77 protein-coding genes and 5 pseudogenes are annotated in these 88,794 nt (G+C 60.8%); 27 read left to right on the forward strand and 55 right to left on the reverse strand.

Going from position 1 to position 88,794, the window contains the following annotated elements:
• Nucleotides 1-251 precede the first annotated feature (251 nt).
• The 4 genes from wrbA to FVF58_RS38430 form a co-directional block, all read right to left on the reverse strand.
• A complete protein-coding gene (gene wrbA, locus FVF58_RS38415) occupies nt 252-851 on the reverse strand; it encodes an NAD(P)H:quinone oxidoreductase (RefSeq protein ID WP_149674900.1) in 600 nt (199 codons plus the stop codon).
• A 183-nt stretch (nt 852-1,034) separates the two neighbouring features.
• Entirely contained in the window at nt 1,035-1,400 is a 366-nt protein-coding gene (locus FVF58_RS38420; RefSeq protein WP_149674901.1) for a nuclear transport factor 2 family protein, read from the reverse strand.
• A gap of 81 nt (nt 1,401-1,481) precedes the next feature.
• Nucleotides 1,482-2,120: a glutathione S-transferase family protein gene (locus FVF58_RS38425; protein WP_246217380.1), complete on the reverse strand. Its 639-nt coding sequence runs from the start codon at nt 2,118-2,120 to the stop codon at nt 1,482-1,484.
• 102 nt (nt 2,121-2,222) lie between these two features.
• Nucleotides 2,223-2,978, reverse strand: a complete 756-nt coding sequence (locus FVF58_RS38430) for an SDR family oxidoreductase (protein WP_149674902.1) — start codon at nt 2,976-2,978, stop codon at nt 2,223-2,225.
• A 99-nt stretch (nt 2,979-3,077) separates the two neighbouring features.
• Between FVF58_RS38430 and FVF58_RS38435 the strand changes: the two genes are divergently transcribed.
• Entirely contained in the window at nt 3,078-4,031 is a 954-nt protein-coding gene (locus tag FVF58_RS38435; RefSeq protein ID WP_149674969.1) for a LysR family transcriptional regulator, read from the forward strand.
• Between the two features lie 76 nt (nt 4,032-4,107).
• Here FVF58_RS38435 and FVF58_RS54950 read toward each other — a convergent pair.
• Nucleotides 4,108-4,212: pseudogene (locus FVF58_RS54950) on the reverse strand (IS6 family transposase); the annotation flags it as partial.
• A gap of 496 nt (nt 4,213-4,708) precedes the next feature.
• Here FVF58_RS54950 and FVF58_RS38440 point away from each other — a divergent pair.
• From FVF58_RS38440 to FVF58_RS38455, 4 genes are all read left to right on the forward strand, one after another.
• Nucleotides 4,709-5,062 (forward strand): hypothetical protein, encoded by a 354-nt coding sequence (locus FVF58_RS38440; protein WP_149674903.1) that lies wholly within the window; start codon nt 4,709-4,711, stop codon nt 5,060-5,062.
• A 523-nt stretch (nt 5,063-5,585) separates the two neighbouring features.
• Nucleotides 5,586-6,275 carry a protein-L-isoaspartate(D-aspartate) O-methyltransferase gene (locus tag FVF58_RS38445; protein ID WP_149674970.1) on the forward strand — a complete coding sequence of 230 codons (690 nt, stop codon included), beginning with the start codon at nt 5,586-5,588 and terminating at the stop codon, nt 6,273-6,275.
• A gap of 108 nt (nt 6,276-6,383) precedes the next feature.
• Nucleotides 6,384-8,885, forward strand: coding sequence for a spermine/spermidine synthase domain-containing protein (locus FVF58_RS38450; RefSeq protein WP_149674971.1), 2,502 nt, complete (start codon nt 6,384-6,386; stop codon nt 8,883-8,885).
• 624 nt (nt 8,886-9,509) lie between these two features.
• Nucleotides 9,510-9,731 carry a dodecin family protein gene (locus FVF58_RS38455; protein ID WP_149674904.1) on the forward strand — a complete coding sequence of 74 codons (222 nt, stop codon included), beginning with the start codon at nt 9,510-9,512 and terminating at the stop codon, nt 9,729-9,731.
• A 462-nt stretch (nt 9,732-10,193) separates the two neighbouring features.
• On the opposite strand, the gene FVF58_RS54330 is transcribed toward FVF58_RS38455, so the two are convergent.
• From FVF58_RS54330 to FVF58_RS38490, 7 genes are all read right to left on the reverse strand, one after another.
• A complete protein-coding gene (locus tag FVF58_RS54330; protein WP_281291337.1) occupies nt 10,194-10,319 on the reverse strand; it encodes a hypothetical protein in 126 nt (41 codons plus the stop codon).
• Between the two features lie 229 nt (nt 10,320-10,548).
• Nucleotides 10,549-10,932 carry a VOC family protein gene (locus tag FVF58_RS38465; protein WP_149674905.1) on the reverse strand — a complete coding sequence of 128 codons (384 nt, stop codon included), beginning with the start codon at nt 10,930-10,932 and terminating at the stop codon, nt 10,549-10,551.
• A 179-nt stretch (nt 10,933-11,111) separates the two neighbouring features.
• Nucleotides 11,112-12,278, reverse strand: a complete 1,167-nt coding sequence (locus FVF58_RS38470) for an ABC transporter permease (RefSeq protein WP_149674906.1) — start codon at nt 12,276-12,278, stop codon at nt 11,112-11,114.
• Nucleotides 12,279-12,286: 8 nt separating this feature from the next.
• The gene (locus FVF58_RS38475) at nt 12,287-13,441 is read right to left on the reverse strand and encodes an ABC transporter permease (RefSeq protein WP_149674972.1); all 1,155 of its coding nucleotides are present in this window, start codon (nt 13,439-13,441) and stop codon (nt 12,287-12,289) included.
• Between the two features lie 21 nt (nt 13,442-13,462).
• Nucleotides 13,463-14,185 (reverse strand): ABC transporter ATP-binding protein, encoded by a 723-nt coding sequence (locus FVF58_RS38480; protein ID WP_149674907.1) that lies wholly within the window; start codon nt 14,183-14,185, stop codon nt 13,463-13,465.
• Between the two features lies 1 nt (nt 14,186).
• Nucleotides 14,187-15,389 carry an efflux RND transporter periplasmic adaptor subunit gene (locus FVF58_RS38485; RefSeq protein ID WP_149674908.1) on the reverse strand — a complete coding sequence of 401 codons (1,203 nt, stop codon included), beginning with the start codon at nt 15,387-15,389 and terminating at the stop codon, nt 14,187-14,189.
• Nucleotides 15,390-15,906: 517 nt separating this feature from the next.
• A complete protein-coding gene (locus tag FVF58_RS38490; RefSeq protein WP_149674909.1) occupies nt 15,907-16,353 on the reverse strand; it encodes a response regulator transcription factor in 447 nt (148 codons plus the stop codon).
• A gap of 596 nt (nt 16,354-16,949) precedes the next feature.
• Between FVF58_RS38490 and FVF58_RS38495 the strand changes: the two are divergent.
• Nucleotides 16,950-17,255, forward strand: a pseudogene (locus FVF58_RS38495) (hypothetical protein); the annotation flags it as partial.
• A gap of 8 nt (nt 17,256-17,263) precedes the next feature.
• Here FVF58_RS38495 and FVF58_RS38500 read toward each other — a convergent pair.
• On the reverse strand, nt 17,264-18,193 hold the full coding sequence (locus tag FVF58_RS38500; RefSeq protein WP_149674910.1) for a LysR family transcriptional regulator: 930 nt from the start codon (nt 18,191-18,193) through the stop codon (nt 17,264-17,266).
• Between the two features lie 204 nt (nt 18,194-18,397).
• Here FVF58_RS38500 and FVF58_RS38505 point away from each other — a divergent pair, with 204 nt between their 5' ends.
• Complete coding sequence (locus FVF58_RS38505; RefSeq protein WP_149674911.1) at nt 18,398-19,000, forward strand: NADPH-dependent F420 reductase; 603 nt, start codon at nt 18,398-18,400, stop codon at nt 18,998-19,000.
• 171 nt (nt 19,001-19,171) lie between these two features.
• On the opposite strand, the gene FVF58_RS38510 is transcribed toward FVF58_RS38505, so the two are convergent.
• Complete coding sequence (locus FVF58_RS38510) at nt 19,172-19,786, reverse strand: FMN-dependent NADH-azoreductase (RefSeq protein ID WP_149674912.1); 615 nt, start codon at nt 19,784-19,786, stop codon at nt 19,172-19,174.
• A gap of 165 nt (nt 19,787-19,951) precedes the next feature.
• On the opposite strand from FVF58_RS38510, the gene FVF58_RS38515 reads away from it, so the two are divergent.
• Nucleotides 19,952-20,887 (forward strand): LysR family transcriptional regulator, encoded by a 936-nt coding sequence (locus FVF58_RS38515; RefSeq protein WP_149674913.1) that lies wholly within the window; start codon nt 19,952-19,954, stop codon nt 20,885-20,887.
• A 29-nt stretch (nt 20,888-20,916) separates the two neighbouring features.
• On the opposite strand, the gene FVF58_RS38520 is transcribed toward FVF58_RS38515, so the two are convergent.
• The 3 genes from FVF58_RS38520 to FVF58_RS38530 all read right to left on the reverse strand — a co-directional run bounded on the left by FVF58_RS38520 (nt 20,917) and on the right by FVF58_RS38530 (nt 24,710).
• A complete protein-coding gene (locus FVF58_RS38520) occupies nt 20,917-22,635 on the reverse strand; it encodes a GMC family oxidoreductase (RefSeq protein ID WP_149674914.1) in 1,719 nt (572 codons plus the stop codon).
• A 96-nt stretch (nt 22,636-22,731) separates the two neighbouring features.
• On the reverse strand, nt 22,732-24,192 hold the full coding sequence (locus FVF58_RS38525) for an aldehyde dehydrogenase family protein (protein WP_149674915.1): 1,461 nt from the start codon (nt 24,190-24,192) through the stop codon (nt 22,732-22,734).
• Between the two features lie 68 nt (nt 24,193-24,260).
• Entirely contained in the window at nt 24,261-24,710 is a 450-nt protein-coding gene (locus tag FVF58_RS38530) for a nuclear transport factor 2 family protein (RefSeq protein WP_149674973.1), read from the reverse strand.
• Between the two features lie 428 nt (nt 24,711-25,138).
• Between FVF58_RS38530 and FVF58_RS38535 the strand changes: the two genes are divergently transcribed.
• On the forward strand, nt 25,139-26,044 hold the full coding sequence (locus FVF58_RS38535) for a pirin family protein (protein ID WP_342802432.1): 906 nt from the start codon (nt 25,139-25,141) through the stop codon (nt 26,042-26,044).
• A 44-nt stretch (nt 26,045-26,088) separates the two neighbouring features.
• Nucleotides 26,089-26,943, forward strand: a complete 855-nt coding sequence (locus FVF58_RS38540; protein WP_149674916.1) for an aldo/keto reductase — start codon at nt 26,089-26,091, stop codon at nt 26,941-26,943.
• Nucleotides 26,944-27,006: 63 nt separating this feature from the next.
• Here the strand turns inward: FVF58_RS38540 and FVF58_RS38545 are convergent, their stop codons facing one another.
• From FVF58_RS38545 to FVF58_RS38575, 7 genes are all read right to left on the reverse strand, one after another.
• The gene (locus tag FVF58_RS38545) at nt 27,007-28,011 is read right to left on the reverse strand and encodes a zinc-binding alcohol dehydrogenase family protein (protein WP_149674917.1); all 1,005 of its coding nucleotides are present in this window, start codon (nt 28,009-28,011) and stop codon (nt 27,007-27,009) included.
• Nucleotides 28,012-28,073: 62 nt separating this feature from the next.
• Nucleotides 28,074-28,835 (reverse strand): SDR family NAD(P)-dependent oxidoreductase, encoded by a 762-nt coding sequence (locus tag FVF58_RS38550; RefSeq protein ID WP_149674918.1) that lies wholly within the window; start codon nt 28,833-28,835, stop codon nt 28,074-28,076.
• Between the two features lie 105 nt (nt 28,836-28,940).
• Nucleotides 28,941-29,363: a DoxX family protein gene (locus FVF58_RS38555; RefSeq protein ID WP_149674919.1), complete on the reverse strand. Its 423-nt coding sequence runs from the start codon at nt 29,361-29,363 to the stop codon at nt 28,941-28,943.
• 42 nt (nt 29,364-29,405) lie between these two features.
• Nucleotides 29,406-29,747, reverse strand: a complete 342-nt coding sequence (locus tag FVF58_RS53400; RefSeq protein WP_246217383.1) for a pirin family protein — start codon at nt 29,745-29,747, stop codon at nt 29,406-29,408.
• A 513-nt stretch (nt 29,748-30,260) separates the two neighbouring features.
• Nucleotides 30,261-30,635 (reverse strand): BON domain-containing protein, encoded by a 375-nt coding sequence (locus FVF58_RS38565; RefSeq protein WP_246217384.1) that lies wholly within the window; start codon nt 30,633-30,635, stop codon nt 30,261-30,263.
• 58 nt (nt 30,636-30,693) lie between these two features.
• Nucleotides 30,694-30,996, reverse strand: coding sequence for a Dabb family protein (locus FVF58_RS38570; RefSeq protein WP_149674921.1), 303 nt, complete (start codon nt 30,994-30,996; stop codon nt 30,694-30,696).
• A gap of 220 nt (nt 30,997-31,216) precedes the next feature.
• Nucleotides 31,217-32,182, reverse strand: coding sequence for a LysR family transcriptional regulator (locus FVF58_RS38575; protein ID WP_149674922.1), 966 nt, complete (start codon nt 32,180-32,182; stop codon nt 31,217-31,219).
• A 131-nt stretch (nt 32,183-32,313) separates the two neighbouring features.
• Here FVF58_RS38575 and FVF58_RS38580 point away from each other — a divergent pair, with 131 nt between their 5' ends.
• The gene (locus FVF58_RS38580; RefSeq protein ID WP_149674923.1) at nt 32,314-33,198 is read left to right on the forward strand and encodes an intradiol ring-cleavage dioxygenase; all 885 of its coding nucleotides are present in this window, start codon (nt 32,314-32,316) and stop codon (nt 33,196-33,198) included.
• 100 nt (nt 33,199-33,298) lie between these two features.
• Nucleotides 33,299-34,366 (forward strand): maleylacetate reductase, encoded by a 1,068-nt coding sequence (locus tag FVF58_RS38585; protein WP_149674924.1) that lies wholly within the window; start codon nt 33,299-33,301, stop codon nt 34,364-34,366.
• A 12-nt stretch (nt 34,367-34,378) separates the two neighbouring features.
• Here the strand turns inward: FVF58_RS38585 and FVF58_RS38590 are convergent, their stop codons facing one another.
• The 7 genes and pseudogenes from FVF58_RS38590 to FVF58_RS54955 form a co-directional block, all read right to left on the reverse strand.
• Entirely contained in the window at nt 34,379-35,077 is a 699-nt protein-coding gene (locus tag FVF58_RS38590; RefSeq protein ID WP_188131066.1) for a TetR/AcrR family transcriptional regulator, read from the reverse strand.
• Between the two features lie 139 nt (nt 35,078-35,216).
• Nucleotides 35,217-36,971, reverse strand: coding sequence for an FAD-dependent oxidoreductase (locus FVF58_RS38595; RefSeq protein WP_149674926.1), 1,755 nt, complete (start codon nt 36,969-36,971; stop codon nt 35,217-35,219).
• A gap of 122 nt (nt 36,972-37,093) precedes the next feature.
• On the reverse strand, nt 37,094-38,815 hold the full coding sequence (locus FVF58_RS38600; protein ID WP_149674927.1) for an AMP-binding protein: 1,722 nt from the start codon (nt 38,813-38,815) through the stop codon (nt 37,094-37,096).
• A gap of 84 nt (nt 38,816-38,899) precedes the next feature.
• The gene (locus tag FVF58_RS38605; RefSeq protein WP_149674928.1) at nt 38,900-39,688 is read right to left on the reverse strand and encodes an enoyl-CoA hydratase/isomerase family protein; all 789 of its coding nucleotides are present in this window, start codon (nt 39,686-39,688) and stop codon (nt 38,900-38,902) included.
• A gap of 65 nt (nt 39,689-39,753) precedes the next feature.
• Nucleotides 39,754-41,493: a CocE/NonD family hydrolase gene (locus FVF58_RS38610; RefSeq protein WP_149674929.1), complete on the reverse strand. Its 1,740-nt coding sequence runs from the start codon at nt 41,491-41,493 to the stop codon at nt 39,754-39,756.
• A gap of 301 nt (nt 41,494-41,794) precedes the next feature.
• Entirely contained in the window at nt 41,795-43,195 is a 1,401-nt protein-coding gene (locus FVF58_RS38615; RefSeq protein ID WP_149674930.1) for an MFS transporter, read from the reverse strand.
• Nucleotides 43,196-43,726: 531 nt separating this feature from the next.
• Nucleotides 43,727-44,514, reverse strand: a pseudogene (locus FVF58_RS54955) (enoyl-CoA hydratase/isomerase family protein).
• A gap of 426 nt (nt 44,515-44,940) precedes the next feature.
• Between FVF58_RS54955 and FVF58_RS38630 the strand changes: the two are divergent.
• Nucleotides 44,941-45,705 carry a TetR/AcrR family transcriptional regulator gene (locus FVF58_RS38630; RefSeq protein ID WP_188131068.1) on the forward strand — a complete coding sequence of 255 codons (765 nt, stop codon included), beginning with the start codon at nt 44,941-44,943 and terminating at the stop codon, nt 45,703-45,705.
• Between the two features lie 268 nt (nt 45,706-45,973).
• On the opposite strand, the gene FVF58_RS38635 is transcribed toward FVF58_RS38630, so the two are convergent.
• Nucleotides 45,974-47,068: a porin gene (locus FVF58_RS38635; RefSeq protein WP_188131069.1), complete on the reverse strand. Its 1,095-nt coding sequence runs from the start codon at nt 47,066-47,068 to the stop codon at nt 45,974-45,976.
• 408 nt (nt 47,069-47,476) lie between these two features.
• Here FVF58_RS38635 and FVF58_RS38640 point away from each other — a divergent pair, with 408 nt between their 5' ends.
• Entirely contained in the window at nt 47,477-48,400 is a 924-nt protein-coding gene (locus FVF58_RS38640; RefSeq protein ID WP_149674935.1) for an amidohydrolase family protein, read from the forward strand.
• 227 nt (nt 48,401-48,627) lie between these two features.
• Here FVF58_RS38640 and FVF58_RS38645 read toward each other — a convergent pair whose 3' ends face one another.
• From FVF58_RS38645 to FVF58_RS38665, 5 genes are all read right to left on the reverse strand, one after another.
• Entirely contained in the window at nt 48,628-49,896 is a 1,269-nt protein-coding gene (locus tag FVF58_RS38645; RefSeq protein ID WP_149674936.1) for a cytochrome P450, read from the reverse strand.
• Complete coding sequence (gene bioB, locus FVF58_RS38650) at nt 49,893-50,897, reverse strand: biotin synthase BioB (protein WP_149674937.1); 1,005 nt, start codon at nt 50,895-50,897, stop codon at nt 49,893-49,895. The genes FVF58_RS38645 and bioB overlap by 4 nt, the downstream gene beginning before the upstream one ends.
• Nucleotides 50,898-51,114: 217 nt before the next feature.
• Nucleotides 51,115-52,011 carry a hydroxymethylglutaryl-CoA lyase gene (locus FVF58_RS38655; RefSeq protein WP_149674938.1) on the reverse strand — a complete coding sequence of 299 codons (897 nt, stop codon included), beginning with the start codon at nt 52,009-52,011 and terminating at the stop codon, nt 51,115-51,117.
• A gap of 81 nt (nt 52,012-52,092) precedes the next feature.
• Nucleotides 52,093-52,734, reverse strand: coding sequence for a carbonate dehydratase (can, locus tag FVF58_RS38660; RefSeq protein ID WP_149674939.1), 642 nt, complete (start codon nt 52,732-52,734; stop codon nt 52,093-52,095).
• Between the two features lie 501 nt (nt 52,735-53,235).
• Nucleotides 53,236-54,963 carry an AMP-binding protein gene (locus FVF58_RS38665; protein ID WP_149674940.1) on the reverse strand — a complete coding sequence of 576 codons (1,728 nt, stop codon included), beginning with the start codon at nt 54,961-54,963 and terminating at the stop codon, nt 53,236-53,238.
• A gap of 180 nt (nt 54,964-55,143) precedes the next feature.
• Between FVF58_RS38665 and FVF58_RS38670 the strand changes: the two genes are divergently transcribed.
• The 3 genes from FVF58_RS38670 (at nt 55,144) to FVF58_RS38680 (ending at nt 57,413) form a co-directional block, all read left to right on the forward strand.
• Nucleotides 55,144-56,136: an AraC family transcriptional regulator gene (locus tag FVF58_RS38670; RefSeq protein ID WP_149674941.1), complete on the forward strand. Its 993-nt coding sequence runs from the start codon at nt 55,144-55,146 to the stop codon at nt 56,134-56,136.
• 498 nt (nt 56,137-56,634) lie between these two features.
• On the forward strand, nt 56,635-56,994 hold the full coding sequence (locus FVF58_RS38675) for a DUF4148 domain-containing protein (protein WP_149674942.1): 360 nt from the start codon (nt 56,635-56,637) through the stop codon (nt 56,992-56,994).
• A gap of 62 nt (nt 56,995-57,056) precedes the next feature.
• The gene (locus FVF58_RS38680; RefSeq protein WP_149674975.1) at nt 57,057-57,413 is read left to right on the forward strand and encodes a DUF4148 domain-containing protein; all 357 of its coding nucleotides are present in this window, start codon (nt 57,057-57,059) and stop codon (nt 57,411-57,413) included.
• Nucleotides 57,414-57,871: 458 nt separating this feature from the next.
• Here the strand turns inward: FVF58_RS38680 and FVF58_RS51845 are convergent, their stop codons facing one another.
• Nucleotides 57,872-58,030, reverse strand: a complete 159-nt coding sequence (locus tag FVF58_RS51845; protein ID WP_188131070.1) for a hypothetical protein — start codon at nt 58,028-58,030, stop codon at nt 57,872-57,874.
• 1,205 nt (nt 58,031-59,235) lie between these two features.
• Between FVF58_RS51845 and FVF58_RS38690 the strand changes: the two are divergent.
• Nucleotides 59,236-59,426, forward strand: a pseudogene (locus tag FVF58_RS38690) (hypothetical protein).
• Between the two features lie 80 nt (nt 59,427-59,506).
• On the opposite strand, the gene FVF58_RS38695 reads toward FVF58_RS38690, so the two are convergent.
• On the reverse strand, nt 59,507-59,974 hold the full coding sequence (locus tag FVF58_RS38695; protein WP_149674943.1) for a CBS domain-containing protein: 468 nt from the start codon (nt 59,972-59,974) through the stop codon (nt 59,507-59,509).
• A gap of 423 nt (nt 59,975-60,397) precedes the next feature.
• Here FVF58_RS38695 and FVF58_RS38700 point away from each other — a divergent pair, with 423 nt between their 5' ends.
• Complete coding sequence (locus FVF58_RS38700) at nt 60,398-60,817, forward strand: D-alanyl-D-alanine carboxypeptidase (RefSeq protein WP_149674944.1); 420 nt, start codon at nt 60,398-60,400, stop codon at nt 60,815-60,817.
• A gap of 9 nt (nt 60,818-60,826) precedes the next feature.
• On the opposite strand, the gene FVF58_RS38705 is transcribed toward FVF58_RS38700, so the two are convergent.
• Nucleotides 60,827-62,464 carry a D-alanyl-D-alanine carboxypeptidase/D-alanyl-D-alanine-endopeptidase gene (locus tag FVF58_RS38705; protein ID WP_149674945.1) on the reverse strand — a complete coding sequence of 546 codons (1,638 nt, stop codon included), beginning with the start codon at nt 62,462-62,464 and terminating at the stop codon, nt 60,827-60,829.
• A gap of 48 nt (nt 62,465-62,512) precedes the next feature.
• Complete coding sequence (locus FVF58_RS38710) at nt 62,513-63,727, reverse strand: serine hydrolase domain-containing protein (RefSeq protein WP_149674946.1); 1,215 nt, start codon at nt 63,725-63,727, stop codon at nt 62,513-62,515.
• A gap of 741 nt (nt 63,728-64,468) precedes the next feature.
• On the opposite strand from FVF58_RS38710, the gene FVF58_RS38720 reads away from it, so the two are divergent.
• Nucleotides 64,469-65,977: a pyridoxal phosphate-dependent decarboxylase family protein gene (locus FVF58_RS38720; protein WP_149674947.1), complete on the forward strand. Its 1,509-nt coding sequence runs from the start codon at nt 64,469-64,471 to the stop codon at nt 65,975-65,977.
• A 296-nt stretch (nt 65,978-66,273) separates the two neighbouring features.
• Here the strand turns inward: FVF58_RS38720 and FVF58_RS38730 are convergent, their stop codons facing one another.
• The 5 genes from FVF58_RS38730 to FVF58_RS38755 form a co-directional block, all read right to left on the reverse strand.
• On the reverse strand, nt 66,274-66,819 hold the full coding sequence (locus FVF58_RS38730; RefSeq protein ID WP_246217386.1) for a dioxygenase family protein: 546 nt from the start codon (nt 66,817-66,819) through the stop codon (nt 66,274-66,276).
• Between the two features lie 558 nt (nt 66,820-67,377).
• Nucleotides 67,378-68,130, reverse strand: coding sequence for an aspartate/glutamate racemase family protein (locus FVF58_RS38740; RefSeq protein ID WP_149674949.1), 753 nt, complete (start codon nt 68,128-68,130; stop codon nt 67,378-67,380).
• 14 nt (nt 68,131-68,144) lie between these two features.
• Nucleotides 68,145-69,560, reverse strand: a complete 1,416-nt coding sequence (gene hydA / locus FVF58_RS38745; protein ID WP_149674950.1) for a dihydropyrimidinase — start codon at nt 69,558-69,560, stop codon at nt 68,145-68,147.
• A gap of 10 nt (nt 69,561-69,570) precedes the next feature.
• Complete coding sequence (locus FVF58_RS38750) at nt 69,571-70,299, reverse strand: maleate cis-trans isomerase family protein (RefSeq protein WP_149674951.1); 729 nt, start codon at nt 70,297-70,299, stop codon at nt 69,571-69,573.
• Between the two features lie 42 nt (nt 70,300-70,341).
• Nucleotides 70,342-71,637, reverse strand: a complete 1,296-nt coding sequence (locus FVF58_RS38755; protein WP_149674952.1) for an MFS transporter — start codon at nt 71,635-71,637, stop codon at nt 70,342-70,344.
• Nucleotides 71,638-71,866: 229 nt separating this feature from the next.
• Here FVF58_RS38755 and FVF58_RS38760 point away from each other — a divergent pair, with 229 nt between their 5' ends.
• Nucleotides 71,867-72,565 carry a GntR family transcriptional regulator gene (locus tag FVF58_RS38760; RefSeq protein ID WP_149674953.1) on the forward strand — a complete coding sequence of 233 codons (699 nt, stop codon included), beginning with the start codon at nt 71,867-71,869 and terminating at the stop codon, nt 72,563-72,565.
• A 631-nt stretch (nt 72,566-73,196) separates the two neighbouring features.
• Nucleotides 73,197-73,892, forward strand: coding sequence for a J domain-containing protein (locus FVF58_RS38765; RefSeq protein WP_149674954.1), 696 nt, complete (start codon nt 73,197-73,199; stop codon nt 73,890-73,892).
• Nucleotides 73,893-74,400: 508 nt separating this feature from the next.
• Here the strand turns inward: FVF58_RS38765 and FVF58_RS38770 are convergent.
• Together FVF58_RS38770 and FVF58_RS38775 are read right to left on the reverse strand one after the other, a co-directional pair.
• The gene (locus FVF58_RS38770; protein WP_149674955.1) at nt 74,401-75,171 is read right to left on the reverse strand and encodes a DUF3047 domain-containing protein; all 771 of its coding nucleotides are present in this window, start codon (nt 75,169-75,171) and stop codon (nt 74,401-74,403) included.
• Nucleotides 75,172-75,373: 202 nt separating this feature from the next.
• Nucleotides 75,374-75,922: a hypothetical protein gene (locus tag FVF58_RS38775; RefSeq protein WP_149674956.1), complete on the reverse strand. Its 549-nt coding sequence runs from the start codon at nt 75,920-75,922 to the stop codon at nt 75,374-75,376.
• 819 nt (nt 75,923-76,741) lie between these two features.
• Between FVF58_RS38775 and FVF58_RS38780 the strand changes: the two genes are divergently transcribed.
• Complete coding sequence (locus FVF58_RS38780) at nt 76,742-77,041, forward strand: hypothetical protein (protein ID WP_149674957.1); 300 nt, start codon at nt 76,742-76,744, stop codon at nt 77,039-77,041.
• A 146-nt stretch (nt 77,042-77,187) separates the two neighbouring features.
• Here FVF58_RS38780 and FVF58_RS38785 read toward each other — a convergent pair whose 3' ends face one another.
• The 3 genes from FVF58_RS38785 to FVF58_RS38795 form a co-directional block, all read right to left on the reverse strand.
• A complete protein-coding gene (locus FVF58_RS38785) occupies nt 77,188-78,615 on the reverse strand; it encodes an ammonium transporter (protein ID WP_149674958.1) in 1,428 nt (475 codons plus the stop codon).
• 30 nt (nt 78,616-78,645) lie between these two features.
• Nucleotides 78,646-78,984: a P-II family nitrogen regulator gene (locus FVF58_RS38790; RefSeq protein WP_149674959.1), complete on the reverse strand. Its 339-nt coding sequence runs from the start codon at nt 78,982-78,984 to the stop codon at nt 78,646-78,648.
• Nucleotides 78,985-79,887: 903 nt separating this feature from the next.
• Nucleotides 79,888-81,723, reverse strand: a complete 1,836-nt coding sequence (locus FVF58_RS38795; RefSeq protein WP_149674960.1) for a CoA transferase — start codon at nt 81,721-81,723, stop codon at nt 79,888-79,890.
• A gap of 173 nt (nt 81,724-81,896) precedes the next feature.
• On the opposite strand from FVF58_RS38795, the gene FVF58_RS38800 reads away from it, so the two are divergent.
• Entirely contained in the window at nt 81,897-82,802 is a 906-nt protein-coding gene (locus FVF58_RS38800; RefSeq protein ID WP_149674961.1) for a LysR substrate-binding domain-containing protein, read from the forward strand.
• On the opposite strand, the gene FVF58_RS38805 is transcribed toward FVF58_RS38800, so the two are convergent.
• Both FVF58_RS38805 and FVF58_RS38810 read right to left on the reverse strand, forming a co-directional pair.
• A complete protein-coding gene (locus FVF58_RS38805; protein WP_149674962.1) occupies nt 82,799-83,602 on the reverse strand; it encodes an enoyl-CoA hydratase-related protein in 804 nt (267 codons plus the stop codon). The genes FVF58_RS38800 and FVF58_RS38805 overlap by 4 nt on opposite strands.
• Nucleotides 83,603-83,613: 11 nt before the next feature.
• Entirely contained in the window at nt 83,614-84,390 is a 777-nt protein-coding gene (locus FVF58_RS38810) for an SDR family oxidoreductase (RefSeq protein WP_149674963.1), read from the reverse strand.
• Nucleotides 84,391-84,634: 244 nt separating this feature from the next.
• Between FVF58_RS38810 and FVF58_RS38815 the strand changes: the two genes are divergently transcribed.
• From FVF58_RS38815 to FVF58_RS38825, 3 genes are all read left to right on the forward strand, one after another.
• Nucleotides 84,635-85,936, forward strand: a complete 1,302-nt coding sequence (locus FVF58_RS38815; RefSeq protein ID WP_149674964.1) for an MFS transporter — start codon at nt 84,635-84,637, stop codon at nt 85,934-85,936.
• Between the two features lie 22 nt (nt 85,937-85,958).
• Entirely contained in the window at nt 85,959-87,131 is a 1,173-nt protein-coding gene (locus tag FVF58_RS38820; RefSeq protein ID WP_149674965.1) for a thiolase family protein, read from the forward strand.
• 103 nt (nt 87,132-87,234) lie between these two features.
• On the forward strand, nt 87,235-88,092 hold the full coding sequence (locus tag FVF58_RS38825; RefSeq protein ID WP_149674966.1) for an oxidoreductase: 858 nt from the start codon (nt 87,235-87,237) through the stop codon (nt 88,090-88,092).
• On the opposite strand, the gene FVF58_RS38830 is transcribed toward FVF58_RS38825, so the two are convergent.
• Both FVF58_RS38830 and FVF58_RS53410 read right to left on the reverse strand, forming a co-directional pair.
• Nucleotides 88,034-88,315 (reverse strand): hypothetical protein, encoded by a 282-nt coding sequence (locus FVF58_RS38830; RefSeq protein ID WP_149674967.1) that lies wholly within the window; start codon nt 88,313-88,315, stop codon nt 88,034-88,036. The two genes, FVF58_RS38825 and FVF58_RS38830, sit on opposite strands and share 59 nt — an antisense overlap.
• A gap of 235 nt (nt 88,316-88,550) precedes the next feature.
• Nucleotides 88,551-88,794 (reverse strand): annotated as a pseudogene (locus tag FVF58_RS53410) (hypothetical protein); the annotation flags it as partial.

Genomic DNA, 88,794 nt, shown 5'->3' on the forward strand with positions numbered 1-88,794 from the left:
GCTTCGCAACACGCCTCGCGGCTTGCCACGCATGACTCGGGGACATTGTGAGTCGCTATTTCTTACAACGTCGGGGACTTTCACCCCTTGAACACCACCGGTCTCCCGGCGCACACTGTACATCCATACAGTATTCACGGCAATATGGAATCGTTGCGGAGAACTTCTTGAACACGCCTTCGGTCGGCCCGGGCCGGGCGGGAATCCGCCAGCCCCACCGTTCGCGCAACGGCGCGAATAGTGACCGACGCTTAGCCAAACAACTTGTTGGCCGTCTGAGCAATCAGCTCGCCCTGGTGACGTGCGCCCTCGAGCTCGATCGCGCTCGGTTGGCGCTCGCCTTTTCCGCCGGCGATGGTCGTGGCTCCATAGGGAGCACCACCGACGATCTCGTCCAGCGTCATCTGCCCATGGTGGCTGTATGGCAGACCAACGATGACCATGCCGAAGTGCAGCAGGTTGGTAATGACCGAGAACAGCGTCGTTTCCTGCCCGCCGTGCTGACTGGCAGTCGACGTGAAAGCACCACCAACCTTGCCATTCAGCGCGCCGCTCATCCATAGGCCGCCGGCCTGATCGAGAAACGCGGCCATCTGGGAGGAAATGCGCCCGAAACGGGTCGGCGTACCGACAACAATAGCGTCGTATTCGGCGAGCTCGGCGACCGTCGCAACCGGCGCTTGTTGGTCGAGCTTGAAGTAGGCAGCCTTGGCTACATCCTCCGGCGCCGTTTCCGGCACCCGCTTGACATCGACTGTGGCGCCCGTCGAACGCACACCTTCAGCCACGGCATCGGCCAGTGCTTCGACGTGACCATACGATGAGTAATACAGCACTAGAACCTTCGACATTTTGAACTCCTATTTATATAGATGCGGCGTTGCCGCCCTGGGGAATAGCACATTCCCGACAGCGCGCACTTCGCGGCTGCGGGACACAAACATCATTTGTCTGCGTGTGTTCGTACGAGAATTCGCTTTCGGGCAACCTGTACGGTGCCTGCGCATCGGACAACCGGGGAGATCACCACCGGGTCATGAAGGCATCGAATCGAGGAAGACGTAGAGCGCAGCAATCTTCTCATCGCGAACGATGATCACATCCACGCCCGTATAGTGAGGGGCCTCGTCCCGCGGGCCAGACCCCCACGCCAGGCGGCCACCGTTGTGCAGAGCCTGAGGCTCACCGTGTGGCGAATAGGCGAAATGCGGGTGTGTCGCGCGGAGTTCCCCAGAGAATGTGTCGAGAGCATCGTGCCCGACGAATACACCCGGAGGCGCGTAGAGCACGCAGTCCTCGGTATAGAGTTCCTCGATGGCCGCACGACGACGTTTAGCGTCGCCCTCGCCGAAGACTTCCTGAAGGTTGCGATAGAGCAATTCGTTGATACGATCGGTCACAACTACTCTCCTTGCTGATTGACTACAAACTGGGCCAGATTACGTTGGGTGAATACTTAAAGAATGGAATGTCGCATCGCTCTACTGAGCGAGCGCCACGGTTCGTTCGATGGCGGTGACAACAGCGGGCCGCGTCGCGATTTCCTCATGCCAACTAGCGACGAACGGAAACTTGTCGAGGGTCGCGCCGATCGCCTGATGACGCCACACCCAGCCGAAATGGGCGATGTCCGCAATGCTGTACTCATCGCCTGCAGCGTAAGAATGACGCTCGAGAACGTGGTTGAGCACGCCCAGCGTTCGTTCAACCTCTGCCAGCGCAAGCGCTTTTGCCTCGGGTTGCGGCGACGCTTGGATCGCGACCATGAAGGCCTGCAGGAACGCCGGGCTGAGGCCGGACGCGTGGAAGAAAAGTTGCTCAAAGACCTTGCCGCGCCGCGGGCCATCCTTCGGAAGAAGCCGTCCAGTCTTCTCTGCAAGATGGACCAGAATCGCGGCGGACTCGCCCAATACCAGGTCACCTTCTTCGGGAACAGAACGATCGATGAGAACCGGTACTTTCCCATTGGGATTCATTGCCTTGAAGGCGGCGGTCTTCTGCTCGCCCTGGCGCAGGTTAACGGGCACGAGCCGATAGTCGAGCCCCATCTCTTCCAACGCGATGGGGACTTTGAGACTATTGGGCGTGGCGAAAGCGTGAACTTCGAACATGGTGTTCATGAACATTTCCTTTGTGCGGTCTGGTCGCCTGGGTCGGCGCCTGGCGTGCTGTTGGAATTGAGTGGCCGGTATCGAATTGCCCGGCCGCTTCAGGACCTCTGATCAAATCTGAGCTTGTCCACCATCGACGAAGATCTCCGTACCGGCGATGAAGCTCGAATCTGAGGAAGCGAGAAAGACAGCGACACCCGCGACTTCGTCGGGATCGCCGACACGCCCGAGCGGGACTGTCGACGCCATGTGGTCGAGCATGCTCTGCTGCCGCGCGGCATCGGGGCCGGCCAGATCGACAAGGCCTGGTGTCTTGATCGGGCCCGGGCTGATCACGTTCACGCGGATGCCGCGAGACTTCAGGTCGAGCGTCCAGCTCCGGGCGAAGTTGCGCACCGCGGCTTTCGAGGCGCTATAGACACTGAACGCCGGCGTGCCCTTGATGCTGACGTTCGACGCAGTGAGTATCACCGAGGCGCCATCGACGAGGAGCGGCAACGCCTTCTGCACCGTAAAGAGCACGCCCTTCACGTTGCGATCGAACGTATCGTCGTACTGCTCTTCAGTGATCGCCCCCAAGGGCAACATCGATCCACCGCCTGCATTGACGAACAGCACATCGATGCGGCCTGCCTCAGTCTTTACGCGCTCGTAGAGCCGGTTGAGGTCGTTAAGATTGGCGGAATCCGCGTGCACACCGGTCGCCCTCGGCCCGATCGCCGCAACGGCGGCATCGAGGCCAGCCTGGTGACGGCCGGTCACAAAGACCCGCGCGCCCTCGCCCACTAAACGCCGGGCGGTGGCAAGCCCGATACCGGTTGTGCCGCCGGTGACGACGGCTATCTTTCCTTCGAGTTTGCGTACCATGATCTATCTCCATGCACAGCTGTGCGATGAGACAAATCTATGGCGGCATGCTACTTTTCGAAATAGAAATGATTGAAAACCATCGTTGCAGGATTGTCGATGTCAAAGTTGCCAGACTTTGAGGGATTCGCGATGTTCGCGAAGGTCGCCGAAGAAGGTTCATTCGCCGCTGCTGCGGCGACAATGGGCGTCTCCGTTGCGACGGTTTCCCGGGCCGTCACCCGCCTCGAGGAGCGACTGGGGGGGCGGCTTTTTAACCGCACTTCCCGGCGACTTGCGCTCACGGACTACGGCCATATGCTCGCCGAGCGCGCGGCGAAAATTTATGCCGACGCCGAAGAGGCTGAGGATTTCGCGCGTGAGACGTCAAGCCGTCCGCGTGGTCTGGTCAAGCTCGCTGCGCCAATCTTCTTCGGCGCTCGTTGGGTTGCCCCGCTGCTGCCGGAGTTCTTCCGGACCTATCCGGATATTTCCATGGAACTTCATCTCACGGATGCGCATGCTGATCTGATTGGTGATGGCTTCGACGCCGCCCTTCGTATCGCCATCCTGGAAGATTCGTCACTGGCTGCGCGTCTCATTGCACCCGTGCGCCGGTTTGTCGTGGCATCTCCAACTTACCTGTCTCGCTATGGTCGTCCGCAACACCCGTATGATCTTGGCGCTCACCAGTGTCTTACCTACGCCAACCGGAGAAAGCGGGACGTTTGGCGCTTTACCCACCAAAGTGGCGAGGAATGCACGATCACGCCAACCGGCGCGTTGCGAGCAACAAACGTTGAAGCGTTACTGCCCACGCTTCTCGCGGGACTTGCCATCACGGAGCTTCCCGAGTTCGTTGCGACGCAGTATTTTCCCGACAAACAGCTCGAACCGATTTTGACCGATTGGCGCTTGCCCGAAGGCGGTCTATATTTCGTCACGCCCACTGCCCGCGCACGGCCCGCAAAGGTTAGCGCGTTGGCCGACTTCTTCATCTCCAAACTCACCACGGCAGAATGGAGCGCCGAGACGCTGATGGGCTGGAAGTCACCTGGCCATCACGGCCGGTGAATGCGCCCCTTTCCAAAGGTGCTGTTACGTTAAAGCATTCATAACGCCTTTGGGGGGGAGGACGTCCATTCGCCCAGAAAGCGAACGGATCTTGAGTGATCTCAGTGAAGCGTTGCCAGGCCGCGAAGTGTGCGGCGAGCTGTTTGCGATAGAGCGAGGCGCGTGACAGGTGTTGCTTGATCAAGTGCGACGATGAGATCCGCGCGATGCGGTGCGCGATTCATGCCTGCGAACGCGGCAAGGAGGTGATGCACGGTCATCTGGAGCCGCTGCTGGTCCAGCATGTTCCCGTAGCAGGCTTACACACACTCGACACCACTGTTACGCCGCAGTGCAGCCCGCCGCGCCCGCCTGTCCTCAACTGAACGTGCGTCCGTCCGGATCCCATCGTTCACCTTTAACGGCACCGACGTTGGTCAACCTGCTTTCCTCTCACTCATGGTAACTCGCAGCCGTCCCAACGACACTTCGATGGCGGTTATCAGGCCACATCGAGTGGCAGCCCATTAGTGTTCCTTAATTCAAATTAGCTAAATTAGCTTCTCTTGTTTCTGTAATAGCGGCACACTGGCGCCATCCGATTCTCCACGTCCCGATCCGAAGGCCGCAAATCAACCGGTCCTGTGGACCATTCCGTCGAACCCTTCTTCGCTCCAATGCAAGACGAGGAGGCAATCATGGCTATTCATACCGGGAACCTTGCCAGGTTCTATAGTGCATTTCATCATCGTCGTGAACCGGTCATATACGCTTCCACGATAGTTGCCAGCAATAGACTGGGACTCTATAGAGCGCTGGCTGAGAATCCGTCGTCAGCAGAAGAACTTGCGAATACAACCAAAACAGAATTGTGCTGCGTGAGCGAGTGGTTGGCCGACCTCGCCGCTTCTGGCTATCTCCAGTACGATGCGGCTAGCCAGCGATACTGGATGACCGAAGAGCAGGCATATGCGCTCGCCGACAAGGCTGGCAATGCTTTCATCAGAGGCGCATTCGCAACCTGGCGCAATACGAAGCTATTCGCGAGATGAACCAAAACAATCGATGCTCTTGTCGCGCGCTGGCCGCCGTGCTGTCAATATTTCATATTTCGGCATCGGAATCCGCCAAAGGCGTTACTGGCCAGCGCGGCCAATCAAGAAGCTGATGCCGTCGAACCTGTGAGCTCGATGACCCAGCAACCGCCAGCGAATCCGCCTCGAGCTTCCGTAACCGACCCACAAGGAACGATCGGATTCCCGCTAGACGGACATTCAAATTGCTTGGGGATGGCACGCCAGACGAGGAACCGAGAAACACCTGGCGGCCGAAAAACATCGGGGCACGCAACGCCGGCCTTCACCTCATGGATACCTCAATAACCTGGCGCAGGATGCGAACGTTAGGCAGTTCGCAAACGAAGAGCGGGCCGGCCTGATGCATGGCAGGCGGCCGGACGCTTGACGCCAGGTCCGGCCGCGCACGAGCGTAGAATTGCGGTAGGTAGGTGACAGGGGCCGCATTGTGAAACCATTCACATTCTGGCTGCGCATCCTGATTCCAGCAATCGCATTGATGTGGCTGTATTCTGGTGTTCACGCCTCTGACGATTTTGCGTCGCGCCGGGCGAGAATGGTCATGGATATCGCAGCATTGACCGCTGACACCGGCACCGAAACCGGCAGGCATACCATCGATGCGCGCGTGATGGCAGCCATGGAACAGGTGCCTCGCCACAAGTTTGTTCCGCCCGAAGAGGAGCAAAACGCATACGAGAACAGGCCGCTTCCCATCGGCTATGGCCAGACCATTTCGCAGCCTTACATTATTGCCCTGATGACCGACCTGATGATGGTCAAGCCCACTGATGTCGTGCTCGAGGTCGGCACCGGCTCCGGCTACCAGGCTGCGATCCTGGCAAGTCTGGCACGGGCCGTCTATACGATCGAGATCATCGAACCCTTGGGAAGGCAGGCGCAGGAGCGTCTGCAACGGCTCGCGTACAAGCAGGTGGAAACCAGGGTGGGCGACGGTTATTACGGATGGGAAGCCCACGCGCCCTACGACGCCATCATCGTCACCGCCGCTGCCAGCCATGTCCCTCCCCCCCTCATGCGGCAATTGAAGCCGGGCGGCAGAATGGTTATTCCGGTGGGCGCGCAGTTTCTGACCCAGTACCTGCTGCTGATCGAAAAATCGGACGACGGAACAGTTTCCACCAAACAGATCTTGCCAGTCAGATTCGTGCCATTGGTTGCGCACTGATTCGGCGGTGAGGTGTGAATGTGCGAAGGGACAGGGTGATCCCGCGCACCTGCGTTGCCGTTGATCAAGCGCGTCCTTCGTGCCGCATCCTTTCCCATTCGCGCGATCATGCCTTCTGCGCCTTTGTTCGCCCTCTCCGTGCTCTCGGCCGCGGTGCTCGGCTACGAGATCCTGTTGATGCGCCTGTTTTCCATCATCCTTTGGCACCACTTTGCCTATATGATGATCAGTATTGCCCTGCTGGGATACGGTGCAGCCGGTGCAATGGTGGCGTTAGCGCAGCGTTGGCTGGCGCCCAGGTTTGCCGCCGTGTTCGCTGGCGGCGCCATTCTGTTCGGCGTTTCCGCGATCGCCTCTTTCGCGCTCGCCCAGCGCGTCGCGTTCAACCCCCTCGAGATTCTGTGGGATCCGCAGCAGCCGCTGCGCCTTCTCCTGATTTATCTGCTCCTGTTCGTCCCTTTTTTTTGCGCCGCGACCAGTGTCTGTCTCACCTTCACACGGTTCAATGACCAGATTCCCCGCATTTACAGTTTTGATATTGTCGGAGCCGGATTAGGCAGCCTCGCCGTCATCGTTGTGCTGTTCGCCCTTGCTCCGGTGGATGCGCTCCGACTTCTGGGCGGTGTAGGTCTGATAGCGGCGGCGCTGGCATGCATCGAGTGCCGCTGGCATCGACACTGGTTGCCGGTGCTGTTGCTGGGCGCTGCGGCCGTTTTGCCGGCCAGCGTGCCACGCGACTGGATCGCGCTACGGCCGTCTGAGTACAAGGAATTGAGCCAGACCCTGCGCATCAAGGACGCACACGTGATCGCTGAAAGCTCGAGCCCACTGGGTCTCATCACTGTAGTGGAAAGCCCTTTGATTCCTTTGCGCCACGCACCGGGACTCAGCCTCAACGCGACCATGGAGCCGCCGCCCCAGTTGGGCGTCTTTACCGATGGTGACGGGCTCTCCGCACTCAATCGCTATGACGGACAGCGCAAGCCGCTCAGCTATCTGGACTACCTCACCTCCGCGCTTCCTTACCACTTGCTGGAGCGCCCCAGGGTCCTGGTACTTGGCAGCGGCGCGGGGGCCGATGTGTTGCAGGCGCTTTACCACCAGGCGAGCGCAATCGACGCGGTGGAACTGAATCCGCAGGTGATCGACGCGGTGCAAGGCCGCCTTGCCGATTTCTCCGGCAAGCCATACAGCGCACCCAACGTTCGCGTCTTTACCGGCGAAGCGCGCAGCTTCATCGCTGGGCACGGCGAGCACTATGATCTCATCCAGGTCGCGCTGCTGGATTCGTTCGGCGCCTCGTCGGCCGGCCTTTACGCGCTTTCCGAGAGCTATTTGTACACGGTGGAAGCGTTCCAGGACTATCTTCGCCATCTCAACCCGGGTGGCATGCTGGCGATTACGCGCTGGGTCACGCTACCGCCACGCGACATCCTGAAATTGTTTGCGACGGCGATGCTGGCCATGGAGGACGCCGGCGTGGCACAGCCCTCCCGCCGGCTCGTGCTGATCCGCGGCTGGAAGACTACCACGCTGCTGGTCAAGAACGGAGAGTTCAGTGCCGCGGAAACCGTCGCCCTGCAAGGCTTCTGCCGTGCCCGCTCGTTCGACGTCGGATACTATCCAGGGATGCAAGCCGCGGAGGCGAACCGCTACAACGTGCTTGAAAAGCCTTACTTCTTCGAAGCCACGCAAGCGTTGCTGAGCACCGACCGCGACAGGTTCTGGGCACGCTACAAGTTCGATGTTCGCCCCGCCACGGACGACAAACCGTACTTCTTTCACTTCTTCAAATGGCGTTCGCTTCCTGAACTCCTCGCCTTGAAGGAGCAAGGCGGTCTGCCTTTGCTGGAATGGGGTTATCCGGTGCTGATCGCGACCCTGCTTCAGGCCACCTTGGCAGCATTGATCTTGATCCTCTTTCCGCTCTGGATGATAAGGCGCAGCCAACGCTTCGCCCTCAGATCGCCACCGTCAACGACAACCCTTGCCGGCGACACCACCGCATCGGCGGCACTATCCGGGCGGCGAGTTGCTATCTATTTCCTCGCGATTGGTTTCGCCTTCATGTTCGTCGAAATCGCGTTCATCCAAAAATTCATCCTGTTCTTGAGTCACCCGCTCTATGCCGTCGCGGTGGTGCTGTGTGCGTTCCTTTCGTTTGCCGGGCTGGGAAGCCGGTATTCGCAGCGCCTGCAAGGGGAGCAAGCGCGTTTACTCAGCCCCGAGCCAACCTCGCGCTGGATCAGGAATCGCCAGCCCCTGCTGGCAAGGACCATTCTCGCGATCTCCGTGATCTCCCTGCTCTACCTCGCCATCCTCCCCACCCTGTTCCGTCTGCTGATGTTCCTACCCGATCCGACCAGAATCGCCATCGCCGCACTGCTGGTCGCCCCGCTCGCATTTGCGATGGGCATCCCCTTCCCACTGGGGCTCGGCCGCGTTGCCGCCAGCGCCGAAGCACTCGTGCCCTGGGCGTGGGGCATCAACGCCTGCACTTCGGTAGTGGCTGCGGTTCTGGCAACAGTGTTGGCGATCCATCTTGGATTTGCCGCGGTGATAGTGATAGCGATCCTGCTGTATGTCGTGGCGGCGGCCGCGTGTCCGTAGTCCCGTCCCGGTCCGAATGAGCCTGCCCCGAGGTCTACTGCCCCGCTTCAGGAACCGTGCTCGCGCGGCTTGCCAAACGGGCTGTCGCAGCCGCACTCGGCCGCAGTTGCCCCCTTTGTTGCCGCCTGCTTACTCCATGCGAGGACTGGCGAGCGTCGGCCCCAGCGATGCGACGCTCGCGGCCAATCCGCGCGTCACGCCCGCCTGCGGCCCAAGTCCGGCGTGGCCGGCTTGTCGGCCTCATGTCTGCGCGGGCGAGATAGGCGGATTCTCACGCTGCCGTCCACGATCCCGGTGAAAGAGTCCTGTTGCCGCTTAATAAATTCAGCGTGGCCGTTGGCTTAGAGTATTCAAGCAGATGTATCGCCCATGGGCCGCTAACGGCCGGTTCTTGCCCATAGCGACATGACAAATCCAGCCGAGGGCGACGCCCGTCCAGCCGCAACTTGATAAACAGGGCGGGCCCCGCGGTTAAGCCAGCTTCCATCTCTGGATCGACGAAGCGCAGGCGAAAGCCAACGCCTGCTGCGAAATCAAGCGACGCCTGCCACGCAGACGGCCTATGATGAAATCATCAAATCATCGGGGCGTCACTTGCGCCTCCTAGCCCAAAGGAGCGAGAACATGGCCAAGAAGAAGACTGAATCAGTCTACCGTGTCACGGAAATTATCGGCACCAGCACGGTATCGTGGGAGGACGCGGCAAGAATGGCTGTGGAAACGGCCGCCAAATCGCTGCGTGATTTGCGCGTCGCCGAAGTCAGCAAGCTCGACCTGAAGGTCGAGAGCGGCAAGGTCGTTGAATACCGGGCGCGAGTGTCTTTGTCGTTCAAGTACGAAGCCTGAGCCGGTGACTCACCGTAGCAAAGCATCACAGGTCCTCGCTGCCCAACAGCTTGAGCAGTTCGACAAGCGCAAAAGGCGTCTCCTGCCGGCCTGCTGTAACTGCTTTTTGACCAACGCTTGCCTTCTGAATCCAGGCGGCTCATTTAGATTGCACTCTTGCTCGGACGCTGTACGTTGCCCAATCCGCCATGGGAGTTCTTTCTGATCAACGTGCTCAGGCCGGTCTGGACGAATCTGGCAAGAAGCGTGCGTGCGCAGTAGCCGGTGGGGCGGGTTACGTACCTGCCAATCCGGCCGCTGAGCCCACACGCTGCCAGTCGCCAGGCGAAGTTACTTCAGGTGAATGAGACGTGATCGCTGCGATACTTCAGGCGCGCTCGCGGCGGTGTCTCCCGTGTTTTCCGCGACCCAGTCCTTCGCCTTTTGCACGCTTTCATCAATGCCTGCCTTGTCCTGGCGGATTCAACCAGTCGCTGCGAATTCGCCATCGCCGCTGCGTGCCAGACTGTAGCGGACAAAGACATTGACCGAACGCATCAGTTCCTCGACGTCAGCCGTTCGCTGCTCCTGCAGATCGAATAACTCCATTGCGCCCTTAGCCGTCGTAGTGAACCCGGGAAGCCGTGCAAAATCCTCGTGCCTTCAGTCAACGTCCGCAATTGGCCCTGCCTCTGCGTGTCGGCCACCGGCGGCAGGCGGATCCGGATCGGCCAGATTATTCGGCGCAAAGCAGTCTTCAGATCAGGCTGTGCCGCCCATTAGAACCAACACGCCCATCACGAAGCGCGCACGCCGATCCCGGTTGAACTTCAATCCTCTAGGCGCCAATTTTATAAGGGCGAGTCATGACCTCAAGAAAATGACCGTCTGGATCGTCGAAATACATTCCCCGGCCGCCGTTGTGCAGATAGGTTTCGCCGGCACGCTGTTTGCCAGGATCGGCCCAGTACTGAAGCCCTCTGTCACGAATACGAGCGAAGACCCGGTCGAATTCGTCCTCACTGATCAGAAACGCGTAATGCTGCATGGAAATCGCGCTGTCGCTTTCGAAGAAGTCGAGCGACACGCCATTTTCGAGTTGAACGACCAGCATCTGCCCGAACTCAATAGGACTCGGAAGCCCGAGGATGTCCATGAGAAACCTTGTCGACGCCCGTTTATCGCTACACCAGACGATAGTATGGTTTAGTTGTACGCTCATGTTGCGACCCTCACTGAAATGTGGCCGGGTATGCCCTTCTGGCGCGGAAGAGTCTCCTGTCTCGCCATGCATCCAACATAGCCGACGCCTGATGGTATTCAAGTGAAATGTAACTGCGACCGGCAGCTGATGGCGTTCCGAGCAACCATTTGCATCAGAACCAATGAGACCGCATGGGCTCAGCGCGCGCGCAATGCATCGACGATGTTCATGCGGGCCGCGCGCATCGCAGGCAGAAATCCGCCGACGAGACCCATCGTCATCGAAAATGCGAGCGTCTTCGCGACGATGGCCGGTGTCAGGATAAAGCGGAACGACAGGTCCGCGAAGGTCTGGAAGTTGGTGGTCGAAAACGACGCGAACTGCATGAACGCCGCGCAGCCCAGCCCCGCCAGTCCGCCGACGAGCCCCAGCAGCATCGCTTCGACAAGAAACGCAGCGAGCACGTTGATGCGCCTGAAACCGAGCGCACGCAAGGTGCCGATCTCCGCGACCCGGTTGGCCACGGACGCGTACATCGTGATCATCGCGCCGATCATCGCCGCTATCGAAAAGATCATCGATAGCGTGAAGCCGAGAATGTTGATAAACGTCGAGAGCGCCTTCGACTGGTCGCTATAGAACGTCTGTTCGCGCTTCGCTTCATCGGCGAGGCGCGGATCGACGTCGAGGTCGGACTTGAAGCCGCCGAACTGGTCGGATTGCGCGAGCCGCACCACCATCGACGAATAGCTCGTGCGGCGAAACGACTGCATCAACTGATCGACATCGCCCCAGATTTCCGAATCGAAGCCGCTGCCGCCCGCGTCGAAAGTGCCAACCACGGTCCAGTCGCGCTGCGCGAAGCGCAAATGCTCGCCTGGCTGCGTGCCGCTGAAGCCCTTCGCAATGCTGCTGCCGACGATGATTTCGGACGACCCCGGATTGAACATGCGCCCCGACGCGAGCTTCACTTGCGGCCGCAAGCTCATGCCCGCGGGCGAGACCCCGCGAATCACGACATTCGATGGCTTGCCCGAGGAGCGCTTCGTGAGCGAGATCAGCACGACGGACTCCTTCGACGCCATGCGTCGCCCGTCGTCACCGATCGCCACAGCCGGGTGCATTTCGATCACGTTCGCCTGGCCGCGGTCGATCGCGCTCTGCACCTCCGTTTCCGCGCCCTTGCGGATCACCACGACGTTGTCCTCCTCCCCGGTGGACACGAGCGTCTTCTTGAGGCCCGCATCGAGCATCAGCACAGTCGCGAACACGAACACAACGAGCGCGAGCCCACCGGCCGTGAGCGCGGTGGTGAGCCGGCGCGTCCACAGACTGCGAGCGATGTATGAGAGCGGGATCGCCATGTCAGCCTCTAGCCGATAGCCCGCAGGCCTTCGACGATCTTCACCCGCGCCGCCTGCAGCGCCGGAATGATCGCGGCCGCGAACCCGACGACGAGCGCGCATGCCGCCTGCAACAGCATCGTTTCACGCGACACGTGGAACACCGGGAACACGCCTCCTGTCGCCTGCTTGAAGAAGCTTGCGGCGGGCGGCGTGGCGAGTATGCCGAGACCGCCGCCCACCACGCAGATCGTCACCGACTCGCCGAACATCAGCAACGCGAGAAATCCCGGTCCGAAACCGAGTGCCTTGAGCGTCGCATATTCAACGGTGCGCTCGCGCGCGCTCATCGCCATCGCATTGGCCATCACCGCCATGATGATGACGATGACCACATAGGACACCAGTTGGATCGCCGCAATGATCTGATTCGACATCGCCACGAAGCCAAGCTGGAACGCCTGCTCGGTCTCGGTGAGCGTCTCGGCGAGCGAGTTCCTGAAAACGTTGTCGACAGTGCGCGAGATCGCAGCGGCTTCGTCCGGGCTCGCGATGCCAAGCACATAGACCCCGACCTGATCCGCTTTCCGGCCCGGCGTCTTGCGTATCGTTTCGTTCAGGTAGTCCCAATGAAAAATCAGTTGGCGCGTGATCGTCGATTCGTCGCGACTGTCGAGAATGCCGCGCACGACGAACTCCCACGTGCCCGGATAGATCGTGCCCTTGATCGGAATCACGTCGCCAATCCTGAAACCGAACTGGCTCGCAAGCTGCCTGCCGATCAGACAGCCCTTGCGGTCCCGCTCGTAGTCGTTGCGCTGCTGCGCGGGCAAAATGAATTCCGGGTACAGGTCGAGATAGTTGTCCGATACGGCGAACTGCGCGAAAAAGTTCTTCGGCTCGCGATACACGCCGCCGAACCAGTTGGAGCGCGCGACCAGCGTCACGCCTTCCACGCCGCGTATGCGATTCTCGTAGCTCAACGGCAGCGGAAAGACGAGTGAGATCGCATTACGCGTCACTAGCCTTGCGTTCGATGCCGCAGCAGCGCCCGCATACCATGCGTCGACCACCGTATGCAGCAACCCGTACGCGAGCACCGCGATCAGGAGTCCGAACACGGTCAGCAACGTGCGCAGCTTGTGCCGCAGCGCGTTTCTCGTGATCAGCTTGAGCAGATACATGGCGATCGGCCTTGGCATGCCTCAGCGAGTGGTTCCATCGATCAGTTCCCCCTTCTCCAGATGCACGAGCGCCTTCGCCGCCCCCGCCGCATGCGCGTCGTGGGTCACCATGACGATGGTCTTGCCGAGTTCGCGGTTAAGCCGCTGCATCATGGTCAGCACCTCCTCGGCGGACGTGCGGTCCAGGTCGCCTGTCGGTTCGTCGGCGACGATCAGCGTCGGATCGCTGATCAGCGCGCGAGCGATCGCGACGCGTTGCTGCTGGCCGCCGGAAAGCTCGGACGGATAATGCTGCGCGCGTTCCGACAGATTCACCATGTCGAGCACGAGGCTCACGCGCTCGCGCCGCTCCTTGCGCGACAGGCGCGTGAGAATCAACGGCAATTCGATGTTCTCGAATGCGGTCAGCACGGGCATCAGGTTGTAGAACTGGAAGATGAAGCCGACATGGGCCGCGCGCCATTCCGCCAGCGCCGACTCCGACAGCCGCGTGATGTCGAGCCCGCCAACGCGCAGTTCGCCGCCATCTGGCCGGTCGATGCCCGCGATCAGATTGAGCAGCGTGCTCTTGCCCGACCCCGACGGCCCCATCAGCGCAATGAAGTCGCCTTCGCCGATCGAAAGCGTGATGTCGGAAAGAACGGGTACCGTCTGAACGCCGCGCCGGTACGATTTGACGAGGTGCCTGATTTCGACGAGCGGCGCTGTATCGCTCACGCGCTTCACGTTGTCCACAGTGCTCACGCTATTTCTTCACCATGGTGACTTTGGCGCCGTCCTTGATGTGCTCGTTCGGCGCGCGTACCAGCACATCGCCGGGACGCACGCCGCTGACGGCCACCAGGTCGCCGAGCGCCGCGCCGGTTTTGACGGACACTTCCCGCACGGTGTCGTCCTTGATCACGAAGGCGACCTTGCGGCCATCGCGCTCGACGATCGCCGCGGGCTGCACCGCGACCACCGGCTGCCGGTCCTGCGGCGCAACGGGCTTCGTCAGAAACGCGATCTTCGCGCTCATGTCGGGCAGCACGCGCTCATCGCGATCGACGAAGCGCACCTTGACGAGCACGGTTGCTTTCGAACGGTCGACAGTCGGCACGATGCGCGACACGCGGCCGGCCAATCTGAGTTCGAGCAGCGCATCGAGCTGGATCTCGCAAGGCTCGTTCACGGTGATCTTCGCGATGTTCGATTCCGCGACATCGGCTTCGACTTCGAGCGTTTCCATATCGGCAATCGTCACGACGGCGCCCTTGCTGTCGGATGCCTGCGAGAACGGCGTGATGTTGTCGCCGACGTTCGCATGCTTCTCGATGACCACGCCGTCGAACGGCGCGCGAATCACGGTTTGATCGACGGCCACCTGAGCCGCCTGCGCATTGGCCTGCGCCGACGCGATCGCCGCACGGCTGTTGTCGATCGACGCCCGCGCCTTGTCGTAACGGGCGAGATCGGAGTCGTACTGGGCGGCGGGCACGGCGCCGTTCGGCGCGAGTATCGCGGAGCGGTGCAGGCTGATTTCGGCGTCCTTCAGCTCGGCCATCTGCAGCGCGAGATTGGCCTGCGCCACCTTGACTTGCGCCTTCGCCTGCGCGAGCAGGGCCTCGACATCCGCGCTTTCGAGCCGGGCAATCACCTCGTCTTTCTTGACGCGCGTACCCTCCAGCACGCCGAGCCACTCGAGGCGCCCCTGCCCTTTCGACGCCACCGCGGCCTTGCGCTGAGGCACGACGTAGCCGGTCGCGTTGAGCAGCGTATAGGTCTGCGACGGATAAGCGGACACCACGGTGGTGGTTTCGACGGCCTGCGGACCGGCCAGCTTGAGGCCGGCAACCCCCGCGCCGACGAGAAGCAGCGCGACGACCCCGTATGCGATCCAGTTGCGCCGCCGTCCAGCAGCGACGGCGGGCCGGTCGATTTTCAGCCTCTTCAGATCATGATCAGCCAATTTTTTATGTCTTCGCCGGCTGGCGTTCGCGCTTTGCGGACACCGCGTAGAAACGGCATCACGACGTCTCGCCACGCCGGCTACTTGTCCTGTAGACGGGCCCACAGTATAGCGCCGCGCCTGGCCCCCGCCCGCATCACGCTGACGGGACGCTCACGCCTGCGCAGACAGCGCGTTTTTCAGGTTGAAGACTCAGACTTCGAGCGTCCAACGGACCTCGCCATCATCCTGGACGGGACCCTCCACCGCAAAGGAGCGTTTATCACATCAGAGCCCTGCATGCTGGGCGGAATCAACCGGTCGTTGCAACATCTTGAAAACGGTTGTGATGCCAACCCGGTAGGCGGCCGAGAAATCGTTCTTGCTTCGGGCACCTCACCAAGCTGAAAGAACCCGCCATCCAAATCGAGCGCGAAGCGGTATCTTAGAGGTGCGTGCTGGTGAGATCGAACTGGCTTTTGCGAATCCGATGCATCAGTTCGATGCCGGAGAAAATAACGGCGGCGACTCTAGTCCACTAAGGACGGCGATAGTGGCCCTCCACAAGGTCAATTATTCGCCAAAGCGAACCGGGGCGTCGGACATGCCCGTCAAATCCCGCGCTTCTCAAAGCTGGTATCGAGTCCAGCGGCCAGATGTCGCTCATGGCGAGAATAAGTAACGTGGCTGTTGAGTCATCGGCGCGAAGCCGCCGCACAAAGGCATATTTCGGCGCAGAATCCAGCCTCGTGTCAAACAGAAGTGCGTGGGGTTTCCAGAATTGCAGGTATCGGCGAATCTCACCAATTGTCGATGCATGGATCGTCTCGTATCCCTTCGCCGACAGCAGGAACGCAAGCGACTCGCGGATCATCACGTCTTGATGCCCAATCAGAATGCGCTTCTTCTCGCCCGTTTCTGCATCGGGTTCCGACCGCCAGAAAGCGAACTCCTGCTCATCGTCGTGCGGTGCACGCCTTGTCATAACTGCCCCCAATGAGTTGGACCTGTTACAGCGAAAGCCAACAGGTCAGGCATGCCTTGTCTGACGCGCCTGATCGAGCATCTGGCATGCCCACCAGTAAGCCCACAAGGCCTTCTCCCAATCACATAACCGTCGGCGCGCGACCGATCGAGAGGCGTCTCGGGTCACTCCGCTCTGCCATCCCTCCAGCCGGGGCTCCGCGCTTCGACGCAACACGAGCGCTACGGCAGCTTCGAAACCGGAACCCGCATTCGAGCCGTTGGCTCGTTCTGAGGTATGGGGCACGATCACCCGCTATACATCCGCATCACTGTTTCCGATGAGGCATGTGCCGTTCTATTCGACAGCCGCTATCGCCGCTATCCTCACCATCGCCGCCGCAGTCAGCGAATGACGCGGCGAATACAGCGGCTTCGCGCCGACAAGCCGGATGCCGTTCGGTAGTCTGGTGTCCATCGGAGTCTGCCATCGGTTCGAACGTCTCTAAAACGTTTGAGTAGGGGCAACTATTCCATGTTTCGCGCAGATCTTGATGCAGCGGGCACTGGTGCAAATGCCGATGTGAAATCGGTTAAGGCGTGGGATTGAACGAACCGATGGTCGCCGATGAGTATGCTGAAGAGTCTTTGACGAGTTTCGATGGGCGACACTTTGATCGCGAGATCATCATTCTGTGTGTCCGCTGGCATCTACGCTACAAACTCAGTCTGCGGGATCTCGTCGAGATGATCCCCAAAGGGGACTTCCTGCGGGGCGTGGCTGAACGGGGTGTGTCGCTCGCACACACGACGATCCTGCGCTTAGTGCAGCGCTATGCGCCGGGGTTCGTCAAGCGCTGGAATCGTTTTGGCTCGCCCACTGGACAGTCGTGGCGTGTCGACGAGACACGGGTCCGGCTTCGATGAACAATTCACCCGATGCTTCCTGCAACCCGTTCCGCCAACCGCTGCCGCTCGAACGCCTCCACAATGAAATCGACGAACGCCCGCGTTTTCGCCGGCAGCAGGGTGCGTGTCGAGTAGTAGATCGAAATCGCCCCGGTGTCCGCGTACCACCGTGGCAACAATCGCACAAGTTCGCCCCGTTCGATCCACGGCAGCACATCCGACACCGCCAGCAGCGCAACGCCCAGTCCGAGAACCGCGGCCTCGCGCATTGCTGCCGGGTCGTTGACCGTGATGGTCTCGCCAAGCCGGGCGAGCATCTCGTCGCCCACGGTGTCGCGCATCGTCCGGTGGCGCACGCGACCGGTGTTGCTCGATCGCATCACGATGCCGCAAAGACGCGCGAGATCGCCGGGATCAGTCGGGGGCACCCGGTCTGCCATGTAGGCCGGAGACGCAACCGCGATGAGATGCGCAGGCATCAACGCGCGCGACACGACGCCCGGTGCGAGATCGAATCCACCGCCCATCGCCGCATCGTAGCCCTCTGCAATCAGGTCGACCTGCCGGTTCTCGAAGTGCCAGTCCGGACGAATCATCGGATAGCGCGCGAGGAATGCGGGCAGCAGCGGCATCACATACGTCATGCCGAACGTCGGCGCCATGCTGACTTTCAGCACGCCCGCCGGTTCGCCGCGGCCGGTCGAAACGGACGCAATCGCCGACTGCAGCGCGTCCAGATTGCCGCCGATTTCCACGAGTAATCGCTCGCCAGCCTCGGTCAACATGAGCTTGCGCGTCGATCGCTGGAATAGCCGGACGCCAAGATTGCGTTCGAGCAGCGCGACGTTCCGGCTCACCGCGGCAGGCGTCAGCGCGAGGCGCCGCGCGGCTGCGGAGAAGCTGCCCGTTTCTGCGCTGCGGACGAACGACTCAAGATTAGCGAGCGTTTCCATGCAGTGATATTAAAGCATCGCTTGAAAATAATTCAAGCGATTACCCGCTAATCAACGAGCAATATAGGCGGCAATATTCGCTCAGTGCCCACTGGCGCGAATGCCAAATGGCTCCCGCCTTCATTCCACTTGTCAGCCCGAACGCGGCCTTCGCCGCCTGCGGCATGAGCGCCTGATTCATCACTATTCGCAAGGAGTTTCACCATGAGCACCATCGGTATCATCGGAGCCGGCGCCATCGGTTCCGCGTTCGCCAAAGCACTGGCCGTGAAAGGCCACGACGCCATCATTTCGAACAGCCGCGGCCCGGCCTCTCTCTCGGAGCTCGCACAATGGCTCGGCCCCTCGATAAAGGCGGGCACGCGTGAACAGGCGGCCGCGCAGCAGATCGTCCTTGTCGCAGTCAACTGGTCGAGGCTGCCGGCAGCCCTCGCCGGATTGTCGGACTTCGGCGGGCGCATCGTGATCGACGCGAATAACCCAATCGAGGCGCCGCTGTTCAAACCAGCCGAATTGCATGGCCGGATGTCGAGCGAAGTATTCGCGGATCTCGTGCCGGGCGCGCGCGTCGTGAAGGCGTTCAATCATCTTCCGGCGCACTTCCTCTCCGACGATCCGCAATCCGGGGACGGACGCCGCGTGCTGTTCTTCTCCGGCGACGACGCGCATGCGAAAGCGGCGGTGAGCGGACTGATCGATCAGCTTGGCTTCTTTGGCGTGGACCTCGGTTCGCTCGAAGCCGGGGGCCGACTGGCCCAGATCCCTGGTGGCCCGCTGGCGATACACAATCTCGTCAAATTCGGATAACTAACCTAGCGGAAAGCGCGACACCCGCAAAAGCAGCATGATGCTCTATGGTGTCGTCGACGCCGGCCTCCTCCATCCGGGCAATACAGGCCCTTCATCGGATAAAGCGCCGGCCATCCGTCCTGGTTGGTTACGGGCATTCTGAGTTCCGGATCGCGATCGCCGGAGAAATCAAATCGCGATTGCGGCGATCTCGAAGCGTGCCTGTCTAATCGCGGCGTCCCTGGTATCACGATCGAACGCGAGTCCTTCTGCCCGCACCACCGTCACGTCATGCAAACCGAGGAAGGAGAACACGCTTCGCAAATAGTTTTCATGGTGTTCGTGCGCGGCCGTCGGCGTTCCAGGTTGATAAACGTTGCCGCGCGTGGAAGCAATGATAATTTTCTTGCCGGAAGGAAGAAATGTCTCGAGTTCACCGGACTCGCTGTACTCGAAGGTCTGCCCCGCCACGACAACGCGATCGATCCAGGCCTTCAACTGCGATGGCACCGAGAAGTTATACATAGGTGCGCCAATGACGACAATATCGGCCTCGAACAGCTCGGAGAGATATTCCTGGCCGGTTTCAAGATCGCTACAGAGTGCCGCGCCTTCGACGATCCCACCGGCCCATGCTGCGACGTGCGCATCGGACAGATGCAGCGCGGGGTCGGCCGCAAGATCGCGATAGCTGACCTCGATTCCAGGATGTAACGCCTTTTGACACCTGACGATTTCCGCGGTCAGCGTGCGGCTAACCGACTGGGTGCCCAGAATACTCGAATCGATGTGCAACAATTTCATTTCGGGAACCCCCGGTGGCTAGTCGCCCCACGTTTATGCATGAGGCCCCTGGCCGGACATCGATGCGGAAAACACGCTGTCAATGTCGCATGGTTGCATTGCACTTGAATAGCCATTATTTTTCGATCATTTCCATCGCCCGTGACGATAGATCAGGAGATCGCAATGCTGGACGGTGTATCGTTAGATCAGTTACGAACATTTATCGCGGCGGTCGATGAGGGCAGCTTTTCAGGAGCGGCCAGGAAACTTCGGCGTGCGCAGTCCATGGTCAGTGAGCTTGTCGCCAACCTCGAAGGTCAGATCGGGGTCACGTTGTTCGATCGAAGCGGCAGATATCCGATGTTGACGGCCGAGGGCAGGATTTTGCTGGCTGACGCGCGCAGCATTATTGCCGGCGTCGACTGGATGAAGGCGCGCGCGAAAGGAATGGCTTCGGGCCTCGAACCCGAACTGGCGGTGGTGCTGGACGTATTCTTTCCTATTGACGCCATCATCGAGGCGGCAAAGGAATTCCGCGAACGCTTCCCTTCGGTACCGTTGCGCCTCTATGCCGAGGCACTCGGCGGCGCCTATCAGCCGGTAATCGATGGACGTGCCACGGTCGGCATCGTCGGTTCCTTGCCGTTCCTTCCGCCTGGTTTCACCGCGGAGCGGCTAACGGGAGTCGCTTTCATGATGGTGGCCGCGAGCGACCATCCGCTGGCAAAGATCGACGGCCCCATTCCAAAAGAGGAATTGGCGCGCCACACCCAACTCGTATTGACCGACCGCTCCAATCTGTCGGCTGACCGCGAGTTTGGCGTCATGTCGGGCTTGACGTGGCGGCTGGCGGATCTGTTTGCCAAACACGCCTTTCTGCTGCATGGACTGGGTTGGGGCGGAATGCCGGTGCACGTCATCAAGGACGACATTGCCGCCGGCCGGCTCGTTGAACTCCGGATCGAAGACGTGCCGGCCGGCGGCCTGGTTCTCCCCATGTCGGCCGTTTACCCCTTGGCCGCACCACCGGGCCCTGCGGGGAGATGGTTGATCGAGCGACTGCGCACCTGCCCGCCCGAGGCGGCGGACGTGAGTACAGCGGCACCCCCGGGTGGCTGAGGCAACGTGCTATGGCAAGTTGAGTGCCGTCACGCGGTGCCGAGGATCATATGCGCAGCCTTGGCGCCGATCATGTGGCTGGCCGCGCTGGTCGGGCCCGTGACGATGCTGGGCATGATCGAGGAATCACAGACGCGCAGTCCCTCTACGCCATGAACGCGCAACTGCGAATCGACCACCGCCATTTCGTCGATGCCCATTTTGCAGGTTCCGACCGGGTGACCGAAACTAATCGTCGCATTGCGGGCGAAGTCCCGTAGCGCGGCTTTGCCGAGCGAGCGGCCAGGGATCGCCTCCGCTGCACGCACGGGGTCGAATCCGTGCTGCCGCCCAAGGTCTCTGCACAGATCGATGCAGCGCGCCGTTGCCTCGAGGTCGCGTTCTGTCGCCAGGAAGCCTGCGTCGAGCCTGCCCGCCTGCCGCCAATCGGCGCTCGTGAGCTGGTAGCGACCACGGCTCGTCGGACGCACGAGGGCCGGTGAGATCACAAAGCCGTTTTCCGGCGCTGCGCCGAAAGCAGCACGTATTTCCGGCGTCACGGCGGACACCTGTTGAAGCACCATCATGACATCGGGGCGGTTGACCGCGGAATCACTGCGCACGAGCGCGGCCGCCTCTACAGCGTTGCTTGTCATCGAGCGCGGAGGAAATTTGCCTTTGTAGCGCAACGCGACGCCAAACAGCAACGGATGATCCTGGAAGTTACGTCCTACGCCTTTCAGATCAACAGTAGGCGTTATGCCCGCGCGGCGCGCGTCGTCCGCGTCGCCGATGCCGGACAGAAGGAGCAGCTTTGCGCTCGCTATACCGCCCGCAGTCACGATGATCTCGCGCCTCGCCGCAACGTTACGAACGCCATCGGCGCCGTGCAGTGCGATTCCCGTACAGCGACTACCCTTGAAGAGCAGCCGGACTGCGTCGGTGTTGAGCAGCAGCGTAAGATTCGGGCGCCCTAGCACGGGACGCAGAAAGGCACGCGCGGCGCTTGCACGGCTTCCGTCGCGATTGATGCTCATATTCGCGTAGCCTGCGCCTTCGCGCATCGGACCGTTCATGTCGTCCAGGATGGGAATATCCATCTGGCGGGCAGCGTCGACAAAGGCTGCCGCCGTCGGATGAGGCGCATGGGCCGTGCCGATCTGCAGTGGGCCACCCGCGCCGCGCCACTGGTTGGCGCCGCCTTCCCAGTCTTCGATTTCCTTGAAGACTGGAAGCACGTCGGAAAAACGCCAACCGTCGCAGCCTTGTTGGGCCCAATCGTCATAGTCCTGCGCAACCCCACGAACCCAGAGCATCGCATTGATGCTGGTGCCGCCGCCGAGCACGTGGCCCATCGCTAAAGGCACGGCTCGATTGTTGACGTCGGGCGACGGCGCTGCATGAAATTTCCAGTCGAGCGGACCGCCGATGTTGGTAAACCACAGACCGGGTGTCGTCACCTGAGGAAGGTCGTCAGAACCGCCGGATTCGACCAGAAGCACGTCGGCGCCCGCGTCGGCGAGGCGTGCGGCCACGATGCAGCCCGCCGCGCCAGCACCGACGATCACATAGTCGTAGCTGTCCTTGACCGCCTGCCGGTTTGCAAGTTGCGTCTGCCCGGCAGCCAACGCCTGCTCCGTCTGCCCAGGGTCGAGCAGGACGGCGACGCCCATCGCGGCGGCCAGTTTCAGGAAAGCCCGGCGATCGAGTGTGCCGCGCGCCATACGATCGAGCAGTTGTTGTGCCGCTTCAGCACGTGCCTTGATCACGCTCGCATCTCCACTATTTTTTCTTTAAGCATTTGCCTGAGCTCAAAGGAGGTTCAGCGAACAATTCCTTGAATTGTTCTGCCAAAGCGCCAGAAGCTAGAACGGGTATTGAACCTGCGTGCTGCGCGAATTGATCCAGATGACGTCGCTAAAATCGGCAAGGCTATCCGGGCCGGTTCGCCCCCAACCACTGTCGCGAACGCCTCCCATCGGGGCGTGAATTTCGTCATTGACGGTCGGCGCGTTGACGTTCACGATGCCCGTCTGGATTTTTGGCGCCAGCTCGAAAGCCTTGTACGTATCTCCCGCGAGAATCGAAGCGCTCAGACCGTACATCGTTCGATTGGCGGCACGGACGGCCTCCTCCGGTGTGTCAACCGCTTCGACCCACACGACAGGCCCAAACGTTTCTTCCTGGGCGACGGTTGCATCCAGAGGCACGTCGGTCAGGATTGTCGGCTGATAGATCTGGCCGTCGTAGCTGCCGCCGGTTCTCACAACCGCCCCTTTGGCGACAGCCTCCTGCACGCGGTCATGGACAAGTTTCACGGCAGCGGGCGTGACCAGCGGACCAATGATCGTGCCCGGCTCCTGCGGATCGCCAGAACGCAAGGTCCTGGTGCGAGCAATGAACTTCTCAAGGAATTGCTCGTAAATTTTCCGCTGAACGATGATGTGTCGTGTGTTGAGACAGATCTGCCCCTGATGAAAGAACGAGCCGAAGGTCGCGGTGCGCACGGCGTAATCGAGGTCGACATCATCGAGAACGATCATCGGGTTGTAGCCACCCAGTTCGAGCACGGTGCGCTTCAACGCGCGTCCGGCACGTTCAGCCAGCAAGCGGGCCGTCTTGACTCCCCCGATGAGGTTGATCACTCGCACGTCGGGACTTTCGAACAATTCGTCAGCGATGTCACCGGCGGCGCCAGGTGCATGCGTCACCACGTTGATCACGCCCTCAGGAAAGCCGGCTTCCTCTGCAATTTCAGCGAGCATCAGCCCCGCCGAAACCGGCGCAAGCTCCGAAGGCTTGACCACTACGGTGTTGCCGGCACCGATCGGCGAGATGACTGCGCGCCAGGACAGAATGTTTGCGCCGTTCCACGGCGTGAAGCTGGCGACAACGCCCAATGGCCGCCGAACACCGATCGAGTGCGAACCTGCATGGTTGGTTTCCAGTACCTGCCCACGCGGAAGGTACATCCACCCAGCGGCCTGCTCCAGGGTTGCGGCTACCAGATCCTGCTGAAAGTTCGCGAAAGAGATGGTGCTACCGGTTTCCCGTGCGAGAAGCTGAGCGATCTCCCCTCGACGGCGTTTGACCAACTCCGCAGCACGGAGAAATAAACGCGCGCGCTCCGCAGGTGTCGTTTCGGACCAGGCCGGGAAAGCCCGCGCGGCCGCCTCGATGGCCGTGCGCGCCTCTTTGCGCCCTCCCGCCGGGACGCGCGCGAAAAGCTTGCCGCTGTACGGCTCCAACACATCGAAAGTGCGCGATCCTTCGGCGTAGTGCCAGGATCCGTCTGCATAGTATTTGTAAGTTCTGGTTTCAGTCATTGTCGTCAATCCAGCCGAGATCGAAAAAGCGCAGCAGGCACTTGCCGTGCGACTGCACAAATGGGTGTCTAGTAGCGGGTTTCGCGGTCCGCGTTCAGCCAGGGGTAGCGGGCCGTGTCCGCGCCGGCATAGTCAGGGTCCAGGTAGACATGACATCGCTGAATCTTGAAGTTGCGGATCTCGAACACATCGCACCACCTGCCCGCGAACGTCGTGCCCGCGCGCCACTCGGTGCCGTTTTTCAGCTTTCCGCTCGAAAGCCCCTCAACCACGACCAGGTCACCCTGCTGGACGAAATTGGCGTGAGCGATGTCGTGTGACACACCGGCGAGAATGCCCATCAGATCACCGAAAAGCCGCTCGATGTCCTGCATGCCGCGTGCAACACCCCACTTCGGGAAGTAAACCTCGGCGTTGTCGTCCAGCAGGTCGAAGACGCTTTCGCCGCGGTCCATGCGTTTGAAGTACTCAAGCGCGATCGCCTTTCGCTGCTCATCCGTCATCGTTCTAATTTCCATCGCCTTTTCCTTCAAGATACGAAATCGCTTCACTGGTCCAATGCGCATGAGTTTTTCAGAGAAGCTTGAAACACCTACCACTTCGACATGTGACCTTCGAGACTCGACGCGATACACCGACGATTTAATACGCATCGCTAATCGTATTGGAACTTGCGTATCTGATCGGCACCATCGCGCGCAAAAAGGTCAACGCCCGGGAACATGACAGCAATGTCGCATGGTTGCGTCGCATCTGAATAGCCAATATTTTTCGATGGGACTTATCGATGTCGCAGATAGATGCAGTCAATCTAGTGCTCATGAAACGGCATCCGGGATGTATCGCCTTCGACGATTGATTGCATCGAAAAATACTGGCTTCCTTACGCGAGGGCCAACTCTTAATCTTCTCCAATGTAGGCAAACTTCAGGAATGCGCAGACGCCATGAAATTCGAAACGGTCCAATCACCCGCTTTATCATCACGCTCGGAATATCGGGAAGAAGGAATGCAAGGCGAATCAACTTCACGTCGTGCCACGAGAACGATCATCGCCCGGACGGTGGGCAGGCCCCACGGCCCCGTTAACCGACTGTTCAGTCCGGGGGATCTTGGCAGGCTGCTCAAACCCTTTGTCTTCCTTGACCATTTCGATATCCCGGCGCATGCCGCAACGCGGTTTTCGATGCATCCGCATTCGGGCATCGCAACGACGACTATTCTGCTGGACGGAGACGTCCGGTATGAAGACACGACCGGCGCAACCGGTGTCCTCCCCGCGGGTAGTGTCGAGTGGATGAACGCTGGCGCCGGCGTCTGGCATGACGGTTATCCCGAAGGACGCTCGCGCGTGCGGGGCTACCAGCTATGGACGGCATTGCCGCGTGAACTGGAACTGGGCAAGCCGCTCAGCCAGTATCTCTCCGTGGACAGGATTGCGCAGATCGGCCCGGCCCGCGTCGTTTTAGGTCGCTACGAAGGGGTACAGAGTCCGGTATTGGCACCTCAGGGCGTCAACTATCTGCACGTGCGGCTTTCGGCCGGCGAGCGATGGCGGTATGCGCCGCCGGCAGGCCATGTAGTGGCATGGGTCAGTGTTCAGCATGGCGCGCTGCATACCGGCAGCGATCGGATTCGCGCCGAGGTTGCCGTTTTCAACCAGTCCGAGGACGTCCTCGAATTCACGGTCGACGAAGACACGGAATTCGTTCTCGGCTCCGCGGTTCCGCATCCGCACGATCTCGTGCTGGGGTACTACTCGGTGCATACGTCGGAGGAAGCCCTGCAGGCGGGAGAAGCCAGGATCGTCGAGATCGGGGAACAACTCCGCCGCTCCGGTCGAGTCGGCTAGTGTTTCCTGAACGAATGTCGCCAACCTCTCTACACAACCACAGTATGCAAAACGTCGTCCAGGCAGGTGATGCCGCCATTCCCGCTTTGGGTTACGGCACCTATGGAATGAGTCCGCACGAAGTGCATCGGGTTCTACCCGCTGCACTTCGTGCCGGGTTCCGTCATATCGACACCGCACAAGTTTACGGAAACGAGGCTGAAGTCGGCGACTGTATCGCCGCGTCCGGCATCCCGAGGGCGGAGGTGTTCATCACGACCAAGGTCTGGGTCAGCAACTACCATCCTGCCCGCTTCGCGCTTTCTGTCGACGAGAGTCTCCGAAAGCTGAAGTCAGACTATATCGATCTCCTTCTGCTTCACTGGCCCGGCTCAGATATTCCGTTGCCCGAACAAATCGGCGCATTGAATGCGGTGGCCAGAGCCGGCAAGGTGCGTCACATCGGCGTCAGCAATTACAACCGGGCGCTCATGGCAGACGCTATCCGGCTCTCGGCGATTCCGCTGGTGACCAATCAGTTCGAGTATCACCCGTATCTGAATCAGTCTTTGCTCATCGACAGCACGCTCAAGGCAGGACTCGCAGTCACCGGCTATTGCGGCATGGCGGTCGGACAGGTTTTGGCGGACCCAGTCTTGAAAGAGATGGCCGCCCGCTACGGGAAAACCATTGCACAGATCGTTCTTCGCTGGCTCGTTCAACAGGATGGAGTGGTGGCGCTGTCCAGAACATCGAGGATCGAGCGTTTGCCAGAGAACCTCGCTATCTTCGATTTCGAAGTGAAGGCTGCGGACATGGACGCAATCCATGCGCTTGCCAGGCCGAACAGCAGAATTGTCAATCCACCCGGCCTCGCTCCGCAGTGGGACAGCACGGAACCCCGATTGATGGACTCGTAGGTCCGCCAGTCCTGGGCGCAAGCCGCCGCTTCGCTGCCGGTAGCACGAGCAGCGGGTCATTTGCTAAAAACCCTCCAGCACGGTCTTTCCGATAGCCCTGCCGGTCTCGACCCTTTCGTGGGCCCTGCGGAGATTCTCTGCGTTGATGGGACCGCTCGCGTGTGTGAGAGTTGTTCTCAGCACGCCCGCATCGACTAGCGCCGACACCTCGCCCAGCAGGCGATGTTGCGCCTCCATATCCGCCGTCTGGAACAAGGACCGGGTGAACATCATTTCCCACGAGATCGTGATGCTCTTCGCCTTGAAGGGTGCGATGCTCTCGTCGAAGTTATCGATCAGCACAATATGACCCTGAGGATTCATCGCACGGGCGATGTCGGGTACGCTTCCCCGCGTTGACGTGATGGCCGCGACATAGTCGACGCCATTGAAGCCGATAGTCCTGATTGCTTCGTCCAGCGGCTTGCTGTGATCGGCAACGTGCGGGGCACCGAGCTTGCGAACCCACTCGACCGTTTCGGGACGGGATGCCGTGGCGATGACGGTAAGCCCGGTCAAGCGCGTCGCCAGTTGAATCGTCATGGATCCGACTCCACCGGCGCCGTTCAGCACGAGCAGCGTACCGCCTGGCGTTCGGGAGCCGTATCGCAGCTTCATGCGGTCGAAGAGCATCTCCCACGCCGTAATAGAGGTAAGCGGCAACGCTGCCGCTTCGGCAAACGATAATGAGTTGGGCTTGGGCCCAACGATCCGTTCATCGACGAGGTGAAACTCCGAGTTGGTCCCGGGCCGGTCCATCGCGCCCGCATAGAAGACCTCATCACCGGGCTTGAACAGGGTGACCTCGCTTCCGACCGCTTCAACAATGCCCGCCGCGTCATAGCCCAATACCCTGTAATCCTCGCCGTCAGCGGGATCCTCCCAGCGACGGCGCTTCACATCGACCGGATTCACCGACACCGCCTTCACCGCAACCAGAAGATCACGCGGGCCGGGTTCAGGCGTGGGGAGTTCGATATCGGTCAAAACCTCGAGACCGCCCTTTACTCGATATCCAACGGCTTTCATAACATTCTCCGAGATCACTTCCCGAGGACGAATTGCCCCGCGATCGAGCCCTCACCGGGCGATTACCAGACCTTCATTCCGCCGTCGACGACGATGTCCACGCCAGTCACGTACGAACTATCATCGGAGGCCAGAAAAAGAGCGACGTTCGCCACTTCCTCGGGCCGTCCAAGTCGACCGAGGAGCGTCTTGCCAAGCATGTAGCCGGCCCACTCCGGATTTTTCAGTTGCTCTCGCGTCTGGTTGGTTTCAATCACCCCGGGCGAAATCGAATTGGCGCGAATCCCATGGTCCCGCCCTTCCATCGCCAACTGTCGCGTCATGCCGATAATCCCCGCCTTGGCGGTGGTGTGGGCAAGCGAGCCAAGGTTCTTGAAGCTCATGAGTGCGGTCAGGGAAGCCGTGTTCACAATCACGCCGCGACTTGCTTTCAGATGCGGCCATGCGGCCCGCGTGAGGTAGAACACCAGATCGACCTCTTCGCGACGATTGCGGTCCCATTCGTCGTCCGAGATGTCCTCGATCCAGTTGAAGTACGCCATCGCGGCGTTATTGAAAAGGACGTCGATACGGCCAAATGTCCGCACAGCGAGGTCGACGAGTGCCCCACAGTCGGCGGGTTTCGTCAGATCGCACGGATGCAGGGACACCATCGTGCCGCCGGCGGCGCGAACCGCATCGACAGTGGCATGCGCATCGTCGGCATACAAGCCGCAGCCGACCACGAGCGCACCTTCTTGCGCAAACGTCAGCGCGGCCTCGCGCCCCATGCTCCCGCCTGTTCCCGTGATGATGCACACCTTTCCCGCGAGCCTGTTCGACACGGTGGATCTCCGTTTGAGGATAGCGATGCTGCGACAGACGAACGAGCCAGACGAGACGATCACCCACCCGTTCAGGCAAGCGTTCGCCTCGACGGATCAGTCTTCCTAGCTCGCACTCAGAGGCGCAGCACGCGAGGCCGCCCGCCCGGCGCGCGCGTCGAAGCTGAACGCACCGGCACCAAAGTAGGTGATCTGCAGGAGGCCGCCCGCCATCATCACGTTCTTCAGGAAGTGAATCATCTGATTCTGGTCGGCGAAATTGTGGTGGAAGAAAGCCGCCGTGGCGAGACAGAACACCGCCATCGCGAGCGACACGTAGCGGGCACGGTATCCCGACAGCAACAGCAAGCCGCCGCCCAGTTCGACGGCGACGGCGGCAATGTACGCGAGCGGCGGTACAGGCAGACCCATAGCCGCGATATAGCCGACCGTCGCGGCGTATGCGCCGAGTTTGCCCAGCCCGCTCATGACGAACGGTGCTCCGATCATGATACGACCCAACAGTGGAAGAAACTTGTAACGATCCATGAAGACCTCCTGAAATTGACTTACGTAGGTGGACTATGAAAATTACACCTGGCCGGTGCCCACCATCACCAGCTCGGAATCTTCGTGCGCGGTTGTTTCAACCGCCGGCACCTTCGTGATCGCGGCAGCGTCCAGCGGACGCATGGGTTCGCCGTCGACTTCGATTCGTCCTGATGCCACCACTGGGTAGGCACAAAGCGACGGACTCAACGCCTGCCAGATGCGCTTGCCTGCCTTTAGCGTTGGGCCGAGCAGGCGCGCATTCGCGCGAATAAGAATCGCGCCCTCGTCTCTGGCGAAGCCGCTCGCAAGCACCACGAAGCGTCCGGAGCGATCGCCCTTGGGAAACGGCTTCATGTCCCACCGGGGTTCGCCGCCGGCCACGCGAGGCACCCACCAGATCTGATAGAGATTGAGTGGTACGTCGCCCCTGTTGAACTCAGTGTGGCGGATACCAGTGCCTGCTCATCACCTGAACATCGCCCATGGGCGGCCACCGATACCCGTGATTCAGGCCGTGACGGAATGCTATATGCGCAACGATCGTCCGCCTATCTCCTGAATTACAACGCATCATTGCTCATGGTAGAAAAATGAAATTCCATTGAAACTCACCGGTGAGCCAGATCACTGATCGCAGCGATGCAAGGCGTCGGCCTGGCCTTGCTGCATCGGGAACTTGTCGGGGACGACATTCAGGCTGGCGGCTAAGGCATCTGCTGCCCTATCTGGCTACGGCGCCAGGCCTCGTGCACGCGATCTTCGCCACGCGCCGAGCCATGGTTCCGGCTGCCCAACAGCTGCTGGACGCACTCGTTGCAGGATTTGGAGCATTCAATGAAGACTTATACCGCGGCCGTTGATGAGCCGGCGCGGTGCGTCGTGTAATTGCTTGAACTAGAGCTGGGGCCGCTGCACGATTTTGCTGCTAACCGACGTGACACCCTGCACCTTGCTGGCAGCGTCTGTTGCGATCTGCTCCTGGTCTGGGGTATCAATAAAGCCGCTCAGGATCACCTCCCCCGTTTGTGCGTTCGCAAATACCGCAATATCTGTCCCCGCCAGGCCCTTCGTCTTATTCAGCGCCTGGTGCACTTTCTTCGCAAATGCGCGGTTCGCGGCGCGGTCGGTTTTCTTCGACCCGCCGGGTTGGGACGCTTGACCGGTTGTTGTGGCGCCGCTTTGCGCAGCCGGGCCCGATGTCGGTCCCTGGGCAAGAACAACCGTCGAGAGACAACCCGCTATCGCCCACAATGCCGCTTTATATGTCATCCTCATTGGTTCCACCCTAGTGTTTTAAAGTGCTCGCACAGTAGTCACGGCAGCGCGGTTAGCGTGCATCGTAATCAACCTGGTGACGCGTCTCTCGCATGCCGGCAAGTGCTTCGCGAACCCGAAGATGTTCCGGGTGGTTCGCATAGTCTTCAAGGGCAGCGCGTGATTCAAAATCGGCCACGAGAACAACGTCGCACGCATAGTCGACTTCACTGATATCAAGCCCAACATCGATCTCCAGCAAACCCGGAATCAAGCCTCGAAGGCTCTCGAACTCCTGTTTGACGCGTCTGGCCGTCTCGCGGCGCGCGCTCGCAGTCTCTCCTGCAACACGCCACATCACAATGTGCCTGATCATTGCTGTATCTCACGAAGTGGATTCAAAACGAAGCCGCAGTCGACGCTGCAGCATTTCTTTACCAGCCATCCCACCTCTTTATACTTTCCAATCGCCAAATTTTGAGTTTACGATACGTCTGTTCTTGGGCAAGAAAAATGCGCCTGCGGAAAAATTGATTTCCACCTTGCGGAAAAATCGCATCAGAAATCCGCAAAGCACGCTGTTGAGCTATCCGGAATCAGCGAACCTGGGTTCTCTGCGCGGTTCGTACAGCAAGGGCACTTTTGGGCACCGCGTTCCAGCGATTCTCCAGGTCTAGCTTCCTGACGTGCTCGGTCAACGCATCGGCAAATACCCGAATCTTCGCAGGCTGGTTTCGTCGACTCTGATAGGCGAGATTGATTGTCAGCGGTGGCAATTCCCAGTCGCCCAGCAAAGGAACCAGTCGTCCGGCGACGATATCGTCGTGCACGATGTAGAGCGGCTGAACCACGATTCCCAGCCCGGCCCGCGCCGCCGCGCAGATGACTTGTCCTTCGTTCGACTCCAGCACCGCGTTGATTGCAATGCTGCGCCGCTCCCGGCCTCGCTTGAATTCGAGCAGAAAGGGGTTTGCCGCGTAGCTGTAAACGAGCACGCTCTGGCTTGCGATGTCGTCGGGCGTCTCCGGCACGCCATGCCTGGCGAGATACGCCGGGGACGCGGCCAGCACGCGGCGCGTGTGCGCCAATCGTCGGACGGTTATGCCCGAGTCTCCCTCGTGTTCGCGCGTGCGAATCGCGCAATCGATGCCCGCTTCGATGAAATTCGGATAACGATTCGCCGCCGTAATCTGCACGGACAGTTCAGGATAGCGCTGCCTGAATTCCGGCAGCCACGGGGCAATATGCAAGACAGCAAACGAGACCGAGCTCGTTACACGCAGCACTCCCCTCGGTTGCCGCGCCATATCACTGACAGCGGAATCGGCTTCCGCGATCTCCGCGAGAATCGACACGCAACGCTGTTGATACTCGCGTCCTGCGTCCGTGAGCCACAATCGACGCGTAGTACGCTCGACCAGACGTGTTCCTAAACGATCCTCGAGCGCGCTCAGCATCCGGCTCGCCGCTGCATTTGAAATGCCCAGGCGTTCTGCAGCTTTGGACAGACTGCCGAGTTCGGCTGTCAGCGCAAAGAACTCCATTTGCGTATAGCGGTCCATGCGATGATTTTTCCACTGAATGGAAATTTGTTTTCACTATAGCGCATATTTTTTCTTCTGGAACATCGCTAGAGTCCTGACATGACCACCTTTCGGTGGCGCATTCAGCAAGCACAATTCCGGAGACAGTAATGCGCAATATCAGCGAGGACACCATCACGCAAGCAGTGCTTGCGGCAATGTCTGGCTGCAAGAATGACAGGCTGCATACGGTCATGATCAGTCTCGTCCAACATCTGCATTCCTTCGCACGTGAAGTCAAGCTGACCGAGAGCGAGTGGACGTACGCAATCAATTTTCTTACCGAAGTCGGCCACATCACTGATGACAAACGCCAGGAGTTCATCCTTTTATCGGATACCCTCGGCCTGTCGATGCTGACCACGACGCAAAACAACAGTAAGCCTCCCACATGCACCGAGACCACAGTGCTCGGGCCATTCTTCGTCGAAGGGTCACCCGATTATGAGAACGGCGAAGACATTTCCAATGGCGCAGCAGGCCTGCCGTGCTTTGTCACGGGCCACGTTCGCGGTCTTCATGGAGAAGCGGTGCCGAATGCGACGCTCGAAGTCTGGCAATCGGACGAAGATGGCAACTACGACGTACAGTATGCTGCCAAGCAGCAAGCCGAAGTGAAGCATCAAGGCCGCGGTCGCCTGCGCACGCTTGCTGATGGACGCTTTCACTTTCGCTCGATTCTCGCCGAGGCATATCCAATTCCTCATGACGGCCCGGTTGGGCGGATGCTCGAAGCGCTCGGACGACATCCCTGGCGGCCCGCACACCTGCATTTCTGGATCAACGCGGCCGGGTACGAACCTCTGATCACACATATCTTCCGTAACGGGGACAAGTACCTCGACTCGGACGCCGTGTTCGGCGTGCGCTCGACCCTGGTGGCTGACTGGATTGAGCACCCGGCAGGCGTGGCACCGGACGGTACGTTGATGGACACGCCGTTTTACACGCTCGACTATGAGTTCGTCCTTAATCCTGTCGGCGCCGCATCGTGATCCGGCGTTTCAAACTGCCCCGCGCCTGAAAGCCTGGTCTTGATCAAGGGCTCTCGACGAGTCCGTCAACAGCAAATCCCCTCCTTCCACGAGGTCCACCGTGCCCCCTTGCGATTTTGTCTACAACGGTCGCGCAACGCGTGTCGTATTTGGTAATGGATCACGCGTGCATCTGGAGCGCGAACTGCTGGCGCTCGGCGCACAGCGCGCGTTGGTTCTCTGCAGTCCGGAACAGCACGCACTCGGCGCATCGGTGGCGCAGCAGCTGGGAAGCCGCTCAGCGGGTCTTTTCGATCGCGCCGCCATGCACGTGCCACTCGAACTCGCTGCCGAAGCACGAACGGTCGCTGCCTCGTTGGGCGCCGATTGCATCGTCGCTGCCGGTGGCGGGTCAGCTATTGGGCTCGCCAAAGCAATCGCGCTCGAGTCGAGCCTGCCCATTCTGGCCCTGCCCACCACTTATGCCGGCAGCGAAATGACACCGATATACGGGCTGACGGACGCAGGCCTCAAGCGGACTGGAACCGATATTCGCGTCATGCCCAAAACCGTGATCTACGACCCAGAGCTGACACTCACCCTGCCCGTTGGCATGTCGGTAACAAGCGGGATCAACGCTATTGCACACGCGGCAGAAGGCTTATATTCGCGTGACGCGAATCCGCTTACGAGCCTGATGGCGGAAGAAGGCATCACAGCGCTCGCGCGCAGCCTGCCCGAGATCGTCGCCAATCCGAACGACCCGTCTGCGCGTGCCGACGCCTTGTACGGTTCCTGGCTATGCGGCGCCGTTCTCGGAAGCGTCGGTATGGCGCTGCATCACAAGCTTTGCCATACGCTTGGCGGCAGCTTCGATCTGCCGCATGCTCCGACTCATACGATCGTGCTCCCGCATGCACTGGCTTACAACGCCGAGGCTGCGCCCGACGCCATGAAACGCGTCGCGAAAGCAGTGGGACATGAGAGTGCCGCACAGGGTCTATTCGAACTCGCGCGTGCAAACGGCGCGCCGATCGCGTTGAAAGACATCGGCATGCGCGAAGACCAGTTGGACCACGCCGCCGACCTCGCGTGCAGCAATGCATACTGGAATCCGCGGCCGCTGGAACGTAATGCGATTCGTGCCTTGCTTCAGCGCGCATACGAAGGGAGCGCACCAAAGCCGTGAAGCTCAAAGTATTCACCCTCCCGCCGGCGCCCTGGACGCCTGTGATGGCTTAAAGACAAGCTGCTCGATTGTGCGCCAGCATGCATCGACCAACGCCGGGTCGGACGCAGAGAGATTGCTCGTCGCCGATATCTCAGGGCCAAAGCCCGATAGCGTCGACGTCAGACTGACTAACATATAGTGAAAAATGATAGGCTCGACTGCCGGCAAAGCATGCTCGTTCTGAGCGGCGCGAATTTGCGGCAGGAGCCACGCAATCAGTGGTTTGAGAATCGTATCCGCGATCCATTGCAGCCTTGAACTGTAGCCTAGCTCTTCCTGAAGCATGAAGCGATGTAACTCAGGGTACTCCACACTGAAGCGGAATAGCGCCCGATAGGCCAGTTTGACCCGTTCGACTGCACTTGCCGAATCCGAGCCCGACAGATTGGCATCGCGTTCACTACGGACACGCTCGAATACGTGCTCTGCAACGGCCTGCCACAGAATCTCCTTGGATCGGAAATGGTATGTGATGAGCGGATGCTGCACACCCAACCGGTCTGCAATGCTGCGAATGCTTGCAGCATCGAAACGCCTGGACGCGAATTCAACCAACGCGGCGTCCAGAATTGCCGAACGGGTTTCCTGGGCCCTCTGCTGCCCAGCACGCTTCAGCTCCGCCGGCTGGCGCGTCCGGACGGCATTTTTAGCGGCAGAGTTCTGTTTCATGATGACGTGCCCGCTGGGGAGTACCATCGGTCCCACCTGGTGTCCGTGGTATCCACTCCTTCACCGTTCTCTCCTGCTATTGCGCGTCATACCCCTTGGACGCCGCGACCGCCCTGGGGTAAGACGCGGCCGACAGCGCCTATTTTGCGAGTACGGTCTGCATGACGCGGCGAAGTTCGGCAGCCGGATCGGCCACCCCTTCAAAGCTGCGCCAGGCCACATGGTGATCCGGGCGGATCAGCAGACAGCCGAAGTCGCTGATCCCCTTCACGCTCGCCCACTCGCCGGCGTGATCCGCATACGACTGTCGCGGGCCAATGACGCGCACATCGATTTCGACGCCAAGTTCCTCGCCGACATGTGCAGCCGCCTCAACCCATGCCTCACCTCCGAGTCCGGTGAAAACAGTGAACCGTCCATGCCCAGCGAGGTCAAGCGTCGAGTGCTGCCGTCCCTTTTTGTCGAACACCCAGGCGTGGGGCAAGCGAGCGCCCGGCCACGTCGTCGGCTGGTAATGCAGCTCTGAATCGCGCTCGAAGACCGGTTCCTCCTGACCGTCGGTCACAATCGCGCCCGAGTGATAGCGTTGATTCATTTCGACCCCGTGGGCGTCCAGTTCATACTTCTTGAACGCCAACGCTTCGCGAATTTCCTCTCGCTGCTTTTCCGCAGCCGCGGTCGACAGGCTGCGAGCATGCATGTTGGCCTGCATGACCTTCGCATCCGTCGTTTCCGCAATTCCAAGCGCCTCATAAAGCGGCGCGAATTCTGCAATCGACTGATTGGCGCGCGTGACGATCTGCTTTGCAATTGGCGCGCGCTCCAACGTATAGCTATCGAGAAGCGCTTCACCCGCTTTCCCGTTGATCACTGCGGCGAGTTTCCAGGCGAGATTGAACGCATCCTGAATGGAAGTGTTGGAACCCAGACCGCCCGATGGCGGGTGCCGGTGAGTAGCGTCTCCCATGCAGAAAACCCGCCCGTCCTGCATGCGCGTGGCGTACATGTTGTTGACCGTCCACGTATTCGCCCCTAGCAGCTTGATCTCGAGATCCGGTTTGCCGACCAGCTGACGCGCGATCTCCGTGGCCTTGGCTTCGTCGATGACCGGAGCCGGGTCGTTGATGTCATAGCCCCAGACGATCAACCACTCATTCCACGGCCGCACCATCCGGATCAGACCCATTCCGATGCCGCCGACTTCCGCACCGGGTTGCATGATCGGGTAAAGCACCGCGGGCCGATGCGCGACAAGCTCCGTGAGATCGGCGCGGAACCAGATGTTCATCGAGCCGCGCACACCCATCTTCCCCTCGAAAGGCAGCCCCGCATTCTTCGCCACCTGGGAGTTCCCGCCGTCTGCGCCGACCAGATACTTCGATTTGACCGTGAACTCCTCACCGCTCAATCGGTCACGGCATACCGTGATCACGCCGGCATCCGTCTGCGTGTGGCTCACGTATTCCGTGCTCATCCGCGCCTCAGTGCCGCGCGAGCAAGCCGTCTTGAACAACAGCGGCTCCATGAATGTCTGCGGCAAATCGTTCACTCTGGTCGGGCTCGCCAGGCGGCGCTCCCCTCGCGACGTGGGATGCAAGCCCCAGCTCGGCGCGCGGCCGATTTCCTCGCCCGTCAGACTTTCGCAGAATACCGTTCCGCCCATGAGATCATCACTGGTGGCGTGCAGGTAAGCCTCCTGCTCTACTTCCTTTCCGAGGTCACGCAGGACCTCCATCGTCCGCTGGTTCGTAATATGCGCCCGCGGCGTATTGGCCAGCCAGCGGTACGTGTTGACGACCATGTTCTCGACACCGTAGGTGGAAAGCAGCGCTGCACAAGCGGAGCCTGCGGGCCCGGTCCCAACGATGAGTACATCTGTAGTGATTTCTGCCATGTCGATTTCTCCTGATATCAAATTCTGTCACCCAATGCATTCAGATATTTGATGCGGATGCCTAATTAAATAGAGAACCAGTATCGCGCGTTATGCTTGTCAAGCCGGCTTTCACATCAATCTCACGCTGTCTTTTTCTCGCTCAAACTCATCGATCGAATCATCTCCTCTCGCATCACGAATTTCTGAACCTTCCCCGTAACGGTCAACGGCATATCGTCGACGAAGCGAACATACCTGGGTATCTTGTAGTGCGCGATTTGTCCCTGGCAAAACTCCCGGATGTCTTCCTCGGTCGCATACTCTCCTTGCCGAAGCACGATCCACGCACATAGTTCCTCGCCGTTCTTTTCGTCCGGCACGCCGAACACCTGCACATTCTGAATTTTGGGGTGCCTGAAGAGGTACTCTTCGATCTCGCGAGGGTAAATGTTCTCGCCGCCGCGAATCACCATGTCCTTGAGCCGGCCGACGATATTGCAATAGCCGTCGGCGTCGATGGTTGCCAGGTCTCCCGTCCGCATCCATCCATCAACGATGCTTTCACGGGTCTTTTCGTTGTCGTCCCAGTACCCCAGCATCACGGAGTATCCTTTTGTGCAGAGTTCTCCAGTTGCACCAACGGGAACCGTATTGCCCAAGGTATCGACGATCTTCACTTCGAGGTGAGGTTGAATCCGCCCGACGGTGGTCGTGCGCTTATCGAGCGGGTCGGTCGTTGCGCTCTGAAACGATATCGGGCTGGTCTCCGTCATGCCATACCCAATGGTGACCTCCCGCATGTGCATCTTCGCGACAACCTGGATCATGGTCTCTACCGGACACGGTGAACCCGCCATGATGCCCGTGCGCAAACTGCTCAGGTCGAACGTCGAGAATTCCGGATGTTCGAGTTCCGCGATGAACATCGTCGGCACCCCGTGAAGCGCCGTACAGCGTTCTTCAGCGATCGCCGCGAGGGTCGCGCCTGCATCGAACCCTTCGCCCGGGAAGACCATCTGTGCGCCGACCGATACGCATGCCAGCACGCCGAGCACCATCCCAAAGCAGTGGTAAAGCGGAACGGGGATGCAGAGCGAATCAACTTCAGAAAGATTCATCGCCATCGCAACGAAGCGCCCGTTATTGACGATGTTTCGATGCGTCAGCGTGGCGCCCTTCGGGTTTCCCGTCGTGCCACTCGTGAACTGGATATTGATTGGGTCGTGAGCAGACAGCACCACCGTCGTTGGTCCTTCGGCGCGAAGCATCGCCTCGCCCTCCAGCATCACGACAGAAAACGGCAATATCCCCTGTACGCCGGGGTCCCCGACAGATATCACGGTGCGAAGCTCTGGCAGGCGTGCACATTGCAGCTCGCCGGCACGCTGCGTCGCAAGTTCCGGCGCGATGTCGAGGAGCATCGAGATGTAGTTCGATTTCCTGAATTGCTCGGCCGTCACGAGCGCTTTGCACCCCACCTTGCGCAAGGCATACTCGAGTTCCGAAACCCGGTAGGCGGGGTTGATGTTGACCAGCACTGCCCCGATACGTGCCGTGGCGAACTGCGTGAGCAGCCATTCGAATCGATTGGGCGACCAGATCCCGACGCGGTCACCCTTTGCTATGCCCAGGGACAACAGACCCGCGGCAAGCCGATCGACCCGCTCGTCAAATTCTTTCCATGTCCAGCGCACGCCCTGGTCGCGGAACACCACGGCTGGCCGGTCCGGAAAACGTAGCGCCGTCTCCCTCAGAAACTCGCCGATCGTGGCTTCGGTCAACGGAACATTCGCGGCACCGCGCACATAGGCAATGCCGTCGGCTGGTGCGATAGGCGCAAGGGGACCGGGTAAGGTTTGCATAAATCCATTCTCCAACGCTGCTATGAATCACGGTTCAGGTGTGCGCTGAACCAGGGTCATACGTCTGCTGCAGCCGCCGCCGCGCTATTTGCCGTAAAACACCAACTCGCCAGGCTCCTCGTCGCGGTCGAACGCTTCGGCCGTGTTGGCGAAGCCACGGATGGCGTCTTCCGTGACGTACAAACCCATGGTGATATCGAGCATTGCCGCATCTGCACCTGTCACACCGCCACTCGACCACGTCTTGAGCAGGGTGCGCGTCGCCGCAAACGACAGCGTCGGGCCGTCCGCGAGCCGCGTCACCAGTGCCTGGGCGACGCTTTCGAGCTGATCCGGTTCTGCCACGTGGGTGGCAATCCCAAGCTCCCCGGCAAGGCTTCCCGGAATCGGTTCGCCCAGCATCGCAAAACGTGAAGCACGGCTACGCCCCACGCGCTCGGCCAGCCGCTGAAGTGCACCCGCGATGGGCAGCATGGCGGTGGTAACCTCGACGCATCGGAACACGGCATTCGACGCGGCCACGATGAAGTCGCAGGCGAGAGCGAGCTCCAGTCCGCCACCGAATGCCAGCCCCTGCACGACTGCCACGGTCGGCACACGCAAGGCCTCGATGGCGCGATACGACGTATTGACCTCCGCGACGAACGTGCGGAACCAGTTCAGGTCCTTGCCCGGCCATTCGCGAACCTCCCCGCCGAGGCTGAAATGCGGCCCTTCTGCACGCACGACGAGAACCCGGATATCGCTTTCGCTTGCCTCGTGAACCGCATCCCGGAGGCATTGGGCAAACCGCGCGTCAAGCCGGTTGTAGGGCGGATTTGCCAGCACGATATGTCCTTCCTTCCCGCGACGCTCAAAACGAATGCTCTTCATTTGCTTACCTCATGTTGTCGGTCAAATTCACCGGGCGCGCATGACGCCCTTCAAAGTTCTATAACTCAGGATGACGAATCATTCAGTGGAATGATGGGGAGCAGCAAATGTGATGGCCGGTCAGCGTCGCGGTAAATCTTGTGAGTCACCGTATTGCTACTGGATACGTGATACGGAATGTATTCGACGTCGGTCATCGCGCCGGTTCCGGTCGGCACGTCGAGACTGCAAATCTCGACGCAGATGCGATGGCCAGCCTTGAACTGGTTGGCTGTCGCAAGTATTTGGATCTCGTATTTGACGATCTCGCCCGGCGTAACCGGCTTGATTGAATCCTTCGTGAGCTTGTGGAACGGTTCCCCAGGCTTGGAGCGGTCCGCATCCAATGCCCTGTACGACGCCTTCAACCAACCGCGAGTCAGCTCACGTTCGGGCAAAGTATCGGGAACGTTGCGTTCGCCGACGCGCGCGGTAACGACCGACACGTCCGGGCCCACGTCCTTGAGTACGACGATCCAGTTCGTGTCCGGCTGGTCGATCTCTGCATAGAGCGTGAGCGAGATTGGACCGGCCACCAGGACATCGTGCGCAAGCGGCTCCGTCATATAGCGCAGGCGCTCGACCTTGCTTGTCTTCTTGAGCGGCATCTGGGTGAAGACATCCGGCTCGCGCCACGCATCGCCTACTTCCGCCGCGGGTCGCGGCTCTTCCGTGGAAAGCCGCTCCCAGCCACCAAGGTAATACCTGGCCCATTGCGTCTCGGGCAGAGGCCAGTCGGTGCCCGTGCGCCATTCGTTGGCGCCCATGACCCAGTAACGGACCGGGGGCTCGTCCATGATGCCGGTGTCGACACCCTTGAGCCAGTAGTCGTACCAGCGGATGACTTCGTCGTGGTACTGGTGGAACGGACGTTCCAGGTGTGCCGGACCGGTAAAGACCAGCTTGCGCGGTTGCTTGACGTTTGCGAAATAGTGCTGCGCGCCCAGCCAATGCAGCTTGTAGGTGTATGCATAAGCACCGGAGCCCGTATAGAACGGCACCTTGATCTTCTTGAAGACCTCTTCGCTCCGCTCGACGGCCCCGTCTGGCTCCCAGGGGTTCGTCATGATGTGATACATCACCCACGTACGCTGACCCTTCTGCGTCAGAATGTTGTAGAGGTTGATGTACATCTTGTAGTCTGGATTGCGCATGGCCTCGCGCCAGAGCGCTTCCTGCTCATCCGGCAGCGGTCCGGGCACATTACGCGACTCATGCACCGTGCTGAAAACGTCAAGCAGATACGGGAACGTGTGAATGACGCCGCCAGGATTGAAATCGCGAAACCCGAACATGCCGCCGTAGGCGCTGCATGCGTCGTAGGGAAAGATCGCCTTGAGCGCCGGATGCCCTTGTGCGGCCGCGCGCCATTGCTCGCCTGCGAACCCCGAGATGCCGACCATTCCGACTTTCCCGTCCGACCAGGGCTGTTGAGTGATCCACTCGATCATGTCGTAGTGGTCGGTGTTTTCTTCGCCATAGTGACCTTCGGACTTGGCCGAACCCCGCGGCTGCGCGATCACGTGCACATAGCCGTTCGCCACAAAGCGCCGGGTGTCACCCGCTTCCACCGGCCCAAACCACAGCGGAGCGTGCGCGGGTTGCGGAGGCAACACGTCGGCAATGTCCGGACCCTGAAGATCCTTGTTATGCAAAGCGGAAGCGTAGAGTACCGGATACTTCCCGCTCCCCTCGGGTCGATAGACGTCGACGGCGAGACGAGTGCCGTCCCGCATCGTTACGTAGACGTCGCGTTCTTCAATCATGTCTCCTCCAGATACATAGGTACGTTCGGCTTCAACAGGCGGCCGCTGACGAATTCGAAGGCGGCCCAGATATTTGGAAGTCGGACTTCGCGTCTGCCCTTCGGCGATGTCCCACGACAATACGACTTCTGCAAATCACTATACTTCACGTCCGTAAAGTATGCAAGGCGAGCAATACCTGTTAGCAGGAACTCGAGCACGTCGTTGGCAATGCTCGTGTCGTTGCTACTACGTCTTCCTTATGACGCGGTATTGGCAACCCGGCGCGCTTGATAATGGGCGCGCCGGGGATTCAGCGTTATCAATGCACAGGGCTGTCCGGCAGCGCGCTATCAGGCGGCGCCAGGCTGATCGCTTCGAGTTGTTCGTTTGCCAGCCGGCGCTGCGCCGAGAGAATACGCGCCATCACCGCCATGCAGAGGCTAGCTATCACGAGCGGTATTGACAACGCAGCGCATACGAGCACAAAGGGGTAGCCCGAAATGACTATCAGGCCAATCAACGATGAGCCAATGATTGAACCAACCCGCCCAACTGCAACTGTCCATCCTGCACCGGATGCACGCAGCGCCGTTGGATAAAAGATGCCCGGAATGGTGTTGATGCAGGTTAGCGGGCCGCCGGTAGCCAATCCGGCGAGGAAGATTATTCCCACGAGCCATGATGTCGCTTCGGACAGGCCCAGTACGACGACGAGCAACGCCCCTACGGCAAAGGAGCCGCAAATGACCGTGGCAACGTTTATGCGACGCACCAGGAACACGAAGAGCACCGCGCCGGCAAGCGCGCCGAACTGGAACATTGACGACACCTGGGAAGCTTCATGCATGGACAGGCCGGTCTGCTTCAAATGTGTCGGCAACCAGTATCCAACGAGAAAGAAGACCAGATACCCGGCAAATTCCGTAATCCAGGTGAGCACTGTGCCGAGCCGATAATCCTTTCCTACGAGCCCCAGGCTTCCTTTCTTCGAACCGCCTGGCGCCCCAATGACGAAATACAAACCGGAACAATCAACCGCCGGGAAGACTCTGGTCAAGACCCGCCGGACAGCTTCGTTGGACTTACCGCTCGCCACCAGGTAGAGCGGCGATTCGGGTACTTGCCAGACGAATAGACTCGCGACGCAGAGCGGCAGGACGCCACTCAGAGCCAGCATTCCTCTCCAGCCCAGCACACCTATTCCGAAAGAGGTGACAAAGCCAGCGGCCGCGGAGCCGAACAGAATTCCACACATGATGGTGGCGAGCATCGCGGCACGCGAACGATCGGGGCTATATTCAGCGGCAAACGCTGAAGTTGCAGGCATGGCGGCGCCAATGCCGAGACCGGTGACAAAACGAAACAAAACGAGTTGCACTACCGATTGCGCCTCGCTGGAAGCGATCGCCGCAATACCAAACCATGCGATTGCCGCGATGGTCACCACCTTACGCCCTACCCGATCGGCCATCGCTCCGCCGAATATTGACCCGAGCAGCAGCCCAAACAACCCGATCGCCACCAATGGTGCAAGGGCTGCGGGAGGAAGGTGCCACTCGTGACTGACGGCAGGTGCGATGAACGCCATGACAATCGTATCGAATCCCTCGGTGGTGGTCGCCGCAAAGCAAAGGATAAACACCACCCACTGTTTTTTCCCTATCGGAAGATCATTGAAGAATCCGCGTATGTCGCGATGAACGTAGTCTATGCGTTCCATTAATTGTCCTTGAAGCGTGCGAGGCAGGGTTCACTTCAGCTTGCTACCGCAATGAAGCGCGTCCGAAGTGTCGTATCAAACGTGTCCAGTTCACTCTCCCGAAGGCGACCAATGTGAAAGTGACGTCGTCGCCTCAAATCATCACAAAGCGCCACTGACGTACTTGCGACAGACGTCATCTGCGCGCGCGTCGCCAAACTTTATATTTTCCGATCGTGCAGATTTATTCTAGTTAAAAACTTTCCACTCGTACAGGATTGTGAGACTGGGACTATCCCTATGGGGCGTCGTCTTACGAACGGACCGCCGCCGCGTGAGGCGTGCCTGGAATGGTCAAGGAGATGGGTGAAGAAGACCGGCAGTTGCGATACCGGTGGGGGTTGCAGACGTGCATTTCATCTGCGCGGTGACGGTATTCAGGCAGCGCACCCCAAGCGCGCCAGACAGGGCGACCCTGGCAAAGTCATTTCTGGAAAAAGCGACTTGTATTGGGAATTGGCCTGGTGGTCAATCCCGTGCTCCCTGCAGAATTCAGGTCGGCGATTTTCTTTGTGAATTCGATCGTCCGACGAATCCGGCGACTCGCTGACTAAACGCTTGCGTCGAGGCACACCTCAAAAACGCCTGCTTTTCGTTCTCAAGATGTTGTTCGAGCCCAAACTCCGATGCGTTGCCGACGAGTGCTTTCATCTCGCTGACAGCAGCCGGCGGCACGTCCATTACACGTCGCGCCAATGCGAATGTAGCTTCTTCCAGCGAAGCTGGATCGACAACGGCCTGCACCAGCCCCAACGAGCTCGCTTCTTCCGCATTCAGCGAATCCCTCGCCAGCAGAATTTCGAGGGCGCGTGCCGCCCCTAAGCGCCGCGCCAGATGGAAGGAAAGTCCCCCGTCGGTCGAGGTGCCCAGCTTGCCGTACCCGACGACAAATTGAGCCTCACGTGAGACGACAACCAGGTCGCACGCCATAACCAGCGAAAAACCTGCACCTGCCGCAGCCCCTGCACGCTCGCAATCACGGGTATCGGCAGTCGCCGCAACTTCAGAATCAGGTCGTTGAGCAGACTGATCAGGGCTTCGAGAAAGCCGTCGGATCTTTGCAGCCCTTCGAGAATCTGAACGAGATTCCCACCGGCTGAAAATATGCGCCCGGTGGATCGCAGAACGACCGCGCGGTACCTGCCATCCGCCTCGATGTCGGCGAGCGCATTCAATAGATCAGTGCAGACCTGCAGGTCGATCGCGTTTGCCTGCGCTTCGTTCCCCAAAGTGATGACCGCGAGATCTTCACGGGAGGTCAAGGTGATGTTTCTCTGCATTTGGCGATCCTTGTGTTCACAGTGTTCTGGTGGAAGAACTGAGATCCGTTCAGGTGCATGCCCCACCAGGACGACACTGCGCTGGCACGTCAATTCGGCATTTTGTTAACACATCACTTGGACCTGGTGCGTCATTCGGGAGCTCCCGCGCCCACGATGTCATTATATTTTACCATCGTTAAATTTAAAAGCGCGACGTCTGTGCGAAAGACTGACAGCGAAGAGAGGTTGGGAAACACGCCCGTGGCCGCCCGAGGAGTAAGCAGAACGCGGGATCCAATGTATTATACTTTCGTACAGTTTTTGCGATTGCTCTCACGGCGCGGCACGTAAGACCGGCAGCCGAAAGCGGCATCGAACGCCACCGTCATGCCGGCCCCCTGCGAGAGTGCGGTCCGGCAACTAAATTCCTATTCGAGAAAGCATATGGCGCAACGTACAGTTTCCAGCAAGAACACTGCCCGAAAGGGACGTCCGACAGAGCTTCGGCGTGCGGAGCAGCAACGTGCGCAGGAGACGCGTTCCGCCATCCTGAATGCCGCGCTTTCGGAGTTCGCCGCGAAGGGCTTCGAGGCTGCGAGCATACGCAGTATCGCGGACCGGGTCGGATTGCAGCACCCGCTCATCACCTACCACTACCGTTCGAAAGACGTTCTTTGGCAGGCGGTAGCCGAATACGTCTTCGAACATATTCGTCACGAGTGGGACGCCTATCTGGCGGAGACGCCCGCTGTCAGCGCCGCAGACCACGTGAAAGGGATGTACAAGGCCCTGTTTAAATTCACGGTCGACTATCCCGAGTTCCATCGCTTCATGCTTCAGGAATTCCTGAGCTATAGCCCGAGGCTGCAATGGCTCGCAGATACGGTGCTCAAGCCCTTGCTTAACTGGCTGCTGCCGCAGATTCGTGCTGCACAGGAAGAAGGCGCATTGCCCCAATGCGAGCCCATCATCTTCCATTATTTGTTGATCAGCCTGACGTCAACCCTTTCAGGCTTCGGTCCTGAGATGCAGGCAACCGCCAATATCTCCTCGTCGGATCCCAAGGTGGTAGAGACATACTGGCAAACGGTTGAGGACCTCATCTTTCATCGAGAGAGTCGCCCGAGCCGGTCGGCGACGGTTGAGCCGCGTCCGAGCCGTACCGTGAAGCAGCCGCGCGTGCCGGGTCGCGCAAAGACCGTAGCGTGATTTCGCGAGCTCTTCTGCCAAAGCACGCTTCGCCCGTCCAGGGTGAGGCGACGAACTTATCACTGGCATGGTTCTGTGCGGGGTTGGTCATCGCTTCGCCCAGTTTCTCCAAAAGAAATTCAGCGAAGACCGCTACCGCAGGCGGCTGCTGGGGCCATGGTGGCTGTAATGGCCTTTGCGCTGGCCTGGGCCTTCGTGCACACGCGCACGCACGGTCAGGCGCAAGGCGAGGCGTCGTCCGCCGATTCCACCTAAAGCAGGCTGGGGATTAGAACTTGTGACGCAGCCCAATGTGCACGATGGTTTGTGTCGCTCCACTCGATGGGGCCGAGATGTTTGTAATCTGCGATTGCGTTGCAGAACCGCCCGCCTTCTGCAACTGGGCAACCAGGTAAATGTCTGTCCGTTTGGACAAGATGTAGTCTGAAAAGAGACCAACCGCACGATAGATTGGAGACTGGTCCGTTGCGTCGAGCTTCCCGTGGGTGTAGATGTACACGACGCCAGCAAAAACGTCCGGCCGGATCTGGTAGCCCAGATTTGCTTCATAGTTATCGAAGCGAACATCCGCTCCTTCGAAGGCATTTCCGAATCGCGTGGACGTGTACTGAAGTCCGAGTGTTGCCTTGCCAAAATTGTATTGGGCACCCGTACCCCAGATTTGCTGGCTTTGCGCATGGGGTACATAAGCTGAGAATGCGATTGCGTTCGGGACGACGCCGCCGAACACAGAGGCGAGTGGATCCTTGATGTAGGTATAGGCGGCAGCAGCATACAGCGGCCCGTTGGCGTAACTCAGACCAAACGACTTCACGCTGTTGGTGGAGAACTGCCCCGCCACTCCACCAAAGCTATAGAGTCCTTCGGCAGTGAATCCCGCAATAACGGGGCTGGCGTACCGGACGGCATTGTTAATACGGTTGACGCCGGCGGCATTGTCAACGTCGTTGAGGTGGGCCAGATAAACCGACCAGTTCAGGCCGGCGTTGGTTTTTGACAGTAGATTGGCCATCTCGTCGTATTGGCGTCCAAATGTCACCGTTCCGTATCGACTTGCGATGCCCACGTACGCGGATCGACCAAAAAGCGCGCCGTTGTTGCCGAGGTTACCTGTCGACGGGTCAAAGCCACTCTCCAGAACGAAGATGGTCTTCAGACCACCGCCCAGATCCTCCACCCCGCGAAATCCCCATCGCGATATTGAGGCTCCACCGCTCTGAAGCTGCCAGTTTGAGTGGCCCTTCTGATTGCTGGTGTACGTGATGCCTTCATCGATGATCCCATACAAGGTTACGCTGCTCTGCGCGTACGCGGACGCCGACGCTGCACATAACACAGCGACGCCGCACGATAGCCTCTTCATGTTCAGTCTCCTCTGACGATACATCCGGGCATTGCCGTTTGTGAATGAAGCAAATTTTCTTTTAACTTTACCGACCGTACAGCTTTAGACTACTCGATAACTTTCCGATCGTACAGCTTTGTTGGGCTAGTGCTATCCCCTATGGAACGCCCCGCACAAACGGGGGAAATGCCGGCCGCTCAACCACCGAGAGTGGCTGGAAGGCCTACACGTATGGGGTTGGAATGAAGCAGTTTGCGAAAGTCCGTGAAAGACCGTTCCTGTACACGGCACTGTCGAATTGTCGCGAAGCTTCCCTCACTATACTTTTCATTCGTAAAATTTAGTGTATAGTGAAACAGAACGAAACGATGGGCAGAGCGACCTGCCCTGCTGCTAGTCCGGAATCCAGATCAGGAGACGATAGACATGTCGACGCAAAAGATAGACACGCACCAACATTTCCTCCCCAAGCTGTATGTGGACGCTGTAGGTCTCGACATACTGAACGCCGCTATGCCGAATGGAGTTGCCCCAACGTGGTCCGTTGAGGCGGCCCTCGCGATGATGGATGAAAATGGCATTGACGAGGGCATTCTGTCCATCTCGTCGGGCCCGACGATTCCGGATGCGGCGACATTGCTCCGGAAATGCAATGACTATGCAGCTGATCTCGGGGCCCGGCATCCCGGACGGTTTGGGTCCTTTGCCAGCTTGCCGCTGCCACACATCGACGCGGCCTTGCGCGAGGTGAGTTATGCCCTCGACGAGCTGAAGGTCGACGGATTCATTCTCTTCACGAACTATGACGGCATGTATCTGGGGGATCCGCATTTCACCCCGCTGCTGGAGGAACTGGATCGTCGTGGCGCCGTCGTTTTCGTTCACCCGAATCAACCGCCTCATGAGATACCGCGCGTCGCTCCGGCGTCTGTGCTGGAGTATCCGTTCGAGACGACGCGCACCGCGGCGAGCCTGATTATTTCGGGTGCGGTAACGCGGTTCAAGAATGTGCGGTTCATTCTGTCCCACGCCGGGGGGACGTTGCCTTTCCTCGTACCCCGTCTTGCTCTCTCCATTTCGATGATGCCTGGGGCAATCGAGCGCGTGGGTGACCCGCTTGAGGCGGTCAGATCCTTGTATTTCGACACGGCCCTTTCGGGAGGAGCGGCGCCATTGAGCGCGCTCGCGCAAATTACGACGCCTGATCACATCCTGTTCGGAACGGACTTTCCGTTCGCACCGACTGCCGCGATCCGGCAGTTCGGCGCCGTACTCGACGACATCGAGATTCCCGGTGTTGAGATGAATAAGGTGTACGGCGAGAACGCTGCGAGATTGCTGGGTCGGTAACCGGGGATTTGAATCGACAGAGCGCGGGCTCTGTCAAGTTGACGAACGGGGATCATCTGCGTGGTTAATCCATAGCTATCCTTAGCAGATGATCTTCTCGGCAATGGGAGAGAGCGGCCAACTGTGAAGCCGCACATCTGGCGTTCGCGCCTGCGGGTCGGTACGCCCCCCGCGAAATCTCCCCGGGGCTCAGTCAGGGCGAGCGCCAGACAATCCTGCTTGCGACTCTAACCAATGTGCCAGCTTTGAGCTGGCGCGGGGACATGTACCTGGAGCGTCGCCAGCCCACGGTAGACCGGATTGCGATTCCATCGAGGCCGGGGCTCCGAAAGGGCCAGCGCGGGCCAGCGGCGCATGAGCTGGCCGAACACGATCTCGGCTTCCATCATCGTCAGCGCCGCCCCGATGCAGACATGCGGACCGCTGCCGAACGAGAGCGGCGCGAACGCGCGCCGCCCGATGTCGAGCCGGTCGGGATCCGCGTAGCGACGCGGATCCCGATTGGCCGCGCCAATCAGCCCGAGGACCAGTTCCCCCCGGCGCAGCGGCTGTCCGTGCAGCACCAGGTCGGTCGCGACGCGCCGCCCGGTGTACTGGACCGGACTGTCGAAGCGCAGCAGTTCGCGCACCGCGCCTGTCAGCCGGTGTGGCTCGCGCCGCAGTTCGCCCCAGAGTCCGGGCTCGGCCAGCAGGTGGTACAGCCCATTACCGAGCAGATTACGCGTCGTCTCGTGCCCGGCGAACAGGAGCATCGCGCACTGCGCGATCAGTTCGGTGCGATCGGCAATCGTCCCGTCGCTCGCGGCGCGCGCGAGGCACCCGATCAGACCGTCTTGCGCGCCGCCGCTCGCGAGGCAGGACTCGAAGTAGCGGCTCATCCCGAGCAGGCTGGCCTGCGCGCGCCGCGCCTGCTCCAGCGTCGGCCGCGGCGCGCCAATGAATGCAGCGAGGCCGTCCGACCAGTCGACGAAACGGCCGTCGCAATCGCCGTCCACACCCATTAGCTTTGCAATCACCCGTGCCGGCAGCGGCCGCGCGAGCCGCTGCATGAAGTCGAAGCCGCGCCGGGCGTCCACGCCGTCCAGCAATTCGTCGACCAGTGCTTCGATATGCGGCCGCAAAGCGCGCAGCGCGTCAGGCCGGAAACCCGCATGCAGCACGCGGCGGATGCGAGGGTGATCAGGAGCGTCGAGAAACAGCATCGCGCGCGAGAACAGTTGCTGGAACCCCTTGAGCTCGCTGCGCGCGCCTTCGCCGCTATTCATCACCCAGCCGCCGGTCCGGCGCGCCGAGAAGCGCGGGTCGCGCAACATCGCCTCGACGTCCTCGTGCCGGGTGAGCAGCCATGCGCCGTCGAAGAACGCGTCGCTCCAGTGGATCGGTCCGGCCTCGCGCAACGTCTCGTACGCCGGATAAGGATTCTCCAGAAAGTCATCGTCGAGCAGCGGACGTCCGGACGGCGACGCCTCCCCGATCGGCAAAGGCTGCGCGCTCATACCGCACCTTCGCGCTGCACGCGCAGGCCCAATCGCTCGAACAGCGCACGGTCCCGCGCGGCCTGCGGATTGCTCGTAGTCAGCAGCCTGTCGCCATAAAAGATCGAGTTCGCGCCCGCGAGAAAGCACAAGGTCTGCACCGCGTCGTCCATCTGCTCCCGCCCCGCAGAGAGCCGCACCATCGCTCGCGGCATCGTGATGCGCGCGACCGCAATGGTCCGCACGAATTCGAGCGGATCGAGCGGCTCGATGCCGGCGAGCGGCGTGCCTTCGACCTGCACTAGACTGTTGATCGGTACGGACTCCGGGTAAGGGTCGAGATTCGCGAGCTGCGCGATCAGGCCCGCCCGCTGCAGGCGCCCTTCTCCCATGCCGACGATCCCGCCGCAACACACGTGGATGCCGGCGCCGCGCACGCGGGCCAGCGTGTCGAGCCGGTCCTGGTAGGTCCGCGTACCGACGATGCGGCCATAGTATTCGGGCGACGTGTCGAGGTTGTGGTTGTAGTAGTCGAGGCCGGCGTCTTTCAACGCGCCGGCCTGCTCCGCATCGAGCATACCGAGCGTCATGCAGGTTTCCAGTCCGAGCGCCTTCACCTGCCGGACCATTTCGGCCACGGCCTCCATGTCTCGCGGCTTCGGACTGCGCCATGCGGCGCCCATGCAGAAGCGCGTCGCCCCCTGGTGCTGCGCGATCCGCGCGGCCTCGACGACTTCCGCGACCGGCATCAGCTTGCCCGCTTTCACGCCGGTATCGAAATGCGCGGACTGCGGACAGTAGCCACAGTCCTCCGCACAACCGCCGGTCTTGATCGACAGCAGCGTCGACAACTGGATCTGGTTCGGATCGAAATGCTCGCGGTGCGTCTGCTGCGCGCGATGCAGCAGATCCATCAGCGGCAACGCAAACAGCGCGTCGACGTCTTCGACGCGCCATCGCGCATCCGGCTGCACGGCGGGCTTTGTCAGGGCCGACAAAGGAATGGTGGCGACGGTGTTCATGCAGTAACTCCAGATAAGGAAGGCCGGCCCGGATCGCCGTGCAAGGCAACAGCATCGAGCCAGGTGGCGATCGCCGCGAGAAGAAGACGCGTGCGACTCATGATGCGGCCCGAAGCGCGGCGGACAACGACAGCGCACGCGCGTTGTCGCTGACGATCAGCCACTGGATCGCCGTCCCGGACTCGGGCAGGCGCCATTCGAGCGACGGGCGGCCGGATCACGAACGCCTGCCGAGGACGGCCCGACCCACTCGCGACCCGTTGTCGCGGCCGAGTTGCGCCGAGATCCACGCGCCGCAATCCACCAGCGCATCCAGATCGACGCCGGTGCTGGCGCCGAGTCCGTGCAGCAGGTACACGACGTCCTCGGTCGCGACGTTGCCCGTCGCCCCCTTCGCATACGGACAGCCGCCCAGCCCGGCGACTGAGCTGTCGAACACCCGGAGCCCGAAGTCGTACGACGCGTGAACGTTGGCTGCCGCCATCCCGTACGTATCGTGGTAGTGCCCGGCCAGCGCGCCGACGGGCACCCGCGCCGCGACCGCTTCGAGCATGGGCAGCACCGAGCCCGGCGTGCCGACGCCGATCGTGTCGCCGAGCGACACCTCGTAGCAGCCGAGCTCATGCAGGCGTGCCGCCACGTGCGCGACCTGCTGCGGTGCAATCGCGCCGTCATACGGACACGCGATCACGCACGACACGTAGCCCCTGACCTTCACGCCCTGGCGTTTCGCGGCGTCGAGCACGGGCACGAAGCGCTCGATCGACTCGTCGATCGAGCAGTTGATGTTCTTCTGCGAGAACCCTTCCGATGCCGACGCGAACACGGCCACCTCGGTCGCGCCTTCGGCCACCGCGGCCTCGAAGCCCTTCAGGTTCGGCGTCAGCACCTGATAGTTCACACCGGGCCGGCGGCGCAATCCCCGCATCACGTCGGCCTGGTCCGCCATCTGCGGGACCCACTTCGGCGACACGAACGAGGTGACCTCGATATCGCGCAGGCCCGCCGCGGTCAGACGCTCGATCAGCTCCAGCTTGATCGCGGTCGATACGTTCTGCTTCTCGTTCTGCAGCCCGTCACGCGGACCGACTTCGACAATGCGCACCTGTTCCATCACTCGACTCCTTCGAAATCCAGCAACCCGGCCGCGTCGGCGACCTGCGTGTCCCGTTCCCTGGTGCCTTGAGCAGAAGTTTCAGCTCAGGCTCTGCAGGGAAGCGCGATAGCGCTCGTCCCATGATTGCCCACCGCTGACGCTCACGCCGAGCCGCCGCAGCAGCCCGTCGGCGAGGCCGTAGACGAGCCCGTGCACTTCGACGCGCTGGCCGCGATACCACGCGCGCCGCAGGATCGTCGTGCGGCACACGTTCGCGACCTGCTCGATGACGTTCAGCTCGACCAGCCGCCGGCTGCGCTCCGCGTCGTCGCAGCCGTCGAGCCGCGCGTCGTGCCGGTTCGCGATGTCCTCGATGTGACGCAGCCAGTTGTCGGCCAGTCCGGTCGAGCGGTGCTCGGCGACCGCCTGCACACCGCCGCAGCCGTAGTGGCCGACGACCATCACGTGCTCGACCTTCAGCGTCTCGACCGCGTACTGCAGCACCGACAGGCAGTTGAGGTCCGAATGCACGACGACGTTGGCGATGTTCCTGTGCACGAATACCTCGCCGGGTGCCAGCCCGAGAATCTCGTTTGCGGGTACGCGGCTGTCGGAGCAGCCGATCCACAGGTAGCGCGGCGATTGCTGCGCCGCAAGCCGGGTGAAGAAGTCCGCATCATCGGCGACGCGCTGATTCGCCCATGCGCGGTTGTTCGCGAATAACGTGTCAAGAGAGCACATCGCCGCCTCGCACCGTTTGCGGGTATCGCTCGCGCCCGACCGGCTTGCGCCGGATTTCGCCCGTGCCTGCACCGGGATCGAACGCGAGGCCGGATAGCTGAACCATGAAAGTCTCCTGTCGACCAGAGTTGACGCTTTAGCGTCTTACTCTGGTCCCATTCAAGATGGTTGCCGTAGTTGACGCTTTAGCGTCTTACTCTGGTCCCATGCAAGATGGTTGCCGTAGTTGACGCTTTAGCGTCTTACTCTGGTCCCATGCAAGATGGTCGCCGTAGTTGACGCTTTAGCGTCTTACTCTGGTCCCATTCAAGATGGTTGCCGTAGTTGACGCTTTAGCGCCTTACTCTGGTCCCATTCAAGATGGTCGCCGTAGTTGACGCTTTAGCGTCTTACTCTGGTCCCATGCAAGATGGTTGCTGTCGATGAAGATTGACACGCTTGACGCACGCCGCGCGCCCAAAAATCAGACGCCGACGGGACACAACGCGCCGGCGACCGCCATCAGTTCGGGCGGTCCTGCACGAGCTTGAGCTCCTCTATCATCCGCTCGCGCATCGCGAACTTCTGGGCCTTGCCGGTGACCGTCATCGGCATCTCGTCGACGAAGCGGATGTAGCGCGGAATCTTGTAATGCGCGATCTGACCGCGGCAGAAGTCGCGGATCTCGTCATCGGTGGCCTGCTCGCCCGCCCTCAGGATGATCCAGGCGCAGATCTCCTCGCCGTACTTCGAATCGGGCACGCCGAACACCTGCACTGCCTGCACCTTCGGATGGCGGAACAGGAACTCCTCGATCTCCCGCGGGTACACGTTCTCGCCGCCGCGGATCAGCATGTCCTTCACCCGGCCGACGATGTTGCAGTAGCCGTCAGCGTCGAGCGTCGCGAGGTCGCCGGTGCGCATCCAGGCGTCGCGCACGGCTTCCTGCGTGCGCTTTTCGTCGCCCCAGTAGCCGAGCATCACCGAATAGCCCCGGGTGCAAAGCTCGCCGGTCTCACCGATCGGCACCACGCTGCCGTCGACATCGACGATCTTGACCTCGAGGTGCGGCTGCACACGGCCGACCGTCGCCACACGCCGGTCGAGCGGGTCGTCGGTGCTGCTCTGAAACGACACCGGCGAGGTCTCGGTCATCCCGTACGCGATCGTCACCTCGCGCATGTTCATTTGCGACACGACGCGCTTCATCGTCTCGATCGGGCACGGCGCGCCGGCCATGATGCCGGTGCGCAACGTCGACAGGTCGTACTGCGCGAATTCGGGCACGTCGAGCTCGGTGATGAACATCGTCGGCACACCGTGCAACGCGGTGCACTTCTCGTCCGACACCGCCGCGAGCGTCGCCGACGGGTCGAACACCTCGCCGGGGAACACCATCTTCGCGCCGGTCGACACGCAGGCCAGCACCGACATCACCATGCCAAAGCAGTGATAGAGCGGCACCGGAATGCACAGTGCGTCCCGCTCGTCCAGGCGCATCGCCTGCGCGACGAAGCGCGCGTTGTTGACGACGTTGTGATGCGTCAGCGTCGCGCCCTTCGGATTGCCGGTCGTGCCGCTGGTGAACTGGATGTTGATCGGATCGTGGCAGCCGAGCGACGCCGTGATGTCGTCGAGCGATTGCCGATCCAGCATCGACGCACCGCGGGACACCACCTCGTCGTAGCCGAGCATGCCGGGCGTGCGCTCTTCGCCCATCCGGATCACGCACTCAAGCGCAGGGAGACGCGCCGCCGCCAGCTTGCCGGGTTCGCTCGCGGCCAGCTCCGGGGCCAGCGTCTGCAGCATCTCCAGATACTGCGACGTGCGCAGCCGTTCGGCAGAGACGATCGCGCGGCAGCCCGACGCGTTGAGCGCGTATTCCAGTTCCTGCAAGCGATAGGCCGGATTGATATTGACCAGGATCACGCCGATGCGGGCGGTCGCGAACTGCGTGACGAGCCACTCGACGCGATTCGGCGACCAGATGCCGAGCCGGTCGCCCCGCCGCAGGCCGAGCGACGCGAACCCCGCGGCCAGCCGATCGACTTCCGCGCTGAACTCGGCCCAGCTCCAGCGCACGTTCTGTTCGCGGAACACGACCGCGGGCCGATCGGCGAAGCGGGACACGGTATCGGCCAGCAGCGCGGCGATGGTGGCGCTCGACAACGGCGATTGCGTCGATCCCCGCACGTGCGACAGGTTGTCTCGCGGCGCGCTACCCGGCGGCGAGCCGGTTGGTTGGCTCATGGCTAGTCTCCTCATGTCACTTCGATATACGTGCAATTCACCGGTATCAGCTTAGGCGAGTGCGGCGCGCATGTTCTGCCGTTGTGGTAGCCTATCGTGCCAACTTGCGCCAGCCCCGACAGCGCCATGCCCGCCACCTCTTCCCGACGCGCGCCGCGCATCGATCGCGCCGCGACCCCAATGGCATTCGTGAATGCCGTGCTGCTCGGCTACGAGAAATACGGCGCCGATCCGTCGGACGCGCTGCGCGAGGCACAAATTGCGCCAGCGCTGCTGAGCGAACCTGGCGCCCGCGTGACAGCGGCGCAATTCGAAGCGCTGTGCCGCGTCGCGATGCAGCAACTCGACGACGAAGCGCTGGGCTGGTTCTCGCGCCGACTGCCCTGGGGCAGCTACGGCCTGCTGGCTCGCGCATCGCTGACTTCGCCGAACCTTGGCGTCGCGCTGAAACGCTGGTGCCGGCACCATCGGCTGCTCACCGACGACATCCTGCCGACCCTGACAGTCGCAGACGGCATCGCCACCCTCTCGATCGAAGAAAGACGGCAGTTCGGCGCGCTGCGCGAGTTCTGCCTCGTTACGGTGCTGCGCTACGTGCACGGGTACGCGTGCTGGCTGATTGACTCCCGCATTCCGCTGATCGAAACGGATTTCCCGTTCGAGCGGCCGCCGCACAGCACCGTCCATTCGCTGATCTTCCCGGGGTCGGTGCACTTCGGCCGGGACCGCGCATGCATGCGCTTCGCCGCCCAGTACCTTGCGTTGCCGCCCCGTCGCGACGAACGTGCGCTGCGCACGATGCTGCAGCACGCGCTGCCGCTCACCGTGTTGCAGTACCGGCGCGATAGGCTGTTGGCCAGCCGTGCGCGTGCGCTGATGATTGCCCGGCCGAGCGAGCCGCACACCGCTGCGGCGCTGGCCGACGCGCTGAACGTGTCGGTGCGCACGCTTCATCGTCAACTGGAAGAAGAAGGGACGACGCTGCAGACGCTGAAGGATGCGGTGCGACGCGAGCGGGCGATTGAGCAGCTATGCCGCACCACGCATTCGATCAAGCAGATTGCGCTGTCGATTGGCTTCACAAGCGAAAAGACGTTTGCGCGCGCTTTCCGGCAGTGGACTGGCGAGTCGCCGAGCGAATATCGGCAGAAATCGAGTGCCTCGACACGGTGAAGCAGGTTACGGCCGCGCTCCTCGCCGCGTTGACGAGGGTTTGTCGCGATAAGGAGGGTTGGGCGAAGCCAGCGTGCGCGTTCGCAGGAGCGGGACTCGCCTTGGCGACCATCCAGCCCCGCAAGTGATGTGCTTCGCTCTCGCCGGACGGCTGCAATTCGAGGGGAACCCAAGAATATGGCGGATGCCCGTTGCGCCTGCACGAGTTTGAGAAAGCATTCCCATCCACCGCTGCGCCGTCAAGGTGGCGATCCGAAACGTCCGCCGCAATGAAGTTGGAGTCAAAATAAAAACTCGCTCCTTCAAGCGCCGCGCCCGAAAGATTTGCTTCAACTTCGGGCGTGAACGGCTGCCTGACCGCGCCCCAATTTTGACCTGCGTGGTTTCTTGCAGATCCGGCTGACGCGATTTGGGCAAAGGCGGAATAGAAACTGATTTCGGGTGTTCGCCTCGATGTAACAGTTCCCTTTTTCCTTGCCATTGCATTAGGAGTGCGAAATGAATAAGCGGTTTGTACTGGGCCTTTCCATGATCGTCCTTGCCTCGGCCGGCATTGTCACCAACGCGTCCGCCGGGGAGAAGACCCGCGCGGAGGTCCGCCAGGAGCTGATCCAGGCAGAAAATAACGGCCTGCGTTTCGTGACAGACACGTCGTATCCCGACGTCAATCCGATCTTTGCGCAACAGGTCGCCCAACTCAAGCAGCAGCAGCAAGGCGGTACGGGTGCCGACACGTCAGGTTCGAGCGCCGCCGGCCACCGGGAAGCGGCCGGTAACACCCGCATCGCCCAAGGCCGGACGACCACGCCGGCCTGCGTTGGTCCGGTGAGCTTCTGCACGCCGTACTTCGGCAGCTAACGCACCAGACCCATCACAGATGCCCGGCTCTCGGGAACCACCGTACGTATTGAAGGAGATTGATCATGAAGACGCTCGTTTGCCTCACCCTCGCCATTAGCGCCCTCGCCAGCCCCGCCCTGAGTTTCGCGCAAAGCTCCCCGACCCAGCTGACGCGTGCCGAGGTACGCGCCGACCTCGTCCGCGTCGAACAGGCTGGCTACAGCCCGTCCCATAGCGCCGATGCAGACTACCCCGCCAATATTCAGGCAGCTGAAGCGAAGATTGCCGCACAGGACGGCAGTCATCTTGCAAACGAAGCGGTGGGCGGCGTAGCCCAGCACGGCGCATCCGACGCTGGTGCCCCAACACATGCGAAGGCGGCGACTTCCTCCTGCGTCGGTCCGGTCAGCTTCTGCGACGTTTTCTTCGGCAGCTAATGCCGCCGCGCGGCCACCGAAACGACATCCGCCGCGCGTCACTGCAAAACATGAACAGAACGCTCATCGCATCGTTACTGGTGGTGGCCCATGTTTGACATAGGCTGTGAACGTCGACAAAGCCCGCACGCCGACATCTCGATCTGGCCTCGGCTTGCTGCGGGTACGTCGTGGACGAACGAAGGTACAACTTCATCCAGTGTTCGCTGGCCCCACCGTTCGTCGGGCTGGAGCTAAACGTTAGACGATGGGTCGCTCGGGGGCCTACGGTGAGCGTTTGCAGTCGGGAGGGTGAACGGCCGTTTTTCGGAGAAGCTCACTGAAGGGCTGCAATGGGTCCGGTTATCGCCCCGGTGATCGACGCAGACCGGCGCTCCCTTCACGTGCACAGCCACTGGCAAAATCGCTACCAGTTTCACTGATCCGCCCCGCTTCGCGCGGGGCTTTTCGTTCCTGCGTCACGGCCTGCGGTGTAACCAGTCGCGCATAGGGTGCGTATCCAGCCATCGGAATTGCCGATTCCTGTGATGTTCGCGTCTGTAGTGCTCCGCAACCAGGATTGCCGCCACGATCAGGACGATCACCCCAAGCAGCATCCCCGAAATGGACTCGACCATGGCCGTCTCCTTGCTTGTCGCGATCATGCTTATATCTTAGGTGATGGCAAGGAGCGTGAACGACGAATATCTGGCGCGGCTGACGGGGGTACGAACGCTCGTCAACTGCCAATACGGCTCGCGAGACCGTTACCTGAGAACTACCGGCATCTATCCCAATATTTGGCATATCGCGAAAACTGGCCTACAGTATTTATCAGACGTAAAGCAATCGGTCGCAGGCCAAAAGCAGATATGGGGGCGCACATGGGAACGTTCCTTGATCAGAGCATCGCGCATATTGCACGCGTGATGATGCCGTCATTGATAGGAGACCTCGGCAGGCCAATCCTGCCGCCTCAATACTGGCGCGGACGGCTCCACGAGCTTCTGGATGCGACTCACCTGACGCGCGCCCAACTCTGCGCGGTGGATTGTCTGCTGCTTCAACTGGACGACTTCGAAGCCAAGGGCCGACCGACGCCAAGGGGAAGCACTTGTCCGTGTCGCTCGAAATCTCGACAACATCGAACGCCGCACCAGAACATTTCTTGATCCAGGCCTTGGGGATTCTTTCCGGCGTTCGCATAAAAAGAAGCCGCAGGACTTGCCTACGGCTACTTAACACACAAAACGCGGGGTACGTCCGCGGAAACGAAAGCCTACAGTTCAGATATGCCGGCAACAAGCGAAATGGCCATGATTTGCATCTCTTTGCCACATTCGCAACACGGCTCGTCCTTCAGCTAATTTCCACTGTCGCTACTCGCAACGTTAATACGGGGGCGACCGCACGCGGAGCAGAGTCGCCCTCGACTGCGTGTGAATGGCTCGTCGGACGCGGGACGTCCGGGCGTAACGAAGGCCGACTGGACAGCGAGGTACAGCCATCCCTGATGCATTGATCCGGGTGCGTCGGAAGGATGCCGAATGTAGTGGTCACGGAGCACCGCCCATTGTGCGCGCAGCACCTTTGCGCGCCAAGGCATCGACGGCGCCATCTCGCTAGTTCGTTTCCTCCAATCGAAGCTTGCATACGAAGTCGAATCAGTATGTGAAGCAAATGCGGGAAGTGAATCCAGCAATCGCAACTCTTGCATGCAATCGTCGGTGATGAGTCGACTACGGTCTCTCGTCGCTCTTGTGCGTGAGGTATATATCCCGGCGAGCACGATCACGGGTCAAGGTGATCGCGTCGCCGATAGTTCAACTACAAGGACTTCCGTATCGACGCGTCGCCTCTTGATGAAGGCGGCCATTACTACGCCCGTGCAAAATTTACCGGCGCGCCTTGGTGGGCGGCGACACCATCGAGGTCAAATGGTCGGGAGATCTCGGCGACGACCCCTCCGACGCAGCCGCTATCGAGGCGGCGCAGCGCTGGGCGATCCAGTGGTGCGACGAGAACTCGGCATAGGCCAAGCGATTTGACTCCTCGAATCAGCTCATTGGAAACAGTCATGCAGCCTTGCAATGCCCGTCGCGCATTGGAAGCGCTTAATAGGCGCCACCGGTATCGATCGTCAGGTAGAGCATGTCATGCTCGAGCATGCTGATGAAATGTTCGTCCTCCACGATCAGTTCCTCGAGGACGTCACTATTGGATAGCACGCCGATAACCTCTCCGGAATCGATGACCGGCAGATGCCGGATCCGCCGCGTATGCATTAACGCCAGGCACTGTTCACAGGTGTGCTCGGGCGTGACGTAAAGCACCTGGGTAGTCATGATCTCGTCAACCTTCGTCTCGGCGGCGCTGCGGCCGACCAGTTCGACCTTGCGGGCGTAGTCGCGCTGGGACAGGATGCCGACAAGATCGCTGCTGTGCAACACCAGCACGGTGGTGACATCCTGGTCGGCCATCAAACGCAGCGCCGTTAGCACTGAGTCAGCGGGGCCGACCGAGATCACTTCCCGAGGGTTTTCAGCCAGAATTTGCCGAGCCGTCTTTCTCTCCTTTTTCATGGTCGTCTCCAGTAGAGGACCGGCATTTGCGCACGCCAGTGCCATCGATCTGCTCACGAAGGAAGGGTGGCGTCCGCCAAACCTGCGTAGTCACCCAGCAAAATTTCGGCCGCTGTGGTCCACGTCCGCTATTTGCCTTCCCATTTTTCAATCAAACTCGAATTGAAGTGTAGTCCGCTTCATGGGCATCAAACCAGAGCGACCGCAAGTTCAAGCACACCAGATTCATTCGTGACCCTGGGCTGGGCACGTTCGGGTGAAACGAGAAATCAACCGCTCAGACGCCGGTGAAGTTCGCGCTAGCCGAAAAATACACACCGGGCGACGATAGAGGTCCGTTGAGCCCCAGTATCCGACGCGCAGCGGCGTCGCCGACATCTACGCGATGTTGGCAAACGGGCGTGTGACGCATCGCCGTGTCGTCTGACGGGCAATCTTGGCCTCGACGGTGCGGGGTTCGATTTTCCGAGCAATGGCAGCGGCACGCCCGACAGTCGCGCGACCGCCCGCACGACCGCGACGCTCCTGAGCGCGATGAGCCGCCTGCCGATCTATACAGCGTATCTGAACGCCCTGCCGATTCTCGGCGTCGACGGCTCTCTCGCGGCCATCGACAAGAATGTAGAGGGCAAGGAGCACATCTTCGTCAAGAGCGGCGCGACCGTTTCCAACGGCCAGATGATCGCGATGAACATGGCGGGCTACATCGATGCCAAAAGTGGACGCCACCTCGCGTATGCGCTCTTCGTCAACAATGCCGGCCCCGTCACCGCGCTCACCGACACGCTCGACGTCTTCGACGACGAAGCGCAGATACTCGGCATCGTCTATTCGAAATACTGAGCGGCGACGTTATTGCAGCTTCCAGAGCATCGCCGCAATCGTGCCTTCGTCCTGGAAGGCGGTCAGCACGTCAGGGATACCCGTGATCGGGACATTGTTCACCGTCAGAAAGAACGCGATCCGGCGGCCGCTCTTCGCGTCGATATAGCCGGCGAGCGCTTGCCCTTTCAGGATCGGCGTTGTCGGCGCGGACGCATTCACTCCGACGTAGGTGCCCGTCTTCGCATGCACCTGGCCTTTCGCGCCCGCCAGCGTCGCGTCGGCTTCGAAATTCGTGATCGTCGTGAGCGATCCATCGACACCCAAGGCGGGCATCGAATCGACATACGTCGCAAAGTCCGGCTTCGAGCGCATGCCGCGCAGCATTCCAATGACAGCCGCGCCATTCGCGGTCGTGTCGCCGCCGCCGCTTCCATCGATGAAGTGATACTGGCTCGGCGAAATGTTGAACGTCGACGACAGCTCACTCTGTTCCGCTGTGAGCGAGGCACTCATCGTCGTCGACCCATTCTTCGCGAGACCGAACAGCATCAGGCTCACGTCGGCGCCGATGTTGTAGCTGACTTTATTCACGTACCGAACGTCCTGCCCGAACGGTGCGGACGTGAGTTGCGCCACCTGCTGCGCGCTCGAATACGAGCCTTGCGCGGGCAGCAACTGCACGGGGTTGGCCGCGACGGGCGCCGCCGTCACCGTCACCCCCGCGCGCGCCAGCGCCTCGATGAATACCGTGCGCGCGTAGTTGGACGGCTCGGTCACGCGGAACGTACGGACAAGCGGATACGCATTGGTCAGAATGGGCACGAGACCCGCCGGCACGTTGCCGCTCACATTGCCCACACAATTCGGCACCCCGATGCACAGCGGCGGCTCCGGATTGAGCTCGATGTCCAGCGCCGACGTCGCACTGCCCGTCGTCAGAGTCGATTGCACGGCGAACGCCGCCGACTTCGGACGCCAGTCGAATGGAACCGCCGAGCCTTCCGCGCTCTGATTGAGCGTGACATCGACCAGATCGTCGTTGACGAAGATCGGCCGCACGTCGAACTCGCCGCGAAAGTCGAACGGTTCAAAAAGACGGTCGTCGATCGCGACATCGCCGTTGATCGTCTTGATGCCCGCAGCGGCCACCTGCGCCGCAAGGGCGTTGTACCCGGCGAGCGGGTCGGGTGTGGACAGCCCCGCATTGCCTAACGAGTTGGCTTCGTTGTGATCGAAGTTGGTGAGCGCGATCGTGCCGTCGGGATTGGCACGGCCGCCCATCGTCAGATCGCCGCTTGCAACCAGAATCAGATTGCCGTTGAGTGTGCCGCCGCTTGCGTCGACTGTGCCCTGCCGGTAGACCGGCGTGACGAACTGGTGCTGTGCGCCGAGCGCATTGAGCGCGTTGCCGGTGGAAAAGACCTTGCGCACCGAAGCAATGAACAGCTGTGCGCTGGAGTTGAGATCGTAGATCACGCGCCCGGAGTCGAGATCGACCACCTGCATCGACCAGGTCGCATTTTTATAGGCAGGCTTTTGCATCACCTGCATGATCGAATCGGGGACCGCCGTATCCGAATTGACCGACCCGCCGCACGACACCAGCAGAACTGCAGTTGCAATCACGGCCCAGCGTTTGCACTGCCGGTTAGTTGTCGCGTTCATCGCAGGTCTCCAGACTCGATTTATCTTTTGAGTTTCGACAAGCGCAGATCAAGGCCTACCCTCGTCCGGCACTTCTGCAACCTTGCTCAGCTCTCCCATCAGAATTTGCGCGATCGAATTGGCGGGCGCGCGTCCATCGGGCGATTGGGCGCTCGTAGCCCATGTGACGATGGTCGTTTGCGTCATCGGATCGTATCCCATGAACGTATTAAAGCCGGGAATCTCGCCGGTGTGCCCATAGAACGTGCCGAACCTCGCGAGGCCGAGGCAGTAACTCGCAGAGTTCGGATCCGACGGCACGACCGGCGTGCAACTGGCCAGCCGCTTCGCCTGCAAATCGGCATTCAGATAGCCGCCGCCGACCATCCGCTGGACGTATGCGGCCAGCTCCTTCACAGTCGATATGCCGGAGCCGGCCGTCCAGGCCCACGACGTGCTCACGCCAGTCACATCAGTTGGCTGCAGCGTGCCGTTCTTCGCGGCCGCCTGGCGCTCGGGGGACAGCGCCTCGCTCGTGGCCGTCTCGGCATTCGTGCCCCACTGGTAGCCGTGCGGCGCGGGCGCCGGCAGCGACGTATCGTTCTGCGACGGCAGGAAGGTATCGATTAGACCGAGCGGCGCGAAGAGGCGCGCTTTCATCGCGTCGGCGGCGCTTATTCCCGTAAGTTGCTCGATGATGAACCCGAGCAGCACTGTATTCGTGTTCGAGTAGCCAAAGGCAGTGCCCGGCGCAAAATCCTCCGGCTGGCTAAACCCGATGTCCAGCAATTCGCCAGTGGTCCACACTTTGTTCGGCTGCGCATCGAGCGTCTGATTGAAGGCGAGATCCCTCGTGTAGTTGTAAAGGCCGCCTCGCATCGACAGGAGTTGCTCGATCGTGATCGCGTCGCCGTTGGGCACGTTCGCGACGAACTTGCTGACAGGGTCACTCAGACTCAGCTTGCCCTCCTGCACCAGTTGCAGAATCACGGTGCCTGTCCAGGTCTTGGTCACGCTGCCGACGCGAAAGTGCGCGTCTGTGGGAATCCGCGTGTTGGTGCCTCGGATCGCGGTGCCGAACGATTCGAGCCAGTTGCCGCTGGGTGATTGCACGTACACGACGGCGCCGGCCGTCAGCGTGTCCGTGAGCAGTTGATTGATCTGTGGGCGAGCCGCCGTGGCATAGCCCGGCTCGGTGGACAACTGGTCGCCGCCGCACCCGGAAAGAGTGAGTCCGATGATCAGTGCGAGGGCATATACGCAGATTGCGAACGCAGGCTTCATTTATGAAAACAGCGGGAGATAGCCATTTGATTTCTCCGTTTCGACCGTGCCGCAATGCCTGCCTCTGTTCGACAAGCGCGTCGATTCGCCGACGCGACTCGACCCCGACAAAACCACATAGCGATGCAGTGCCTAGTGGCAGAGCAGCGGCTTTACCCGCTTTCAGTTCCTCGCTAAGCAACTATAGGATGTAGTTCGCGTGTATGAATGCAATTGATGCAAACATTGCAATTCGGGAAAGGAAATTTGACCGAAAAAGGCGATACAAGTCGCGATGAAGTCCGTTGATGACGGGGCACCTCATACACAAGCGCGTGTGCGCTTGTTCGACGCCTGCCGGCACTCGTTCAGCGAAAGACACAGCGCCCTGTCCAGTTTGAACTGACCGAACCAACCCGGCCGGCGGTCCGTGCGTGGCGTGAGAGGCTGATCTGACGCCGGATCAGGCGAATGGCGTCCGCGCAACATAGAATTTGCAAGTGTGTTCGCCGGGGAATCGGTCCGCCTGATTCGCGGTGTTGCCCCGGCAGACGACATCCTCCATCGAATAGTTCGCGAGGCTGAAGATTGACTGGGACGCCCGGCAAAGACGCCGAACAGATAGCAGCGTTCGCCAATCCTTCACCCATGCAGGCGCGAACCACTGTCATGGATTTGCCGCTACCGCGCGATAGGGCCTGAGATCCTGAGCACGGCTTTCGTGACGCGAACGCGCCACTCCTTGAACGAACAGGTACCGCCATGGAAAAGTACGAAGCCGCCGGATTGCCCTCTATCCCGGGAATCCGGCCTCAATTCGAGGAAACGCTCGATCCGGACGATTGGACAGCCGTGCGGGCACTCTCCCATCAGATCATCGACGATGCCGTTGACTACCTGCGCGACGTCCGCAGCCGGCCGGTGTGGCGAGCCATGCCGGAGGAGGTCAAGGCCTCATTCGAGCAAGCGCTGCCACGGTCGGGGGCGTCGGTGGAAAGTATTTATCACGAGCTTGCCGGAAACCTGTTGCCCTTTCCGCTGGGCAACGTGCATCCGCGCTTCTGGTCCTGGTATATGGGGGCAAGCAACTTCACCGGGGCACTGGGAGATTTCCTGGCGGCCATCCAGGGCTCTAACCTTGGCGGCGGCAATCATGCGGCGGCGCTGATGGATCAGCAAGTCGTCAACTGGTGCAAGGAGATGACTGGCTTTCCAGTTTCGGCCAGCGGCACATTGGTCAGCGGCGGCTCAATGGCCAACCTCATTGGCTTGACAGTGGCGCGCAACGCGAAGGCCGGAATCGACGTGCGCGAGCATGGTGTAGCCGCCATTGAGCGACCCTTGTGCTTTTATGGCTCGGACCAGATGCATAGCTGCCATCGTAAGGCCATGGAAGCGCTAGGGATGGGAAACCGGGCGCTGCGACGCATCCCGACAGACGCCGAACTGCGGATCGATCTCGTCGCCCTGCGCGTTGCGATCGCAGAGGACCGGGCGGCGGGATTTCAGCCTGCCTGCGTGATCGCAACGGCTGGGACAGTCAATACCGGCGCGATCGACGATCTGATGGCGCTGGCGGATCTGGCCGCTGAAGAGAACCTCTGGTTGCACGTCGACGGATGCATCGGCGCGCTGGTTGCGATCGCTCCCGACAATGCATATCGCGTTGCGGGCATCGCGCGTGCGGATTCCATCGCCGTCGATCCTCACAAGTGGTTGCACGCACCGTTTGAAGTGGGCTGCGCCCTTGTTCGCGACGCCGCTGCCCATCGAGGCGCATTCGCGGTGACACCGGAATATCTGGAACCGACGCCGCGCGGAATCGCGTCGGCACCCTGGCTATACGAGTACGGATTGCAGACGTCTAGAGGTTTCCGTGCGCTGAAGGTCTGGATGGCACTCAAGGAGCATGGGGTCGAGAAGTTCGGCCGTCTGATCGATCAGAACATCGCGCAGGGTCACTACCTTAGCGGCCTGATCGAGTCCGAGCCCCTTCTTGAGTTGGTCGCGCCAACGAACATCAACATCGTGTGCTTCCGATATCACCCAAAGGGGATAGCAGAGGAAGCATTGAAGGCGCTCAACATCGAGATCATGTTGCGGCTTCAGGAGGCCGGCATCGCGGCCTTGTCCGACACAACGGTGCACGGAGCGCATTGTCTACGGGTCGCGATCTGCAACTACCGAACCCGTCGCGATGACCTGGATCTGCTGGTCAAAGAAATCATTCAACTAGGACACCAGGTTTTGAGTGCAAGCCGTAGCGCCTGAATTCGTCGTTCGAGTCTTGATCTCTTTGGTGTTGATGGCTGAAGCACTATCTCCTTGCGGAACGTCGGCATCGTTTGGCTATGGCCGATTCTGTGATCGCTTGCTGCCGCTGCGTAGCTGACGTTTGAATGACCGTCGGAGCATGAAGTCGAACGGCTGCAGTTGGGCAGGTTACGAAGGAATCCCCGTTATACGATGAAAGCAATTGGCTACAGCATTTCACGAGAGATCTCGACGCGGGCGTCTTCGGCTGACCGGAATGAAATCGCGCGCACCATCGAAATCCGTGACTCGCGCTACGCGAACGCGAGCACAAAATCGAACCGGGCTGCTTTGCGCCCTCCGTGGTCGTCGATCGTCATCAGTAGTCGGCGATCAAACAGGAAATCGCGAGCGTTGCGCTGCTCGCCCGGAAAGTAAAGTTGGGTCGTGAGGGTGGGCCCGTTCGGCGCTTGCACCGTCACATGGAAGTGTCGTGTGCGTCCCGGATACAGACCCGGCATGATGGTCTCGAGGTGATAGCGTCCCTCGCTGTCGGCGAATTGGTGACCGCGCAGCCGGAACCCCTCGACGTCGTATTCCCCGGCGTCATTGGCGTGCCAGAAATCGAGCAAAGCCCCGGACACCGCCCTGCATCGTGTCGACAGCACCTGCCCGGTCAGGACGATCTTCGTTCCATTGATCCCCGGTTCGAGCAGCGAGGCGCGTTGCGGCGAGTGCGGCAGGAAGAACGGGCCCGCCGTCTGCCGCGGCGTCGGTCCATGACCGTCGTCGCAGGCGGGCGTCGGTGAAACTGCGTCGGCCCGGCCTTCGTCGGATTTTCCGAGCGCCAACAGCAGCAACGTGGACGGCACCGCACCCGACCTGCGAAGAAAATCGCGCCGCCCCTGGCTCACACTTCGTGCGCGCATCGTGGACCCTCCTTGTCTCGCGCTCGATCATCACGCTCCGCGATCCGCGCTGCAGAGTCGACGGGCATCCGTGCGGGTCCCGTCGAAGTTACCAGAGCCTGCACCAGTGCCAACCATGGTATGCCGAAATTTCAGGTCGGGTGCCGGCCGCGAGGTCGCGAGCGGCCGTAGTCGACGGCGGATTCAACTGGTCGATGGCAGCTTTCTGGATTCAACGGACATCCCCGCCTGCACTCGGTCCGGCAGGCCCTTCCCTGACCAGTCGTTCACCGCTTCGACATTGAGGCATTGAGCGATGCCCGTGGTCGCGCAGCGGCAATACATCGTATCGTTGAGATCTCTCTGCAGCAGGAGTCGCCACGATCGAACAACGTCATGGCACGTTCCTCCAACAACTCGCACCGACTGAATCAAACGGACCGTTGTCGACTGTGGTTGTGTGAGCCTCTCATCACCGCCGGACTGAGAGGCTGCCGTGGCACTCGCGGATTAGTCCCTCTGTCTGCTGTTCAGCAGCCGTTCAAGCGGTTCGGGCAGGCCCCGGTTCAGCTTGACTGGCGGATGAGTGAAGCTGCCTTTCGTCGCTTTCTTTGGACTTAGCCGGATAAGGCCCTCAAGCTGGGTAATCGCACTCGACACGCCATCGACGACCGGCACCGGCAATTCGTTATGGATCTCACGCGCGAGCCCCGCGAGTGGAGCGCCGGCGATGATGATGACGTCGGCACCGTCGTCGTCGACCGCCTGGTTACACAGTGTCTTCAGTCTTCCGGCGTAATCCTGTTGCACGCTGCCGATGTCGCGCAACGGCTCCTCGAGCGCGCGGATGCTGGCGAGCCGGCTCGCCAGATGACTGCGCTCGACAGTCTCGCGGTACCACGCCTTGATTCGCGGCGAGATCGCAATAATCGAGAAGCGCTGCCCAAGCGTCGCCGCGGTCATGAGTGAGGCCTCGGTCAGGCCGACTACCGGCACGTCAATCAGTTCCTTGATGCCCTGGAGGCCGGGGTCACCGAATGCTGCGACCACGACACCATCGTAAGTGCCATCGCGTTCGGCCGCCACGCACGCGCTCGCGTACCCGCCGACCAGTGCTTCAAAGCGTGTCTCGATGTATGCAACTCCGAACGGTGCGGTCGCGACCTCGATTTCCGTGCCAGGCGAGGCGCTGCGCTGCGCCTCCGCATGAATCAGCGTCGAGACACTTTCGGAGATGTTGGGGTTGATCACCAGTATCTTCATGCTGCTCTCCGATCTCAGAGGTCGACGAACTGCGGTTTGCCAGCGGCGAGAAAGCGGCCCCGACCGGCCTCCGGCTCGAGATAGCGGCCGCTCTCGACCAGCAGCTCGCCGCGTGACAGACAGTGCTTCGGCCAGCCTTGTACACTTCGGCCCTCATAGGGCGTGTAGTCGACGTTGTGGTGCAGCGCGTCGTTGCCGATAGTGACGTGCTTGTGCGGGTCCCACAGCACGATGTCGGCGTCGGCACCCACCGCGATCGTACCCTTGCGCGGGTAGAGGCCGTACAGCTTGGCGGGGTTCAGTGATGTCAGTTCGACGAACTTGTTCAGTGACAGCGTGCCGCGGCTCACACCATCGAATAGCAGCGGCAACCGGGTCTCGATGCCAGGAATGCCGTTCGGGATGTGCTCGAACGATACCTCTTTGCCACCGGGCTTCTTGCCCTGCGGATCGTCGTATGAGAATGGCGCGTGGTCAGACGAGAACACACTGAAAACGCCACGCTTTAGCGCACTCCACACAGCCTTCTGGCTGGACGCGTCGCGCGGCGGCGGACTGCAAACGCACTTTGCGCCGTGATAACCGTCCTCATGGCCGAGGTCTCCGGCGGTCAGGTACAGGTACTGCGGGCAGGTCTCGGCGTAAATGTTGAGGCCGCGCCGCTGCGCCCATTCAATCTGCTCGATCGCGTCCTCGCCCGACACGTGAACGATAAGGATAGGCACGTCGACGAGCTCGGAGAAGGCAATCGCACGGTGCGTCGCCTCTCGCTCGACCACCGCTGGCCGCGATACCGCGTGATACTTTGGCGCGTGCTTTCCGGCTTCGGTGAGCTTGTCTGTCAGCCACGCGATGCAGTCCGAATTCTCCGCATGCACCATGACGAGCGCCTGGTTGCGCCGCGCAACATCCATCACCTCGAGGATTTCGCGGTCGCTGAGCTTGAGGTCATCGTAGGTCATGTAGATCTTGAACGACGTATAGCCGGCCGCGATCAGTTCTGGCAACTCGCGCTCCAGCACTTCCGGCGTTGGATCAGAAACAATCAGGTGGAACGCATAGTCGGTGACCGCGCGACCGTTGGCGCGGCGGTGGTAGTCGTCGACCGCTGCCTTCAGCGACTGCCCCTTCGTCTGCGCCGCGAAGGGGATCACAGTCGTGGTGCCGCCGCACACGGCAGCACGTGTACCGGTGTAGAAGTCATCAGCCATCTTCAGCCCGTCAGGCATCGGCTGATCGAGATGGCAGTGTGCGTCGATACCGCCGGGCAACGCCAGCAGGCCGGCGGCGTCGAGTTCCCGCCTTCCTGCATCAAGGTCGCGGCCCAGCGCGACGATGATGCCGTTCTTCACGCCGATATCGCAGTTAAAGCGCTCGGACGCGGTTACCACGTCGGCGTTACGGATTACCAGGTCGTACATTGTCGTCATGGCAGGTCCCTCATGCGACTTCGGAAAACAGCCGGCCCCAGCCCGCGAGCCGGGTCGTATCGTAGCCGACGAGCTTCAGCGACTTCCATACGACGGTGGAAATGGTGTCGTAGAACGGGATACCGTGGTGCTGCTCGACTTCTGAGGCAAGATGCGCGGCGCGCAGGTTGGTGCAGAAGGTAACGATCGCCTCCGGGCGGTGCATCGCGACCTCACGGATCTGTGCGCGCAGCGTATCTTCGGTTACTTCGGAAAACTGGAAGTTCACCTTCAGCCCGAGATGGTTTTCGGAAGAGCAGTCGATGCCTTTGTCCCGGTAGTTCGCGACGATCCTCTGCTGAACTTCCTTCAGGTATGGACTGACCAGACCGAATTTTTTCACGCCGGCCTTGTCCAGGATCTCGTTCAGTGCCAGCACCGACGTGGTCGCCGGGATACCGGTCGCTTCCTCGATCTCGCGGCACAGACGGCGATCTGTCTCGAATCCGAGCCAGCCCGATGAGGTGCCATTCCAGGCGATCACATCGACTTTCGCGTCGGCCAGCAGCCTGGCGGCCTGAATGATGTTGGTTGTGTCGAACTGGCCGAGCGCCCTCTCGGACAGAGAGATCTCGGTGACCGTGAAGCGCGAGAAATGGACGCTGACACCGGGCAGCTGGGCCACCATTGCGCTTGTGATCGGTTCGAGCGCGGTGTTCGACGACGGGGTAAGCATGCCGATCCGGACGCGTTTGTTCATGATGGAGTCAGTAATCAGTTGTGGAAGGTAAAAGAGCTCGGCTCAGACTGGCAGCTTGCGTTCATAGTCGATAAGCGTCGAACAGACTAAGAGTCCTACGCCCGCGGCAGCGAAAAACATCAAGGCCAGAAAGTAAGAGCCGGTGGTCTGCACGATCAGGCCAACAATGATCGGAACAAGGATTCCGCCGATATTGCCGCCCAGGTTCATCAACCCGCCGAGAAAGCCGATCTTGTTGCGCGTGCCGAGGATGGACGGCAGGCACCAATAGAGACCGCACCAGCGCAGGAAGAACAACGTGGATGCAAGCAATATCACGACCGTCACCGGATTCCCGACATAAGCCACCGAGAAAATCGATACCGTGGCCGATATGGCGGCGATGGCGAACAGAGTTCGCATCACGCGATTGGGCGAACCGCCGGCCGCCTTCCACTTGTCGGCGATCCATCCGCCGATCAGTTCACCAACGAAACCGCTGAAGAAGATCGCGAAGCTGGCTCCGCCCATCTGCTGGATATTGAAGCCGTGTACCTTGTTCAGATAGTTCGGCATCCAGGTGAGCAAGCCGTAGAACAACGAGTTGAAGCACATCCAGCCGAAGAACATGCCCCACACCGAGCGGTACCGGAAAAAATCAAGGCTACGTCCGCTGGCATCAACTGGCTCGCTGAGGTGTTCTTCCTGCAGGGCCGCTTCGAGATAGTCAGCTTCTGCCTGATTGACTGCCGGATGCTCGCTCGGGTTGTTTCGGATGTAGTACCAGGCAAACAGGCCGGCAAGCATGGTGCCCACACCGGCCACCACGAAGGAGGTGCGCCAGGATCCGAACTCGCTGATCAGCCCGGAAATGATGATCGCACCGAGTGCAGCCCCCAGCGGGGCGCCACCGTCAAGCAGAGTCGCCCCGCGGCCGCGTTCGTGGCGCGTCATCCACATTGCGTTGAGCTTGCCGCCGGCCGGGTAGATCGGTGCTTCGGCAACCCCCAGGCCCAGTCGGGTGAGAATCAGCGCAGTAGCCGTTGAGCAGACGGCAGCAATGCCCTGAAAGAAGCCCCAGAACAAAGTAGCGCACGCGATCACGATGCGCGGCTTGAAACGGTCAGCCAGCATCCCCCCCGGGATCTGCATGAACGCGTAGGTCCAGAAGAACGAACTGAGAATCAGTCCCTGCACTGCAGGGGCAAGATGGAACTCCTTGGCGATCAGGGGCATGGCCACGGACAGTGAAGCCCGGTCCACATAGTTGATCGAAATCAGCATCAGCATGATCAGAAAAACTTTCCAGCGTACGCCGGTCCTGACCTCGGCCTGCACGCCTGCATCTACGATTCGCATCTGTGTCTCCTCCGTTATGCCTGAACATGGCATTCGGGTTTCAGTTTTGTAGCCGGGACCACGCCCGGTCCGGTGCGCTGCATGCGCCAGAGCAGTATATGATGCTTAATTATGAATTACAAGCGTCGCAAGTCCATGAAACTTATCGTTATTTAATTTTCTGGATCATCACGCCAACCTGTAAGACAATTAAGCAAACCAGGAAGAGCAACAGGAAAACAGGGGCACCATGGACATGAAGCCAGTACCGGCTGAGACACGCAAGCGCATCAGCCTGCGCGGCACGGGCATGTACGCCGCGATCGCGGAGCGATTGCGCGAGATGATTCTCGAAGGTGAATTGGCTCCCGGCGTACATATCGACGAGAAAGCGCTGTGCGAACAGTTCGACATCTCCAGAACGCCTTTACGCGAGGCGCTCAAAACGCTGGTGACCGAAGGTCACGTGACACACCGGCAGCACATGGGTTTTCAGGTCGCGCCTATCAGCAAGGATGAGATAGCTGCCATCTTTGAAGTGCTGCACGGGCTGGAAGAAACCGCTGGACGACTTGCCGCCCAGCGTATTGACGACAAGCAGATGAAGGTGCTGCTGGAGCGCCATCGCACCATGGAGGCTTATCACCGCGAGGGCAAGCGCACGGCCTACTACCGCGCCAACCAGAAAGTGCATCAGCAGATCGTCGATGTTGCCGGCAATTCCGTGCTATCCGATCTGTACGCGTCGTTGATGAGCAAAATCCATCGCGCGAGAGGTTCGGCCAATGCAGATGTGCTGCGCTGGGTCGAGTCTCTTGGCGAACACGGTGAAATATTGGAGGCGCTGTCCAAACGCGATGGGGCATCCCTGTCCCGCTTACTACGCGAACATTCGGAACACACGGCAGCGGAAGTGATGAAAGTGCTAGAGGCCACGAGCGGGAATTAGAGGTCTGCGAAACTCACGCCGGTCGGTGCATTGGTTTCCGGTCGTCCGCAACCCGCATCAAAAAATCGCCGATACCCGTGCCGGCCTGGCGGCGCCCCGTGTAGACCCTGCAATAACGCGCGTTCGCGCTTTGCTGCGCCGCACTTGCCTTGAGCGGACGACGCGTCGGTTTTCCGGGCGCTATATTGCCCAACTGGAGCCGCCGCTTGAATGTCAGGGCAATCGAGTAGTCCGTTGACGGCTCATCGCCGGACTGTGCCTTTAGCGAGCGACCACCTCCCCAATTGATCAATAACCGCGCGCCCGCGGGCCGTTCCGTTGCGCGCCGTGCGCTGGCGACGTGCATGTCAATATACCGGGTGGTGCGTGGGAAACGGACTGGCTGGCCGTCGTCACCGCGTTGCGGAATCCGAACCACCCGTTTATCGGCTGCTATAGAGCGATGACGCACAGAAGGGAGAGGCGCGCCTATTGCGCATGTTGGCGTCACGGGCATAATTCGCGAAGGGAGCGTGTCTGTGATTGACCCGGTTGACCAGTTCGACATCGCGGCCGACAAGTCCCGCAACGCGCCGCAATAAAATCACGGTGCCCCGCAAGCGAGCGGGGCACACGACAAGACCAGCCTGCGATGCATACTCATTACGACAACCTGCGCGTGACGCGCAATGCGACGCCCGGCGTCATCAAGGCAGCGTACCGCGCGCTGAGCCAGGAGTTCCACCCGGACAGGAACTCCAGCCATGACGCGACGCGGATAATGATAATCATCAACGAGGCGTATGCGGTGCTGAGCGACCCGGCAGCGCGTGCGCGATATGACCGCAAGCTGGACTTGGATGAGCGACAGTCGAAGAGCGCACAGCAGGAAGCGGCGCACGCAAAGCGTGAGACCGACGCGCCTGAAGCCGGGCGTAAGCGCGCGGCCGAAGCAGCTGAACAGGAGCGTCGTGCGGCTGAGGCTCAAGCGGCTGAACAGAAGCTTCGCACCGCTGAATTAAGAGAGCAGGTGCGGCGCGCGAACGAGGCAGCCAGGAAGCGGCGTGAGGCGAGGCAAGCGACGCGCAAACGTGAGCCTGAACAGCCACCGAATCAGGAGAAGGACTCGAACGTGGCTGGGGTTGCCGGGGGCGTCATTCTCTTGCTTGTCGCCGTCGGGGGCTTCCTGGTTTCTGTTGGTACCAACACCACACCGGCGGCACGTTTGGCTGCTCCGGCCGTTCAGGCTACACCCGCGTCTGCTCCGGTATTGTCAGTGGCGACGCGCGCACCAGCAGTCGAGCATGTCAACTCGGCGATTGCGACATCGCTTACGCGGCAAAAGTGAACGACATGCTGAGCACGTCTTGCTCAGCCATACCACGAACCAGGCAAGCGCTCGTTCGGTTACATGGTTCGATATCGTGATTGCAGCGCGCCGGGAGCCACTCACCCGCGCTTTTGAAGGCGCGTCGCCTACCCGAAGGCGAAACCAGGTGAAACGCAAGGTTTCACAGCATCCCCCGAGAAGCGGTCACAGACGGCACGCCGGCGAATGACGCTTGATGCCCGGCTGTGGAAGATCGAGGCTCGAGCGGCGGACGTCGCGCCGACGCCCGCGGGAACTTCCGCACCCGACCCACTGCCGCGCGCTCGCGCTGTCAGGAATTCAAGGGCAGGCAAACGAGTGCTCCGGTCCTCCAAGCCTGCTTCTCGGGGCAGCGGTCCAGTAGCCGCTTCATTGTCGCCACAATCTAGCTGTCAGCAAGGCCGTTAACCCTGCGGGATCGATTTGCTCCGTAACCGCAGGATTGGCACCGAGTTCTCACGGCGTGTCGCCCGGCGACGGTACGTTGTCATGGCCCGGCCCGGAACTGAACATCTCCGTACCATGCGCGAGTCGTGCTACCCGTATTGTCGGTGTCGGTAAGCAGGCCGTAAGCGGTAATCCGTCCAGGCGTCTCGTGAAAGACCTTCTCATAGTCTTGCACGATATTGCGGCGCAGGATTTGCCATTTACCGGCATCGCCAGGCTGACCGGAGACCACGATCATCTGTACGCGACCGGTATGGGGATTGGCAATGACACTGCCTGGCGCGGCTGTGGTCGACCAGATATACATCAGCGTGGCATAGGGCAGTTCCTGCCCACTCAGGCGCTTTGCCAGGTTCATGCTGGCCCGATCGATAAGCGACAGTTTGGATTTGTCACCATCAAAGAAGAACACCAGTCGCGCCGGCGCATCTTCCTTCGATCCCACGCTGTTGTCGGCGCCCTCGATTGCCCCTTCTGCTTTCCAGCGCCATGCCACGACGGGTGTGCGGGTCAGGTCGATATTACCCTCATGCATCAGGGCCGAAGCGGAACGGGTTGCGTCCGCCTGCAGGACGGTTGTCTGGTCGTCGCGTACAAGCGTGTATTGCGTCATCGCTTTTCCGCTCGCGACCGGCAGATTCTTCCATCCCGCCGGTAGCGGTGCGCCGGGCTCGGCCACGGAAAAGGCAATACCCGGCCCTTCGTCCTGAGCAAGGAGGACTAGCGGCGACAGAAGAAGCGCGATGCACACACCGATCCGGCTTGGCCAGGCTGTTCGTTTCCGTGCTCGCGGGACCAAGGGAAGGTCCATGGCTAATCCCCTTCGGGTCGTGGCTAAATATTCATTCTAGTCGGCTCAGCTGAGCGCAGTCCCGCCGAGCTTTTAAACGAGCGTCCGAGGAAGCCCCTCGACTATGAAACGCCTCTCGAACGATTGCGTCAGTTTGCTGCATCGACCGGTTGCATCGACCGGTCGGATCCGCAGGCTTTTGCCGAGATAGCGAAGTGTCCCGCTATTCGGCGGGAGCCGGCTGAACACTATTTTCTGGTGGAGGTTCAGCGGGTAATTGCCGCGCTGGCTCGCCGTCTTCTTCCGGCATCGGCTCGACGCTTTGGACGGCGGGCGGCTGGACGCTCTTGATAACAACGTGCGGTTCGGAGCTTCGCACAGGCGCACTGCGTTGCTCCGTGTGGGAACCACTGCTCACCCCTGTGCCGACGTTCGAGGCCGTGGTGTTTGCGCTCTTGAGGATGCCGTGCGGATCGAACAGAAACACGGCCGCAGACGAGTGCGTGTCGGCGCCGCCAACCAGCGCCCCGATGAACGGAAGATAGCTTTCGGGGTGGGGGCGCGACGTCACGTAGGTGTAGACGAGCAGCGTCGAGCCGTCGTCCAACGCGGTCTCTACGGACGCAGGGCCGAGCGCTGTTACCACGTCTTGCAGTGTTGTCACGCCGTGCCTGAAGTTCGCCATCTGTTCAGGCCGCACGTCGACACCGGCGGACACGCAACCGGCAAGCAGTGCGCCGCACAGTAGCCCGACGACCTGTTCGCGATTCATGTTGCCTCCCGTCAATTAATTCTACGTCAAAGGAGACTGGTTAGCGGGCCGCAGCATGCCTTCGTCAATGGAGGAACGCCGCCATTGTGGACGGCGACCACTGTATCGTCTGAGGTTAGTGAAAGGTGCGGAAACGCATGTACTTCTCGGACTGCCGGGGACGGGAGGTCACTCAATGAGCGAGGGGCAATAGCCAATTGCAAAACGGGTTCTGCTGCGGCGCTGCACGCAAGGGCGAGACGTGAAAACCCTTAGGCGAAGACGGCTTTGGCTACCGGCGGGTCTAGTCGTCCGTCGCAGATCGACCCACAGCAGTCTGCCGGCACCGTTGCCCGAACGTCCATATACGTTCTCGTGCAGTCGTTTGGGCGTGACGGTTACCCGCCGTTTCTATGCCCGGCGTGCATTAGTGTGACAACACCCGTGGTCATCCCTGTAAAATGGGTCGGGTACCACGGATAACGTAACAACACATAGCGTGCAACTTCCCTCGTGAAGCTCCCTACGTGATAGCTGGAGGCTGCCACTCTTCGGGTCTTGCAGCGTGGTCCGGCCGGTGGCCGCTTCTTTTCCCGGGGAACAACTGTGTGGCGACAGCCATCTGATAGACGTCTTCGAGACGTGGCTGCATCGTAACGTGTACGATGAACCGTTGAACGCTTGTGCGACGGGGATTCGCCGTGCAGCGCCTGCAATTTTGCGGTCCCTGCCGACCCGGCATTGCCGACGGCGCCCGCAACCGCACCTTATAAAACGACCGTCGCTTCGTGGACGGGCTCATGACCACGGAACGAGCGGTTGCAGGGGTCACTTTCAGTCATGTACAAACTCGAACAGTATCATCCGGGCGTATTAGCTGTCCTCTTCAGTGAACTCATTTGTCTGGCAGCGTTCGCATGGGAGACAAACGCTCCCATACACAACAAGTGGGTGGAGGTGTTATTGGGATTCAGCCTCCTGTCTGGCCTGATCCTGTCGCTAGGTTTTTTCGGCACCTGGCTCAAGTTCAAAGACGAGGTCAAGTTGAATTCGTTTTTGAGTGCCAACCCGATCTATTCGGCGATTGCGATTGCCACCCTGGGAGAGGTGGCGACGATTTTACTGGTACCAACGCAATAGCGGCTACTACGCTGGTTCTACACCGGCGCAGCGACTCACGATTCGCTGCGCAAGATGGGGGGCGAAAATGCACTTTCGCCCCCGACGTCGGAGAATTGCCCATCGCATCTGCCTGGGCTATTTCCGATGCTTTCCCGGCGTGCCCCCTATTCGACGGCTTCGCCGTGCAGGCTCACGTCCAGACCCGCGCGTTCATCTTCTTCCTTCACGCGGATGCCCATCACCATGTCGATGACCTTCAGCAGGACGAAGCTCACGACACCACTGTAGATCAGCGTTGTCAGCACGCCCTTGGCTTGCAGAATCACGCTGCCGTCCGCGCCGCCGATGTCCTTGACCGCGAACACGCCGGTCAGCAGCGCACCCACGATCCCGCCGATGCAGTGCACACCGAACGCGTCGAGCGAATCGTCGTAACCGAGCTTGTGCTTGAGCCACGTTGCCGACCAGAAGCAGACCACGCCGGCCACGATACCGATCACCAGCGCGCCGAGCGTACCGACGAAGCCCGAAGCCGGCGTGATCGCCACCAGACCCGCGACCGCGCCCGACACGATGCCGAGCACCGACGGCTTACCCTTGGCCGCCCACTCGGCGAACATCCAGGCGAGTGCCGCTGCGGCGGTTGCCACTTGCGTGGCGAACATCGCGAAACCGGCACGGCCGTCAGCCGCCACCGCCGAACCCGCGTTGAAGCCGAACCAGCCCACCCACAGCATCGCGCCACCGATCAGCGTGAGCGTCAGGTTGTGCGGCGCCATCGCTTCCTTGCCGAAACCGACGCGCTTGCCGAGCACGAGGCAGCAGACCAGACCGGCGATACCGGCATTGATGTGCACCACCGTGCCGCCCGCGAAGTCGAGGATGCCCGCTGAAGCCAGCCAGCCGGTCGGTTCCCAGACCATGTGCGCGATCGGCGAGTAGACGATGATTGACCACAGCGTCATGAACACCAGCATCGCCGAGAACTTCATACGGTCGGCAAACGCGCCCGTGATCAGCGCCGGGGTGATGATCGCGAACGTCATCTGATAGACGAAGTAGACCGTCTCGGGAATCGTCGGAGCCAGGTGGCTGACGGTCAGCGTCGTGGCCTTGTCGCCCTTGACGTAGTTCATGCCCGCCATGAAGACGCGCGAGAAGCCGCCAATGAACGAGCCGCCCGGCGTGAAGGCGATGCTGTAGCCCACCACTGTCCAGACGATCGTCACGACGCAGGTGATCGCGAAGCTTTGCATCAGCGTCGCGAGCACGTTCTTCTTGCGGACCATGCCGCCGTAGAACAGCGCCAGACCCGGGATCGTCATGAACAGCACGAGCGCGGTGGAGGTCAGCATCCAGGCGGTGTCGCCCGAATTGATCTTCGACGAATCGACCGAGAACGGCGCGGTCGGGGCTGCCGGTGCGGCGGCAGCGGATGCGGCCGACGCGTCCGGCGCCGGCGCACTGGCCGTCGTATCGGGAGCAGCGGCCGAGACGGCTGCGGGAGCGGAAGCGTCGTCCGCGAGGGCGGCGCCCATACCGCCCGCGAGCAGCGAACCGGCCATCAGCAGGGACATCAATATTTTGCGCATCTTCGTTTCCTCCTATCGCTACTTTTGCATTTACAGAGCGTCCGCACCGGTCTCGCCGGTGCGAATCCGGATCACCTGTTCGATCGGCGCGACGAAGATCTTGCCGTCGCCGATCTTGCCGGTGCGTGCCGCGCGTTCGAGCGCTTCGATCGCCTGATCGACGATGTCGTCCGAGACGGCCGCCTCGATCTTCACCTTCGGCAGGAAATCCACCACGTATTCGGCGCCCCGATACAGCTCCGTATGGCCCTTCTGACGGCCGAACCCTTTGACTTCCGTCACCGTGATGCCCGAGACGCCGATGGCCGACAAGGCTTCGCGCGCCTCATCGAGCTTGAACGGCTTGATGATTGCGGTAATGAGTTTCATGACATCCCCTCTTCTATTGCGGAACTGGAGAGCCGACTCGTACGTCGACCCTATGCCGATAGAGCCGCGCATCTTGAGCAACTGTCATGCCAGTTTTTTGCGGAAACTCGTCGAGAGAAAACTCAGAGGGATGAGATACGCATGCGCGCGACAGCAATCGAGGGCCTTCCTCGCGGGGAGCATCGGACACAAGCCCGACGGAAAATCGATGAGCCGAACCAAGATGTTGGGGGCCTTCTATGCACAGACCTGAATCCCCAGGCAATACTTGTACAACTGATTTGCACCACGACTAGGCCTGACTTGGTCGAAGCGACCCAATAGAGTGCGCCCACGCCGAGATTCGTGGCATCAGCTACTTCGGCTAGAGCAGTCTGGAAAATCAGGCATATCACCCTACGCGTTAGCTCCGGGAAACTTAAGCTGAGGCGCTCTCACGTTAAAGCGTTTGCGACGCAAGCGCGGAAAGGCTCCGCGTTTGGTAATAAGAAAGCCGCCCGAACATACGCCTCCCTAACCTGACGGATAACCTACGCGCACAATTCGGCCATAGCGGTCATCGACGCTGGGCCGCCCGCCATGGTTCGCCCGATAACCGCTTCCGCATGAAGCCGATGCCCGGACCCGGCATCGGCGATATCGCCTCCGCTACGCGCCCTATCGCCTCCTCAAGGATGCGGAAGCGCGGCGGACCCTGGCCGCTCAGCAAGTGGGCCGCTGAACACATGACGTAACCTCGCGGCGGCCAGAGCCTTTGCGCTACGCCACCCAGCATGCGCTAGCCCGCCCGCGCATCCGCTACAAACTCGCAGAAAAGCGACCCGAAGCCGCCTCATAAAAGGCGACACCTGAACGTCGGCCGAGGCCGATGATTTGACGAGGATGAGCGGACGCTGCGTCTGCCTAAATCGAAGAGAGCTGTGCCGTTCCCGGAAGCATCGGACGCTCTGGCGCGCCGGGCACGCGTCGCACGCTCGCCGCTGTCCGCGAAAATCGATACGGAAGTTTGAGCACGGGCCATGCATGGCCGTTTGGGTCGATCGCGGTACTTAACGCATCATCGCGAAATGCGACATCTTTTATCAACGTTTGCAACCTCGCCACCTCGCTTTCGGTCGCGCGCGCTGACCGCCGATTCCCTGCTGCGAAAAGCGCAGACCATGCCGCCACATCCTGCATCGCGATTTCTATGAACTTGCCCTCGTCGCTCGACGGCGCCGCAAGGCGCGCGACGATCGCCAAGAGCGCTGCCTGGCCGCCGAGAATATCCGCAGCCGATGCGCCGATCTTGACCGGTTCACCATCGCTGCGCGTTAGATCCATCAGACCACTCATCGCCTGAATCACCGTATCGAACGCGGGCCTGGCAGGATACGCGGTACGGACGCCAAATCCAGAAATCGAGCAGTAAGTGAGGCGTGGATTGATATGGGAGAGCGCGTGGCGATCGAACCCCAGCTTGACGAGCGCACCGGGCCGAAGGTTTTCGACGAGCACATCTGCATCGGCGAGCAGAGTCCTCAAGTACGCCCGGTCGTCTTCCTTTTTCAGATCGAGCGATACCGTTCGCTTGTCCGTGTTGTTGAGCGCGAAGAAATAGCTGGTCCCGCGCTGTCCCGGTGACCACGTGCGTGAGAGCTCGCCCTCCGGCGCCTCGACTTTCACGACATCCGCGCCGAGGGCCGCAAGATGTTTGCCGACGAGCGGAGCGGTCGTGTATTGGCCGATTTCGATCACCTTCACGCCAGCAAGCGGACCTGCGTCCAGGTTCAGGTCGTCGCGCGCGCTGGCGGCAGCACGCGCTCCGTCCGACAACGGGGACTCGCGAAACAACGAAACATGGCGATAAGTCTCGCTATCGATAGCCCCTGCCCTCATCCGCGCCGCCGCGTTTTCATGACGCAAGGCGAAGTTCGGCTCATGTGCAAGTCCTTCGACAGATACGATCGGTCCCGCGGGTATCCCGAGGCGCTCGCAAAGTGAAGAACTTTCTGCCGTAGTCATCGTGGAAGTCCACTTTTCCAGCAAGGCATCGAGTTCTTCGACGTGGCGCACGCGTTCGCTCAAGGTCGAAAAGCGCGCATCCTCGAGATCGGGCTCGCTGGCCGCGCCCTTGATCTTGCGCCATTGATCCTCCGTGCTCGTGCAAACGACGATCCAGCCGTCGCGTGTTTTGTATGCGTTCCAGGGTGCGCAGGAAGGGTGCCGGTTTCCGATACGTCCGACCGGATCACCCGCCAATGCGGCGGGCAGAAACGTCGTGAGCGCACCAACGGCGCACCCGAACAAGCTCACGTCGATGTTCTGATTCAAACCGCCAATGCGCCTGACGCGTAGCGCCGCGGCGATCGCCGCCGAAGCGTAAAGCGCCGCCGAGATCTCCGTGAACGGCACGCCGATACGCACGGGCCCGCCATGCGAAAAGCCGGTCGTGTCCATGAGGCCGCTCATCGCCTGAATCTCCGCATCCGCATAGGCGGTGTTCTCGCCCGCGCGCTGCTGCCCCATCGCGGTGATGTCGCAGACGATCGTATCGCCCGATGCCTTGAGCCGCGCAATCACACTCTTCTGCGCTGCAGTGCATGTGTCCGACGATACGATCACCACGTCATGCGCGAAGTCGTCCATCGTCACCGATTTCGAAGACGCGATCTGAGCCCCGGCCTGCGTGAGTATCGTCGCGCTGAGTTCGACGGCCTCGCGCTCGCCGGACGCCAGAATCCGCACATCGTTCAACATGATTGTCTCCTTGAGTCTGTCTGCGTTTCCTTGCATCGACGATACGGCGCAAGCAATTCGCCGACAAACGACATTTCCTGCGCGTTCGCTTGAGATTTGCTGATGTGAACAACACGGCCGCCTACGTATCAATCCCCGCATCCGGCGCGTTCACTGCGTGCTACCATTTTTCGATGCGAACCCTTCCGTCACTCAATGCGCTGCGAGCCTTCGAAGTCTGCGGCCGTCTGCTCAGCGTGCAGCTCGCGGCCAACGAGCTGAACGTCACGCCTGCTGCCGTCAGCCGGCAGATCAAGCTGCTCGAAGACCAGCTCGGCGTGCCGCTGTTCGAGCGCGGCCATCGCTCGATCACGTTGACGGCGATCGGCGAGCGCTATCTCGCTGACATCGTGCGTGGTTTCGAAACGATGCGAACCGCCACCATCAATCTCACCGAGGTGCGTCGCCGCCGCACGCTCAAGATTCGCGGCTACACGACGTTCGCGATGAACTGGCTGCTGCCGCGTCTTTCCACATTTCATCGCGACCATCCCGATGTCGAGGTCGTCTTTACGACGTCGCTGCAACCGGTTGACTTCAAGACCGAAGATGTCGATGCCGCGATTCGGCTCTCGCATGCGCCGTCGTCCGACATCGGCTCCGATCGCCTCGTGCCCAACGAACTCGTGCCCGTGTGCAGTCCTGACTTCCTGCGCGCGCATCCCGATCTCAACGACGCCACGCCCGATACGCTCTCGAACGTGACACTTCTACATTCGCTGGCGCGTCGCGAAGACTGGGCGAAATGGCTCGATGCAGCCGAAGTGCGCGGCGTCAATCCGCTTGGCGGCCTCAGCTACGAAAGCTCGGTGCTCGCGTACGCTGCGGCGATGCAGGGACACGGCGTCGCGATCGCGCAGCGCGTCCTCGTTGCCGATCAGTTGCACGAAGGCGCGCTCGTCACGCCGTTCTCATTCGTGCTCGATCTCGGCGCGTTCACTTACTACCTCGTGTATCCGCACGAACATCTGCAGAAGCCTGAGTTCGCCTCCTTTAGAGACTGGCTTCTCGCCGTGAGCGCCGCATCGCCCCACGCCTAACGTCCCTTGAAGCGCGGACTGCGCTTTTCAGCGAACGCCATACGCCCTTCGACGCGATCTTCCGAGTCGCGCATCGCACCCCAGGCGAGTTCCGTGAATTCGATTGCCTGCGCGAGCGGCACATTGCTGCTTGTCTCGACGATCTTCTTGATCATCTGCACGGCGAGCGGGCCATTCGCCGCGATCATGCCCGCTATCTGAAGCGCCTTGTCGAGCAGCGCGGCTGGAGCGGCAACATCGGAAACGAGACCCACGCGTTCTGCGTAAGCCGCGTCGATCCGGGCGCCGGTGTACAGCATTTTCATCGCGATGGCGGAAGGAACGGCCTTCTGCAGCGCCTGTATGCCGCACACCGCGGGAATGCTCGCGACGACCGGCTCAGGCAAGCCGAACACCGCGTTGTCCGACGCGACCCGCAAGTCGCATTGCAACGCGAGTTCGAGTCCCCCGCCGAGGCAATAGCCATTGATCGCCGCGATGAGCGGCTTGAAAAGGCGTAGCGATGTCAAGTCCATCATCCGCACGTAAATGCCTTCGGCGGCAGCGCGATCGACTGGCCTCACGAAAGACGAGGCAAAGCTCGTTTCCGGCGGCAGCGTGTTCTTGAGATCGGCCCCCACGCAAAACGACTTACTTCCTGCTCCCGTGAGCACGACCACGCGCACGTCGTCGTCATCGCGCGCCGTGGCGAGCGCCGCACGCAGCGCCTTGAGGCTGTCGAGGTCGAGTGCGTTGAGCGCTTCCGGGCGATCCAGCGTGACGATCGCGACATGCTCCGACTTGCTGTAGTGAATGGTCATGATGTGCTCCGTCAAACGCTGGGCGAGGACAGCGAACGCCCGCCGCACACATAGAGCGTTTGCCCGGTTATGTACGACGCCTCCCGCTGCGCAAAAAACGACACGGCTTGCGCGATATCGTCGGGCGTGCCAATGCGCTGCGCGGGCACGGACTTCTGCAAACGCTCCTGAAGCGCGGCATCGAAGGTGCGGAAAAGCGGCGTATCGACGATGCCCGGCGCGACGGCGTTGACCGTGACGCCTGCGCTGGCCCATTCGAGCGCAAGGCTGCGTGTGAGGCTGACCACGCCGCCCTTCGACGCCGAATAGTTCGACTGTCCCACGCCGCCGAGCCAGGCGCGCGACGCGATGTTGACGATGCGCCCGTAGCGCGCAGTCGACATAGGCGGGAGAACCGCGCGGCAGCACAAAAACTGCGACTTCAGATTGACGCCGATGACAATGTCCCAGTCTTCGTCGCTCATCTTCGTGATGCGCTTGTCGCGCACGATGCCGGCGTTGTTCACCAGTATGTCCACGCGCCCGAAGCGCTCGATCACGGTGTCGACGGCTTGATTGACGGACCCGCCGTTCGTCACGTCGACTGCCAAGCCGATGACCTCGACGCCTGAAGCCGCGAGTTCGGTGGACGCCTGATCGAGCGCCGCGCGATCGAGATCGAACAACGCGATGCGCCGACCTTGACGCGCCAGCGCCTGCGCGATGCCGAAGCCGATGCCCTTTGCGCCGCCGGTGACGATCGCGACTTCGGCGATATCGCCGTGGCGTGAATGAAGTGAAGCGTTCATGAAATGTCTCCGTGAAATCCAGTCCGCAATCCGTAGATTCCATGCTAGGGCGCGCGGCCCGTCCGCTTCAAACGACTTTTTTGGGGACTTCGATTGACTTGCGGTCAATCGAGAATGCGCGTTGTCGATGCAAAAAAAATCAATCGAAAGCGCAGAAAAAGTCGTTTGCCCGGCGCGCACCTGGAAAACTAGGATGCGTTCATATGCCGCCGGCATGTTCACATCGATAGACACGGAGACAAGCATGGATACCACCCTTCCGGGCGTCGCAGAGCCATCCGCCGCGACGCTCACGCGCGCTCAGAAACGAGCGATCGTCGCGGCGACGCTCGGCACCATCGTCGAGTTCACGGACTGGATCATTTACGCCACATTCGCGGCCCTTTTCTCGCGGCATTTCTTTCCTGCCCACGACGAACGCGTGTCGTTGCTATCGGCCTTCGCGGTATTCGCAGTCGGGTTCATCATGCGTCCCATCGGCGGCGCACTGCTCGGCGCTTATGCCGATCGACACGGGCGCAAGAACGGCCTCGCATTGTCGGTGGCGCTGATGGCCGGCAGTTCACTCGTGATCGCGATCTGCCCCGGCTATCGGTCGATCGGCTTCGCGGCGCCCGTCATTCTTGTTCTCGCCCGGCTCGTGCAAGGCTTTGCGGCGGGCGGCGAGTTCGGCTCTGCATCGACTTTTCTGATCGAATCGTCCGCGCCTTCGCGACGCGGTTTCGCCGGCTCGTGGCAGCACTTCGCGGTCAACGCGGGGGTGCTCGTTGCTGCGTCGATCGGCGCGCTTCTGACCTCGTTCATCGAGCCGTCCGCCATGGCGGAATATGGTTGGCGGATCGCGTTCGGCATCGCGGGCGTGATGGGTCTCGTCGCACTGTGGGTGCGGCTCGCGGTCGCCGAAACCGACGCGTTCAGGAAGGTCGCGAAGCACGGGCACGCACGGCATCCGTTCATCTCGATCGTGCGCGATCACCGTCGCGCTGCGCTGCGCGTGGTAGGCATCGCGATGGCGGGCAATCTCTGCATCTATCTCTGGCTCGTGCTGTTTCCGACGCTCGCGCATCTGAGAACCGGTCTGCCGCTTTCCACCGCGTTTCGGGCGAGCGTGATTTCGATCGTCGTATCGCTCATCGCGATTCCGTTCATCGGCATGTTGTCGGATCGCATCGGACGCAAGCCGGTTCTGCTCGTTTTCGCCGGCGGGTCGGCGCTCTTTGCGTGGCCCGCGTTGAGCCTGCTTTCCAATGACTTCTGGAACGCGACCGTCATCGTGACCATCGGCATGCTGCTGTCGTCGGGCTTCGCCGCGACGTGCGCGACCGTGATGGCCGAACAGTTTCCCGCGCACGTACGCGCAACGGGCGTCGCACTGCCCTATGCGATATCGGCGGCGCTCTTTGGCGGCACGCTGCCCTACATCGTCACCGCGATGTCCGGCTCGGGTTTGTCGCAATACCTGTGGATATACGTGGCGGCTGTGTGCGTTGTGGGCTTCGTCGTGTATGCGCGCATGCCGGAAACACGCGGAAAGATCCTCGATTAACGCTTTTTCTCTGGAGACAGCAATGCGAAAAGTAGTCATCGGCGGCGTCGGCATGACGTCATTTGGGAAGTTCCTCGAACGCAATCTGAAGTCGCTTTCCGAGGAAGCAGTCGCGCTCGCCCTGAAGGATGCGCGCGTGAGCGTGAACGACGTGGACCGCATCTTCTTTGGCAATGCCGCGGCGGGCGTTGTAACGGGACAGGAAATGATTCGCGCGCAATCTTCGTTGCGCAATACCGGACTCGATGGCAAGCCAATGTTCAACGTGGAAAACGCGTGCGCCTCGGGAAGTTCGGCGCTCAATCTCGCGTGGTGGTCGGTTGCGTCGGGGCAATCGGAGACGGCGCTGGTTGTCGGGGTGGAGAAGCTTTCGCACGAAGACAAGGCGATTTCATTCGGCGCATTCGCGAAAGCCGTCGATCTCGAAGAGCCGCTGCCCGAAGGCGTCACCACCGGCACCGGATCGCTCTTCATGGATCTTTATGCAGCGAAAGCCCGCAAGTGGATGGAAAGAACCGGAGCCGATGCAAGCGATTTCGCACGCGTCGTCGTCAAGAGCCGCCGCGCGGGGTCGCTGAATCCACTCGCCCAGTTTCGCAAGGAAACGACCATCGATGAAGTATTGGGGAGCCGCATGGTCAGCGATCCGTTGACGCTGTTCATGTGCTCGTCGATCGGCGATGGAGGCGCGGCCCTGTTCATCTGCTCGGAAGACTATGCACGCAGCCGCGACATACCGCCGGTGTTCATCCGTGCGAGTTCGATTGTCTCTGCAAAAGCCGACGGATCGGGCGAACTCGTCGCGGTGCGCGCAGCCAGACAAGCGTATGAGGCGGCCGGCATCGGACCGGAAGACGTGGATGTCGTCGAACTGCACGATGCATCGGCGCCCGCCGAGCTGATTCATTACGAGAACCTCGGCCTCTGCGCTTCCGGCGATGCGCCGAAGCTCATTCGCTCGGGCGATACGGATATCGGTGGACGCGTGTCCGTGAATCCGAGCGGCGGATTGCTGTCGCGCGGTCATCCCGTCGGCGCGACGGGCGTGGCGCAAATCGTCGAACTCACGCAGCAACTGCGCGGTAGAGCGGGCGCGCGGCAACGTCATGGGGCGAAGGTAGCGCTTGCCGAAAACAACGGTGGTCAGCTCGCCGGCGATTCTGCTGTCGCTCTTGTCACGATTCTGTCCACCTGAGTGAGGGAGGCTGTTCGCGCCAGCGCGTCGGAACCTGAATCCGGCGCGCGAATCTCCCGTCATATACTTCGTTCGCCTTTAGTCGCAAACTTAGGAGCGCATCATGAGCAACATCACGAAACAGCAGTTCAAGCGGGTCTGGTTCATCACGGGCGCGTCGCGCGGTCTTGGCGCGCTGATTGCGCAAGCTGCCCTTGCACACGGCAATGCAGTCGTCGCGGCAGGACGCAACATCACTGCGATCACCGAGCGTTTCGGCGAATCGCACGCGCTGTTGCCCGTCGCGCTCGACGTAACCGACGAGGCGCAAGCAAGAGCCGCCGTCGCCGCAGCCATCGAGAAATTCGGTCGCATCGACGTGCTGGTCAACAACGCGGGCTTCGGCCTACTCGCGGCCGTCGAGGAATCGAGCGACGCGGACGTGCGTCGCATGTACGACACCAACGTCTTCGGCCTGCTGAATGTCACTCGCGCGGTGTTGCCGGTCATGCGCAAGCAGAGCTCGGGGCACGTGATCAATCTGTCGTCGATTGGCGGTTATCGTGCGGCGGCGGGGTTCGGCGTGTACTGCTCGACGAAGTTCGCTGTCGAAGGCATCACCGAAGCACTTCACGCAGAGCTCAAGCCGCTTGGCATTCATGCCACCGTTGTCGAACCGGGCTACTTCCGAACCGATTTCCTCGATGCGTCGTCGCTCGTCGTCGGCAAGGAGGTGATCGACGACTATGTCGAGACGTCGGGCGCTGTGCGACGTTTGGCGGTCGGGATGAATCACAATCAGCCCGGGGACCCGGAAAAGCTCGCAACGGCCCTCGTCACGCTGGCCGATGCGCAAACGCCGCCTCTGCGTCTTCCGCTCGGCACAGACACGCTGAAGGCCATCGCCGACAAGAATGCGTACGTCACCGCGGAAACTGAACAATGGAAAGAACTGTCGCGGTCGACGGATTTCCCGCTTTGATCCGCTTGTTCGCGAAGTGGAGCAGCAGCGTGACGAGGTGGGCGCCGGTGAAATCGCGCGAGCGGAACACGTCGAGCGGCATCATGGGGTGACGGCTGTTCGCTTCGATCATCACGAGTGCGGACAGCACGAGCACGCCGGCGCCGATCGCGCACAACACGAACGAGCCGCCCGCTACCGGCCTCACCGCCGACGTGATCGCGCCGACGCCCGCCGTAGTCACCTCGTCGCAGACCGTCCCGCGCTACGGCAAGCGCACCCAACTCCATCGCCGTGCTGGTGCGCACTACGGCTCGGCAAGGCGGCGGCGGGAAGCGCTTCACGCCGTCGATCCGCATGTGCACGACGCGCGAGAGATACGCGGTGCGTGATGAACTGAATCAGATCGCGCAGAATGCGCCGCATTTGCCGCGTGGGATGGCGGGCGGTGCGTGTCGCGCGCCGTGAGAGCGCGATCGTCATCGATTCTCCTTGACGTAGGTGATTGCGTCGCGCATGGCGCCGAAACGTCGGCGGTATTGCGCCGGTGTGAGGCTCACCTTGCGTCTGAACAGGCGGCTGAAGAATCCCGCGTCTTCGTAGTCCGCCCTGAATAACCCGAAAGGCTTTATGCGACGGAGCTTTGAGGTCGAAATGGTGTTGTGAGATTTGCAGGAACCTGGCACATTAACGCGAGAACCCTGCATTTTTCGACGAGGTGCA

The organism is Paraburkholderia panacisoli, from assembly GCF_008369935.1.
Taxonomy (GTDB): domain Bacteria; phylum Pseudomonadota; class Gammaproteobacteria; order Burkholderiales; family Burkholderiaceae; genus Paraburkholderia; species Paraburkholderia panacisoli.

Excerpts from the sequence above, each read along its gene's own strand:
- FVF58_RS38740 (WP_149674949.1), bottom strand. The coding sequence starts at position 68,130 with ATGAAGATACTGGTGATCAACCCCAACATCTCCGAAAGTGTCTCGACG.
- FVF58_RS38465 (WP_149674905.1), bottom strand. The coding sequence starts at position 10,932 with ATGAGCGTACAACTAAACCATACTATCGTCTGGTGTAGCGATAAACGG.
- FVF58_RS38790 (WP_149674959.1), bottom strand. The coding sequence starts at position 78,984 with ATGAAACTCATTACCGCAATCATCAAGCCGTTCAAGCTCGATGAGGCG.
- FVF58_RS38775 (WP_149674956.1), bottom strand. The coding sequence starts at position 75,922 with ATGAATCGCGAACAGGTCGTCGGGCTACTGTGCGGCGCACTGCTTGCC.
- FVF58_RS38425 (WP_246217380.1), bottom strand. The coding sequence starts at position 2,120 with ATGAACACCATGTTCGAAGTTCACGCTTTCGCCACGCCCAATAGTCTC.
- FVF58_RS38515 (WP_149674913.1), top strand. The coding sequence starts at position 19,952 with ATGCTGGACGGTGTATCGTTAGATCAGTTACGAACATTTATCGCGGCG.
- FVF58_RS38445 (WP_149674970.1), top strand. The coding sequence starts at position 5,586 with ATGTGGCTGTATTCTGGTGTTCACGCCTCTGACGATTTTGCGTCGCGC.
- FVF58_RS38795 (WP_149674960.1), bottom strand. The coding sequence starts at position 81,723 with ATGTTGAACGATGTGCGGATTCTGGCGTCCGGCGAGCGCGAGGCCGTC.
- FVF58_RS38575 (WP_149674922.1), bottom strand. The coding sequence starts at position 32,182 with ATGGACCGCTATACGCAAATGGAGTTCTTTGCGCTGACAGCCGAACTC.
- FVF58_RS38470 (WP_149674906.1), bottom strand. The coding sequence starts at position 12,278 with ATGGCGATCCCGCTCTCATACATCGCTCGCAGTCTGTGGACGCGCCGG.
- FVF58_RS38475 (WP_149674972.1), bottom strand. The coding sequence starts at position 13,441 with ATGTATCTGCTCAAGCTGATCACGAGAAACGCGCTGCGGCACAAGCTG.
- FVF58_RS38630 (WP_188131068.1), top strand. The coding sequence starts at position 44,941 with ATGGCGCAACGTACAGTTTCCAGCAAGAACACTGCCCGAAAGGGACGT.
- FVF58_RS38580 (WP_149674923.1), top strand. The coding sequence starts at position 32,314 with ATGCGCAATATCAGCGAGGACACCATCACGCAAGCAGTGCTTGCGGCA.
- FVF58_RS38695 (WP_149674943.1), bottom strand. The coding sequence starts at position 59,974 with ATGAAAAAGGAGAGAAAGACGGCTCGGCAAATTCTGGCTGAAAACCCT.
- FVF58_RS38755 (WP_149674952.1), bottom strand. The coding sequence starts at position 71,637 with ATGCGAATCGTAGATGCAGGCGTGCAGGCCGAGGTCAGGACCGGCGTA.
- FVF58_RS38530 (WP_149674973.1), bottom strand. The coding sequence starts at position 24,710 with ATGGAAATTAGAACGATGACGGATGAGCAGCGAAAGGCGATCGCGCTT.
- FVF58_RS38435 (WP_149674969.1), top strand. The coding sequence starts at position 3,078 with ATGTCAAAGTTGCCAGACTTTGAGGGATTCGCGATGTTCGCGAAGGTC.
- FVF58_RS38635 (WP_188131069.1), bottom strand. The coding sequence starts at position 47,068 with ATGAAGAGGCTATCGTGCGGCGTCGCTGTGTTATGTGCAGCGTCGGCG.
- FVF58_RS54330 (WP_281291337.1), bottom strand. The coding sequence starts at position 10,319 with ATGGAGTTATTCGATCTGCAGGAGCAGCGAACGGCTGACGTCGAGGAA.
- FVF58_RS38805 (WP_149674962.1), bottom strand. The coding sequence starts at position 83,602 with ATGACCATTCACTACAGCAAGTCGGAGCATGTCGCGATCGTCACGCTG.
- FVF58_RS38600 (WP_149674927.1), bottom strand. The coding sequence starts at position 38,815 with ATGCAAACCTTACCCGGTCCCCTTGCGCCTATCGCACCAGCCGACGGC.
- FVF58_RS38525 (WP_149674915.1), bottom strand. The coding sequence starts at position 24,192 with ATGACTGAAACCAGAACTTACAAATACTATGCAGACGGATCCTGGCAC.
- FVF58_RS38455 (WP_149674904.1), top strand. The coding sequence starts at position 9,510 with ATGGCCAAGAAGAAGACTGAATCAGTCTACCGTGTCACGGAAATTATC.
- FVF58_RS38675 (WP_149674942.1), top strand. The coding sequence starts at position 56,635 with ATGAATAAGCGGTTTGTACTGGGCCTTTCCATGATCGTCCTTGCCTCG.
- FVF58_RS38710 (WP_149674946.1), bottom strand. The coding sequence starts at position 63,727 with ATGAAGCCTGCGTTCGCAATCTGCGTATATGCCCTCGCACTGATCATC.
- FVF58_RS38440 (WP_149674903.1), top strand. The coding sequence starts at position 4,709 with ATGGCTATTCATACCGGGAACCTTGCCAGGTTCTATAGTGCATTTCAT.
- FVF58_RS38780 (WP_149674957.1), top strand. The coding sequence starts at position 76,742 with ATGTACAAACTCGAACAGTATCATCCGGGCGTATTAGCTGTCCTCTTC.
- FVF58_RS38605 (WP_149674928.1), bottom strand. The coding sequence starts at position 39,688 with ATGAAGAGCATTCGTTTTGAGCGTCGCGGGAAGGAAGGACATATCGTG.
- FVF58_RS38825 (WP_149674966.1), top strand. The coding sequence starts at position 87,235 with ATGAGCAACATCACGAAACAGCAGTTCAAGCGGGTCTGGTTCATCACG.
- FVF58_RS38815 (WP_149674964.1), top strand. The coding sequence starts at position 84,635 with ATGGATACCACCCTTCCGGGCGTCGCAGAGCCATCCGCCGCGACGCTC.
- FVF58_RS38750 (WP_149674951.1), bottom strand. The coding sequence starts at position 70,299 with ATGAACAAACGCGTCCGGATCGGCATGCTTACCCCGTCGTCGAACACC.
- FVF58_RS38545 (WP_149674917.1), bottom strand. The coding sequence starts at position 28,011 with ATGAAAGCCGTTGGATATCGAGTAAAGGGCGGTCTCGAGGTTTTGACC.
- FVF58_RS38765 (WP_149674954.1), top strand. The coding sequence starts at position 73,197 with ATGCATACTCATTACGACAACCTGCGCGTGACGCGCAATGCGACGCCC.
- FVF58_RS38595 (WP_149674926.1), bottom strand. The coding sequence starts at position 36,971 with ATGGCAGAAATCACTACAGATGTACTCATCGTTGGGACCGGGCCCGCA.
- bioB (WP_149674937.1), bottom strand. The coding sequence starts at position 50,897 with ATGAACACCGTCGCCACCATTCCTTTGTCGGCCCTGACAAAGCCCGCC.
- FVF58_RS38615 (WP_149674930.1), bottom strand. The coding sequence starts at position 43,195 with ATGGAACGCATAGACTACGTTCATCGCGACATACGCGGATTCTTCAAT.
- FVF58_RS38590 (WP_188131066.1), bottom strand. The coding sequence starts at position 35,077 with ATGAAACAGAACTCTGCCGCTAAAAATGCCGTCCGGACGCGCCAGCCG.
- FVF58_RS38670 (WP_149674941.1), top strand. The coding sequence starts at position 55,144 with ATGGCATTCGTGAATGCCGTGCTGCTCGGCTACGAGAAATACGGCGCC.
- FVF58_RS38810 (WP_149674963.1), bottom strand. The coding sequence starts at position 84,390 with ATGAACGCTTCACTTCATTCACGCCACGGCGATATCGCCGAAGTCGCG.
- FVF58_RS38665 (WP_149674940.1), bottom strand. The coding sequence starts at position 54,963 with ATGAGCCAACCAACCGGCTCGCCGCCGGGTAGCGCGCCGCGAGACAAC.
- FVF58_RS51845 (WP_188131070.1), bottom strand. The coding sequence starts at position 58,030 with ATGGTCGAGTCCATTTCGGGGATGCTGCTTGGGGTGATCGTCCTGATC.
- FVF58_RS38640 (WP_149674935.1), top strand. The coding sequence starts at position 47,477 with ATGTCGACGCAAAAGATAGACACGCACCAACATTTCCTCCCCAAGCTG.
- FVF58_RS38770 (WP_149674955.1), bottom strand. The coding sequence starts at position 75,171 with ATGGACCTTCCCTTGGTCCCGCGAGCACGGAAACGAACAGCCTGGCCA.
- FVF58_RS38430 (WP_149674902.1), bottom strand. The coding sequence starts at position 2,978 with ATGGTACGCAAACTCGAAGGAAAGATAGCCGTCGTCACCGGCGGCACA.
- FVF58_RS38820 (WP_149674965.1), top strand. The coding sequence starts at position 85,959 with ATGCGAAAAGTAGTCATCGGCGGCGTCGGCATGACGTCATTTGGGAAG.
- FVF58_RS38645 (WP_149674936.1), bottom strand. The coding sequence starts at position 49,896 with ATGAGCGCGCAGCCTTTGCCGATCGGGGAGGCGTCGCCGTCCGGACGT.
- hydA (WP_149674950.1), bottom strand. The coding sequence starts at position 69,560 with ATGACGACAATGTACGACCTGGTAATCCGTAACGCCGACGTGGTAACC.
- FVF58_RS38490 (WP_149674909.1), bottom strand. The coding sequence starts at position 16,353 with ATGACAAGGCGTGCACCGCACGACGATGAGCAGGAGTTCGCTTTCTGG.
- FVF58_RS38565 (WP_246217384.1), bottom strand. The coding sequence starts at position 30,635 with ATGACATATAAAGCGGCATTGTGGGCGATAGCGGGTTGTCTCTCGACG.
- FVF58_RS38570 (WP_149674921.1), bottom strand. The coding sequence starts at position 30,996 with ATGATCAGGCACATTGTGATGTGGCGTGTTGCAGGAGAGACTGCGAGC.
- FVF58_RS38705 (WP_149674945.1), bottom strand. The coding sequence starts at position 62,464 with ATGAACGCGACAACTAACCGGCAGTGCAAACGCTGGGCCGTGATTGCA.
- FVF58_RS38500 (WP_149674910.1), bottom strand. The coding sequence starts at position 18,193 with ATGGAAACGCTCGCTAATCTTGAGTCGTTCGTCCGCAGCGCAGAAACG.
- FVF58_RS38720 (WP_149674947.1), top strand. The coding sequence starts at position 64,469 with ATGGAAAAGTACGAAGCCGCCGGATTGCCCTCTATCCCGGGAATCCGG.
- FVF58_RS38610 (WP_149674929.1), bottom strand. The coding sequence starts at position 41,493 with ATGATTGAAGAACGCGACGTCTACGTAACGATGCGGGACGGCACTCGT.
- wrbA (WP_149674900.1), bottom strand. The coding sequence starts at position 851 with ATGTCGAAGGTTCTAGTGCTGTATTACTCATCGTATGGTCACGTCGAA.
- FVF58_RS38540 (WP_149674916.1), top strand. The coding sequence starts at position 26,089 with ATGCAAAACGTCGTCCAGGCAGGTGATGCCGCCATTCCCGCTTTGGGT.
- FVF58_RS38510 (WP_149674912.1), bottom strand. The coding sequence starts at position 19,786 with ATGAAATTGTTGCACATCGATTCGAGTATTCTGGGCACCCAGTCGGTT.
- FVF58_RS38505 (WP_149674911.1), top strand. The coding sequence starts at position 18,398 with ATGAGCACCATCGGTATCATCGGAGCCGGCGCCATCGGTTCCGCGTTC.
- FVF58_RS38655 (WP_149674938.1), bottom strand. The coding sequence starts at position 52,011 with ATGGAACAGGTGCGCATTGTCGAAGTCGGTCCGCGTGACGGGCTGCAG.
- FVF58_RS38535 (WP_342802432.1), top strand. The coding sequence starts at position 25,139 with ATGAAATTCGAAACGGTCCAATCACCCGCTTTATCATCACGCTCGGAA.
- FVF58_RS38450 (WP_149674971.1), top strand. The coding sequence starts at position 6,384 with ATGCCTTCTGCGCCTTTGTTCGCCCTCTCCGTGCTCTCGGCCGCGGTG.
- FVF58_RS38555 (WP_149674919.1), bottom strand. The coding sequence starts at position 29,363 with ATGGATCGTTACAAGTTTCTTCCACTGTTGGGTCGTATCATGATCGGA.
- FVF58_RS38800 (WP_149674961.1), top strand. The coding sequence starts at position 81,897 with ATGCGAACCCTTCCGTCACTCAATGCGCTGCGAGCCTTCGAAGTCTGC.
- FVF58_RS38785 (WP_149674958.1), bottom strand. The coding sequence starts at position 78,615 with ATGCGCAAAATATTGATGTCCCTGCTGATGGCCGGTTCGCTGCTCGCG.
- FVF58_RS38760 (WP_149674953.1), top strand. The coding sequence starts at position 71,867 with ATGGACATGAAGCCAGTACCGGCTGAGACACGCAAGCGCATCAGCCTG.
- can (WP_149674939.1), bottom strand. The coding sequence starts at position 52,734 with ATGTGCTCTCTTGACACGTTATTCGCGAACAACCGCGCATGGGCGAAT.